General features: G+C 58.9%; 114 protein-coding genes, 2 tRNA genes and 2 riboswitches (1 of these 118 running past the window's edge). Of the genes, 40 read left to right on the top strand and 76 right to left on the bottom strand.

The genetic code is table 11. From position 1 onward, the window contains the following. Positions 1-100: 100 nt before the first annotated feature. The 3 genes from KI810_RS12440 (at position 101) to KI810_RS12450 (ending at position 3,650) form a co-directional block, all read left to right on the top strand. The gene (locus tag KI810_RS12440) at positions 101-415 is read left to right on the top strand and encodes a MerR family transcriptional regulator (RefSeq protein ID WP_214175886.1); all 315 of its coding nucleotides are present in this window, start codon (positions 101-103) and stop codon (positions 413-415) included. Positions 416-657: 242 nt separating this feature from the next. After that, positions 658-2,730 carry a tetratricopeptide repeat protein gene (locus tag KI810_RS12445; protein WP_214175887.1) on the top strand — a complete coding sequence of 691 codons (2,073 nt, stop codon included), beginning with the start codon at positions 658-660 and terminating at the stop codon, positions 2,728-2,730. A 44-nt stretch (positions 2,731-2,774) separates the two neighbouring features. After that, positions 2,775-3,650 (top strand): SDR family oxidoreductase, encoded by an 876-nt coding sequence (locus KI810_RS12450; RefSeq protein WP_214176029.1) that lies wholly within the window; start codon positions 2,775-2,777, stop codon positions 3,648-3,650. On the opposite strand, the gene KI810_RS12455 is transcribed toward KI810_RS12450, so the two are convergent. Next, positions 3,647-3,997: a hypothetical protein gene (locus tag KI810_RS12455; RefSeq protein ID WP_214175888.1), complete on the bottom strand. Its 351-nt coding sequence runs from the start codon at positions 3,995-3,997 to the stop codon at positions 3,647-3,649. The genes KI810_RS12450 and KI810_RS12455 overlap by 4 nt on opposite strands. Before the next feature lie 169 nt (positions 3,998-4,166). Between KI810_RS12455 and KI810_RS12460 the strand changes: the two genes are divergently transcribed. The 6 genes from KI810_RS12460 to KI810_RS12485 all read left to right on the top strand — a co-directional run bounded on the left by KI810_RS12460 (position 4,167) and on the right by KI810_RS12485 (position 8,889). After that, positions 4,167-4,556: a hypothetical protein gene (locus tag KI810_RS12460; protein WP_214175889.1), complete on the top strand. Its 390-nt coding sequence runs from the start codon at positions 4,167-4,169 to the stop codon at positions 4,554-4,556. 73 nt (positions 4,557-4,629) lie between these two features. Next, positions 4,630-5,691 carry a threonine aldolase family protein gene (locus KI810_RS12465; protein WP_214175890.1) on the top strand — a complete coding sequence of 354 codons (1,062 nt, stop codon included), beginning with the start codon at positions 4,630-4,632 and terminating at the stop codon, positions 5,689-5,691. Between the two features lie 251 nt (positions 5,692-5,942). Beyond that, on the top strand, positions 5,943-6,089 hold the full coding sequence (locus KI810_RS12470; RefSeq protein WP_214175891.1) for a hypothetical protein: 147 nt from the start codon (positions 5,943-5,945) through the stop codon (positions 6,087-6,089). Positions 6,090-6,134: 45 nt separating this feature from the next. Next, positions 6,135-7,484, top strand: coding sequence for a DNA recombination protein RmuC (locus KI810_RS12475; protein ID WP_214175892.1), 1,350 nt, complete (start codon positions 6,135-6,137; stop codon positions 7,482-7,484). 31 nt (positions 7,485-7,515) lie between these two features. Then, positions 7,516-8,676 (top strand): cyclic di-GMP-binding domain-containing protein, MshE-related, encoded by a 1,161-nt coding sequence (locus KI810_RS12480; protein ID WP_214175893.1) that lies wholly within the window; start codon positions 7,516-7,518, stop codon positions 8,674-8,676. A gap of 126 nt (positions 8,677-8,802) precedes the next feature. Further along, positions 8,803-8,889, top strand: a tRNA-Leu gene (locus KI810_RS12485). A 324-nt stretch (positions 8,890-9,213) separates the two neighbouring features. Here KI810_RS12485 and KI810_RS12490 read toward each other — a convergent pair. From KI810_RS12490 to dnaE, 4 genes are all read right to left on the bottom strand, one after another. Beyond that, positions 9,214-9,672 carry a plasmid partition protein ParG gene (locus KI810_RS12490; RefSeq protein ID WP_214176038.1) on the bottom strand — a complete coding sequence of 153 codons (459 nt, stop codon included), beginning with the start codon at positions 9,670-9,672 and terminating at the stop codon, positions 9,214-9,216. Between the two features lie 145 nt (positions 9,673-9,817). Then, positions 9,818-10,579, bottom strand: a complete 762-nt coding sequence (locus KI810_RS12495) for a pseudouridine synthase (protein ID WP_214175894.1) — start codon at positions 10,577-10,579, stop codon at positions 9,818-9,820. A gap of 71 nt (positions 10,580-10,650) precedes the next feature. Continuing rightward, positions 10,651-11,607, bottom strand: a complete 957-nt coding sequence (locus KI810_RS12500) for an acetyl-CoA carboxylase carboxyltransferase subunit alpha (RefSeq protein ID WP_214175895.1) — start codon at positions 11,605-11,607, stop codon at positions 10,651-10,653. 102 nt (positions 11,608-11,709) lie between these two features. Next, entirely contained in the window at positions 11,710-15,189 is a 3,480-nt protein-coding gene (gene dnaE, locus KI810_RS12505; RefSeq protein WP_214175896.1) for a DNA polymerase III subunit alpha, read from the bottom strand. Positions 15,190-15,436: 247 nt separating this feature from the next. Between dnaE and KI810_RS12510 the strand changes: the two genes are divergently transcribed. The 6 genes from KI810_RS12510 (at position 15,437) to KI810_RS12535 (ending at position 23,383) form a co-directional block, all read left to right on the top strand. Further along, on the top strand, positions 15,437-16,825 hold the full coding sequence (locus KI810_RS12510) for a TatD family hydrolase (RefSeq protein WP_214175897.1): 1,389 nt from the start codon (positions 15,437-15,439) through the stop codon (positions 16,823-16,825). A 387-nt stretch (positions 16,826-17,212) separates the two neighbouring features. Next, positions 17,213-17,656, top strand: coding sequence for a large conductance mechanosensitive channel protein MscL (gene mscL, locus KI810_RS12515; RefSeq protein WP_214175898.1), 444 nt, complete (start codon positions 17,213-17,215; stop codon positions 17,654-17,656). A gap of 24 nt (positions 17,657-17,680) precedes the next feature. After that, positions 17,681-18,958, top strand: a complete 1,278-nt coding sequence (locus KI810_RS12520) for an OmpA family protein (RefSeq protein ID WP_214175899.1) — start codon at positions 17,681-17,683, stop codon at positions 18,956-18,958. An 82-nt stretch (positions 18,959-19,040) separates the two neighbouring features. Further along, positions 19,041-22,631: a DUF748 domain-containing protein gene (locus KI810_RS12525; RefSeq protein WP_214175900.1), complete on the top strand. Its 3,591-nt coding sequence runs from the start codon at positions 19,041-19,043 to the stop codon at positions 22,629-22,631. A gap of 157 nt (positions 22,632-22,788) precedes the next feature. Beyond that, a complete protein-coding gene (locus tag KI810_RS12530; protein ID WP_214175901.1) occupies positions 22,789-22,902 on the top strand; it encodes a rubredoxin-like domain-containing protein in 114 nt (37 codons plus the stop codon). Positions 22,903-22,930: 28 nt separating this feature from the next. Next, positions 22,931-23,383, top strand: a complete 453-nt coding sequence (locus tag KI810_RS12535) for a ferritin family protein (protein ID WP_214175902.1) — start codon at positions 22,931-22,933, stop codon at positions 23,381-23,383. 94 nt (positions 23,384-23,477) lie between these two features. On the opposite strand, the gene KI810_RS12540 is transcribed toward KI810_RS12535, so the two are convergent. The 3 genes from KI810_RS12540 to KI810_RS12550 are packed head-to-tail and all read right to left on the bottom strand — an operon-like array spanning position 23,478 to position 25,177. Continuing rightward, positions 23,478-23,771, bottom strand: a complete 294-nt coding sequence (locus KI810_RS12540) for a barstar family protein (RefSeq protein WP_214175903.1) — start codon at positions 23,769-23,771, stop codon at positions 23,478-23,480. Continuing rightward, the gene (locus KI810_RS12545) at positions 23,762-24,229 is read right to left on the bottom strand and encodes a ribonuclease domain-containing protein (protein WP_214175904.1); all 468 of its coding nucleotides are present in this window, start codon (positions 24,227-24,229) and stop codon (positions 23,762-23,764) included. The genes KI810_RS12540 and KI810_RS12545 overlap by 10 nt, the downstream gene beginning before the upstream one ends. A 24-nt stretch (positions 24,230-24,253) precedes the next feature. Then, positions 24,254-25,177, bottom strand: a complete 924-nt coding sequence (locus KI810_RS12550) for a PfkB family carbohydrate kinase (RefSeq protein ID WP_214175905.1) — start codon at positions 25,175-25,177, stop codon at positions 24,254-24,256. A 143-nt stretch (positions 25,178-25,320) separates the two neighbouring features. On the opposite strand from KI810_RS12550, the gene KI810_RS12555 reads away from it, so the two are divergent. The 3 genes from KI810_RS12555 (at position 25,321) to KI810_RS12565 (ending at position 29,756) form a co-directional block, all read left to right on the top strand. Then, on the top strand, positions 25,321-25,878 hold the full coding sequence (locus KI810_RS12555; protein WP_214175906.1) for an Hsp20/alpha crystallin family protein: 558 nt from the start codon (positions 25,321-25,323) through the stop codon (positions 25,876-25,878). A gap of 156 nt (positions 25,879-26,034) precedes the next feature. Then, positions 26,035-27,279, top strand: a complete 1,245-nt coding sequence (locus KI810_RS12560; RefSeq protein WP_214175907.1) for an MFS transporter — start codon at positions 26,035-26,037, stop codon at positions 27,277-27,279. Next, complete coding sequence (locus KI810_RS12565; protein ID WP_214175908.1) at positions 27,276-29,756, top strand: PAS domain-containing sensor histidine kinase; 2,481 nt, start codon at positions 27,276-27,278, stop codon at positions 29,754-29,756. Before KI810_RS12560 ends, KI810_RS12565 begins: the two co-directional genes overlap by 4 nt. Before the next feature lie 66 nt (positions 29,757-29,822). Here the strand turns inward: KI810_RS12565 and KI810_RS12570 are convergent, their stop codons facing one another. Both KI810_RS12570 and KI810_RS12575 read right to left on the bottom strand, forming a co-directional pair. Further along, positions 29,823-30,833: a transglutaminase family protein gene (locus tag KI810_RS12570; RefSeq protein ID WP_214175909.1), complete on the bottom strand. Its 1,011-nt coding sequence runs from the start codon at positions 30,831-30,833 to the stop codon at positions 29,823-29,825. 31 nt (positions 30,834-30,864) lie between these two features. Beyond that, positions 30,865-31,290, bottom strand: a complete 426-nt coding sequence (locus tag KI810_RS12575; protein WP_214175910.1) for a rhodanese-like domain-containing protein — start codon at positions 31,288-31,290, stop codon at positions 30,865-30,867. 154 nt (positions 31,291-31,444) lie between these two features. Between KI810_RS12575 and KI810_RS12580 the strand changes: the two genes are divergently transcribed. Both KI810_RS12580 and KI810_RS12585 read left to right on the top strand, forming a co-directional pair. Next, a complete protein-coding gene (locus tag KI810_RS12580) occupies positions 31,445-32,353 on the top strand; it encodes a selenium metabolism-associated LysR family transcriptional regulator (protein WP_214175911.1) in 909 nt (302 codons plus the stop codon). A 2-nt stretch (positions 32,354-32,355) separates the two neighbouring features. Then, the gene (locus KI810_RS12585; protein ID WP_214175912.1) at positions 32,356-33,726 is read left to right on the top strand and encodes a sigma-54-dependent transcriptional regulator; all 1,371 of its coding nucleotides are present in this window, start codon (positions 32,356-32,358) and stop codon (positions 33,724-33,726) included. An 80-nt stretch (positions 33,727-33,806) separates the two neighbouring features. Here KI810_RS12585 and KI810_RS12590 read toward each other — a convergent pair whose 3' ends face one another. The 7 genes from KI810_RS12590 to KI810_RS12620 form a co-directional block, all read right to left on the bottom strand. Next, entirely contained in the window at positions 33,807-34,523 is a 717-nt protein-coding gene (locus KI810_RS12590) for a DsbC family protein (protein WP_214175913.1), read from the bottom strand. A gap of 24 nt (positions 34,524-34,547) precedes the next feature. Continuing rightward, positions 34,548-35,414, bottom strand: a complete 867-nt coding sequence (locus KI810_RS12595; protein ID WP_214175914.1) for a L,D-transpeptidase — start codon at positions 35,412-35,414, stop codon at positions 34,548-34,550. A 100-nt stretch (positions 35,415-35,514) separates the two neighbouring features. Further along, the gene (meaB, locus tag KI810_RS12600) at positions 35,515-36,465 is read right to left on the bottom strand and encodes a methylmalonyl Co-A mutase-associated GTPase MeaB (protein WP_214175915.1); all 951 of its coding nucleotides are present in this window, start codon (positions 36,463-36,465) and stop codon (positions 35,515-35,517) included. Then, complete coding sequence (locus tag KI810_RS12605) at positions 36,452-37,231, bottom strand: enoyl-CoA hydratase/isomerase family protein (RefSeq protein ID WP_214175916.1); 780 nt, start codon at positions 37,229-37,231, stop codon at positions 36,452-36,454. The genes meaB and KI810_RS12605 overlap by 14 nt, the downstream gene beginning before the upstream one ends. A 7-nt stretch (positions 37,232-37,238) precedes the next feature. After that, a complete protein-coding gene (locus KI810_RS12610) occupies positions 37,239-37,643 on the bottom strand; it encodes a cobalamin B12-binding domain-containing protein (protein ID WP_214175917.1) in 405 nt (134 codons plus the stop codon). A 93-nt stretch (positions 37,644-37,736) separates the two neighbouring features. Further along, on the bottom strand, positions 37,737-38,267 hold the full coding sequence (locus tag KI810_RS12615; RefSeq protein ID WP_214175918.1) for a cob(I)yrinic acid a,c-diamide adenosyltransferase: 531 nt from the start codon (positions 38,265-38,267) through the stop codon (positions 37,737-37,739). Positions 38,268-38,279: 12 nt separating this feature from the next. After that, entirely contained in the window at positions 38,280-39,056 is a 777-nt protein-coding gene (locus tag KI810_RS12620) for an enoyl-CoA hydratase/isomerase family protein (RefSeq protein ID WP_246525611.1), read from the bottom strand. A 188-nt stretch (positions 39,057-39,244) separates the two neighbouring features. Between KI810_RS12620 and KI810_RS12625 the strand changes: the two genes are divergently transcribed. Next, positions 39,245-39,319: transfer RNA gene (locus tag KI810_RS12625), tRNA-Val, on the top strand. Between the two features lie 460 nt (positions 39,320-39,779). Here the strand turns inward: KI810_RS12625 and KI810_RS12630 are convergent. Beyond that, complete coding sequence (locus KI810_RS12630) at positions 39,780-40,259, bottom strand: hypothetical protein (RefSeq protein ID WP_214175919.1); 480 nt, start codon at positions 40,257-40,259, stop codon at positions 39,780-39,782. 664 nt (positions 40,260-40,923) lie between these two features. Further along, entirely contained in the window at positions 40,924-42,096 is a 1,173-nt protein-coding gene (locus KI810_RS12635; protein ID WP_214175920.1) for an MFS transporter, read from the bottom strand. 200 nt (positions 42,097-42,296) lie between these two features. After that, positions 42,297-42,418, top strand: a riboswitch (cyclic di-GMP riboswitch). 362 nt (positions 42,419-42,780) lie between these two features. Here KI810_RS12635 and KI810_RS12640 point away from each other — a divergent pair. The 11 genes from KI810_RS12640 (at position 42,781) to KI810_RS12690 (ending at position 55,123) form a co-directional block, all read left to right on the top strand. Beyond that, positions 42,781-43,209, top strand: a complete 429-nt coding sequence (locus KI810_RS12640; RefSeq protein WP_214175921.1) for a heavy-metal-associated domain-containing protein — start codon at positions 42,781-42,783, stop codon at positions 43,207-43,209. Positions 43,210-43,221: 12 nt separating this feature from the next. Then, on the top strand, positions 43,222-43,686 hold the full coding sequence (locus KI810_RS12645) for a DUF2318 domain-containing protein (protein ID WP_214175922.1): 465 nt from the start codon (positions 43,222-43,224) through the stop codon (positions 43,684-43,686). Then, positions 43,686-44,846 carry an ABC transporter permease gene (locus KI810_RS12650; protein ID WP_214175923.1) on the top strand — a complete coding sequence of 387 codons (1,161 nt, stop codon included), beginning with the start codon at positions 43,686-43,688 and terminating at the stop codon, positions 44,844-44,846. The genes KI810_RS12645 and KI810_RS12650 overlap by 1 nt, the downstream gene beginning before the upstream one ends. A gap of 12 nt (positions 44,847-44,858) precedes the next feature. Further along, positions 44,859-45,524 (top strand): ABC transporter ATP-binding protein, encoded by a 666-nt coding sequence (locus KI810_RS12655; RefSeq protein ID WP_214175924.1) that lies wholly within the window; start codon positions 44,859-44,861, stop codon positions 45,522-45,524. A 117-nt stretch (positions 45,525-45,641) separates the two neighbouring features. Continuing rightward, a complete protein-coding gene (locus KI810_RS12660) occupies positions 45,642-46,949 on the top strand; it encodes a TolC family protein (RefSeq protein ID WP_425513901.1) in 1,308 nt (435 codons plus the stop codon). A 17-nt stretch (positions 46,950-46,966) separates the two neighbouring features. Further along, on the top strand, positions 46,967-48,376 hold the full coding sequence (locus tag KI810_RS12665; RefSeq protein WP_214175925.1) for an efflux RND transporter periplasmic adaptor subunit: 1,410 nt from the start codon (positions 46,967-46,969) through the stop codon (positions 48,374-48,376). 102 nt (positions 48,377-48,478) lie between these two features. After that, entirely contained in the window at positions 48,479-51,616 is a 3,138-nt protein-coding gene (locus tag KI810_RS12670; RefSeq protein ID WP_214175926.1) for an efflux RND transporter permease subunit, read from the top strand. A gap of 149 nt (positions 51,617-51,765) precedes the next feature. After that, positions 51,766-52,230, top strand: a complete 465-nt coding sequence (locus KI810_RS12675; protein ID WP_214175927.1) for a hypothetical protein — start codon at positions 51,766-51,768, stop codon at positions 52,228-52,230. A gap of 89 nt (positions 52,231-52,319) precedes the next feature. Continuing rightward, on the top strand, positions 52,320-53,684 hold the full coding sequence (locus tag KI810_RS12680) for a deoxyribodipyrimidine photo-lyase (RefSeq protein ID WP_425513902.1): 1,365 nt from the start codon (positions 52,320-52,322) through the stop codon (positions 53,682-53,684). 31 nt (positions 53,685-53,715) lie between these two features. Further along, positions 53,716-54,663 carry a YbgA family protein gene (locus tag KI810_RS12685; protein WP_343213501.1) on the top strand — a complete coding sequence of 316 codons (948 nt, stop codon included), beginning with the start codon at positions 53,716-53,718 and terminating at the stop codon, positions 54,661-54,663. A gap of 85 nt (positions 54,664-54,748) precedes the next feature. Continuing rightward, complete coding sequence (locus KI810_RS12690; RefSeq protein ID WP_214175929.1) at positions 54,749-55,123, top strand: PilZ domain-containing protein; 375 nt, start codon at positions 54,749-54,751, stop codon at positions 55,121-55,123. 83 nt (positions 55,124-55,206) lie between these two features. On the opposite strand, the gene glyA is transcribed toward KI810_RS12690, so the two are convergent. From glyA to xseA, 43 genes are all read right to left on the bottom strand, one after another. Then, a complete protein-coding gene (glyA, locus tag KI810_RS12695) occupies positions 55,207-56,454 on the bottom strand; it encodes a serine hydroxymethyltransferase (RefSeq protein ID WP_214175930.1) in 1,248 nt (415 codons plus the stop codon). Positions 56,455-56,534: 80 nt separating this feature from the next. Further along, positions 56,535-56,981 carry a ribose 5-phosphate isomerase B gene (gene rpiB, locus KI810_RS12700; RefSeq protein WP_214175931.1) on the bottom strand — a complete coding sequence of 149 codons (447 nt, stop codon included), beginning with the start codon at positions 56,979-56,981 and terminating at the stop codon, positions 56,535-56,537. Positions 56,982-56,990: 9 nt separating this feature from the next. Next, on the bottom strand, positions 56,991-58,223 hold the full coding sequence (fabF, locus tag KI810_RS12705; RefSeq protein ID WP_214175932.1) for a beta-ketoacyl-ACP synthase II: 1,233 nt from the start codon (positions 58,221-58,223) through the stop codon (positions 56,991-56,993). 96 nt (positions 58,224-58,319) lie between these two features. After that, a complete protein-coding gene (acpP, locus tag KI810_RS12710; protein WP_214175933.1) occupies positions 58,320-58,553 on the bottom strand; it encodes an acyl carrier protein in 234 nt (77 codons plus the stop codon). 100 nt (positions 58,554-58,653) lie between these two features. Further along, complete coding sequence (gene fabG / locus KI810_RS12715) at positions 58,654-59,391, bottom strand: 3-oxoacyl-[acyl-carrier-protein] reductase (protein ID WP_214175934.1); 738 nt, start codon at positions 59,389-59,391, stop codon at positions 58,654-58,656. 54 nt (positions 59,392-59,445) lie between these two features. Next, the gene (gene fabZ, locus KI810_RS12720; RefSeq protein WP_214175935.1) at positions 59,446-59,880 is read right to left on the bottom strand and encodes a 3-hydroxyacyl-ACP dehydratase FabZ; all 435 of its coding nucleotides are present in this window, start codon (positions 59,878-59,880) and stop codon (positions 59,446-59,448) included. Between the two features lie 36 nt (positions 59,881-59,916). After that, positions 59,917-60,843 carry an ACP S-malonyltransferase gene (gene fabD, locus KI810_RS12725; protein WP_214176033.1) on the bottom strand — a complete coding sequence of 309 codons (927 nt, stop codon included), beginning with the start codon at positions 60,841-60,843 and terminating at the stop codon, positions 59,917-59,919. 9 nt (positions 60,844-60,852) lie between these two features. Next, positions 60,853-61,839, bottom strand: a complete 987-nt coding sequence (locus KI810_RS12730) for a beta-ketoacyl-ACP synthase III (RefSeq protein ID WP_214175936.1) — start codon at positions 61,837-61,839, stop codon at positions 60,853-60,855. 14 nt (positions 61,840-61,853) lie between these two features. Continuing rightward, positions 61,854-62,897, bottom strand: coding sequence for a phosphate acyltransferase PlsX (plsX, locus tag KI810_RS12735; RefSeq protein ID WP_214175937.1), 1,044 nt, complete (start codon positions 62,895-62,897; stop codon positions 61,854-61,856). Between the two features lie 47 nt (positions 62,898-62,944). Continuing rightward, a complete protein-coding gene (gene rpmF, locus KI810_RS12740; protein WP_214175938.1) occupies positions 62,945-63,127 on the bottom strand; it encodes a 50S ribosomal protein L32 in 183 nt (60 codons plus the stop codon). 12 nt (positions 63,128-63,139) lie between these two features. After that, complete coding sequence (locus tag KI810_RS12745; RefSeq protein WP_214175939.1) at positions 63,140-63,679, bottom strand: YceD family protein; 540 nt, start codon at positions 63,677-63,679, stop codon at positions 63,140-63,142. A gap of 309 nt (positions 63,680-63,988) precedes the next feature. Further along, positions 63,989-64,342, bottom strand: coding sequence for a hypothetical protein (locus KI810_RS12750; protein WP_214175940.1), 354 nt, complete (start codon positions 64,340-64,342; stop codon positions 63,989-63,991). Positions 64,343-64,358: 16 nt separating this feature from the next. After that, on the bottom strand, positions 64,359-64,967 hold the full coding sequence (locus tag KI810_RS12755; protein ID WP_214175941.1) for an L-threonylcarbamoyladenylate synthase: 609 nt from the start codon (positions 64,965-64,967) through the stop codon (positions 64,359-64,361). 1 nt (position 64,968) lies between these two features. Then, positions 64,969-66,072, bottom strand: a complete 1,104-nt coding sequence (locus KI810_RS12760; RefSeq protein WP_214175942.1) for an aminopeptidase — start codon at positions 66,070-66,072, stop codon at positions 64,969-64,971. A 50-nt stretch (positions 66,073-66,122) separates the two neighbouring features. Beyond that, positions 66,123-66,581, bottom strand: a complete 459-nt coding sequence (gene dut / locus KI810_RS12765) for a dUTP diphosphatase (RefSeq protein WP_214175943.1) — start codon at positions 66,579-66,581, stop codon at positions 66,123-66,125. Between the two features lie 9 nt (positions 66,582-66,590). Next, complete coding sequence (locus KI810_RS12770; RefSeq protein WP_214175944.1) at positions 66,591-67,847, bottom strand: M16 family metallopeptidase; 1,257 nt, start codon at positions 67,845-67,847, stop codon at positions 66,591-66,593. Between the two features lie 134 nt (positions 67,848-67,981). Continuing rightward, on the bottom strand, positions 67,982-70,075 hold the full coding sequence (gene pnp, locus KI810_RS12775; protein ID WP_214175945.1) for a polyribonucleotide nucleotidyltransferase: 2,094 nt from the start codon (positions 70,073-70,075) through the stop codon (positions 67,982-67,984). 181 nt (positions 70,076-70,256) lie between these two features. Beyond that, the gene (gene rpsO / locus KI810_RS12780; protein WP_214175946.1) at positions 70,257-70,523 is read right to left on the bottom strand and encodes a 30S ribosomal protein S15; all 267 of its coding nucleotides are present in this window, start codon (positions 70,521-70,523) and stop codon (positions 70,257-70,259) included. A gap of 120 nt (positions 70,524-70,643) precedes the next feature. Continuing rightward, a complete protein-coding gene (truB, locus tag KI810_RS12785) occupies positions 70,644-71,555 on the bottom strand; it encodes a tRNA pseudouridine(55) synthase TruB (protein WP_214175947.1) in 912 nt (303 codons plus the stop codon). A gap of 2 nt (positions 71,556-71,557) precedes the next feature. After that, positions 71,558-72,508, bottom strand: coding sequence for a DHH family phosphoesterase (locus KI810_RS12790; RefSeq protein ID WP_214175948.1), 951 nt, complete (start codon positions 72,506-72,508; stop codon positions 71,558-71,560). Further along, a complete protein-coding gene (locus KI810_RS12795) occupies positions 72,501-72,857 on the bottom strand; it encodes a ribosome-binding factor A (RefSeq protein ID WP_214175949.1) in 357 nt (118 codons plus the stop codon). Before KI810_RS12795 ends, KI810_RS12790 begins: the two co-directional genes overlap by 8 nt. Positions 72,858-72,939: 82 nt before the next feature. Next, the gene (infB, locus tag KI810_RS12800) at positions 72,940-75,609 is read right to left on the bottom strand and encodes a translation initiation factor IF-2 (RefSeq protein ID WP_214175950.1); all 2,670 of its coding nucleotides are present in this window, start codon (positions 75,607-75,609) and stop codon (positions 72,940-72,942) included. After that, positions 75,606-76,202: a DUF448 domain-containing protein gene (locus KI810_RS12805; RefSeq protein WP_214175951.1), complete on the bottom strand. Its 597-nt coding sequence runs from the start codon at positions 76,200-76,202 to the stop codon at positions 75,606-75,608. Before KI810_RS12805 ends, infB begins: the two co-directional genes overlap by 4 nt. Before the next feature lie 3 nt (positions 76,203-76,205). Next, positions 76,206-77,366, bottom strand: coding sequence for a transcription termination factor NusA (gene nusA / locus KI810_RS12810; protein WP_214175952.1), 1,161 nt, complete (start codon positions 77,364-77,366; stop codon positions 76,206-76,208). A 38-nt stretch (positions 77,367-77,404) separates the two neighbouring features. Next, on the bottom strand, positions 77,405-77,884 hold the full coding sequence (rimP, locus tag KI810_RS12815; RefSeq protein ID WP_214175953.1) for a ribosome maturation factor RimP: 480 nt from the start codon (positions 77,882-77,884) through the stop codon (positions 77,405-77,407). Between the two features lie 200 nt (positions 77,885-78,084). Continuing rightward, on the bottom strand, positions 78,085-79,098 hold the full coding sequence (locus tag KI810_RS12820) for a cytochrome-c peroxidase (protein ID WP_246525615.1): 1,014 nt from the start codon (positions 79,096-79,098) through the stop codon (positions 78,085-78,087). Between the two features lie 152 nt (positions 79,099-79,250). Beyond that, on the bottom strand, positions 79,251-79,937 hold the full coding sequence (locus KI810_RS12825; protein WP_214175955.1) for a sulfite exporter TauE/SafE family protein: 687 nt from the start codon (positions 79,935-79,937) through the stop codon (positions 79,251-79,253). After that, positions 79,934-80,089, bottom strand: coding sequence for a cbb3-type cytochrome oxidase assembly protein CcoS (ccoS, locus tag KI810_RS12830; protein ID WP_214175956.1), 156 nt, complete (start codon positions 80,087-80,089; stop codon positions 79,934-79,936). Before ccoS ends, KI810_RS12825 begins: the two co-directional genes overlap by 4 nt. Then, positions 80,082-82,502: a heavy metal translocating P-type ATPase gene (locus KI810_RS12835; protein WP_214175957.1), complete on the bottom strand. Its 2,421-nt coding sequence runs from the start codon at positions 82,500-82,502 to the stop codon at positions 80,082-80,084. Before KI810_RS12835 ends, ccoS begins: the two co-directional genes overlap by 8 nt. Further along, a complete protein-coding gene (locus tag KI810_RS12840; protein WP_214175958.1) occupies positions 82,499-82,978 on the bottom strand; it encodes a FixH family protein in 480 nt (159 codons plus the stop codon). Before KI810_RS12840 ends, KI810_RS12835 begins: the two co-directional genes overlap by 4 nt. A gap of 32 nt (positions 82,979-83,010) precedes the next feature. Further along, the gene (locus KI810_RS12845; RefSeq protein WP_214175959.1) at positions 83,011-84,225 is read right to left on the bottom strand and encodes a 4Fe-4S dicluster domain-containing protein; all 1,215 of its coding nucleotides are present in this window, start codon (positions 84,223-84,225) and stop codon (positions 83,011-83,013) included. A 3-nt stretch (positions 84,226-84,228) separates the two neighbouring features. Beyond that, a complete protein-coding gene (locus tag KI810_RS12850) occupies positions 84,229-84,705 on the bottom strand; it encodes a c-type cytochrome (protein ID WP_214175960.1) in 477 nt (158 codons plus the stop codon). 79 nt (positions 84,706-84,784) lie between these two features. Next, positions 84,785-84,925, bottom strand: a complete 141-nt coding sequence (locus KI810_RS12855; RefSeq protein WP_214175961.1) for a CcoQ/FixQ family Cbb3-type cytochrome c oxidase assembly chaperone — start codon at positions 84,923-84,925, stop codon at positions 84,785-84,787. Between the two features lies 1 nt (position 84,926). Next, complete coding sequence (locus KI810_RS12860) at positions 84,927-85,790, bottom strand: cbb3-type cytochrome c oxidase subunit II (RefSeq protein WP_214175962.1); 864 nt, start codon at positions 85,788-85,790, stop codon at positions 84,927-84,929. A gap of 13 nt (positions 85,791-85,803) precedes the next feature. Beyond that, positions 85,804-87,207 (bottom strand): cbb3-type cytochrome c oxidase subunit I, encoded by a 1,404-nt coding sequence (locus KI810_RS12865; protein WP_214175963.1) that lies wholly within the window; start codon positions 87,205-87,207, stop codon positions 85,804-85,806. 179 nt (positions 87,208-87,386) lie between these two features. Beyond that, positions 87,387-87,788, bottom strand: coding sequence for an RrF2 family transcriptional regulator (locus KI810_RS12870; RefSeq protein ID WP_214175964.1), 402 nt, complete (start codon positions 87,786-87,788; stop codon positions 87,387-87,389). Positions 87,789-87,896: 108 nt separating this feature from the next. Continuing rightward, positions 87,897-88,538: a LexA family protein gene (locus tag KI810_RS12875; RefSeq protein ID WP_214175965.1), complete on the bottom strand. Its 642-nt coding sequence runs from the start codon at positions 88,536-88,538 to the stop codon at positions 87,897-87,899. 121 nt (positions 88,539-88,659) lie between these two features. Further along, the gene (locus KI810_RS12880; protein WP_343213502.1) at positions 88,660-89,949 is read right to left on the bottom strand and encodes a peptidase MA family metallohydrolase; all 1,290 of its coding nucleotides are present in this window, start codon (positions 89,947-89,949) and stop codon (positions 88,660-88,662) included. 4 nt (positions 89,950-89,953) lie between these two features. Continuing rightward, on the bottom strand, positions 89,954-90,244 hold the full coding sequence (locus tag KI810_RS12885) for a J domain-containing protein (protein ID WP_214175967.1): 291 nt from the start codon (positions 90,242-90,244) through the stop codon (positions 89,954-89,956). Positions 90,245-90,309: 65 nt separating this feature from the next. Beyond that, on the bottom strand, positions 90,310-92,187 hold the full coding sequence (gene dxs, locus KI810_RS12890) for a 1-deoxy-D-xylulose-5-phosphate synthase (RefSeq protein ID WP_214175968.1): 1,878 nt from the start codon (positions 92,185-92,187) through the stop codon (positions 90,310-90,312). Further along, on the bottom strand, positions 92,187-93,080 hold the full coding sequence (locus tag KI810_RS12895) for a polyprenyl synthetase family protein (protein ID WP_214175969.1): 894 nt from the start codon (positions 93,078-93,080) through the stop codon (positions 92,187-92,189). Before KI810_RS12895 ends, dxs begins: the two co-directional genes overlap by 1 nt. Before the next feature lie 252 nt (positions 93,081-93,332). Continuing rightward, positions 93,333-93,563 carry an exodeoxyribonuclease VII small subunit gene (locus tag KI810_RS12900; RefSeq protein ID WP_214175970.1) on the bottom strand — a complete coding sequence of 77 codons (231 nt, stop codon included), beginning with the start codon at positions 93,561-93,563 and terminating at the stop codon, positions 93,333-93,335. Between the two features lie 113 nt (positions 93,564-93,676). Beyond that, positions 93,677-95,017 (bottom strand): exodeoxyribonuclease VII large subunit, encoded by a 1,341-nt coding sequence (gene xseA / locus KI810_RS12905; protein WP_214176034.1) that lies wholly within the window; start codon positions 95,015-95,017, stop codon positions 93,677-93,679. A gap of 71 nt (positions 95,018-95,088) precedes the next feature. On the opposite strand from xseA, the gene KI810_RS12910 reads away from it, so the two are divergent. Continuing rightward, positions 95,089-96,483, top strand: a complete 1,395-nt coding sequence (locus KI810_RS12910) for a ParA family protein (protein ID WP_214175971.1) — start codon at positions 95,089-95,091, stop codon at positions 96,481-96,483. Between the two features lie 144 nt (positions 96,484-96,627). Here KI810_RS12910 and KI810_RS12915 read toward each other — a convergent pair whose 3' ends face one another. The 5 genes from KI810_RS12915 to recG form a co-directional block, all read right to left on the bottom strand. Continuing rightward, the gene (locus tag KI810_RS12915) at positions 96,628-97,575 is read right to left on the bottom strand and encodes a divergent polysaccharide deacetylase family protein (protein WP_214175972.1); all 948 of its coding nucleotides are present in this window, start codon (positions 97,573-97,575) and stop codon (positions 96,628-96,630) included. 128 nt (positions 97,576-97,703) lie between these two features. Beyond that, on the bottom strand, positions 97,704-99,041 hold the full coding sequence (locus KI810_RS12920) for a cohesin domain-containing protein (RefSeq protein WP_214175973.1): 1,338 nt from the start codon (positions 99,039-99,041) through the stop codon (positions 97,704-97,706). Positions 99,042-99,178: 137 nt separating this feature from the next. Then, entirely contained in the window at positions 99,179-100,144 is a 966-nt protein-coding gene (gene gluQRS / locus KI810_RS12925; RefSeq protein ID WP_214175974.1) for a tRNA glutamyl-Q(34) synthetase GluQRS, read from the bottom strand. 167 nt (positions 100,145-100,311) lie between these two features. Continuing rightward, positions 100,312-100,626: a pyrimidine/purine nucleoside phosphorylase gene (gene ppnP, locus KI810_RS12930; RefSeq protein ID WP_214175975.1), complete on the bottom strand. Its 315-nt coding sequence runs from the start codon at positions 100,624-100,626 to the stop codon at positions 100,312-100,314. 25 nt (positions 100,627-100,651) lie between these two features. Then, complete coding sequence (gene recG, locus KI810_RS12935; RefSeq protein ID WP_214175976.1) at positions 100,652-102,967, bottom strand: ATP-dependent DNA helicase RecG; 2,316 nt, start codon at positions 102,965-102,967, stop codon at positions 100,652-100,654. A gap of 460 nt (positions 102,968-103,427) precedes the next feature. Between recG and KI810_RS12940 the strand changes: the two genes are divergently transcribed. Then, positions 103,428-104,222: a hypothetical protein gene (locus KI810_RS12940; RefSeq protein ID WP_214175977.1), complete on the top strand. Its 795-nt coding sequence runs from the start codon at positions 103,428-103,430 to the stop codon at positions 104,220-104,222. Positions 104,223-104,261: 39 nt separating this feature from the next. Further along, a riboswitch (cyclic di-GMP riboswitch) is annotated at positions 104,262-104,338 on the top strand. 69 nt (positions 104,339-104,407) lie between these two features. Beyond that, positions 104,408-105,655, top strand: a complete 1,248-nt coding sequence (locus KI810_RS12945) for a hypothetical protein (RefSeq protein ID WP_246525618.1) — start codon at positions 104,408-104,410, stop codon at positions 105,653-105,655. Positions 105,656-105,770: 115 nt separating this feature from the next. On the opposite strand, the gene bfr is transcribed toward KI810_RS12945, so the two are convergent. The 4 genes from bfr to KI810_RS12965 form a co-directional block, all read right to left on the bottom strand. Further along, on the bottom strand, positions 105,771-106,238 hold the full coding sequence (bfr, locus tag KI810_RS12950; protein ID WP_214175978.1) for a bacterioferritin: 468 nt from the start codon (positions 106,236-106,238) through the stop codon (positions 105,771-105,773). A 318-nt stretch (positions 106,239-106,556) separates the two neighbouring features. After that, a complete protein-coding gene (locus tag KI810_RS12955; RefSeq protein WP_214175979.1) occupies positions 106,557-106,829 on the bottom strand; it encodes a BrnA antitoxin family protein in 273 nt (90 codons plus the stop codon). After that, entirely contained in the window at positions 106,789-107,061 is a 273-nt protein-coding gene (locus KI810_RS17615; RefSeq protein WP_214175980.1) for a BrnT family toxin, read from the bottom strand. The genes KI810_RS12955 and KI810_RS17615 overlap by 41 nt, the downstream gene beginning before the upstream one ends. 119 nt (positions 107,062-107,180) lie before the next feature. Beyond that, positions 107,181-107,552, bottom strand: a complete 372-nt coding sequence (locus tag KI810_RS12965) for a pyridoxamine 5'-phosphate oxidase family protein (protein WP_214175981.1) — start codon at positions 107,550-107,552, stop codon at positions 107,181-107,183. A gap of 44 nt (positions 107,553-107,596) precedes the next feature. Between KI810_RS12965 and pdxR the strand changes: the two genes are divergently transcribed. From pdxR to pfkA, 5 genes are all read left to right on the top strand, one after another. After that, positions 107,597-109,000 (top strand): MocR-like pyridoxine biosynthesis transcription factor PdxR, encoded by a 1,404-nt coding sequence (gene pdxR / locus KI810_RS12970; protein WP_214175982.1) that lies wholly within the window; start codon positions 107,597-107,599, stop codon positions 108,998-109,000. 101 nt (positions 109,001-109,101) lie between these two features. Then, entirely contained in the window at positions 109,102-109,407 is a 306-nt protein-coding gene (locus KI810_RS12975; protein WP_214175983.1) for a DUF2277 domain-containing protein, read from the top strand. A gap of 13 nt (positions 109,408-109,420) precedes the next feature. Further along, the gene (locus tag KI810_RS12980) at positions 109,421-110,380 is read left to right on the top strand and encodes a homocysteine S-methyltransferase family protein (protein ID WP_214175984.1); all 960 of its coding nucleotides are present in this window, start codon (positions 109,421-109,423) and stop codon (positions 110,378-110,380) included. 38 nt (positions 110,381-110,418) lie between these two features. Beyond that, positions 110,419-110,853, top strand: a complete 435-nt coding sequence (locus KI810_RS12985) for an FtsB family cell division protein (protein WP_214175985.1) — start codon at positions 110,419-110,421, stop codon at positions 110,851-110,853. Positions 110,854-110,881: 28 nt separating this feature from the next. Next, positions 110,882-111,841, top strand: coding sequence for a 6-phosphofructokinase (gene pfkA / locus KI810_RS12990; RefSeq protein ID WP_214175986.1), 960 nt, complete (start codon positions 110,882-110,884; stop codon positions 111,839-111,841). A gap of 86 nt (positions 111,842-111,927) precedes the next feature. Here the strand turns inward: pfkA and KI810_RS12995 are convergent, their stop codons facing one another. From KI810_RS12995 to KI810_RS13015, 5 genes are all read right to left on the bottom strand, one after another. Continuing rightward, positions 111,928-112,554, bottom strand: a complete 627-nt coding sequence (locus KI810_RS12995) for an HAD family hydrolase (protein ID WP_343213503.1) — start codon at positions 112,552-112,554, stop codon at positions 111,928-111,930. Continuing rightward, positions 112,551-112,850, bottom strand: coding sequence for an HNH endonuclease (locus KI810_RS13000; RefSeq protein WP_214175987.1), 300 nt, complete (start codon positions 112,848-112,850; stop codon positions 112,551-112,553). Before KI810_RS13000 ends, KI810_RS12995 begins: the two co-directional genes overlap by 4 nt. Before the next feature lie 72 nt (positions 112,851-112,922). Continuing rightward, complete coding sequence (rnhA, locus tag KI810_RS13005; RefSeq protein WP_214175988.1) at positions 112,923-113,375, bottom strand: ribonuclease HI; 453 nt, start codon at positions 113,373-113,375, stop codon at positions 112,923-112,925. Further along, complete coding sequence (locus tag KI810_RS13010; RefSeq protein ID WP_214175989.1) at positions 113,365-114,018, bottom strand: lysophospholipid acyltransferase family protein; 654 nt, start codon at positions 114,016-114,018, stop codon at positions 113,365-113,367. Before KI810_RS13010 ends, rnhA begins: the two co-directional genes overlap by 11 nt. A 285-nt stretch (positions 114,019-114,303) precedes the next feature. Then, positions 114,304-115,343 carry the final stretch of an Ig-like domain-containing protein gene (locus tag KI810_RS13015; RefSeq protein WP_214175990.1) on the bottom strand. Its footprint extends 5,782 nt past the window's final position, so the window shows 1,040 of its 6,822 coding nt (coding positions 5,783-6,822); its start codon lies off the right edge, out of view; its stop codon occupies positions 114,304-114,306.

Raw genomic sequence — 115,343 nt, forward strand, 5'->3', positions numbered from 1 at the left:
ATAAATCAACTGGACAACTGGTCAAAGAACTACGTACACTAATTTCGAAAAACAAAAACTTGATGGTCTAGAGCCTTCGTATTATCAAGGAGCCGAGTGAATGAAACTCAAAACATGGCATACGGCGCAAGAGATCGCAGATATTAAACTACCTGGTATTCCTACTTCGAAAAATGGTGTGCTCGACAGGGCTAAGCGTGAAAAATGGCCATTTCGTCCGTACAGAGGGCATGGTAAAGGTAAAGAGTTCCCACTTAGCGTTGTTTTGTTGGGGGCTCAATTGGATGAGATGACCCCTGAGATCAGGGATAGGCTGATCACAACAATAGATCAGCTCGAAGTCAGTCACAAAGCGGCCGAAGATGTGCTTGAGCGCTTACGCCAATATCTAAGGGCAAGAGGTATTCGGCGGTAAGATGACTAGATTTATAACCTCATAGCATAGAATGAGATCAAGGGCGGGAAAAATTCCGCCCTTTCTTTTTGCCGAAAATCAAAAATTCTTTGACATGATCAAGCGGTTTTTTAAGTCGATTTATGTCAATTTTGAGTGGAAGTTATGTCGCGTCCGGATACACCGGCATTTAAAGTTGACACCTTTCAGGTTGTCAGTGTATTGAATCAATCATGGTCCGTAATGGTTCTCACGAGAGGAAGATGCACGACGATTCAGCCAGGACAGCCGGGGAATTGCCCGTCGTCAGTGCAGTCATGCGCTGCTGCGTGGGACTCGTCGTCATAGCGCTGCTCCTCGTCAAGCCTTGCCATGCCTCAGTCCCGAGTGATTCCCAGCTTTTCATGGACAGCTTCAACCTGTTTCGCAGCAACAACTATCCGTCCTCTCTTGCGAAACTGAACCGACTTCTTGCCATTTATCCCGATACCCCATTGCGCGACGTGGCACTTCTCCTTCAGGCACAAGCCAGCGCCAAGATCGGCAACCACTTGGACGCCGCACAGGCGATGCTCAAATTCCTCACAGAATATCCAGACAGTCCCCTCACGTTGAATGCGAACGCGGACGTGATGAAGCTGGCTGTCCGCCTGCAGCGTGGGGAGAAACTGGCAAACCGATTACCCGTCCAACTGGAAACAACGGTAAATGAGGGTCTGGTTGTCGCTCTGGAGAAACAGGAAGTAATCAATAAGGCTGGCGAGGAGAGACTCGCTGGAGAAAATACCGAACGGAAACGTCTGGCGGCAAAGACCGAAGAGCAAAGGCTTGCCAGGGAACGGGCCGAGCAGGAGAAGCACGCACGGCAACGGGCGGAGGAAGAGAAGCTTGTGGCTGAAAAGGCGGAGCGCGAACGCCTTGCCCGGGAAAAAGCCGAGCTGGAGCGCGTGGCCCGACTGAAGGCTGAAGAAGAGAGTCAAGCCTTCGAACGTGCGAAGCAAGAACAGCTTGCGTGGGAAAAAGCCGAGCAGGAGCGACTAGCCAGGCTGAAAGCTGAAGAAGAGAGGCTGGCAGCCGAACGTGTGGAGCGGGAGCGGCTGGCCAAGGAAAAGGCGGGGCAGGAGAAGCTCGCACGGCAACGGGCCGAAGAAGAGAGGCTCGCGGCAGAAAAGGCGGAACGCGAACGGCTGGCACTAGAAAAGGCTGAACAGGAGCGTTTGGCCCGACTGAAAGCTGAACAAGAGAGGATTGCCCGGGAGAAACTCGAGCAGGAACGGCTGGCACTAGAAAAGGTTGAACAGGAGCGTTTAGCCCGACTGAAAGCTGAACAGGAGCGTATTGTCGCCAAAAAAGCCGACCAGGAACGACTGCGCAGAGAACACGCCGAAAATGAGCGGATAGCCGCTCAGAAGCTGGAAGACGAGCGGGTCTTGGAACGAAATACAGCAATTGCAATGGGAAGGCGGACCAGTGCTGCCAGAAGAGTCGGTACCCAGCTAAACACAACGGACGTAGCCGTGAAAACTGATCCCCTGTTGACAGTCCCTTCTGACGGTCATGCCCTCATTTCTGCTGCCCAAGCAGCTCCCTCTCCATCTTCCCTACCGGCGCATTCACCTCCCGAGTTCTCAATGGAATGTTTCCCCCCGGGGGAAAGCAGTGAAGTCGCGGGGATGGTATCCATCCCCTTTACCATAACCAATCTTGGTGCGGAACCGGACCGGTACCGCATCACCACCGACCTGCCGACCGACTTCAACGTTACCTTCGCGGCAGTCGGCAGACCGGGACGTCTCCTGCGCGAAACCGACACCATTGCCCCCTCCTCCGCGTTCCGGGGAATTATGAAGCTGCGGATGCCGGGCAAGAGCATAGACGGACAGATATTCGCTGCCAGCCTGACCGCCGCTTCCAGCCGGGATGCAAACGTTGCCATTTCGAAAAAATTGCAGCTCGTAGCAGCCGCACCTCTGCTCAGTTCAGTGATCAAACCTCTCCAAAAACGGGCTGCACCGGGAGATTCCGTTGTCTATCGCCTTATCGTGATGAACGTGGGAAGCATGACGGCACGCGAAGTCGCCATGAGACTCGTCTGCCCCCCCGCCCTGGAACCTGCTCCCCTCGAGGGTAACGGCTTCAGACGGGATACGGACGGGTCCCTCGTGACGGAAGGGATAGAGCTGCCCACCGGAGAAATACGGGAATTCGCCCTGACGTATCGCGTCGGCACCACCGTGGCATCTGACACCACCCTCTCCTGTCGGCTGGATACGGAAAACCGGCAGCTTGGCAGCGCCTTTACCGTGACGTCCGGAAAGGTGCTGGTAGGCCCCTGAGGGACGTTGTTGCCATGCAACTGAAAGGAAATGGAATGACCGGCTTGGAGAAGGTAATGATCATTGGGTGCGGCGATATCGGCCGCCGCGTAGCACAGCTTGTGCAGGAAGAGAAGGGACTGGTAACCGCCCTGATACGGTCCGACACACGACGTGATGCCCTTCGGGAGATGGGCATCCGGACCGTGCCGGGAAATCTTGACGAACCGCTTTCCCTGGCGAACCTCCCCACGAAAGGCGCCGTAGTCTTCTATTTTGCGCCCCCCCCCGGCGGAGGATTCACCGACCCGCGGGTCCGGGCTTTCTGCGCTGCCATTCCCCCCGGTGCCGAGCCGGCAAAGGTCGTCTACATGAGCACCAGCGGCGTGTACGGAGATTGCGGCGACACAGTGGTGACCGAAGAGACTCCACTCAACCCGCAGACGGCACGGGCGAAACGGCGACGGGACGCCGAAACGGCTTTTCTCGAGTGGGGGAAGGAACGTGACGTTCCAGTCGTCATCCTGCGCGTCACCGGTATTTACGGGCCGGGTCGCTTTCCCGTCACCCAGCTTGCCAGCGGCCAGCCGGTCCTCAAGGAAGAGGAGGCTCCGCTTACCAATCGCATCCACGCCGACGACCTGGCCCGGATCTGCCTCGCCGCGGCGGTAAAGGGGGAAGCGGGAGAGATATTCAACGTCAGCGACGGCCACCCCGGCACCATGACCGAGTATTTCAACGCCGTTGCCGACGCGCTCGGCTACCCGCGCCCCCGCCAGGTGACCATGGAAGAGGCCCGCGAGGTCATGTCCCCCCTTATGCTCTCCTATGTCAGCGAATCACGACGCATGGACAATTCGAAAATGCTCACCCGCCTTGGCATCAAACTTCTCTACCCCACGCTGGCTGACGGGATGAGGAAAAGCCCCGGGATTGATTAGGCAAAAAAATCGTTGTCGATGAGAGATTTAAGACCTTCCGGAGTGAAGGGATAGGAACTCACTTTTTCGTTACCCGCTCCATCCTGCCATTTCCAGAGAATGATTTCTTCCCCGTTCTGCACGGTCCGTGTCACCTGGTCGGGATTGAGGTCCGTGAAAAGCCTCCACATCCCTTCCAGGCCGAGCAGTTCGAAACCGTCGACAGACTGACCATTTTCCACCTTGGCGAGAAAGGGGTCGATCAGCTCGAAATCGACTACGTCGTCCGCTGTTCGCCACCATTTGACGAAACAGTCCCCCTCTTTTCTCAGTGCCTGTACCTGCGCTGCCGCTTCCCGTCCCGTCATGAACTCCCTCCTTGCTATGCAATGGTTGCTGATGGCATTCGAATCCGTCGATGACGTTCCAAGTATACCATGGAATGCTCCTCTGCAAGCCCTTGGATTGGGATTGACCTTGTCCCTGTTCCGGTGTAGTAATGTCGTGAGAACAGAGCGTGCCATGAGGAGGAATCACATGTCCCAACCAAAACCCGAGGTAACCTTCAAGTATGTTGTCGCCCCCGACTACAACCCTGTTTATATCAATGGCGCCCACGGCGGGGTCTCGCCGCGGGGCGAGATCATGGTGAATTTCTACATTGAACGGCTCCCCCTGCCCGATTCGATTACCCATGAGATCAACCCTAACGGCACCATCGGCAACGAAACCGCAAGCACACCGGCCGACCTGAAAACAACGCTGGTGCGCCACATCGATACAGGTATCATCCTTACCGCCGAAAACGCACGGATGTTCCATGCCTGGCTCGGAGAACGAATCAGGGAAGCGGAGGCAATCGAACGAACCAGGTCGGCCGCTCCTCCCCTTGCCCCCCCGGCGATGGGCGACGGAACGACCCATTGAAATGCGAGACAGAAGGACCCGTACCACTGCCTATAACAAACTAAACTTCTAGTCACGTGAAGAGGAGCTTTCCATGGAATATCTCAACCAAACGGGCAAACCGGCCCGATTTCAATTTGCCAGTGACAATTATGCTGGAATCTGTCCCGAAGCGTGGCAGTCTATGGATGAAGCCAACCGCGGCTACGCCAGCTCTTATGGCGATGACCCCTGGACCGCCAGGGCCTGCGAAAAACTGCGGGAACTCTTCGAAACTGACTGTGAGGTGTTTTTCGTCTTTAACGGCACTGCCGCCAACTCCCTGGCCCTGGCCGCCCTCTGCAAGTCCTACCACAGCATCATCTGTCACGAAATGGCCCACGTGGAAACCGACGAATGCGGTGCATCGGAGTTTTTCTCCAACGGCACCAAGGTGCTGCTCGTGCCGGGAAATGACGGCAAAATCGATCTGTCGGCAGTGGAGCACACCATAAAACGCCGCACCGATATTCACTACCCCAAACCGCGCGCCCTCAGCATTACCCAGTCCACGGAACTGGGAACCGTCTATTCGGCGGCAGAGCTTCAGGCAATCGGTGATTTTGCCCGGCAGTATGGGTTGCGCGTCCACATGGACGGTTCACGTTTTGCCAACGCCGTTGCCTCGCTGGGTGTTGCCCCAAAAGAACTGACCTGGAAGGCGGGGGTGGACGTTCTCTGCTTCGGCGGCACCAAGAACGGCATGGCCGTTGGCGAGGCAGTGGTCTTCTTCAACCGCGAACTGGCCAACGAATTCGACTACCGCTGCAAACAGGCCGGCCAACTCGCCTCCAAGATGCGCTTCCTCGCTGCCCCCTGGATCGGGATGCTGGAGAACGGGGCATGGCTCCGAAACGCTTCCCACGCAAACAACTGCGCTCGGCAACTCGCCGACGGACTGAAGGGGATACCGGGAATAACTCTCGCCCATCCCTGCCAGGCAAATGCCGTATTCCTTGAATTGTCCCCCCCCATTGCCGAAGGTCTCCACTCCAGGGGATGGCACTTCTACTCCTTCATCGGTACCGGGGGGGCGCGGCTCATGTGTTCGTGGGAGACCCGCACCGAGGATGTGGAGGCATTTGTCAGTGATGCCAGAGAGCTGGCGCAGAACTGACCGGGGAACGGGGGGACCGGACGCCGCGTTGGTATGTAAATTGTAAGTAAAACCTTGACGTCGCTCTGTACATCACCGGAATTTTTTGCTATTCTGTTTCAACCATCGCCGCAATGGGTGTTGGCCGGGGTTTTCCGACATGATCTCCGGTTGATGACGGCAGACAGCCATTTGACAGACAACAGCGCGGTAACGCTAATTTGCGCCCCCGCCAGACCATAGGACACGTTACAACAACGGAGGTACCAGTCATGCATGAAGACAAGAATGTTACGGGAACGCTCTTTGTGTCGTTTATCGCGGGGGCGGCGCTCGGCGCCGGGATTGCCCTCCTGCTCGCGCCGGAAAAGAAAAAGGAGCTTGAGCTCGGCTACGATGAAGAGCCGCTTTTTGTCTGATTCCTTCCCCTGCAGTCCCCCTGTACGCCTGAGGACCTGTGGATCATGAGTGCAACCCTGCTCTATCTCCTGATCGCGCTGGTTCTTATTGTCATCGGCCTGGTGCTGGTGCTCATTGCCCGGACATCCCGGAATCCTGCGGATGGACTGGACTCCCGCTTCGATGCACTGGAACGCAACCAGGAGCGCATCGAGAGGATGTTTCGCGATGAGCTGGCCCAGAGCCGGGCAGAATCAACCACCTGCAGCAAACAATCCCGCGAAGAACAGATCACTGCCTTCGGAGCATTCAGCGAGGCGGTTCTGCGCCGCATGGCAGAAGGTGCTGAAAACCAGAAGCGGCAACTGGACATCTTTTCCGGGCAACTCAAAACCCTCACCGACCACAATATCCAGAAACTGGACAAAATCAACGAAACCGTCGAGAAGAAACTCGCAGGCCTCCAGGAAGACAACAACCGGAAACTGGAACAGATGCGGGCCACCGTGGACGAGAAGCTTCACGATACCCTGGAAAAACGGCTCGGAGAGTCGTTCAAAATCGTGAGTGAGCGGCTGGAACAGGTGCACAAGGGGCTCGGCGAAATGCAGCATCTCGCCACCGGCGTGGGGGACCTGAAAAAAGTTCTCACCAACGTCAAAACCCGCGGCACCTTCGGCGAAATCCAGCTGGGAAGCCTGCTGGAGCAGATTCTCACCCGCGAGCAGTACGAAGTCAATGTGGCGACCAAACCGGGAAGCAGCGGCCGGGTGGAATTCGCCATCCGTTTGCCGGGACGGGGCGATGAGCACGAGCGGTCCGTCTGGCTCCCCATTGACGCGAAGTTCCCCCAGGAAGACTATCTGAGACTGGTCGAAGCCCAGGAACAGGGAAATCCGGTTCTTGTAGAAGAAGCTTCCCGACAGCTGGAGCGGGCAATCAAGGAAATGGCGAAGAACATCCGGGACAAATACCTCGACCCGCCCCACACCACCGATTTCGGCATCATGTTCCTGCCCACTGAGGGGCTTTATGCCGAGGTACTGCGCCGCACCGGTCTGTTCGAACAGTTGCAACGGGAGTTCAAGGTGGTGGTTACCGGCCCGACCACACTGGCGGCGCTCCTCAACAGCCTGCAGATGGGTTTCCGCACCCTTGTCATCGAAAAGCGTTCAAGCGAGGTGTGGACCCTGCTCAGCGCGATCAAAACCGAATTCGCCACCTTCGGCGTGGTACTCGACAAGACCCGCAAGAAACTCCAGGAAGCGAGCAACACCATCGATTCGGCTGCCACCCGCTCCCGCGTCATCGAGCGGAAACTCAAGAGTGTCCAGGAAATACCGACCACCGAGGCAGCACGCCTGCTTGATCTCGGTGAAGAACCGATGGAAGCTGAAAACCCCGGACAGAGCTGACTCCTACCCCCCTCATCCAGGAATCTTTGCCATGCGCCTGAAACTCGGTGAAATGCTGGTGAATGAGAACATCATCACCCCCGATGAGCTGGACGAAACCCTCAAGTGTCAGGTCATTTTCGGTGGCCGGCTCGGAACCAACCTCATTGAAATGGGGTTCATCAGCGAGGAGCAGCTCGCCAGCTTTCTCGCCAGGAAAGCCGGTGTCCCCTGCACGACTCCCCAACAGCTCAACAACATTCCGACCGATATTCTCAGCCTCCTTCCCGCCGAGCTCGTGAAGAAATACATGGCGATCCCCATCGCCCTGGACAAGAAGCGCCTCACCCTCGCCATGGCCGACCCGACCAATCTCCCCGCCATCGACGAAATCTCCTTCCGGACCGGCTATATCGTATCCCCCCTCGTCGCCCCTGAACTGCGGCTTGTCTTCTGCATGGAAAACTATTACGGCATCAAGCGCGACCTCCGCTACTTCCCCACTAACCGCGCCGTGGGCGGAAGGCGTCGACGTGAACACATGTACGATGAACCGTTATCGACAGGCGAGCCTGCCGCACAACCGGAACACCTCGATCCTTTCACCATCGACCGGGAGATCATCGAATTCCCCCCGTTCGAAGGCTTCGACACGGAACCCGCTGACGAACCCCCTGACGAGCCATCCACCCACGAACAGATTTCGGCGGCACCCCCAGTACCCCGCCAGACCATGGAATCCATAGCCGAGCGTCTTGCCGAAGCCCGGAACAGGGACGAAATCGCCGAGGCCCTCGTTACCTACCTGGGGCAGGAATTCCAGCGGGTTGCCCTCTTCCTCATCCGCGGAGAAATGGCCGTCGGCTGGCGTGCCGTGCATGACAACAGGCCGGTAGCGAATTTCGACCATACGGAGGTCCCCCTCGACAATACATCGCTCCTCCGGATGGTTGTCGATGAAAAACGCTACTACCGGGGAGCGGTTCCCCATACGGCGAGCAATGCAAGAATGCTCGCCGCCATGGGCGAGACTCCTCCCGACATCGCCCAGATCATTCCGCTTATCCTGCTCGGGCGGGTGGTGACCATCCTCTACGTAGACGGCCGGCGGGCAGATAAAGAAGCGCGCCTCTTCGACCTGCAGAAGCTGATCGGCAAGGTCGCCATGGCATTCGAAATCCTGATCCTGAAGAACAAGATTCTCATGAGCTGATTGACGCCGGGTGCATAAAAGTTTTGCGGTCAAGGTAAAGTCGGCGAAGATGGAGCCAGTTGGGGAAACGCGGAAAAAATTCCTTGCAATCTTCAGGAAAGATTGCTATAAAGACGTCTCTTCATTGCCGAAGTGGCGGAATTGGTAGACGCGCCAGATTCAGGTTCTGGTACTCGCAAGGGTGTGCTGGTTCGATTCCAGTCTTCGGCACCATTTAAGTGAAAAAGCCTGTAACTCTCAGAGTTACAGGCTTTATTCATTTCGGCCAAATTCTACACCGTCAGTATCACTGATTTCATGCAGTAACCGATAGTGAACAACTCTCACCACTCGCCCCGAAAACCCACGCACCCCATGGGATCATTTCCACAAACCTGTGGATAATTCTGTTGAATTCATCCCCAAACATGTCGAAGCCTCGGAAAATAGCTACAGTCTTTAGCAAAGTGAACAAATATGGTGCGCGCCAAAGCCCCACGTGCTCCAGGCAAGCCTTCGACAGATCATCTTCCCCCTTTTTTACTGACGGAGCACCAGTCACAGATAACGGTCGACCAGCTCCTCAATCAATTCACCGATTGTGGTCCGGCGATGGGCGGCGGCTATCTTCAGCTTCAGATGGAGATCTTCCCGGATATTGGCGGTCAGCCGCACATCCCCCGCCGGCACCAGGCCGGAAACCGGTTTTACCTTTACGGGCAATTTCACGTCACTGACCTTCCCGCGCCCCCTTGTCCCGGTCGTCCGTTTAGGCAAAGCGGCCGCTTTCGCCACAGTGGGTTGCACGGCTGCCACCGTCGAGTCCTGGCCGGAGGGGTTGACCGGTTCAACCGGTTCCGCTGCAATCTGCTCCGCACCGGTCTGCACGTCTGTGCCATCCTTGGCCGGCACGTCACCATCCCCTTTCTTTCGCTTCACCGCCTCGGGTGGGGGATCTTTCTTCACGGTAACCATACCGAACAGCCCCAACTGGTCGTTCATTTCATCATTGAGCATGTGCTGTCCATCCTCTGGAATTAATGCAGCTAATCAAGTGTCACGCCTTATACCATTATTTACTTACCCATGCAAGTACGCATGCACATACGGCATGTCCGGGCAATAAAAAAGGAGTTGCGGTCACTACCGCAACTCCCTGCTCTTAACGTCGACGATCCTTTTGCCCGGGTCCCCCGGCCGGCCGGGGTCGACCGGGATGGACCAGTCGTTCCACTTCTGCCGGCGCGAGATGCCGGTACTCCCCCGGCTTCAGGTCGCCCAGTTCGAGAAAACCGTAGCGAATCCGCTTGAGACGTACCACCGCCAGACTGACCGCCTCGCACATGCGCCGAACCTGACGGTTACGCCCTTCATGAATGGTTACGGAGAGCCAGCTGTTGTTGTCGCTTTCACCCGACAGAAACACCTTGGCAGGCGCGGTTCTGCCTTCTTCAAGCCCCACGCCGGCAGCCAGGCGCTTGATCTGGTCGGGAGTCGCCTTCCCCCGCACGCGCACCAGGTATTCCTTCTCTATTTCGTGGCGGGGATGGGCGAGGCGATTTGCCCACTCGCCGTCGTTGGTCAGCAGTAGTAACCCTTCGGTGTTGTAGTCGAGCCGCCCCACGGGATACACCCTCGTGGCAATATCCTTCAGCAGGTCGGTGACTATGGGGCGCCCTTCGGGGTCCTTGAGGGTCGTCAGATAACCGACCGGTTTGTAGAGGAGGAGGTAGATCTTTGCGTCGACCGGACGGACCGGTTTGCCGTCCACGGCAATCTGGTCGGTTGCCGGGTCGGCCTTGGTACCGAGTTCCGTCACCACCTGGCCGTTGATCGTAACCCGGCCTGCGACGATGAGCGTTTCCGCCTCGCGCCGGGAGGCGATGCCCGCCTGGGAAAGCAATTTTTGCAGACGTTCAGTCATGGGAGAATCCTCAAAAAACAAGGGCGGTAAAAACCGCCCTGTGCCTGTTTCCTGCTGTCAGCTCCCGGAATCTATTCTACGAACCGGGACATCTTGCGGAACTTCTGGTACCTGGCTTCGATCAACTCTTCCGCCGGCAGCTTGCGCAACTCTTTCAGATTGCGCGAGATGGCTTTGTGGAGGTTGTCTGCCATTTCCTTGTGGTCGCGATGGGCGCCCCCCGTCGGCTCGGGAACGATCTCGTCGATGACTTCAAGCGCCTTGATGTCCTGGGCGGTCGGCTTGAGGGCCTCGGCTGCCTGCTCACCCTTGGTACCGTCGGACCAGAGAATGGCGGCGCACCCTTCCGGCGATATGACCGCATAGACGGAGTACTGGAGCATGAGGATACGGTCTCCGACTGCAATGGCCAGGGCCCCCCCCGACCCGCCTTCCCCGGTTATGACGACGATGATCGGCACGGTGAGTCGTGACATTTCCCGCAGGTTCCTGGCGATGGCCTCGGCCTGGCCCCGCTCCTCCGCGCCGATGCCGGGAAACGCCCCGGGAGTGTCGACGAACGTGATGATGGGGAGCCTGAACCGCTCGGCCATCTCCATGAGCCGGAGCGCCTTGCGATATCCTTCGGGGTTCGGCATGCCGAAATTGCGGTAGACCTTCTCTTTGGTATCCCGCCCCTTCTGATGTCCGATCACCATTACCGGCTCGCCGTCAAGCCTTGCCAGACCGCCAACAATAGCGTGGTCGTCGCCAAAATTCCGGTCGCCGTGGAGCTCGACGAATTCCGTGAAGATGAGGTTGATGTAGTCCATGGTAAAGGGTCGATTGATGTGTCGCGCAATCTGTGCGGTCTGCCACCGGGTCAGGTTGGCAAAGATGTCGCTTCGCATCTCTTCCGCTTTCTTTTCCAGCTTGGCGACTTCTTTTTTCAGGTCGACACTGTCACCGGACAGTGCCAGCAGTTCCTGTATCTTCTGCTCCAGCTCGACAACGGGTTTTTCGAAATCCATATAAATTTGGGTTGCCATGTCGTAGTCTCTCTCCTTTACCACAATGTGAATGCGAAACCAGACCTGTTTCCAGCGGTTCCGTGGTTAACCACCCGGCAGGCATGTCGCCACCCGGGTCGGCTACTCAAAAGAAACGGCATTATACCCCAGCAGGTTCTTCACTTCCACCATTAATTCTTCACTGGCCACCAGCGTGCTGGTGTCGGGCAGCCGGATGGTCGTATTAACCGTATCCTGAATGTCGATATGGAGCAAGGCCTGACAGCTGCCGCGGTAACGGCCGAATATCCCCTTGAGCTCTTCCAGCTGTCGCCGCTCCAGCCCGGTCCCCCGGAGATTGACGTGTATCCGTTGCGTCTCCCGCTCGCTGACCTCCCGCAGGGGAACGATATCGGTCGCCTTGATCTTCGTGCTCTTCTCCCCGACATCGACGGTGCCGGTCACGATCAGCGGCTCTTCGGTTTTCAGGTAGTGGCCGGCCTTGGCATAGGTTTCGGGGAATACCACCACTTCCACCGACCCGACCAGGTCCTCGATGGTCGCAAACCCCATCCGGTCCCCTTTCTTGGTTATCATCTCCTTGAGGGCGGCCACGATCCCGCAGACCCTGACCTCCTTCTCGTCGGCAATATCCGCCAATCCGGCGGTATCGGTCGTGGTGAAGCGCCGCATGTCCTGGGCGTAGCGGTCGAGAGGGTGTCCCGTAATGAAAAAGCCGAGGCACTCCTTCTCGAACGCGAGCTTCTGCTTGTCGTCCCATTCGGGCATGTCGGGGAGTTTTCCCCGGCCGTTGCCATTGACCTTGACGATCTCCGCGGTACCGAACAGGGATACCTGGGCGCTCTCCCGCTCCTGCTGGATCTTCTGGCCGAGGGCCGTGGCATCCTCCAGGCCCGCGATGAGTACGGCCCGCCGCGCACCGGTGGAATCGAAGGCGCCGCACTTTATGAGGGATTCCACCACGCGCTTGTTCACCCTGCGCAGGTCGACCCGTTCGCAGAAGTCGAAAAGATCCGTGAATGTTCCGTCACTGCGGGCCTCGAGTATTGCCTCGATGGCCGACTCGCCGACGTTTTTCACCGCACCGAGGCCGAAACGGATGGACTTGCCGAAAACACGGAAGGAAAGGTGGGAATCGTTGATGTCCGGCGGCAGCACCTCGATACCCATCTCCCGGCAATCGGCAATGTTCTTGACCACCTTTTCGGTGCTCCCCATGTCGCAGGAAAGAAGCGCCGCCATGAACTCCACGGGGTGGTGGGCCTTAAGATAGGCAGTCTGGTAGGCGATGAGCGCGTAGGCCGCGGAATGGGACTTGTTGAAGCCGTATTCGGCAAACTTGGCCATCAGGTCGAAGATCGCCTCGGCCTTTTTCAGGTCGATCCCCTTCTGCTTTGCCCCCGCCAGGAACGGTTCCTTTTCCTTTGCCATGACCGCCGGGTCTTTCTTCCCCATGGCACGGCGAAGCAGGTCCGCGCGCCCCAGGGAATAGCCGGCCAGGGTCCGGGAGATCTGCATGACCTGTTCCTGGTACACAATGACACCATAGGTGTCCTTGAGGATCGGCTCGAGCTCGGGAAGATCATAGACCACCTTCTTCCGGCCATGCTTGCGCTCGATGAAGTCGTCCACCATGCCCGAACCGAGCGGACCCGGGCGGTACAGGGCGCAGGCGGCTATGACATCCTCGAAACATGAGGGTTTCAGCTTGACCAGCATCTCCTTCATGCCGCTGGATTCAAGCTGGAATATCCCCGTGGTGTTACCCGACGAGATCAGCTCGTAACTCTCCCGGTCATCGTCACGCAGGCGCGTGATGTCGAACGCGGGGTCCTTGTCCGCCTGGATCAGCCTGACGGCGTTGGCGATGACCGTCAGGTTCTTGAGACCCAGAAAATCGAACTTCACCAGCCCCACCATCTCGACGTACTTCATGGAATACTGGGTGTTGAGGGAACCGCTCTTCTGATCCTTGTAGACCGGGCAGAACTCCTCGAATGCTGCCGGCGCCACCACCACGCCGGCAGCATGTGTCGAGGCGTGACGGGCAAGCCCTTCGAGGCAGAGGGAGACATCCAGCAACTCCTTCACTTTCGGGTCCGCCTTGGCAAGCTCGTTCAGCTTCGGCTCGATCTTGAGCGCCTTGTCCAGGGTCATCCCCAGTTCACCGGGGACAAGCTTGGCAATCTTGTCCACGTCGCCGTAGGTCATGTCCATGGCCCGGCCGACGTCGCGGATGACCGCCTTTGCCTTCATGGTACCGAAGGTGATGATCTGGCAGACCTTGTCGCGACCGTACTTGCCGGCAACGTACTGTATCACCTCGTCCCGCCTGTCCTGGCAGAAGTCCACGTCGATATCGGGCATGGATATCCGTTCCGGATTGAGGAAGCGCTCGAAGAGGAGGTTGTACGGGAGCGGGTCGAGATCGGTGATGCGGATGGAGTAGGCGACTAGGGAGCCGGCCGCGGACCCCCTCCCCGGGCCGACCGGTATTCCCATGTTCTTGGCCCAGTTGATGAAATCCGCAACGATGAGGAAATAGGCCGGGAATTTCATCTGCTTGATGCAGTCCAGCTCGATCCGGAGGCGATCGTAGTAGGCCTGCTCCTGCTCGGCAGTCAGATCGGGATATTTGGCGCGTATGGTTACCAGTCGATCCTTGAGTCCCGCGGAGGCCTGCTCTTCCAGCATTTCATCGTGGGTCTTCCCGGCGGGGGGCTCGAAGTGGGGAAAGAAGTAGTTGGTCGGGTCGTTCAGCCGGAGTTCAAGATTGCATCGCTCGGCGATGCGCACCGTATTGGTGATCGCCTCCGGCGCGTAATGGAAGGCAGCCGCCATTTCCTCCGGTGACTTGACATAGAACTCGTCCGCCGAAAACCGCATCCTGTTCTCGTCATTCATGGTCTTGCCGGTCTGAATGCAGAGCAGCACCTCATGGGCGCGGGCATCCTCGCGATTGAGGTAGTGGCAGTCGTTGGTCGCCACCAGGGGGAGGGAAAGCTCCCGCGCAACCTCCATCAGGCGCTTGTTGGCGATGTCCTGCTCGGGGAGGGTGTTCTCCTGGAGCTCGATGTAATAGCTGCCGGGAAAGGTTTCGCTGTACCAGCGGGCGACCGCCACGGCATCGTCCATGCGGTTGCGGCTGCAGAGGGTGGCGACCTCCCCCTTGAGACAGGCGGATAGGGCTATGAGCCCCTCGCTGTGCTCAGCCAGCAGTTCCTTGTCAATCCGCGGCTTGTAGTAAAAACCCTCCTTGTAGCCCGATGAAACAAGCTTCGACAGATTTTTGTACCCCTGCAGGTTTTCACAGAGAAGGATGAGGTGATAGCTGGAGTATTCGCCGGAACCGCTCCCCTGCTCCTTTACCAGGCGCGAACCGGGCGCGACGTAGACCTCGGCGCCGATAAGAGGCTTGATCCCTTCCTTCCGGCACTTTTCGTAGAATTCGATGGCACCGAACATGCTGCCGTGGTCGGTTATGGCCACGGCAGGCATGTCGTAGCCCTTGGCCTTTTTGACCAGGTCGCCGATACGGATGGCCCCGTCGAGGAGGGAGAACTGGGAATGGAGATGGAGGTGCACAAACGGCTGCTGCATGGAAAAGACCTTTTTAAATACAATGATGGGAGCCCACATGGTGTGCAGCCCCCACTTTTACCGTGCCGAAATTTCCGTCGATTATGCCATACCTGAACGAGACCTGTCAATGAAACCTTGGAGCGCTCGTACGGCGTTCCGGCGGGGATTTTTTTTACCTTTACAGCATTCTTGAGGGGCTGGTACTATGCAAAAGAATCATGTCCCCGCCTGATGGCATACCCCATGTAAACAAGGAACCGTACCAATGACCGCTGACGTCACTCTGATTGATTCACACGCCCATATTTACGGCAAGGAATTCCATGCCGACTTTGCGGAGATGCTGCAGCGTGCCGCCGATGCAGGCGTGTCACACATCATAACCGTCGGCGCCGACCTGGAGTCGAGCAGGCAAGCCTGCGATCTTGCAACGAGTTACGAACAGATTCATTGTGCGGTGGGAATCCACCCCCACGACGCCGACCGGGTCACCGACAAGTGTTATGAGGTCGTGCGGGAACTGGCGACACAACACCCGAAGGTCGTCGCCATCGGCGAGATCGGCCTCGACTTTTACCGCGACCGCTCCCCCCGGGACGTGCAGGAAACCGTGTTCCGCCGCTTCATACGGCTGGCCCGGGAGCTCTCGCTGCCGGTCATCGTCCATGACCGGGATGCCCACGACCGGGTCATGGCCATCCTCCGGGAAGAGAAGGCGGAAGAGGTCGGCGGGGTCCTCCACTGTTTTTCCGGCGACCTTGCCATGGCCAGGGAGTGCGTGGAGATGGGCTTTTACATCTCCATCCCCGGCACCGTAACCTACCCCGGCAACGAAGCCCTGCGGGAGGTCGTACGGGGCATCAAGATCGAACATCTCCTCGTCGAGACCGACTGCCCCTACCTCACCCCGGTCCCTCACCGGGGAAAGCGGAACGAGCCGGCCCACGTCCGCCTCACTGCCGAAAAGGTGGCGGAAGTCAAGGGGCTTTCCCTTGAGGATGTGGGGCGCATCACGTCCCTCAACACCCACCGGCTGTTCGGCATCGGCACGGTCCCCCAGAAGACCCGCATCGCCTACCGGATACGGAACTCCCTCTACCTCAATATCACCAACCGCTGCTCGAACCGTTGTTCGTTCTGCGCCAAGTTCGACGATTTCACGGTGAAAGGACACTACCTTCACCTGGAGCATGAACCGGATTTTGCCGAAGTCATGGCCGCCACCGGCGATCCCGCAGGTTACGACGAAGTGGTTTTCTGTGGCTACGGCGAACCGCTCCTCCGCCTTGACCTGATCAAGGAGGTGGCGGCGGCACTCAAGCAGACGGGGGTCCGGATCAGGATCAATACCGACGGGCAGGGAAACCTGGTCCACGGCCGCAACATCCTCCCCGAACTGGCGGGACTGATCGACACCGTTTCGGTCAGTCTCAACGCCGCCGATGCCGTGACCTACGCCCGACTCTGCAACACTCCTTTCGGCCTCGCAGGGTTCGAAGGCGTCTGCTCCTTTCTTTCCGAGGCAAAGAAGTATATTCCCCAGGTGGTCGCCACCGCCGTCACCATTCCCGGCCTGGACATTTCTGACGTGCGACGGCTTGCGGAATCGCTCGGCGTAGAGTTTCGCGCCCGGGAATACGCCGAAGTCGGTTAAGGGGTCTGCTTTCCCGGAACACAACCAGGCATTGGCATGCAGCCGGCTCCCCTGTCGTAAGGTGGCTTATTGCAACATCCCGCATGCCCCCCCCTGTGTGATACCAGAGCGCGCAACGTTCATACTCTCCATCTAGCAGGTTTAGTGAGCATTTTTCATGCTCTATTCTTCTGCCCCCTCTTATCGCCCCTCCCAATAAGCCACCACAAACCGAATAATAATAAAATGTTCGCCATCATTCCCTTGACATCCGGCGGACATCTGGTATGGTTTGGTCAGTTCGTTTCATTAACAAAGGCTCAGCCCGAGCGGGCGGTCGTGCATTTCCGGTCATGCAGCCCGAACCGGCGGTGGACGGCCTAATTTTTGCGATGGAGGAGGGATTCAATGCTCGAGGAGTTCAAGAAATTTGCCATGCGCGGCAATGTGGTCGACCTTGCGGTCGGTATCATCATCGGCGGCGCCTTCGGCAAGATCGTCAGTTCCTTCGTGGCCGACATCCTCATGCCCCCCCTGGGCAAAATCATGGGGAAGGTTGACTTCACCAACCTGTTCATCGACCTGTCAGGTACCGGCTACACTTCCCTGGCGGAAGCGAAGAAGGCGGGCGCCGCGACCATCAATTACGGACTGTTCATCAACACCATCATCGACTTTATCATTGTCGCGTTTGCCATCTTCCTCCTGATCCGCCAGATCAACCGGCTGAAAAAGGAAGAGGAAGCACCGCCGCCGGCAACCAAGGAATGTCCCCATTGCGTATCCAGCATACCCATCAAGGCAAGCCGTTGCCCCAACTGCACCTCCACCCTGGAGGGGGGCGCGGCTTAATTCAATCCATCAAGGAGGTAATCAATGCGCAGAAAACTTTTAACCCTGTTGAGCGGCCTGTTACTGCTCGGCGCAACTACGGTAGCCCACGCGGAGGTCAAGGCGGGGTCCTTCGGACTCACCCCCTTTGTCGGCGGCTTCCTTTTTGACGGTGCCCAGCACCTGGAAATGATGCCGATGTACGGCATTCGCGCCGGCTACAACTTCACGGAGAATTTCGGTTTCGAGGGGGTGTTCAACTACGTTCGGACTGAACCCACCGCCGCGAGATATGTCATCCCGGGACAGGGAAAATCCAACGTCTATAACTACCGCGGCGAACTACTCTACCACTTCATGCCGAAAAGCAGGTTCGTCCCCTTCCTTGCTGCCGGCTATGGAGCCCAGACCATCGACCCGGAAAACGTAGCGAGCGATACGCACGGCGCGTTCTCCGCCGGCGGCGGTTTCAAGTATTTCTTCACCGACAGCATCGCCCTGCGGGGTGACGTCCGCGACCTGGTCATCAACAAGATGGCAACTCTCGCCGACCAAACCAAGAAGCAGACCGTGAATAATGTGGAGTACGGCCTGGGCATCTACTTCCAGTTCGGCGGTGAGAAACCTGCCCCGGCCCCCGTGGCTGCCCCGGCTCCCCCGCCGCCGCCCGCACCTGCTCCGGCCCCTGTCAAGAAAGAGGTCGTCGCACCGGCGCCACCGCCGCCACCAGCTCCGACGAGCAAAATATCCGTAACTCCGGCAACCATCACCAGGGGGCAGGCAGCAACTCTCGCCTGGTCTTCGGAGAACACCACGGACTGTACCGTCGAACCGGGCGGAGCCGTCCAGACCCAGAACTCCATCTCCGTAACCCCCACGGCCGACACTACGTACACCCTCACCTGCAACGGCCCGGGAGGCAGGACCACCAGCACCACGAACCTGACCGTTCAGGCGCCGCCGCCTGAAAAGGTATGCATCGTCCTTGGCGTCCAGTTCGACACCAACAAGGCCGTCGTGAAGCCCAAGTATCACGATGAGATCAAGAAGGCAGCCGACTTCCTGACCAAGTACGATTTCGTAACGGGCGTCATCGACGGTTACACCGATAACGTCGGTACGTACAAGTACAACCAGAAACTCTCCCAGAAGCGTGCGGAAGCTGTCCGGACCTATCTGATCGAGAAATTCGGCATCAAAGCGGACCGCCTCACCGCCAAAGGTCACAGCTACGACAATCCCGTCGCCAGCAACGACACGGCTGCGGGCCGGGCCAAGAATCGCCGGATCGAAGCCAATTTCGAGTGCGTAATCCAGAAATAGCCATTGCGTAAAAAAAGGCCGCATCCCCCGGGGTGCGGCCTTTTTTCGTTTTTGCTCCCATCATCCTTTATCAGAGGCCATCATGTCATTACGGCGCAAAATCTTGATCGGTGCGGTTGCTTTGTTTATAGGCAGCCTGCTCTTCGCAGCCTTCATACTCCCTTCCATCCTGCGGAACCTGGCAGTCGAGAAGATCGAAGAAGCTACCGGACGAAAGGCCTCGATTGCAAAGATATCCATCAACCCCCTCAACTTGAGCGGCCGTGTTACGGACTTTCGGCTGGCAGAAAAAGGGACAAGCGCCACCTTCGTCTCGTTCAGCAGTGCCAGAGTTTCCATCAGCCCGGCATCCCTGGTGCGGCGAGCCCTCATCGTCTCCCGGATAGAGGTAGCCTCCCCCTATGTCAACGTAACCCGTTCAGCAGCCAATACCTACAACTTCACCGATCTGGTCACGCCGAAGAAAGATGCGCCGCCGTCCAAGCCTCTCCAGTTTTCACTCAACAACATCGTTATCAAAGGAGGATCCATAGATTTCCATGACCAGGCGGCACGCACCCCGACACACCACACGGTCCGCCGGATGGAAATTGCGGTTCCGTTTTTCAGCACCATCCCCTATCTCGCCGACAGGTACGTTGCGCCACACTTCAGCGCCATGATCAACGGGGCCGAACTCTCCGCCAGTGGCAAGCTGAAGCCCCTCGCCAAGACAATGGAAACGTCGATCAATCTCAAGCTCAAGGACTTCGACCTCCCCTACTACCTGGCCTACCTTCCCGTCACCGTGCCGATCAGCATCGGTTCCGGCAAGCTCTCCACCGACCTGGAACTGAGTTACCAGGTTTCGGCCCGGAACAGACCCGACCTGGGCATCGCCGGCCGCCTCGAACTGACGGGTCTCGCGATCAAGGAGAAGACAGGCGCCCCCCTCGTCGCCCTCAACCGCCTGACGGCACAGATAAACAAGGCTGCCATCTTCAGCCAGAACGTCGATCTGGCATCCCTGGAACTGGACGGAACCGCCGTGCATCTGGAGCGAAGCGCAGCGGGACAATGGAATTTCGAAAGGCTGAAAGGAAAGCAGCCCGCAGCTTCAGCCCCGAAGACGCCTCCGGAGAAAGCCGGAACCGACAAAGATGCCCCCAAGCCCACCGTGAAGCTGAAGACCCTTAAGTTCACCAACGGCTCAATGACGTTCAATGACCGGTTGCCTCCCGGGGGCTTCCGGGGCTCACTTCAGAGGGTCACCCTTTCCCTTGAGGACTTCAGTACGGCAGCGGGACAGAATGCACGCTGGAGTTTCGCATGCAGGAGTGATCGCAACGAGTCACTGGAGGCAGGAGGAACCGCTTCGGTCGAACCCGTTGCCGTCGCGGCCGACCTGAAGACCCGGGGAATTGCCCTTGGCGCCTACTACCCCTATCTGGCCAACGTGCTGACCGCACCGGTCACCGGCTCAGTCGACGTAGGCGGTCACCTCGCTTTCGACACCAATGCCGGCCTTGCCATCGACAAACTGGCTCTGACCGGCAAGGGGCTTGCCACCCAATTCGCACCCAAGGAAGGGATAAGGTTGAACGAGCTGGTCGTGGGTGGTGGAAATCTCTCCCTGAAAGAACAAAAGGCCACCGTCGAACTGATTGAATTGAAGGGAGCCACGTTCCAACTCTCCCGGGAAAAAGACGGTACCATCTCCCCCATGCGCCTTCTCCGCGAACCTTCGCCAGGAACGACAACCACCACGGCCGCAGCGCCCCCAAAAGGGAAGAGCCCGGCCAGACCTTTCACCTACCTGCTTCGTAAAATCGGCGGCAGTGGTATCGGGATAACTTTCACCGATCGTATGCCGAAGGACTCACCGGTCATCGATCTGCGGCGACTGCAATTCACTCTGGCAAACGTCACCGGTCCCCGCTTCGGATCGATCCCCTTCACCCTGACAAGCCAGGTGGGAAAACAGGGGACTGTCCGGACCAACGGAACGGTCGTTCCCGCACCTCTGAAGCTCAAAGGAAATGTTGAACTGAAAAAAATCGCACTCCGCGATTTCGAAGCGTACCTGCCGGAAAACCTCAATCTCTACGTGGCGGACGGAACCATCGATACCCGCATCTCCCTTGCTCTGGCCAGGGAACAGGGGAAAGGCCTGACGGGTAATTACGCGGGTACCCTCGGCGTCCGTTCATTCTATTGCCTTGACACGGTGGAATCGGAGGACCTGCTCAAGTGGGAGAGCCTGCAACTGGATGACATCAAGGGGACCATTTCCCCCTTCTCCCTGGCCATCAGGGAAGTTGCCCTCAACAACGTCTACTCCCGCATCGTGATCAACAAGGATGGCACCCTCAACCTCCAGAATCTTACGAAGAAGGAAGCCGCTCCCGCACCCCGGCAGGCATCCGGGACCGAGCCCCCGGCGGAGCCTGCCGCGCCGGCACCGCCCGCACCCCCGCCTGCCACGGGAGAAAAGCAGGTCCGGATCGGCGCGGTGACTATACAGGAAGGCACCCTCGCCTTCAGTGACCGCCATCTCCCCGGCGGCTTTGCAACAACCTTCTACCACCTTGGCGGGAGGGTGAGCGGTCTTTCTTCGGAAGAGAACCGCTTCGCGGATGTCGATCTGCGGGGCAACCTGGAAAATCAGTCGCCACTCCAGATTACCGGCACACTCAACCCCTTGCGGAACGATCTGTTTGCCGACCTCAAGGTGAGTTTCACCGATATCGATCTGACCCCCGTCACCCCTTACTCCGGTACCTACCTGGGCTATACGGTGGAAAAGGGGAAACTCTCCCTCGACCTGAAGTACCTGATCAACAAGAAGGCCCTCAGCTCGGAAAACAGGGTGTTCATCGACCAGTTCACCTTCGGCAAGAAGGTTGAGAGCGACCGCGCAACCAATCTCCCCGTTCGGCTTGCCGTCGCGCTCCTCAAGGACCGCAAGGGCGAGATTCACCTTGACCTGCCGGTCAGTGGACGGACCGATGACCCGAAATTCAGTGTCTGGAGCGTAGTTCTCCAGATGCTGAAAAATCTTCTCGTCAAGGCGGCCACGTCACCCCTCGCGCTTCTGTCGGCGTTTGGCGGTGCGGATGATTTCAGCAGCATCGGCTTTGTCCCCGGCAGCGCCACACTCGCTCCCGCCGAACAGGAAAAACTCCTCAAACTTGCCGGTTCCCTCAATGACCGTCCCTCCATAAATCTGGAGATATCCGGTTTCGTCGAGCGGGAGAAAGACCGGGAAGGGTATCGGACGGAACTTCTCAACAAGAAACTGAGGGGAGAAAAGTTTCTCGCCCTGGTCAAGAGCAAGCAGAACAGGCCGGACCAGTCGCCCGACAACGTTGAGGTTCTTCCCGAGGAATATTCCCGCCTGCTGAAAGAGGTATATCGCAAGGAAAAGTTCCCCAAACCCCGCAACGTCATCGGCCTGGTCAAGGATCTCCCCGACGCGGAGATGAAAAAGCTGATCATCACCAATACGACAGTTGGCAACGAACAACTGGAAACCCTGGCCCGTGACCGGGCGACGACGGTGCGCAACTTCCTCCTGGAAAAGGGGAAACTCCCCGCGGAGCGGTTGTTTCTGAAGCGTGACGACATCTACAAGGCACCGGCAAAGGAGGGAGAACGGGGGAGCAGGGTTGAATTCGGAGCGAACGTTAAATGATGCCTGGCTGAAACGTAAAACAAGATTGACAATTCCCCGCCACTTGCCATAATTTGCTCTCACCGGAATGTTGCGGAACGGCGAATAGTGACACTGCTCGAAGCTATGCAGCCTGTCCGCGACCAGCATCAATAACCAACGTGCAAAGGGGAACAGCGTGAAAAAATGGAGATGCGTCATCTGCGATTACATCCATGAAGGACCGGAACCGCCGGAAACCTGTCCGGAATGCGGCGCCAGCCGCGATAATTTCGAGGAATACCAGGGGTAGAATCAAACATATCCACGAGGAGGCGTTGATGGGATTCACGACACTGGAAGAGATTATCACGTTCGCCGTACAGCGGGAGGAAACCGCCTACCAGCTTTACAAGACCGCGGCGGAAACGAGTACGAGCATCGCTGCCCGCAAGATGTTCGAGGAAATGGCCGCCGAAGAAAAGGGGCACAAGGAAGTCTTCAGCAAGATCGACCTGGCGGAGGCCGCAGGGTTTGGTGCCCGCACCTCGACCGACATGAAACTGAGCGAATACCTGGTGGATATCCCGCTCCGGCCGAACATGACCTACCAGGAGATCCTCACCTATGCCATCAAGACCGAAGAAAGCGCCTACCGGCTTTACAAGGCGGCGGCGGAGATGACCGACGACCCTAAGCTGAAAAAGACCCTCCTGGTCTTCGCCGACGTGGAAAAAGGGCACAAGCTGCGGGTGGAGAATCTCTACGACGAGCACGTCCTGACCGAGAATTAACGGCTTTCAGCGTCCGTCTGTGAATAGTCACAATACAAGGGATGCCCCCGAGGGCATCCCTTTTTCGTGCATTATACTCATGCCCGACAGGCTTCTACCCCATGCGGACTACGATTTTCAGCTCCCCCCCCCGTTCCGCCGCCGCATCCCGGAGCAGTTCCACCACCCTTTCAAAACTGTCACCCATGGCCGCCCGGGAAAGCCCGGCCCTGTTCCAGACCAGCTCCAGGGGACCCGGCACGTCAGCTGTCAGCACATCCCACAAGGCATCAAGGTTGCGGCCGAAATGGCGGGGAAGCGCAAGCTGCCGTTCCAGTTCGGCATAGAACGTCTCCATGCTGATCACGGTCTGTCCGTCAAGGATGCAGCGTCGCACATTCACTCGCATGCCGGCACCTCCCGAAAGCTCCGGTAGTGGTCTACCGTCACCATACGCAGGCCGCCATCGGCGTAGAGGAGGCGCTTGGCACCACGGTGGCCGCCATGATAGTCCAGGTCTGCTTCACGCCACTCCCCCCTGCCGTCGGGGAGCCGCCGTTCACGGTTGCCAAAACGGTCTCCGCCGATACTTTTCCCCCGCAGGGAAGGTACGCTCCAGAGATCGCTTCCCGGTCGCCAGCCGGAAGCCCTCGCCTGCCGCTTGGTAATGAAAGCGAGAGGGAGCTGGCGGTTGCGGCTGGCATTAAGGCTCCGCAGTACTGTCACCAGTTCCTGTTCGTTGATCTTTGATCGCAGTTGCCGGTTAAATTCCCGTACCGTGTCCTCGCAGCGGGCGGCCACAACCTGACCGGCGCCGAGCAGCAGAACAGCGGCACACAGCACGATACCCCTGATGCACATTCCCATTGGACATCTCCTCCCATTGAACCGTTATCGGTCTTTCCTCCGGGGGAGGACAATTCCATTCCCCTGCAGGAAATCCGCCACCCTCTGCAGGTCGGGAATGCCGCCCCGTCCCCCCGACCGGGTACATTTCAGGGCGGCCATGGCACTGGCGAACGGGAGGACCGTCGACAGTTCCCACCCCTGCAGCAGGCCAAACAGGTAGCCGCCATGGAACACATCCCCCGCCCCGGTCGTGTCGACCGCCGCTACCGGAAAGGCGGGCTGGCGGAGAACGCCCTCCTTCCACCAGGTCAGGCTCCCCTCCGTGCCGCGAGTCACGGTAACCACCGGCGCCCCGATTGACCGGGCGAACCCGGCAAAGGTACCGTCTCCCCCATCCCAGCCGAGATCGAAGGCAAACTGCTCGCCCGCCACTACATAATCGCATGATCTCGCCAGGTCGGCCATCCCGGGACGAAGCCTCCCCGCATCGAGCATGACCGGAATTCCCCGCTGGCGGGCATCTCCAGCCGCTGCCAGGGAGACTTCCACCATGAGGCCGTCGAGCAGGAGAAAACTGCTGCCGTCCAGGTAGTGGGATGAAAGCTCCCCTTGAGAAAGGGGCTCACCGGTCGGACGCTGCCAGAAAATGGTACGGCTGGCGCTCCCCTGCTCAACCACAATAAATGCCCGCTGGGACACTGCACCGGAACGGGTGACAAGTCCACGGCAGTCTATTCCTTCCTTGTCGAGAGAACGGCGAATTCGCACTCCAAGTTCATCATCCCCGACCACGCCATGAAACGTCGATCGTACCCCCAGGCGTGACAGTGCCACCAGGGCGGTGGCGACCGGCCCACCCCCCTGCTCTTCCCAATGCAGCACTTCCTGCTTGCTGTCCGCCGGAGGATAGGTATCCACCGTCGCCAGGAAATCCCAGCTGCATTGCCCGATTCCCGTCACCACCATGACGACCCTCCTTTTCCTGGACTAACGATACCACAAGATCAGTGACAAGTGAATGACGGCCGCCAATCAACAATATTGAATTTCTTTTTCAATATTTGTAAAATCAACTTAGAAGACAGCATGATGCAAAGGAGGTGTCTGACATGAGAAAAAATACAGTGCTGAAAGCTGTCGGCAGGGAACATCCTGCAGGTGATGAGACCAAAGCAGGAACGGCTCAGGGACAAGGGCTCCGTACAGAAGTCGAAAGGGGTGGACTTCCCACCTTAATGGACGAAATGGAGCGGTTCATGGAGGATTCCTTTAACCGGTCCTTCTTCTCGACGGGGATGCTCCCCTTCAGGCGGTTGTTCCACGAACTGGGGAACAGGGGTATGGTCTATCCAAGCGTCGATGTCTACGAAGAGAAAGATACCATTGTCGTGAAGGCCGAACTTCCGGGAATGGAACGTGACGATATCGACATTCGGCTGATGGATAATGCCATCATCATCTCCGGTGAGAAAAAATCCGAGGAAAAGGTGGAACGGAAGGACTATTTCCGGATGGAGCGGTCCGAAGGGTCGTTCAGCAGGACTTTGAACCTGCCGAATGGCATAGACGCCGACCACGCCAAGGCCAGTTTCAAGGACGGCATACTTGAAGTGCGGATCCCCAAAACAACCGATCAGAGATCCGGTCGGCATCTCAAGGTAGAATAATCACGCACGGAAGCAAGACAGAGGGGGGAAGAGCGATCTTCCCCCTTTTTTGTTCTTCGCCATTCCCAGCCAAACCCGTTGCCCAACCCCGTAAAAACCGCTATAATCCCTTGTCTCATTAATTCAGGATTCCCGGTCCGTCACAGGATGGCACCCATGAGCGAAAAAACCCGCTGGCTCCTCATGCTCTGCCTGGCCCAGTGTTTCATCATGCTGGTGTTCATCAACTATTCCGCCATCCTCCCGCTCCTTAAACAGGAATGGGGGATGAACAACACCATGGCGGGGAGCATCTTCTCCGTCTACCAGCTCGGCTATATCGCCTCGGGTGTCATCCTGAGCACCCTCACCGACAGGCTCAACATCCGCAACATCTTCATCGTTTCGATACTCTGGTCCGGCACCGCCAACCTCCTCTTCGCCCTCTATGCCCATGACTACCTTTCCGCCATGGTGCTCCGTGCCCTGACCGGCATCGGCATGGGGGGAACCTACATGCCGGGGCTGAAACTGGTGGCGGAAAAGTTCGCCCCCCACGAACGGGGAAAAGCCATCGGCATCTACGTCGGGGCACTGATGCTGGGAGCGTCCCTGTCGCTGGCCGTTACGGGAGGCGTTGCGTCCCTGGCCGGCTGGCGCACGGCGTTCATCGTCTGCTCCGTCGGCGTCTACCTGGGAGCACTCGTCTCGCTTCCCGTGTTCCGCGGTTACCGCCCCACGGTACACGCCCGCATGGAACATGGATTTCGTGGCGAGATCGTCCGCAACAAACCGGCTTTCCTCATGATCCTCGGCTATGCTTCCCACATGTGGGAGATGTATGGCATGCGGAGCTGGCTCGCCCCCTTCTACGCCGCGCTCCTCATCGGCCACGGCATCTCCCAGGGGAAGGCCACCGGCTGGGCGGCAACGGCAGCGGCCGTCATAACGGGCATGGGCACCTTTTCCACCGCCATCACCGGCACCCTGTCGGACCGGCTGGGACGGACCAGGACCATCATGCTCGTCATGACCGCCAGTGCAGCCTGCTCCTTCGCGTTCGGCTGGCTCATCAACTTTCCCCCTTACGTCGCCCTTGCGGCAGGACTGCTCTATGGCTATCTGACCGTGGCCGAATCGCCGGTCTTTTCCACCGGCCTGACCGAGCTGGTGGCTCCCGGTTACCTGGGGGCAGCCATGGGAATGCAGTCCCTCGTCGGCTATACCCTCGGCATGATCTCCCCCACCGTCTTCGGCTGGGCTCTTGACCTCTGTCGTGGCTGGGACCCCTTTCCCGGAGTTGCAGTTGACTGGGGGATAGCCTTTTCCACTGCCGGTTTAGGCGCCCTCGCCGGACCGGTCTTCATGTATCTCCTCCGGAGATGCCCGGAAAGCGGCAATATGGCGGGAGGACGGCGATGAAACGACTCACGCTGTTCAAGAAGATACTCCTCGCCATGCTCCTCATCTCCCTCCTGCCGCTTCTCGTTTCCTCCCTCCTCCTCTCGGTCAACCTGGGGAACACCCGGGAAAAACTTGCGGCCCGGATCGCCGCCACCGCCGACCAGGAGGCATCGGAGAGCCTGAGACTGAAGGCCGAACAGGTGGCGGATAACATCACCGACTTTCTCGCCACGTGCGAAGGAGACCTGAAGCTCCTTGCCGCCCTTCCCCGCGACCCGCGAACCCTCAAGGCCTTTTATGACAGCAGGCGGGGGGAAGTCTGGCACCGATTGATGACACCGACGGGGCCCGGCGAAATCCGGGAGTGGTTCCCCCGTTACGCATCGCTCTCCATAGTCGACCGTTCGGGGCAGGAAACCTTTGCAATCCAGGAGGGGCGCATCCTGCCGCGGGGAGAGCTGCGCGATGTTTCCCTTCCCGCCAACACAGAATTCAAGAGCGAGGAGTATTTCCTGAAGACCCGCTCGCTCAAACCGGGTGAGATCTACGTTTCCCGTCTGACCGGTTTCCATGTTTCCAAACAGGAGCAGTTGTCCGGCGCCCTCGACCCGGAATCCGCAGTGCATGGCAAGGAATACCGCGGGGTCATCCGTTTCGCCACCCCGATGACGGACAGTCGCGGGAAATTCGCCGGCATCGTAGTCCTCTCCCTCGACCACCGTCATCTCATGGAGTTCTCCCAGCACATCCTCCCGGGAAAGAACGCCACGACGGTCTTCCCCTCCTACCAGAGCGGCAACTACGCCTTCCTCTTCGACGACGAGGGGTGGATCATCACCCATCCGAAATTCTGGGATATCCGGGGTCTCGACCGGGACGGCAAACTCATCCCCCCCTATACCGCAGCCTCCAGCAAGGAAGACGTGGCTACCGGCCGCATACCGTACAACCTTGACCATGCCGGGTTCGTTCATCCCAATTATCCGGTGGTGGCCAATCTGGTGCGGGAAAAGAAGAGCGGACATGTGGACATCACCAACGTGGGGGGGGCGACCAAGGTCATGGCCTTCGCACCCATCCTCTACCGGACGGGCGAATATGAACGGTCCGGCATCTTCGGCGGCGTAACCATAGGTTTCCAGACCGACCAGTTCCGGGAGGCTGCCCGGACCAGCGTCACCCTCATCAACCGCCAACTGCAGGAGCACATCACCACCAGCGCCTTCATTGTCGCCCTGACGTCGCTCCTGGTGGTGTTCTGCGCATGGCTGCTCTCCCGCGGGATCACCCGCCCGCTGGCGGTCCTCACCGACCGTGCCCGGCAGCTTGCCGCAGGGGAAACCGGCAACCGTGTCGATGTGGCAAGCAGCGACGAAGTGGGAGAACTGGCCGAAAGCTTCAACCGGATGGCGGGCGAACTGGAACAGCGCAAGAACAACCTGCTCCGGACGCTGGGGGAACTTCGCACCGAGCGAAACTTCAAGGAGAGCGTCCTCGACAGTATCTCCAGCGCCATCCTCACCCTTTCACCCGATGGCACCCTCACCTCCATCAACGGTACCGGTCGGCGCTTTCTCGGTACGGCAGGCGAGATTGGTGCCCACCACCGCGACGTATTCCGCCAGTGGGGAGACATGCCGAACCGCATCGAACGGGTACTGGGGGGGGAGAAAGCGTACGGACGGGAACCGCTGACCATGGACCAGGACGGCCGTACCCACTACTTCGAAATCGGTTTTTTCCCCATCTACGAACATGCGACCGGCGGCATCACCGTCACCATGCGGGACGAGACGGAAAAGGAGGAACTGAGGGAAGAAATGACCCGGATGGACCGGCTCGCTTCCCTCGGCAAGCTCTCCGCCGGCATTGCCCACGAGGTGCGCAACCCCCTGACCGGCATCTCCCTTCTGCTGGACGACCTCCATGACCGGACCGGCCTCGATGCAGACAGCAAATCCCTGATGGGCAAGGCCCTGGCGGAAATCGAACGGGTCGAACGGCTCATTGCCGCCCTGCTCAACTTCGCCTCTCCCCCCAAGGCACGGTTCGTCGAAGGGGACCTGAACCAGGTGCTTCAGGACACTTTTCTGCTCCTGAAGCGGGAATGCGAGCGACAGAAGGTCGAACTCAGCTTTCTGCCGGCCCGTCTCCCCTCTTTCCCCTTTGACGGTGAAAAAATCAAGCAGTCCCTCCTCAACATCGTCAAAAATGCCCTTGAAGCCATGCCCGACGGGGGACAGATCGGGGTACGGACCGGCCTCCAGGAGGGAATGGCAGTCATCACCGTTGCCGACAGCGGACCCGGCATCCCGGAGGCAGATCTTCCCCTCATCTTCGAGCCGTTCTTCACCCGCAAGGGAGCGGGCACCGGCCTGGGCCTCTCCATTACCCAGCGGATCGTGGAAGAGCACCATGGCCGGATAAGCGTGGAGAGCACGGCCGGCAAGGGAACCCGTTTCACCATCCTGCTCCCCCTGGAACCGGTCGTCTGACCGAACGAAGAAAGGCCGCAGCTTTCCCAGCCTGCGGCCTTTCTTGTCATCCCTGCGTCCAGGTCGTTATTTTTCGCGATAGCTGATCCGGTAGACGAAGCTCTTCGGTTCATAGAAGTCAAGAGCCTTCCCTCCCACCTCGGCATAGGGATAGCCGAAGGTATTCAGGGGCGCCCCGGCCTGGGGTGGGTTGAGGATCAGGTCGCGGCCTACTGCCAGCTTGATCCGGTACGGGTCGATCCCCCCCCAGAAATAGGCGCGGTAGTCGGCCGTCTTCGGATCCGCCAGTTCCAGTTTTTCCGTCAGCATCGCCTTCCGGACATCGGCCGGATCGACCGGTACCCAGCCGTACCCCGGCAGGAAGAACTCCGCCCAACAGTGCTGCCAGGTGGTGATGTCCTCCGTCTCCTTCTTTCCGAGCCGGATGCCGAATATCTCCCGGGCCGGCACACCGGCTGCGCGACAGAGGGAGATGAAAACCGAGGAGATATCGGTGCATTTCCCCCCTGGTTTCGGAAGAAGGGCGCAGACGTCCCCCTTGCCGCAGCCGCGGGTGGCGGGATCGCGGTAGGTGTTTTCACAGGTCCAGTCGTAGATGGCCCGCGCCTTTTCAAAAACGGTCTTTTTCCCTTTGGTGATGCTGTCGGACAGCTTCTTCACCTCACCGTCAACGGGACCGAGACTGGTGGCGGCCAGGTAGGGTGCGAAATCGGCACGGTTCCAAGCCTGCTCTTCCCGGGGAAGCTCGCGCCGCAGGACTTCCTGGCGCTCCACGGCAAAGGAAAGCGTCAGCTTGCGGCTCTTCGCCTCCTTGCCCCACCTTGCATAGAGCATCGGCGTGCCATTGACCCTGTCCGTGTAGACACCGCTCTCCGCGTAGTCACCGGCTACGTTGACACTGCTCACCAGCTGATCCTTGTCGGAAACCGGGTACGGCAGCCACAACTTCGCATCCGCTCCCGTTGCCTGGGCCGACAGGTCCACCTCCACCGTTATCACGCCGGCACGGCTGCCGGCCCAAGCTGAGTTCCCCGCCAGCAGCAGCATGGTCATACACATCATCATCGCCTTCTTCATGCACGCTCCTCTATTTAGTACTTTCCGTTCGCTACCTGCCGCTTACGGTCATTTCCGGATAGGGCCACCCATCCATTCCCTTTTCCAGGATAAGGAGACGCGACTCGGCTACCCCCTGCTCCTTCAGGTAGGTGAACGCGTTCTTGGCGCCGCCACCCCCACGGGGACAGACGATGACCACATCACCCCGGCCGGCCTTGATCGCCGGTAGCACGGCATCGAGCTTTTTCCGGTCGGCATCGCTGTTTGCCGGAAAGGCGCCGGTCTCGATGGCTCCCTTGAAATGGTGCTTGACAAATTGGTTGGGAAGCTGAATGTCGACAATAACAACCGGCGCACCACTCGCGAGCAAGTTCCTGAACGTTTCCTGCTTCACGTACCGATAGTCGCCGGCACCGGCGGCCGTGCACCAGAGCAGCGCAAGCAATGCAACCTGTGCCACAAATAAGTATCTCATCCCTGTTTCCTTTCACTCCCTACGGGATTATTGCACACTGAATAACCAGTTGACGCGATGATGGCTGAACATTAATAAGCCATTGACAGCCACAATGCAAATTGATAATTTTCATGTTACCGATAAGATATATCGAATTTTTAAATGGTGATCTATGAACTTCAAGCAACTGGAAGTGTTCCTGGCGGTAGCCGATACGGGTAGTTTTTCCCGGGGAGCCGAGGCGACCTTTCTCACCCAGTCCACCGTAAGCCAGCACATCGCCGCCCTGGAAAAGGAATTTGGCCTCAAGCTGCTGGACCGGACCGGCCGGGGTGCCCTCCTGACCGAAGGTGGCAAGGTACTGTGCCAGCATGCCCGGCAGATACTGGCCGGTGCCGCCGGCCTGGATCATGCCATGCGCCGGTTCAAGGGGATTGAAGAGGCCGTGCTCAGGATCGGTGGCAGCAACATTCCCGGCGACTACCTGATACCCGCTGTCCTCCCCCTCCTCTTGGAGCGTTTCCCCGGGCTGCAGGTGACGCTGGTACAGGGGGACAGCCACGAGATACTGGAAAAACTGGCCCGGGAAACCGTCGAAATAGGAGTGGTCGGGAACGCCGATTCCCGGGAAGATGTGGACTTCGAGCCGCTGGTCCGCGATACTATCCGCCTGGTCGTAGGACGCGGGCATCGCTGGCGTAATAAAGGCGACATCGCACTGACAGAACTCGTCGAAGAACCGTTGATCCTCAGGGAGGAAGGTTCGGGCACCGGCAAGGCACTCGCTGTTGCACTTCAACAGGCAGGAATCGACATCGGCAAATTGACCATAAAAGCACGGCTGGGAAGCAACGAAGCGGTTAAACAGGCGGTGACGGCCGGGATTGGAGTGGCCTTCATGTCGGAGCTGTCGACGGGAAGGGAACTGGAGCGGGGGGATCTGGCGGCAATTGACGTGAGCGGGCTGCAGGTGGTGCGCTCGTTCTATATTGCCACCCGCGCGGGTCGCGAGCTATCGCCAGCGGCACGGGCCTTCGCAACGGTGATGAAAGAAAAATATCAGCTCCCCCCAGGAAGGTAGTCATGGAAAAGATACTGATCATCGACGACGAGGCCTTCATCCGGGAAAACGTGGAAAGGATTCTCCGGGAGGACGGCTACACGGTCCTGGGTGCCGCCAGCGGGCGGGAAGCCCTGGAGCAGGTCGGCGACGAAGATGTGGATCTGGTGCTCCTCGACCTGAACCTGGGGCCCGAGGACGGCATCGAGGTTCTCAAGGAGTTGAGAAAGTTCGACCCGGAACTGCTCGTCATCATCATCACCGGTTTCGGATCGGTGGAGAGCGCCGTGGATGCCCTGAAACTGGGGGCCTTCCACTACATGAAGAAACCGTTCAAGGCCGATGCCCTGCGGGTCATCGTCAAGCTGGCGCTCCAGACCCAGAGCCTGAAGCGGGAGGTACGCAATTTCCGCAAGGGGGACCTGGAACTGTTCGAAAAGGTCCCCATGGTCGGCGCCAGCCCCGCCCAGCTGGACATCAACCGGCAGGTACGGGAGATTGCCCGTTTTCCCGCCTCCACCGTCCTCATCACCGGCGAGTCGGGAACCGGCAAGGAACTGGTGGCAAAGGCCATCCACCACCTGTCGGACCGGCGCGAAGCGCCGTTCATCGAGATCAACTGCGCCTCCATCCCGGTGAACCTTCTGGAGAGCGAGCTGTTCGGCCACGAAAGGGGGGCGTTCACCGATGCCGGGCAGCGCAAGCTCGGCCTGTTCGAAGAGGCGAACAAAGGGACGATCTTTCTGGACGAGGTGGGTGAGATGGACCCGGCCATGCAGGCCAAGCTCCTGCGGGTATTGGAAGAGCGCAGGATACGGCGGGTCGGCGGCACACGCAACATCGACATCGACGTACGGGTCATCGCCGCCACCAACCGCAACCTGCAGAAGTCCATCAAGGAAGGGCACTTCAGGGAGGACCTCTACTACCGGCTGAACGTCTTCCCGATCCCCATTCCTCCGCTTCGGGAACGGCGTGAAGACATACCGGTCCTTGCCACCTTCTACCTGGAACTGTTCAACCGGGCCTTTTCCCGGGGATTCCAGGATATCGAACCTGCTGCCATCGATCTGATGCGGGGATACGACTGGCCGGGCAACATCCGCGAGCTGAAGAACGTCATCGAGCGAATCTGCATCATGCACAGCGGTCCCCTCCTGAAACCCGAGCATCTTCCCCATGAGCTCGCCCAGCAGAATGGCCAGGAACTGACTGCTCCCCAGACACTGGTGACTGACCTGGCGTTGGGACTGGAAGAGGCAACGGAGCGTTACGAGAGCGCCCTGATCCGCCAGGCCCTTGACCAGACCGGAGGCAACGTCCTCCAGACAGCCCAGCTCCTCAAGGTGCCACGGGGAACGCTACGGTACAAGATGGGGAAGTACGGGTTGTAATCGCGCAAAAGCCCGCTTCAGAGATCACGATCACTCTGAAGCGGGCTTTCCCGTCTCACGGATTTCCCTGCTGCAGCAGGTTACTTCAGAAGCTGCTCCAGCTGCTGGGTATCGGCTCCCACCACCTGCTTGCCGCCAACGAACATGGTCGGCGTCCCCTGTACCCCCATCTTTTTCCCCAGTGCCAGGTGCTCCTGGGCCAGCGCCTTGATCGCCTCGCTGTAACTGTCCTGGGGTTTGGGCTGAGTCGGGTCGAGCATCATCTCCTTGTAGGCCTTTTCCTTGTCCTTGGCGGCGAGGATGTAGTGCACCTTGTTGATCGCCTGGGGATGGGCCAGGGGAGTGAAATAGACATAACGGGTGACATCGGTCCGGTTCTTGAAATACTCCGAAACCTTCTTGCAGTAGGGGCAGTCGGGATCGGTGAATTCGATCACCACCTTCTTGCCGTTCCCCACCTTGACCGCCTTGTCAAGGGGAAGGGTCTGCACCAGCTTTGCGGCCAGCTCTCCCCGTTTTTCGGCGGTAAGACTCTTGCCCGGCGGAGCGTAGATGTCCCCCACGAAGAGATATTCCTTTTCGGGGTAAAAATAGACGATATTCTGCCCGACTACCACTTCATAGAAGCCCTTGACGTCAGCGGGCTCGATACTGTCGTATTTCAGCTGCGGAAACGCCTTCTTCAGAACCGCTTCGACGTTGCCTCCTGCCGTCGCACCGAACGCAACCTGCGCACAAACCAGCACCGCAATTCCTGCCGACAACAGGGGGTACCTGCTTCTTCTCACTGATTTCATTGAGTGTCTCCTGGTCATCTGTTGTTAGTTGCCCGTAATCAGGGCAAAGAGCGACTTTCCGTGGATACGGGGATTATCGCCGATCACTTCCACGACCGGCCCGCTTTCAAGCTCCTCCAGTTCACCCGTGTCGTCCTCGTAATCCGCCTCCCCGACAGCCCAGTTGTAGAGCTTGTGGGAATCGAGCAGGACCGGCCGGGCAGGGATATCGTAGACCCTTTTCTGCATCGCTTCATCATACACCCCGATGCAGCCGTGGGAACCGGGCCGCCCGGGGAGATCGCGGGCATGGATCCAGTACGACACATTCTCCTTGTCGATATAAAAGCGGATCGCGTTGTCCATGGGGTACTGCTCGCTCTCGTCTTCGGTCTTGTAAAGGGAGGAGGTGTGATTCCGGTGACGGGCATCGACCCGGAACACGCCGGTGGGGGATTTGTGGGTATCGCTCCCCGTGGCGACCGGCATGGAGAACTTCAGGTTCCCCTTTTCGTAGGCACCGAGCCACTGCTCCGTGAGGCTGACGAGGATGTACTTCCCATGCCGCCGGGCAGGCTCGTAGGACCGCGGCAGGGGGGTATAGTCGCGGATGTCGTCCATCCGCTTCGGAACCTTGATGGTCATGCCGGGATAGACATGGCGACGATCGATCCTGTTGAAGCGGGCCACCAGGGGCCAGTCCTTACCGAACAGTGATTCGATGGTGTCCTGGGGCTGGATGAATCGGGGTTCCCACTCGATCTCCGCCTGGCTCGGATAATCGATCCTGCTCAGGTCTTCCTTGGCGGGGTCACGGGGATTGGCCGCGGGCTCGGACGTGGCTTCGGGGTTGTAGACGACAATGGCAACGAGTGAAATGAGCAATAGGATGTAGACGACTTTGCGCAGCATGGTGCTCTTCCCTGTCTGATGAAAAAACAAATGGGGCACACGCCCCAAATTGATGCTTCAATACGTACCATTTTTTCATCGACCGGGTCAAGGAAAAGGGTCAGGGACCGACCAGCAGCCGCTCCGCCACGATCTCTTCCACGGCACTGTAGGGGTCCTTCTCCCGGGTCATCATGCCGGCGACGATCTCGCGGAAACGGCCGTTCACCTCGATGTGACCGAAAACCTCGCTGAAGAGCCGCTCCCGCAGTATTTCCAGGAACTGCTTGGCGTTCTTTTCTTCGAGAAGGTGGCGGATCGCCCCGGAATCGTGGAGATACCCCCGGTGCGATTCGAATTCGTCCACCAGTTCCTCGATCCCCCGGTTTCGGCTCGCTTCGGTCTTGAGCACATGGGGCTGCCACCCCCTACCCCGGTCGGGATTCATCTCCAGCATGGTGACGAGTTCCCGGACGGTCCGGTCCGCATCGTCCCGGTCGGCCTTGTTGACCACGAACACGTCGCCGATCTCCAGTATTCCCGCCTTGATGGCCTGGATATCGTCACCGAGGCCCGGGACCATCACCACCGTGGTAGTGTGGGCCATGCTGACGATGTCAATCTCGTCCTGCCCCACGCCGACCGTTTCTACGATGACCACGTCCATCCCCATGGCATCGAGGACATTCACCACATCCCCCGTGGAGCGGGAAAGCCCCCCAAGGTGACCACGGGTGGCAAGACTGCGGATGAACACACCGGGATCGTCCGCATGGCGATTCATCCTGATCCGGTCCCCCAGGATGGCCCCGCCGGTAAAGGGGCTGGTCGGGTCGATCGCCACGATACCCACCGTCTTGCCGCGCTGCCGGTAGGCGGCCGTTATCTGGTCTACCAGCGTCGACTTGCCGGCACCGGGCGGACCGGTGATGCCGATGATATAGGCCTTGCCCGTGTGGGGATAGAGGATTTTCAACTCGTCAACGGCGCTCCGGAAGCCGTCGTCGATGTCGCGCATGAGGCGCGCCGCGGCCCGGATGTCCCCCGTCAGGATCTTTTCAGCGAGTGCCATGATTTTTCTTTCTGTTCAGGAATGACTGCATCTTCTCCGCCCGGGCCTCCGTGGCGAAGAGCGAAGAAAAGGCGCCCAGTTCCATCACGCAACCGCTCTTCAATTCCACGTCTTCACTGGCATTGATGATTTTTTTGCCGTAGAGGAGCGGTTCGACGGGATGAGCCGCTATCCGTCCGGCAAATGCCACCACGTCATCCCAGAAGCTCGCCGCGGGGAAGAGGCGGTTGATGAACCCCATCCGCAGCCCATCGGCCGCCGTGTAGGGGTCGGACGTCATGAATATCTCCCGGGCGAAGTTTTTCCCCACCAGTCGCGGCAGTTTCTGGGTACCGCAGAAACCGGTGATGATACCGAGCTTGGCGCCGGGGTGGGCAAAGAGAAGTGCATCGCTGCCGAGCCTGATGTCGCAGGCCAGGGCAAGGTCGCACCCTCCCCCCATGGTGATGCCGTTGAGGGCGCCGATGATCGGCTTGCCGCACTCCTCCATCTGGGCAAACAGTGACTGGCCCAGTTCGGCAAAGGCAAACCCCTCGGCGGGCCCGAAATCCCGCATCTGGGCAATGTCCGCCCCGACCGCGAAGGATTCGCCGGGGTAGCCGCTGAGGACAATGACGGTCACCGCCGGGTCGGCCTCAAGTTCGCCGAAGGCCCGCTTCAGTTCCCGCAGGGTGGTGATGGAGAGTTTGTTGAAACGGCTGCCGGACTGCATGAGGATAGAGCCGACCCGGTCGATAATCTCGATGTGGAGTTTCTTGTAGGGCATTGCTTCCTCAGGCGCGGGGCTGGACGTTGTCCTTCACCCATTTGACGATGTCTTCGGTGGACGTCCCCGGGGTGAAGACCTCCTTCATGCCGGCAGCTTTCAGACCGGGGATGTCGTCGTCCGGAATCACCCCGCCACAGAAGAGGGCGATATCGGCAGCCTGCTTCTCCCGGAACAGTTCGCACACCCTGGGAAGCAGGGTATTGTGGGCGCCGGAGAGGATGGACAATCCCACGCAGTCGACATCTTCCTGAATGGCAGCCGCCACGATCTGCTCGGGGGTCTGGTGCAACCCGGTGTAGATGACTTCGAAGCCGGCGTCACGGAATGCACGGGCAATGATCTTCGCCCCCCGGTCATGACCGTCCAGCCCCGGCTTTCCCACCATTACCCGCAATTTTCTTTCAGCCATGATATTCTCCTTTGCTAGCATTTATAGGTCAATAGTCATATTTTACAGAGATGAGTTATCCGGCACGGCCGAAGAAACCGCGACGAAATGCCGCTACTTTTCTATACCAACCCGGGCCCGCACCCCGGTTTTGTAATAGTGCTTGATCTCCCGCATCTCCGTCACCAGATCAGCGGCCTCGATGACCCGGGGATCGGCGTTGCGGCCGGTCAGGACCAGTTCCACGTCCGTCGGTTTCTGTCCCATGAGCTCCAGTACCTGCGCAACCTCTACAAGGCCGAACGAGACGGCGCCGTTGATCTCGTCAAGAATGACAAGATCGTACTTGCCCCCCGTAAGAGCCTGCCGGGCCAGTTCAAACGCCTCCTGGGCCAGGCGCCGGTCCTCCGGATCGGGATGGTCGCGGTCCACCCACCCTGCCCGGCCGGTGGGGATGATCGTCAGGTACGGGGCGAGGCGCTGGGCGGCCAGGTGTTCACCGTAGGGGCCTCCCCCCTTCATGAACTGAACCATGCAGACCATCATCTCCCGCCCGACGGCCCTGAGAGCCAGGCCGAGGGCCGCAGTCGTCTTCCCCTTGCAGTCTCCCGTATAGACCTGAATATGCCCCTGCTTGAGTTTCATGGCTCGTACCTCTCAGCGGCCGGGGAATCTGGCCGGCCGCTTCTCAAGAAACGCCCCCATCCCTTCCTTCTGGTCCTCGGTTGAAAAGCAGAGGGCAAAGGCATCCCGCTCCATAAGGCAGGCGTTGGCGAGGTCAATGTCGTAACCGGCATCGATGATCTCTTTACCCATGCGCAGGGAGAGGGGACCGCGACTGCAGATGGTCTGCATGAGTTCCAAGGCCTGGGCAAGCAGCTGATCAGGCTCGTAAACCCGGTTGACGAGCCCGATTGCGTGGGCCTCTGCTGCATTGATGCTGTCGCCGGTGAAAATGAGCTCTTTTGCCTTGGCCTTCCCCACGAGGCGGGCCAGGCGCTGGGTGCCGCCGAAACCGGGGATGATCCCGAGTTTGATTTCCGGAGCAGCGAAAAACGCCGCAGTGGATGCCACAATGAAATCGCAGGCCAAGGCGAGTTCCAGCCCTCCACCGAGGGCATGGCCGTTCACCACGGCCAGGACCGGCTTACCGACCCGCTCTATGGCGAACATCAGCTTCTGTCCGAGCTCAGCAAACTCCACCGCCGCCATGGGGCTCATGGCAGCCATTTCTCCGATGTCACCACCGGCGCAGAAGAATTTCCCTCCCCCGGTGATGATGACCCCCTTGACCTCCCGATCGTCCTTGAGTTTGCGAAAGGTTTCCAGAAGTGACTGTATCATGGCACCGCTCAGGCAATTGGCCGCCTCGGGCCGATTCAGCCTGACCAGCGCGATATCCCCTTCATGCTGCACCTGAACCGCTCTCGTCAAAACAGACTCCCATTTTAGCAGGAATAAAAAGCGGAGTTGAATATATCAACCGCGCTGTTTTGCTGTCAAGGTCTATTCAGCCACGTATAACGATTTTTTAATCCCGCTGAAAAGCGGCGTTGAGCGGCCTGCTGGCGCTTTCCTGCTTGACAGACGCTCCGCCTTTTGTTATTCAATAGGAACTTTTAGGGCGATTAGCTCAGCGGGAGAGCACTGCCTTCACACGGCAGGGGTCGCTGGTTCGAACCCAGCATCGCCCACCAAATTTAGAGGGAATCCAAACGGATTCCCTTTTTATTTTCAGAGCATTACAGATACACCCCTTACTTTCCCCACTCACCCTTTCCGTCATTCTGTAAACTTTCTGTAAAAAATAGGGGGTGATAATGGGGAATTTTACCCCTTTTTTAGAGGTCATATTCTCCCCCCTGTTCACACAACCTTTCAAGAAACGGCCAGAAAATTCTGCACAATTATATTTGTTCGGTTCGGATTAGCTAGTCCAAAATTAAAAGGAGTTTACAGACATCGTATCTGTAAACTCTTTTTTTGGTCTTCATAAAACCTTCTAATATAAACCCACTATTTTCAGACATCAATAAACCATAACCAGTGTACAAACAGGTTTAGGTTACGTTTACAAACACTTCAAATTGTACTAGACTGAGGTTATCCGTTCGGCTGGGGGGGATAATATAAGAGGTATATATTTGGCACCAAATACTACTTACAATTATTTTCATTTATACATCTAACACTACGTATTATATAGTCATTTGTGTGAAATGCTTGATACCCTACAGAATATTCTATGTTTTGATTAGTCCACTCGGTCATTATTGAATATGTCCAAAAGTCTGGCATTTCGTGTGTTGTTGTGGTTGTTTTGTTGTTGTTTCCGTTCTGCTTATTGTATAAGTCTAGTAGCAAGTAATAGTTTTTCATTGTGGTTTCATAAATTCTCGACACAGTTACTAATCTATCGTTTTTAAACTTAAATATATACTTTACTGTGGTTGCTTGGTCTTTTGGACTTGCGAAAATACCGTTTTCCACTTCTTTTATCTTGTATTGGTCTCTTTCTGTCAGTTTGTCATAAACATTTTTATATGTCATTGACAACTCGTATCCATCTATACCAACAGCATAAACAGCATTGTTCATTATTACTAACAGTATTAATATCCTGATTAATGTTTTCATATCCGTTCCCCTTCACCTTCCCTGTAAAGTGTCATCCACAATATTTTTCAGTAAAGGTCCCAAAAGGGGTATATATCACTTATTTTATTAATTGCAACTAATCTTATAAACCCTTGTACGTACAACCTTTACAGGAATCATTCAAAAAATTTTGTACACAATTTTTGACACATCTGGATTTAGAAAGGTAATTTCATTTCAATAAGTGGTTTCTGTACGTACAAAGGTCACAGGAATGGTCAAAAGTTAGGAAGCAGTATCTCCCCGTTCAGGTGTTTTTTAAACGTGTCCATTGTTCCCCCCTGACATTTCCCAAAAAGTGATTTTTACAGAAACATTCTGTAAAGTTTCTGTAAAAAAATGTCAACGGAAAAATTACATGAATTCAGGCAAGTTATTGAAATACAATAAATTATGTCCTATATTTCAACAAGTTACAGAAATTATCAACACATTGAAAATACAGGGTTTTTGTGTTTCTTCTTGGTTCGAACCCAGCATCGCCCACCAGAAATATCAAGGGACTAGCCAATTGGGCCAGTCCCTTTTTTTTTTACGCTGAAGTCCTGTGAACATATGCGGCATGGGTTTCCCCCGCAGTTTTGGCGCTCGACTGAGGGCAATGAAGTCCCTTAGTAGATGCGCAGAAACATTTGTTCCATAATCACTCACCAGACAGCTTCTGGCCGAGCCTGCCCCGCCCCATGATCAGTATACCCGAGAGCGCCGCAACTCCTCCCAGGATCAGGTTCACAACCAGAAAGGCGCGCTGTGTGCCGGAATGCTCCAGCGTACCCCAGAGCGTGCCGGCAAGGATACTCCCGAGCGCCTGTCCCGTCACTCGGGCGATGGAGAGCAGTCCTGAAGCGACTGTCGTGGTTCCTTCGGGTGCATTGGAAAGGACTGCGGCATTATTGGCTGCCTGAAAGAGCGCCCTGCCAAGTCCGATACCCAACAAACCCACAACTATTGAACCACTGACACCCTGGCCGATAGAGGCAAACATCAGCACAATACTGCCAAGCCAACTGATTCGATCATACCCGATCCTGTCGGACAGCTGGCCACAGCGGGGTCCCACAGCCATCAGGATTATGGGGGGAACGAGCATCATCAACCCGACTTTGCTGGGAGAGATTCCGACTGCTTCAAGGTAGAATGGCCAAACAAGGTTGGTGCCGAAGGATTGAACAAAGAAAAAAGCCGTGGAGAGCAGTGCCAGTATGAATCGCGGCGCATGGAGAGACCTGCGCAGCCCTTCTTTGAGGCCTACGCCGTGGAGGTCGGTTAATCTGCCGGAGAGAATCAAGGCAAGCAGTCCAAAGGGAAGGTTTATGTAGAAGATTGATTGCCAGCCGAACCATTCGACCAGAAAGCCCCCCAACGGCGGCCCCATAAGGGTTCCAGCCGCAACCGATCCCGACACCATGCCCAAGGCCCACCCACGATGCTCTTTGAAGGTAGAAGCTGTCATGCCGGGAACCAGACCGACAATACCTGCACCGGCGATCCCCTGGATGAACCGGAGCGCCAGGAGGGTGTGAAGGTTGGGGGAAATCACCAATATCTGGGAGATGAGGGCAAAGACAGCCAAGGAGAATCGGTAGACCTTGACCGTCCCGATCTTGCCGGCTAGACCTGACAGAGGCAGAAATGCAACTGCAGCTCCGATCAGGTAGAGCGAGGAGGCCCCCTGAACGGCAGCGGCATCGGTCCTGAAATGAGCGGCAAGTGAGGGGAGTGCCAGATTCAGCGCGCTGGAATCCACCGTGGACAGGATAACGCCTATCAGAAGTGCTGCCAGCCTTACATCAAAATGGGGTTTATCATCTGTCATGGCGTTTCAAATCCCTTAAGACTCAGTTCTGCTCGTCGGTACCGCTCGTCAGCCCATTCACCCGACCTCGCCACCTACCGGTCAAGCCCTGGGTGATCCTCCAGGGCCGCATGTCCTAGCGGCAATCGCACCGGCCCGCTCTAAAAAAATGTGACGACGCTTGACAATTGTTCTTGCTGCGTTACAGTTACATCAGCCTGTTTCCGAAACGGTAAACTTGGAAGAAATTCCGAGGGCACAAAGCTGACGGACCCGTTAACAAAGAGCATACCATCTTGTAGCAAGGATGGATTTCTTACTGACAGGTAGCCGAGCTCCCGAAGAAACAGGTGAAAATTTCAGGAAGCCGTTTCATCAATCACAGGTGATGGAACGGCTTTTTTTATTCCAAAAACTTCGAGATGGATTATTACGCATGGGGCACCGTAAAATCAAGACAGGAGTGCTTAGAACTTATCCACGCATGAATGAAAATTATCTGTTCGCTGATGCAGACAGGTCTCCCGTCGAAACGCCCCCCCGCCGTAGAAAATTCTACACCCGTAGGCGAATATTCTTCTTAATTAAATCACCTGTCCTCAACACCCACCGATAAATTTGTATTTGATATTAGCCGGTTACACTTATAAAAACAATTGGCACGACACTTGATAAGAGAACTGTGTCAACGCAAGGAGGTTTATCATGCGCGCAAAAAACATAGGTACCACGTTCCTCATAATCACGGTCGTCACCTTGCTGGTGGTCCTCGCTTTTCACGTAAGAATCGGCGCGACGGCAGACTCCGTCGTAGTCCTGAGGACGACCGGCATGACCTGCGGCAGCTGCTCAAGCAAGATAACCAAAACGCTCCAACGTGAGAAAGGTGTTGCCGTGACTGAAGTGGATATTGACGGTGGCTGGGTCATCGTCGGTTATGACACGAAAACGGCCCATCCTGAAAAACTCGCCCAAAAGGTAAGTGAAGCCGGGTTTGGCAGCAATGTGTACGCTGTGCTGACGCCGGAAGAGTTCAGGCAGATTGCGGGCAGGGAGATCGGCACAAGCGCCTCCTCGGCAGGATGCGGAGGGTGCGGAACGAAGGGTGGATGCGGTACTCAACAACAGAACTAAAAGGAGATAGAAATGTCGGTAATTCGGACAAAACATGCGGTTTGGACAGCGGTCGTTATCGTGGCGTTGCTGATCGGAGCCATAAGGGTATCGGCCTTCTCTCTGGGGAAGTATGAAAAGGTGAAGGTGAGTGGCGGTGTCGCAACGATACCCGTTGCCAAGCTGGCCGACGGCAAGGCCCACTTCTATAAATTCGAGGATGGGGGCAAGGAGATCACCTTCTTCGCGATAAAAACGGCCGACGGCAGCTACAAGACCGCCTTCGACGCCTGCGATGCCTGCTTCAAGTCCAAGAAGGGGTACGAACAGCAGGGGGACAAGATGAACTGCAAGAACTGCAACCAGAAGTTCGCCATCAATCGCCTCGGTCCCAACGCCACCGGCGGCTGCAATCCCGGTTACCTTCCCCATCAACTGAACGGCAGCACCATCTCCATTTCAGTAAATGACCTCAAGGGGGGAGCGAGATACTTCTGATGAAACTGCACACCATTTCCATCAACAACCTGAAACGGCGCAAGGCCAAGATGGCATTCCTGACCATCGGCCTGATGGTGGGAATCGCCACCATCGTCACCCTGGTGACCCTCACCCGCTCCATGTCCAGCGACATCGAGCGGAAGATGGACGAGTTCGGCGCCAATATCCTCATCACTCCCCAGAGCAACGGTCTCTCCATGAACTATGGAGGCATCAGCCTGGGGGGTGTGACCTTCGATCAGCGCGAGATTATCGAAAGCGATCTGGCAAAGATCAAGACCATCGCCAACCACAAGAACATCTCGGCGGTCAGTCCCAAGGTGCTGGGGGGGGTTACCGTCAACAACCACGACGTGCTGCTGGTGGGAGTTCACTTCGAGAGCGAACTGAAGATGAAGCAGTGGTGGAAGGTCTTCGGGACCGAGCCGAAGAGTGAGCACGACCTGCTCCTCGGCTCCGACGCTGCCAAGGTGCTGAACGTTTCTCCCGGCGACAGCCTGACCATCAAGGGAGAGAGCTTCACCGTAGCCGGCGTTCTGGACCAGACCGGCTCCCAGGACGACTCCCTGGTGTTCGCCTCTCTGCCCAAGACCCAGAAGCTGCTCGGCAAGGAAGGCAAAATCACCCTGGCCGAGGTTGCGGCACTCTGTTCCGGTTGCCCCATCGGCGACATGGTGACCCAGATTGCCGAGAAAATACCGGATGCCAAGGTATCGGCCATTCAACAGGTAGTGGAAGGACGTCTCAAGGCCCTGGACCAGTTCAAGCGATTCTCTTACGCCATGGCCGGCGTGGTGGTATTCATCGGTTCCTTGATCGTTTTCGTCACCATGATGGGAAGTGTCAACGAGCGGACCACCGAGATCGGCGTCTTCCGGGCCATCGGTTTCCGCAAGTCCCATATCATGCGGATCATCCTGTTTGAGGCGGCGCTGGTCAGTCTCCTGGCCGGCTTTCTTGGGTATGCCGCCGGGATGGGTGGTGCGAAACTGGCGCTCCCCTTCATGGCGGAAAGCAAAAACGCCCACCTGGTCTGGGACACAACCATTGCCTTTGGCTCTATCGGACTGGCATTGACGCTCGGTCTCCTGGCAAGCCTCTACCCGGCGCTGCACGCATCTAAGATGGATCCAACCGAAGCGTTGCGGGCACTTTGAAACGAGGACATCATGGCACTTATTGAGATAACCAAGGTAAAGAAGCAGTACTCCAGCGGTGATGATGTCGTCGAGGCACTGCGCGGTGTGGATATTACCATCGAGGCAGGCGAATTCATCACCATCATGGGGCAGTCCGGTTCCGGGAAAAGCACCCTTCTCTCCGTACTCGGCGGGATGAACCACCCGACCACGGGCGAAGTGGAGATGGCCGGCGTCAAGCTGTACCAGCTTCCCGGCGAAAAGCTGGCCGACTTCCGGGCGAAGAACCTGGGGTTCGTTTTCCAGTCGTTCCATCTCATCACCTACCTGACCGCCCTTGAGAACGTCATGCTCCCCCTTGCCATCGTAAAGATGAAGGGTTCGGAAAAAACCGCTGCCGCGCGGCGCGCGCTGGAACGGGTCGGCCTTGGCAACAAGACAGACCGGCTCCCCAACCAGCTCTCCGGCGGTGAACAGGAGCGGGTGGCCATCGCCCGGGCCATCGTCAACAATCCCCATATCCTCCTGGCGGACGAGCCGACCGGGAACCTGGATTCAAAGACCAGCGAAGAGGTCATGGCGCTGTTCAGGGAGCTGAACGACGCCGGCCAGACCGTTGTCATGGTAACACACAATCCGGAAAACGGGGCCTACGCGGACCGTACCATTCACCTGAAGGACGGCATGGTCATGTGAGAACCAACGGAAAACTGGCCGGCGCTTGCTGGACTTTGATTAATAACGCTGTATGTTCAATATGATATATGAGCGATACATTCTGTAATTCTGCTCTTAAATGTCCCCGAGGTTACCATGAATATGCGTATCGGTCTATTTGTCATCGCCCCCATCATGGCGTTGAATGTGAGCTTCACCCACGCCGCAGACGCACCTCCCGAACATCTCGCCAATCTCGTGGCCTCCGCCCTCGCCAACAATCCGGAACTGAAGTCTTCCCAGTCCCGCTGGCAGATGTTCGCCAACAAGGCCAAGCAGGCATCGGCCCTGGAAGACCCGATGTTCATGTTCAAGCTCCAGAACATGCTCGCCCGCGAGCCGTTTGTTTTCAACAAGGATCCCCAGTCCGCCAAGGTGATCGGCATCTCCCAGCAGGTGCCCTTCTGGGGCAAGCGTGCTCTCAGGGAGGAGGTCGCCCGGTACGAGGGGGAGTCATATAAATGGGCCGTTGAGGAGCGCAAGCTCGAATTGGCTCGCATGGTCAAGGAGACCTACTACCAGCTCTATGCCGTGGACAAATCATTAGAGATCGTCGGTAAAAACCTGAAGGTCATCGATGATTTCGTGACGATCGCGGAGACGAAGTACTCGGTTGGCCAGGGGGTGCAGCAGGACATCTACAAGGCCGGCCTTGAAAAATCCAAGATGCTCGACATGCAGATCACCCTCCGGCAGCAGCGCAAGAGCCTGGAAGCCAACCTGAACTACCTTCTCTACCGGCCGGTAAATACGCCGGTCGGCACCATTGCCGAGTTCACCCTGCCACAGCTTACACTCTCCGCCGAACAGCTGAACGAGACCGCCTTTGAAAAGCGCCCCCAGGTAAAAAGCCTCACCATGCTGGCCGAAAAGGGGAAGGCCTCACACCGTCTGGCAGAGAAAGAGTTCTATCCCGATTTCAATCTCTCCTTCGAGTACATGTTCAAGGAACGTGTCGCCACCGACATGGTAAACGATCCCGGTTACAACATGTTCAGCGTCGGCCTGACCTTCAACCTCCCGCTTCAGCAGGAACGCCGCCGGGCCATGCTGGCCGAATCCACGTCCGAAACGAGCATGGCAACTGAAGAATTGAACGTGCTCAAGAACAGCATCAGGTATTCCATCAACGACATTCTTGCTCAGATGGAACGTCGCCAGAAACTGGTGGAACTGTACACTAGCGGCATCATCCCCCAGGCGGAGCAATCCCTGGAGTCGGCGGTCATCGGCTACCGGGTGAACAAGGTGGACTTCCTGACCCTCCTCGATGGACGGGTGAATCTGTTCAACTACGAGCGGGAATTGTACGAATCCCGGGCCGAGTACATGATGAAACTGGCACAACTGGAAGCAGCAGTGGGGATGGAGTTGACAGCCGCTCCGTCCCAAGAGGCCAAATAAGAACAAAGGAACCTGCCATGTCCTTGAACAAAAAGATTGCCGTTCCCCTGATTATCCTGATTGTCGTCGCGCTGGCCGGCGGAGGCTGGTACGCCTGGCAGCATAAAGGCCACGACCACGAGGCCGAAAAAGCGGCACAGGGCAAGCAGCTCTATACCTGCTCCATGCACCCGTTCATCATCAAGGACAAGCCGGGCACCTGCCCGATCTGCGGTATGGAACTGATCAAGAAGATCGACGGCGCGGCCGGTGGTGCCCAGACCCCCGAGCAGAAACAGCAGGCCGAGATGATTGGCCATGTCTCCCTCTCTCCTACCCAGCGGGTGATGGCGAACGTGGCAACCGTGGAGGCGAAGCAGCAGTCGCTCAGCAAGGAGATCAATGCCGTCGGCATCGTCCAGTTCGACCAATCACGCCAGGCCAGGGTCACCGCCTGGATCGCCGGCCGCATCGACAAGCTGAACGTCGACACCGTCGGCGCTTTCGTGTCCAGGAACAAACCGGTAGCCGAAGTCTACTCCCCCGACCTGCTGGCGACCCAGCAGGAGTACCTGCTGGCCATCAGGAGCCGTGACCAGTTGAAGAACTCCCCCATTCCTTCCATTTCCCAGAATGGCGACGGACTCGTGGCATCGGCAAAACAGCGGCTGATGCTCTTCGGGGTCAAGGAGAGCCAGATCGCCGAACTGGAAAAGGCGGGCAAGCCGAACATCCGGCTCCCCATCTACACGCCGCTCTCCGGTGTCGTCATCGAAAAGATGGTCCAGCAGGGGCAGTACGTCAACACAGGTGACCCTCTGTTCAACATCGCCGACCTCTCCACGGTCTGGGTGGAGGTGGAGGTCTACGAAAACGAATTCCCCAATATCCGCATCGGGCAGAAGGTGGAGATCCGTTCCCAGTCCTTTCCCGGCAAACCCTTCACGGGCCGGGTCGCGTTCATCTACCCCTTCCTCGACCCCAAGACCAGGACCGTCAAGGCCCGGGTGGAGATGCCCAACCCCGGCATGCAGCTGAAGCCGGACATGTTCGTCAACGCCATCATCAAGGTGCCGCTCGGTTCGGCAATCGTCGTCCCGATTACGGCGGTCATGGACACCGGCAAGCGCCAGGTGGTCTGGGTGGAGAGCGAGCCCGGCATGTTCGAACCGCGTGATGTCCAGGTCGGACAGCAGACCGACGACAAGATCCAGGTGCTGTCGGGGCTCAAGCCGGGCGACAAGGTGGCGGTTTCCGGCGGTTACCTGATCGACTCCGAATCACAGCTCAAAGGTGGCGGCGGCCAGGACCATAGCCAGCACAGCGGTGTCAAGCCGGAGGCCACAGGTGAGCCTGCACCGGCCGGCCACAAGGGTCATGCGGCACCAGATGCGGCGAAACCGGCTCCGGCCAAGAAGCCGCTGAACATGGATGATATGAAGATGTGAAATAAGCAGGGACTAGGGACTGGGGATTGGTTTAGATTCTAACTCTTGATTCATGCCTTTAACTAGTCCCGAGTCCCCAGTCCCCAATCCCGAGGTTCTTGAATGATTGAAAAAATCATCGAATACTCCGCCCGCAACCGGGTCATCGTCCTCATGCTCTTCGGGCTCATCATCGCCTGGGGCGTCTGGTCGGTCTACAAGACCCCGGTGGATGCCATACCCGACCTGTCGGACAACCAGGTGATCGTCTTTACGGACTATCCGGGCCGTTCTCCCCAGGTGGTGGAGGACCAGGTCACCTATCCCCTGGCGGTGAACCTCCAGGGGCTCCCCCAGGTCAAGGCGGTGCGCGCCTCCAGCGCTTTCGGCTTCTCCATGATCTACGTCATCTTCGATGACAAAGCGGATATCTACTGGGCCAGGACCCGGGTGCTGGAGCGGCTGAACTACGCCGCCTCCCTCCTCCCCCCCGGTGTCGTCCCCACCCTCGGCCCGGACGGCACCGGCGTGGGGCATGTTTTCTGGTACACCATCGAGGGGAAAGGCTACGACCTGGAGCAGCTCAGGACCCTGCAGGACTGGTTCGTCCGCTACCAGTTGAACACCGTCCCGGGGGTTGCCGAGGTGGCATCCATCGGCGGTCTGGTGCGCGAGTACCAGATCGACCTCGACCCGAACAAACTCTTTGCCTACAACATCAAGGTCGGCAAGATCATGGAAGCGGTCAAGGCGTCCAACAAGGACGTGGGGGGGAAGCTGATCGAGCAGGCCGACGCCGAATACCTGATCCGCGGCCGCGGCTACGTCACCTCCAAGGCCGACCTGGAAAACATCGTCGTTGGCGCCGACATGCGCGGCACCCCCATCTATGTCAAGAACCTGGGGACCGTCCAGATGGGGGGGGCGATCCGGCGCGGCATGCTCGACATGAACGGCGAGGGTGAGGCGGTTGGCGGCATCGTGGTCATGCGCTACGGCGAAAATGCCAAGGATGTCATCGACCGGGTCAAGGTGAAGATCAAGGAACTTGAGAAAGGATTGCCCCCCGGGGTCAAGATCATGGTCTCCTATGACCGTTCCGACCTGATTTCCCGTGCCATCGACACACTGAAGCACGCGCTGCTGGAAGAATCGGTAGTGGTCTCACTGGTCATCCTGATCTTCCTGCTCCACTTCCAGAGCTCCCTCGTCATAGTTCTGACCCTCCCCATCGCGGTGCTCATCTCCTTCATCACCATGAAACTCATGGGGGTCACCTCCAACATCATGTCCCTGGGGGGGATCGCCATCGCCATCGGCGTCCTGGTGGATGCCGGGGTCATCATGGTGGAGAACTGCTACCGCCACCTCTCCGAGATGCCGCCCGAAGAGCGGGCCGAAAAGCGGCTGGAGGTGATCATCGCCAGCGCCAAGCAGGTGGGTCGCGCCATCTTCTTCTCCCTGGCCATCATCGTGCTCTCCTTCGTGCCGGTCTTCCTTCTGGAAGGGCAGGAAGGGAAGATGTTCCATCCGCTCGCCTTCACCAAGACCTTCTCCATGATGGGGTCGGCTGTCATCGCCATCACCCTGGTGCCGGTCCTGATGTACTACTTCATGCGCGGCAAGATGCCGCCGGAGAGCGCCAACCCGGTTTCCACCTTCTTCATACGGCTCTATTCGCCGGTCATCCGCTGGGTGCTGGTCTGGAAGAAGACCACCATCGCCCTCAACCTTGTGGCGCTGCTGATTGCCGTACCGATGTTCATGAAGCTGGGGAGCGAGTTCATGCCCCCCCTGGATGAGGGGTCGCTCCTCTACATGCCGGTCACGCTCCCCAACGTTTCCATCACCGAGGCGAAGCGGCTGATCCAGGTGCAGGACAAAATCATCAAAAGCGTCCCCGAGGTGGAGCACGTGCTCGGCAAGGTGGGTCGGGCAGAGACCTCCACCGACCCGGCACCGGTCTCCATGTTCGAGAGCATCATCATCCTCAAGCCCAAGGATCAGTGGCGACCGGGGATCAAGAAGGCGGACATCGTCGCCGAACTTGACGCTAAGCTGCAGATACCAGGGGTGCGCAACGGCTGGACCCAGCCGATCATCAACCGGATCAACATGCTCTCCACCGGGGTGCGCACCGACCTGGGGGTCAAGATATTCGGCTCCGACCTGAACGTGCTCAAGGACCTGGCAGTGCAGGCGGAAGCGATCCTCAAGCCGATCAACGGCGCGGCCGACGTGGTGGCGGAGCGGGTCACGGGGGGCAACTACATCGACATCGACATCGACCGGGAAGCGGCCGCCCGCTACGGCGTCAATGTGGGTGATATTCAGGATGTGATCGAGACCGCCCTGGGGGGCGAGATGCTCTCCACCACCGTCGAGGGGCGCAATCGTTTCCCGATCCGGATCCGCTACCTGCGGGACTACCGTGACAGCATCCCGGCCATTCGCCGCATCCTGGTGTCGGGGATGGACGGTGCCCAGGTGCCCCTTTCCCTGGTGACGAAGCTGAAAATATCCACCGGGGCGCCGGAAATCAACAGCGAAGGGGGGCTTTTGCGCTCCATCGTTTTCCTCAATGTGCGCGGCAGGGACATGGGGGGCTTCGTAACTGAGGCCAAGGACGTTCTGGAAAAGCAGTTGAAACTCCCCCCGGGCTACTATGTGGCCTGGTCGGGGCAGTGGGAAAACCAGATCCGGGCCAAGGCCCGCCTCCAGATGCTCGTGCCAGCGGGCATGCTCATCATCTTCATTCTCCTCTACTTCACCTTCCACTCGGCCCTGGAGGCGAGCATGGTCATGCTTTCGGTCCCCTTCGCGCTGGTGGGAGGGGTCTACCTGGTGTCGGCCCTGGGGTATAACATGTCGGTGGCGGTCTGGGTCGGCTTCATCGCCCTGTACGGCATTGCGGTGGAGACCGGGGTGGTGATGGTCATCTACCTGCACGAGGCCCTGGACAAGAAGCTCATTAAGGGGCCCTGCACCGAGCAGGATATCTACGACGCCACCTTCGAGGGGGCGGTGCTGCGGCTGCGTCCCAAGCTGATGACCGTCGCGGTGGCCCTCATCGGCCTGATCCCGATCATGTGGTCAAGCGGCACCGGCGCCGACGTGATGAAGCCGATCGCCGCCCCCATGATCGGCGGGATGATCTCCTCGGCGGTGCATGTGCTTATCATGACGCCGGTGATCTTTGTGCTGATGAAGAAGCGTGAACTCAGGAAAGGAACGCTGAAGTATTCGGGGATGAAGCATTGAGAAGAATATTCTTATCCATGGTGTGGATTATTCAACATTGTGCCTCGTTTGACTTGAAATAACCACTGTATTTACAGCATGTTTTATGGTGGCATGCAGTATGCTAAAATCAGAACAGACAGCATTACCCACGAAAAGGAGAAAACCACATGAAAAAAATTACCGTACTGATTGCAGCACTTTTTGCCCTCGCGGCCCCCATGGCATCTTTTGCCATGGACCATGCTTCCATGGATATGGGACATGGGAGCCATCAAGGGGATGTGGCCCATGAGGAGGTTGTGGACGGTGTCAAGGCGACCTTCAAGGTCATGAGCATGAAGGAACACCTGAAGGCCATGAAGATGGAGATGCCGAAGGGGATGAAGGAGACCCACCACATCGCGGTCGAGTTCAAGGATGTCAAGAGCGGCAAGGCCCTGACCGAAGGAGAAGTAAAGGTGAAGGTGCAGAATCCGGACAAAACCGACCAGACCAAGGACCTGATGGGGATGCAGGGGCACTTCGGGGCCGATTTCGACCTGTCCAAAAAGGGGAAGTACGGCGTGATGTGCAAGTTTCAGTTGAAGGACGGCAAGGTGCGTAACGCCAAGTTCTGGTACACGGTCAAGTAGAACTCCTCACGAGGGGCAGTCCAGCTCGAAAGGACTGCCCCTTTTTCAGCTTATCTTTATAGATGCAGGAGAGACTTGAAGGTGAGGCCGTGATCGTAACCGCCATGATGCCCCAGCGCATATGCTCCCTCAATAACGCCCCCGTCACCAAGGGTCCGGTTGTCTACTGGATGAGCCGCGACCAGAGGGTGGCCGACAACTGGGCGCTTGTCCATGCCCAGGCCCTGGCACTGGAACGGCAGGTCCCCCTGGCCGTGGCTTTCACGCTGGCGCCGGCATTTCTCGGCGCGACGCTCCGCCAGTACGCCTTCATGCTGAAAGGACTGGCGGAAACGGCCCGTCGCCTTGCCGACCTGAACATCCCCTTCTATCTTCTCCACGGCGAACCGCCCGACGAGATCTGCCGCTTTGCCCGGCTCCATGACATCGGAACGGTGGTGACCGATTTCGACCCCCTGAGGGTCAAGCGGGCCTGGCGTGAAGAGGCCGCGGTGCGGTTGGAAATCCCTGTCGTTGAGGTGGATGCCCACAATATCGTGCCATGTCGGCTCGCTTCGGGAAAACTGGAGTTCGGCGCCTACACCCTCCGTCCCAAAATCCAGCGTCTGCTCCCCGATTTCCTCCACGAATTCCCACCCCTCCAGCACCACCCATTCCCTTGGCCGTCCCCCCCGGAAACATTCGCAGTCGATTCTGTCCTGGCGACACTCGCCATTGACCGTACGGTCCCCGAAGCAGCCTGGCTCCTCCCGGGAGAAGCGGAGGGACACCAACGGCTGGCTGCATTCATCGCCCATGGCCTCGCCAGCTACGATTGCCGGCGCAATGACCCGTGCGCGGATGGTCAGTCGGGACTTTCACCGTATCTGCACTTCGGCCAGCTGGCCCCCCAGCGGGTGGCGTTGGAGGCCCGCCGTCATCACCCCTCTTCGCCCTCTGCCCTGGCTTTTCTGGAGGAATTGATCGTGCGGCGGGAGTTGTCGGATAATTTTTGCCTGTATAATCCCTTCTATGACAGCGTGCAGGGATTCCCGTCCTGGGGCGTGCGAACCCACGACGAACACCGCCACGACCGGCGCGAGTATGTCTATTCGAGGGAGCAGTTTGCGGCAGCCGCCACCCACGATCCTCTCTGGAACGCTGCCCAGCGGGAAATGGTCACGACCGGCAGGATGCACGGCTATCTGCGCATGTACTGGGCAAAAAAAATCCTTGAGTGGACACCGACTCCGGAGGACGCCCTGGCAACCGCGATCTACCTGAACGACCGCTACCAGCTGGACGGCCGGGACCCCAACGGCTATGCCGGCATCGCCTGGAGCATCGGCGGGGTCCACGACCGTGCATGGGGCGAACGTCCCGTTTTCGGGAAAATACGTTACATGAACGCAGCTGGTTGCAAACGGAAGTTCGATGTGCGTGAATATATCCGGCGCTATCAGGGTGACCATTGAAATGACGCACCCTTTACCGGAAGGAGAAGGCGTGACGAGCCAGATAAGGATTGGTGTCAGTTCCTGCCTGCTGGGGGAAAAAGTCCGCTACGACGGGGGGCACAAGCATGATCGCTACCTGACCGATATTCTCGGCCGGTTTTTCCAGTTCGTACCGGTCTGCCCCGAAGTGGAGTGCGGCATGTCGATCCCGCGGGAAGCAATGCGCCTTGAGGGGGACCCTGCCGCCCCCCGCCTGGTAACCAACCGGACCCGCATCGACAAGACGGGCCAGATGCTCGACTTCTGCAGAAAGAAGGTTGTGGAACTGGAAGGCGAAGACCTCTGCGGTTTCATCTTCAAAAAGGATTCCCCCAGCTCTGGCCTCTACCGAGTCAAGGTCTACAACCAAGGGGTCCCCGCAAAAAGCGGCAGCGGACTGTTTGCCGCCGCGGTGGTCCGCCATTTCCCCCTCCTCCCGGTGGAAGAGGAGGGGCGACTCAACGATCCGCACATCCGGGAAAACTTCATCGAACGGGTCTTCACCCTGCGCCGCTGGAAGGATTTCCTGCGGGGGGAGAAAAGTATCGGCGCGCTGGTCACGTTCCACACGTCCCACAAACTCCTCGTCATGGCTCACAGCCCCAGCCATTACCGGGAAATGGGTGCATTGGTCGCCCATGGCACCGAAATGCCGCTGGACCAGCTGCTCGAGCGCTACCGGCACCTCCTCACGGAGGCGATGGCCCTCCATGCCACCGTCAGCAAACAGACCAACGTGCTCCACCATATCATGGGATATTTCAAGAAGGTTTTGACAGCGGCTGAAAAAGCGGAACTGGTGGAGGTCATCGCCCGGTATCACGACCATCTCGTACCACTCATCGTCCCCCTGACCCTCCTCAATCACTACGTGGCCAAATACAACCAAACCTACCTCAGGGGGCAGATATACCTTACCCCTCACCCTGCGGAATTGATGCTGAGAAACCATGTATAATTCTGGAAATACTTGGCGAGACTGGACCACGAAACAAAACAGGATATACTGTACAATAAGATTTTCTTCGCAGAATGGAATAGTTATGGAAAAGCGCCATTTCAAACGACTGAGTTACTGGGCTGAGGCTGACCTCTTCTGTAACGGTGAGGAGCTGCAGGGTTCCGTGGAAAACCTCAGTTTCAGAGGCCTGTATTTCCGATCCGATACCCCCCTCCCCTCCTGCAAAACGGCGGATATCACTGTCCACTTCGCCGGCAGGACATCCCCCCTTGTCATCCACCTGGAGGGTGCCGTCGTGTGGCGGACGGAACAGGAGATCGGCATGGAGTACACCCGCACCGACCCGCGCTCCTTCTCACGGCTCAAAAACATTCTTGCGTATAATTACAAAGCCCCGGAAGAGTTCAGCGACGAATTCCGCCACTGCGCGGCAATCCTCGAACGGCAGGAGTCCTGAACCAGTCCTGGCTTGCGCGGCAACACACAAAAAAAGGGACAACGTCATGTTGTCCCTTTTTTGCTGCGCAGGAGAAAAATTGCTTACTGGAGTCGTTTGGCATAAAGCGGAAAGCGCCGCATGAGCGCATTCACCCGCCCCTTGACCTCCGCCAGTTTTGCCTCGTCCGCCACATTGGCAAGGACATCGGCGATACAGGCAGCCACTTCCTCCATCTCCTTCTCCTTGAGCCCGTGGCTCGTCGCCGCAGGGGTACCGATCCGGATGCCGGAGGTGACGAAGGGGGAACGGGTCTCAAACGGCACGGTGTTCTTGTTCACGGTAATCCCCGCCCGGTCGAGTGCCTCCTCGGCCACCTTGCCGGTCAGTTCGGTGCCGGAAAGGTCCATCAGCATCAGATGGTTGTCCGTACCGCCGGAAACCAGCTTGAATCCGCGCGCCATGAGCCCTGCGGCAAGCACCTGGGCATTTTTCACGATCTGCTGCTGGTACGCCTTGAATTCGGGGGCGAGGGCCTCCTTGAAAGCCACCGCCTTGGCGGCGATCACGTGCATGAGCGGACCACCCTGGATGCCGGGGAAAATGTTGGAGTTGAGGGTCTTGGCGAACTCCTCCCGGCAGAGGATCATGCCGCCGCGGGGTCCCCGCAGGGTCTTGTGGGTGGTGGTCGTCACGAATTCTGCAAAGGGGACGGGGCTCGGATGGAGTCCGGCAGCGACCAGACCGGCGATGTGAGCCATATCCACCATCACCACGGCACCCACCTTGTCGGCAATCCTGCGGAAAGCCGCAAAGTCGAGGATGCGCGGATAGGCACTTGCCCCCACCACGATCATCTTCGGCTTGTGCTCCACCGCCAGCCGCTCCACCTCGTCATAATCGATGGTCTGCGTCTCCGGAGAGACACCATAGGGGACGACGTTGAAGAAACGTCCCGAGAAATTCACCGGGCTGCCATGGGTAAGATGGCCACCATGGGAAAGATTCATCCCGAGGATGGTGTCTCCCGGCTTGAGCACCGTGAAATAGACCGCCATGTTGGCCTGGGAGCCGGAATGGGGCTGCACATTGGCATGGTCCGCGCCGAACAGCTCCTTTGCCCGCTCGATGGCAAGGTTTTCGACGATATCCACGTGGTGGCAGCCGCCGTAGTAGCGCTTGCCCGGATATCCTTCGGCATACTTGTTGGTGAGCACCGAACCCTGGGCCTCCATCACCGCTTCGGAAACGAAATTCTCCGAGGCAATCAACTCCAGGTTATATTCCTGCCGTTCGGTTTCCAGCCGGATGGCACGGGCCACATCCGGATCAAACGATTCCAGAAAAGACATACGGTCGCTCCTTGAGGGTTATGAAAAAGGAAACGGGACCTTGCAAGTCCCGTCGGTATTACAGGGTAAAGCCGGCAATGCTATTTGTACAGGTCCCGCTCCAGGGCGGTAATCTTGTCAAGGCGTCCCTGGTGCCGCCCACCTTCGAAGGTTGCGTCGAGCCAGATGGACACCATGTCCCGTGCCTTGTCCGAATCAAGCACGCGTCCGCCGAGCACCAGGATGTTGGCGTTGTTGTGTTCCTTCGCCATCTGGGCCATGAAGGCATCGGTAACGAGGGCAGCCCGCACCCGCGGGTATTTGTTGGCAACGATGGACATCCCTATGCCGGTGCCGCAGAAGAGGATCCCCTTCTCCACTTCACCGGCAGAGACTTTACGCGCAACCTTTTCTCCGAAGTCGGGATAATCCACCGAACTGCCGTTATCGGTACCGCAATCGACTACGGCAACACCGCGCTCGCGGAGAAGTTCCTTTATGGACTCCTTGAGCTCAAGACCTCCGTGATCACTTCCCAACGCAACCATCGCTTCCCCCTACACCTTCTTGAAGAGCAACGTGGCGTTGGTGCCGCCGAAGCCGAAGTTGTTGCTCATGGCGCAAGCGACCCTGGCGTCCCGCGCCGTGTTCGGCACGTAATCGAGATTACACTCGGGGTCAGGGTCGTTGTAGTTGATGGTCGGAGGAACAACTCCCTTATCCATGGCCATGAGCGTGAAAACCGCTTCCAAGCCGCCTGCAGCGCCGAGGGCATGCCCCGTCATCGACTTGGTGGACGAAACCATGAGTTTCTTCGTGTGGGCGCCGAACACCGTATTGATAGCCATGGATTCATAGAGGTCGTTCATCGGCGTTGAAGTGCCGTGGGCGTTGATGTAATCCACATCCTCCGGATTGAGCCCCGCGTTTTTGAGGGCCATTGACATGCAGCGTGCAGCCCCCTCGCCTCCCGGCGCCGGAGCGGTGAGGTGATAGGCATCACCAGTGAGCCCGTAGCCGACAACCTCGGCATAAATCTTCGCACCACGTTTTTTTGCGGATTCGTACTCTTCGAGAACGACAATGCCCGCCCCCTCGCCCATGACGAAACCGTCCCGGTTTTTGTCGAAGGGGCGCGATGCGGCCTGTGGATCGTCATTATTGGTGGAAAGCGCCTTCATGACCGCAAAACCGCCAATCCCAAGAGGGGTGACGGTTGATTCCGTACCGCCGGCGATCATGGCATCCGCATCTCCCCGCCGGATAATCTGATAGGCATCGCCGATGGAATGGGTTGCCGTGGCGCAGGCGGATACCGACGATATATTGGGTCCCTTGGCACCGTACTTGATGGAGATATGACCCGGAGCAAGGTTGATGATCAGCATCGGAATGAAAAACGGCGAAATCTTCTTGTAACCACCCTCAAGCAGTGCAGTATGGTACTTCTCGATGGTAGGGAGGCCACCGAGACCGGCGCCTACCAGTACCCCCACCCGTTCCGCATTGCTTTCGTCGATGGTGAGCCCGGCATCCTCCATGGCATAATGGGCGGCCCCCAGGGAATACTGGATGAAGAGATCCATCTTCTTGATCTCTTTCTTGTCGATGTAATCCTCGGGATTGAAATCCTTGACTTCACCGGCAATCCTGACCGGCATGTCAGTGGCGTCAAACCTGGTAATTTCAGCAATCCCCGACTTGCCGGCAACGAGTGAATCCCAGTTTTTCCTGTTACCGCACCCCAGCGGGGATACAACGCCCACCCCGGTCACAACAACTCTTCTCATAAACACATTCTCCTCGACATCAAGACAGCGGTTCAAAATTTGGATGACACATTCCCAAAGAGAAAGGGGAAGATGTGTCTTCCCCTCCGGTATCAATCAGGTATGGTCGGTAATATAATCGATGGCGTCCTGAACGGACTGGATCTTCTCGGCGTCTTCATCGGAGATTTCGATATCGAACTCTTCTTCAAGGGCCATGACGAGTTCGACGGTGTCGAGGGAGTCGGCACCCAGATCATCCATGAAAGACGCTTCGTTGGTCACCTGGGCCTCATCAACGCCGAGCTGCTCGGCTACGATCTCTTTTACTCTTTTGTCAATCGTTGACATTCTTTCTACCTCCGTTGTGTGTGTTTACCTTTTCAGGTTTTCAATGACTAAGCAATGTAGCTACATAACATGAAACAGGGAAATTGCAAACGATATTTTTTTACATGTACATGCCGCCGTTTACCGACAAAACATGGCCGGTAACATAACCCGAAGCCTCTGCGGCAAGGAAAACCACGGCGTTTGCTATGTCGTCGGACGTACCGAGCCGCTCCAGCGGAATCTGGGCGGTGAGCTCGGCCCGCACTTTCTCCGGCAGGGCATCGGTCATTGCCGTGGCGATGAAACCGGGAGCGACGGCATTGACGGTGACATTGCGCTTTGCCAGTTCCCGGGCATTTGATTTGGTAAGGCCGATAAGGCCCGCCTTGCTGGCACAGTAGTTGGCCTGACCGGCGTTACCCATCTGCCCGACAACCGAGGCGATGTTGATGATCCGGCCGTAGCGCTGCTTGGCCATGACCTTGGATGCCGCGCGGGTGCAGAGGAATGCCCCCTTGAGATTGACAGAAAGGACCGCATCCCAGTCCTCGTCCTTCATCCGCAGAAGGAGACCGTCGCGTGTTATGCCGGCGTTGTTGACCAGAATGTCCACCCGGCCGAACGCCTCGACTGCCGCATCGATCATGCGCTCCGCGTCTGCGGCATTGGTCACGTTCCCCACGACTGCCAGGGCCTTTACTCCCGTACCCTTCAACTCCTCAACCACCGCTTCGGTCGCCGCCTGATCCAGGTCGACGGCCACAATCGTGGCTCCGGCAGCAGCGAGGGAGAGTGCGATACTCTTACCTATTCCGCGGGATGCTCCCGTGATGACAGCTACTTTATCCTTCGGCACTGGTCTCTCCTTTCATTACAGTCTTGATAGTAGCCTGACTGACGGGGTAGCCCGTCACTTGTCGGCAAAGGTCGCTTTCAGAGCGCTTTCGGTCACAAGCTTGTCGCCGACAAACGCCCGGCCGGTGAACGACCAGATGCCCCGCTTACAGCCAACCGCCTCCAGTTCGAGGCGCAATTGATCTCCGGGGACAACCGGCTTGCGGAACTTTGCGTTGTCGATCCCGACAAAATAGGTCACCTTGGAACGAATGCTCTCGTCCGAGGAGAGATAGGCAAGAATCCCTGCCACTTGCGCCATTGCCTCTATTATGAGCACCCCCGGCATGACCGGGTGCCCGGGGAAATGCCCCGGGAAAAAGGGCTCGTTGCAGGTGACGTTCTTGACGCCGACGATCCGTTTGCCTGCTTCCATTTCCACAATGCGGTCCACAAGCAGGAAGGGGTAGCGATGGGGAAGGATCTTCATGATGTCATTGACGTCGAGCATTGCATCTCCCTCCATTGACCGGGTGACGTGTGGGACTTAACCGCACAGGGCCGCGAGACCGGCTGCATCTTCGAAATTGGCGGTGGCGACTTCTTTAGTGATCCGCTTCACCAGGCCGGACAGGACCTTACCGGGACCGATCTCGATGAACGACGTGACACCGAGGTTGACCATCTCCTGAACCGACGTGTCCCACAACACCGGCGCGCTCACCTGCCGGACAAGCAACTCCTTCACGCGCCCCTTCTCATTATTGGCCTTCGCCTCCACGTTGGTAATCACGGGAACTGCCAGCTCGTCCAGCGCGACGCCGTCCAGTACCCCCGCAAGCCTCTCTCCAGCCGGCACCATGAGGGGGGAATGGAACGGTGCACTTACCGGCAGCAGCATGGCCTTCCGGAATCCGCGCCCCTTGGCGATTTCGATTGCCCGGTTGACCGCACCGGCATGACCGGCGATCACTATCTGCCCGGGGGAGTTGAAATTCGCCGGGGAAACCACTTCCCCCTGGGCCGCCTCGGCACAGATTGCAGCAAGGACATCGGCCTCGACGCTGAGTATGGCAGCCATGGCCCCCACACCAACCGGTACCGCTTCCTGCATGAAGGCCCCACGGGAACGGACCGTCCGGAGCGCATCCCCGAAATCCATGGCACCGCTGGCCACGAGAGCGGAATATTCACCGAGGGAATGACCGGCCAGGTACGCAGCCGTATGGCCGGTTTCCGCCTTCAGCACCCGCAATGCAGCCACACTCGTGGCAAGAATTGCCGGCTGGGTGTTTGTCGTGAGCTTGAGGTCTTCTTCCGGCCCCTCGAAGCAGAGCGTGGAGAGCTTGGCTCCGAGGGCGTCGTCAGCCTCGGCAAAGGTATGCCGGGCCAGGGGGAAATTGTCGGCCAGATTCTTTCCCATACCCGCATATTGGGACCCCTGACCGGGAAAAATGAATGCCTTCATGGGAATAATTCCTTTCTAAGACTGCCAGCGCAGCAAAACCGATCCCCAGGTGAGTCCGCCGCCGAAGGCGTCGAACAAGAGGAGATCGCCTTTCTTGATCCGGCCGGACCGGTTCGCTTCATCGAGAGCAAGGGGAATGGAGGCGCCCGATGTGTTCCCGTATCGTTCAAGATTTATGTAGACCTTGTCTCCATCCAGCCCGAGACGCTTGCCGATGGCATCGATTATGCGCCGGTTTGCCTGGTGAGGGATGAAAAGATCGATATCGGCTACCGTCAGGTTGTTGGTATTCAGCGCTTCGTGGGCAACCTCTTCCATGGCCCGCACCGCAAGCTTGAAAACCTCGTTACCCTGCATGGAAATGTAGATGAGCCTGTCATCGAGCGTCTTCTGGGTCGCCGGATTGCGATTGCCGCACCCCCGCTGGCAGAGGAGTTCCCAGTAGCTGCCGTCGCTGTGGATGTGGGTGGAAAGTATGCCGGACTCCCCTTCCCTGGCCTCAACGACCACTGCACCAGCGCCGTCTCCAAACAGGCAGCAGGTATTACGGTCGGTCCAGTCAACGATACGGGAGAGGACCTCCGCCCCGATAACCAGGATCTTGCTGGCGGCGCCGCAGCGGATTGCCTTGTCCGCGAGGGAAAGGCCGTAGAGAAACCCGGAACATGCTGCCGAGATATCGAAGGCGGCGGCTTTCGTTGCGTTGAGATTATGCTGCACGATACATGCTGTTGCAGGAAAGGGGAAATCGGGAGTAACGGTGGCGACGATAATCTGGTCAAGCTCATCCGCACGAACACCGGCCATCTGCAGGGCACCCTCGGCAGCCCGGGTGGCAAACGTCGAGGTAAACTCGCCGTCTCCAGCAATGTGCCGTTCCTTGATGCCGGTCCTGGTGGTAACCCATTCGTCGCTGGTATCGACCATTCTCTCCAGGTCATGATTGGTCAGAACCCTGTCGGGCACCGCTGAACCGGTGCCGGTAATCGTCGCCCGCTGCATCCGTTCCACCTTATCTAACCGGCCGCCTGGTCCTGCAATGGCTCACGCTGTTGTTGTACCGTAATCGGGTAATTTGCCTGGAGCTTTTCCGCCATCCGTTCATTCACCCCTTTTTCTACGAATTCATGGGCAAACCGGATGGCATTCTTTATCGCCTTGGCATTGGAGCCGCCATGACTGATCATGCCGACGCCGTTGATGCCAAGGAGCGGCGCGCCGCCGTACTCGGCATAATCCACCTTCTTTTTGAAATTGTTGAACGCTTTGCGGGCAAGGAGATATCCGAGCCGGGCAATAAAACTCTGCTTGAATTCATCCTTGAGCATCTTCCCCACCGCCTCGGCAAGCCCCTCGGACAGCTTCAGCACAACGTTGCCGACAAAACCGTCACAGACCACCACATCCACGAGACCGTAAAAGATATCGCGTCCTTCCACATAACCGGCATAATCGAAGGAGATGTTTTTCAGAATTGCGGTGGTTTCCCGGGTCAGGTCGTTCCCCTTGCTCTCCTCTTCGCCGTTGGAAAGCAGACCGATGCGGGGGTTGGCGATCCCCATCACGGAACGTGCGTACACCTCTCCCATGATGGCAAACTGGACGAGGTTGAGCGGTTTGCAATCGACGTTCCCCCCCACATCCAGCACCAGTGTACGATCGCGCAGCGTGGGGAAAACCTGGGCTATGGCAGGGCGGTCAATACCAGGAAGACGCTTGAGAACGAACATCCCTGCAGCCATGGTCGCACCGGAGTTGCCGGCACTCACTACAGCAGCAGCTTTCCCTGCCTTCACCAGTTCGAAGGCGACCCTGATGGAAGAGTCTTTTTTCTTCCTTACGGCATCCGACGGTGAATCGTGCATCCCCACAACTTCGCTTGCGTGGTGTACAACGATGTCAAGCCCCTTGCAATCGTGCTTTGCAAGTTCCTGACGAAGCCTGTCGGTATCGCCCACCAGAGTAACGGGAATGCCGAATTCCCTCACAGCGGCAACAGCCCCCTCGACTTCCACTACCGGAGCATTATCGCCGCCCATCGCATCAACAGCAACTCTCATATGACCCCTAGGCATGGCTGTCCGGCCGGGAGACCGGAACAACAAACTTACAGATCTTCTGCCTTCAGAACTTCTTTGCCTTTGTAGGTGCCACAGGAAGGACAGGCACGATGAGGGAGCTTGGGGGCCTTGCACTGGGGGCAGGTCGAAGCGTTGGGCGGGGTAAGGAAATCGTGTGCCCTTCTCATATTCTTGCGGGACTTGGATGTTTTCTTCTTAGGTACTGCCATGGTAGTTCTCCTTTACTTTTCTGCCTTAAAGTTCTTCAAGGCGCTGAATTTCGGATTAATGACCTGTCGGTCGCAGCCGCACTCGGTCACATTCAGGTCCGCCCCACAGATGCCACAAAGTCCCCGGCAATCCTCCCGGCAAAGGGGCTTCAAGGGAATCGCCAGCAGCACCTGCTCGGCGATCTCGCCGGAAAAATCTATTTCATCCCCTTCGTAGGTGGCGGATATGAGGTCCTGCTCGGCAAGTTCGACCTCTTCTTCGTCCTGTGGCAGCCCGGCATCCCTGGAGTAGAATATGGTAAATGCCGATACCACATCATGCACGGTATCGCCAAGACAGCGCGAACACCCCATACCCACGGAAGTTGCCACGTTGCCCTGAACCCTTATATGGTCGTATTCCCTGACCACCGTCAGATTCACGGCAAGCGGCTTCACGAAGCGGCACTCGCCAGCCGTCTCCATTGCATGCAGGGTGGGGTAATCGACGATCTGCTCCTCACCGGCAAGCACCAGCTCTTTGTCTTTTATGTCATGTACGCGAATTTTCACTCAATAACCCGCAGCGCCGTATCCAAAGCTTTCCAGTATATAGACGGGGATGTTTTTGTCAAGAAAAATCAGTCACTAGGGCATGCCACATCCCCGGTTGCGGGCACATCTCTAATAACCCATTCACCGGTAATTTGCAAGCAGAAAGGATGTCCTCCTCTACAACCAATAAACCGCCGTTTGCAGCATATCGTGCAACAACTAACATCAGTACCGGCCTGCAAGAACGGGGCGAAAGCGACGTACGCGAAACGTGCGGCGAGGATATCCGAAATGGTCGAAAGCCTGATTGTTTGATTTCGAACCAGGTCAGATGATTATGGTCTCACCCGGCCTGAGTGGAGGTTGCTGAGGTGAATTGATGCTTCGGAAGAAAAGGGTAAAAAACAGCAGTATGGCCACAATGAGAACGAGCATGGAGCGCAAAAGCCGTATATCACGACTGTCTGCCCGGCTGTTAAGTGCGCCGGCAAGGGCGATCATGATTCCCAGGCCGCTGCAGAGACCTCCGCAAAAAAGCCCGAAGACAATGAACCGTCTCTGCCCCGAAATTGTGAGGGAAAGAAGCTGGGTGACATCGCTGTTGAAGAACGTGGAGAGGGTGATAGCGACTATGCCGGCACTTATCAGATTCAGACCCAACCTGACCGTACGCTTGTTCATGGGAGGAGAGGACCTTTCAGACGCACCAGCTCACGTCACCCATCCCCTTGCGGAGCACTTCGGGAACATCGCCCACCAGGCTTACCACCGAACTCACCTCGGCGGACAGAAATCCCCCGTCAATAACAAGGTCGAGCTGTTTCCCCATTGACTGTTCGACAAGGAAGGGATCACCTATCGGTTCTTCACCCGAAAGGTTGGCACTGGTGGTAATGACGGGGTGACCGAGCCTCTGTACCAGGGACAGACAGATGGGATTGTCGGGAATCCTGATCCCGACCGTTTTCTGTTTGGTCTGCACGAGATCGGGGACGATCGAGGAGGCTTCCATGACGAAGGTATAGGGGCCGGGCAGGAGGCGTTTCATCACCTTGAAGGCATAGTTGCTCACCTTGGCGTAGCGGGCGACTTCGGAGAGGTCAGCGCAGATGAACGAAAACGGTTTTTTCTTCTCCCGCTGCTTGAGGAGATAGATCCGCTCGATCCCCTTCTTGTTGAAGATGCTGCAACCTATACCGTAGGTCGTGTCCGTGGGATAGGCAATAATGCCTCCACGTTCCAGCACCTCTACAACCTTGACTATCAGCCGTTCCTGTGGGTTTTCCGGATTTATCGCCAGTAGCATGTCAATCCCGCGGGTTGAGGTCGAGCAGGTTCTTGTGCACGAACCGGCCATCTTTCTGGATAAGGGTACTGTCGAACCATATCTCCCCATCCCCCTTGAGCAGCTTCACCATGTCCCAGTGGACTGCCGACCGGTTGCCATTGTCGCATTCATCGTAACACTGGCCAGGGGTAAAGTGGATCGAACCGAAAATCTTCTCGTCGAAGAGAATGTTCCTCATCGGTTCCGTAATACCGGGGTTCACGCCGATGGCAAATTCACCGATGTAGCGGGCACCGGGATCGGTATCGAGAATCTTGTTGAGTTCAGCATCCATGCCGGGCGACGTCGCGCTGACGATCTTCCCCTTCCGAAACTCCAGTCGCGCGGAGGTATACTCCTTACCCTGGTAGAGGGTAGGACAGTTGTACGTGATGTACCCTTCCACCGACTCCTTGACCGGCGCGGTGAACACTTCACCGTCCGGTATGTTGAAACGGCCGTCGCATTTGATCCCCGGAAGCCCCTTGATGCTGAAGGAAAGGTCGGTATCGGATGCAAGAATTCGGACCCGGTCGGTCTTGTCCATCAGTTTCTTCAGCTTGTCCTGCTTGCGTGATTCTTGCGCCCAGTCGATGCAGCAGGCGGCGAAGAGATACTCCTCATATTCCTCCAGGCTCATCTTTGCTTCCTGGGCAGCACCGTGGGTTGGATACCGGGTGATGACCCACCGGGTGTGCTTGACCCGCCAGTCGCTGATCGGCCTGACCACCTTGGCATACTCGATCATCCCCTCCTGCCGCGCCTTGGCCATGACCATGGAATTATCACCGGCAGAGATGGCGATAAAGACGTTCACCTTTTTCATGAAGTCGAGTTTGTGCTGGGGGAAATAGGTCAGCTGCTCCCTGCTGGCGCGGTTATAGAAGTGACGGCTCAACTCGGGAAGGGAAAAATCGTACTCAACATAACGCGCCCCCTTGCCGAGGCACTGGATGTAGAGCTCCTTGACGAGCGGTGCTGCTTCGAAGCCACTGGCGCTGATAAGCACCACGTCACCCTTTTTCACCCGGGTGGAATAGTTGACCAGCACTTCTGCAAGCGTGGTAATCCGCGGATCTTTCATTCGTCATTCCTTGTCATGCAGTAGTGAACAGCACCGGCAAACTTCCGCCATCATCGCCCCGTATGACCGAATCCCCCGTCACCCCGCCCGGTCTCGTCAAGGTCGTCAACCTCCACCAGCTGTGCCCGGCATACCGGCGCCACTACCAGTTGGGCGATCCGGTCGCCACTCCTGATGGTGAACGGATCAACGCCATGATTAATGACGATCACCCCGATTTCCCCGCGATAATCAGCGTCAATGGTGCCGGGGCTGTTGACCAGGGTAATGCCGTGGCGGAGAGCCAGACCGCTCCGGGGACGCACTTGCGCCTCGTACCCGACGGGAAGGGCGATGGCAATGCCGGTCGTAACCAGCAGCCGCTCTCCCGGCCGAAGCTCCACGTCGGCGGCCAGGTCTGCATAGAGGTCCATACCGGCTGCATGATGGGTCATGTAGTGGGGAAGAAGATTGCATCCCCCCCTCACCCGCTTGATCCGTACCGGAATTGTCGATGTCTGATTGGTCATGGGTGGAGGCTAAAGCGCAATATCCGCTTCCGTGAGGTTCACGTCATCCAGCCTTCCCATCATTTCCAGGGTGAAGCTGGCATCGTCGAGGAGTTCATGGCTCAGCTGGAGCAGGCTTTCCAGAGTAACCCGGTCAAAACCGCTCATGATTTCAGCAATGGGCTGGTAACGCCCGAAATAAATCTCGTTTTTGGCGAGCTTGGACATGCGGTTGTCACTGCTTTCAAGGGAAAGAAGGAGATTCCCCTTCAACTGCTCGCGGGCAGAATCCAGCTCGACCTGTGAAACCGTTTCGTTCTTCAGGCGCCTGAGCTCTCGCAGGATGATTTCCAGAACATCGAGACAGCGTTCATGACTTGTTCCGGCGTATATAACCAGAGAACCGGCATCGGAATGGGATGCCATGTACGAATAGATGGAGTAGACGAGGCCGAGTTTCTCCCGCACCTCCTGGAACAGGCGGGAACTCATGCTCCCTCCCAGGATGGTGTTCAGGATAAAAGCGGAGAAGCGCTGGGGGTGGTTCTGGGCCGGGCCGCGACTTCCGAGACAGACATGTACCTGCTCCAGTTCCCTCGGGATCAGTTCCACCTTTTTCCCGTAGACCGGTTGCCGGCAATCCGCACGGCCACTCCCTCCGGCGATTCCCGTGAAAAGGCCGTTCAGCAGTTCAAGAAGTTTTTTGTGGCTGACGTTGCCGGCGGCAGTGATGATGATATCCTCCGCCCGGTACATCGTATTTTTATAGTCGAGAATCGATGAACGGGTAAGACCGTTGACGCTCTCCTCGCTTCCGATAATGGACATGCCGAGGGGGTGGCCGCGCCAGAAATTCTGGTGGAACAGGTCGTGGATGTAATCGTCCGGATTGTCCTCCAGCATGCCAATCTCCTGGAGAATGACCTTCCGTTCCTTCTCTATCTCATCATCGTCAAAACGGGAATTGAGGAAGATGTCGGCCAGCAGGTCAACCGCCCTGGGAAGGAACGTATCGAGCACCTTGGCGTAGTAGCAGACATACTCGCGACTGGTGAAGGCGTTCAGCACACCTCCCACCGAATCTATTTCCCGTGCGATATCCAGCGCACTGCGCCGCTCGGTCCCCTTGAACATGAGATGTTCGATGAAATGGGCCACGCCGTTCAGGCTGGGAAGCTCATGGCGGGAACCGTTGGCTACCCAGATACCGATGGAAACGGAATGGGCGTGGGGCATCTGCTCGGTGATAACCCGGATGCCACTATCCAGAATGGTTTTGTTGATCATGGGATTAACTATACCGTGTCACAGGCAAATTTCCATACAGCGGGAAGATAACCGCGGTTCCTTTCATCGAAACCGAAAAAAAGGCGGCGATATGCATCGCCGCCTCTCTATCAACTTCCGGGCGGAGTGCCGGCTCAGTTTTCCGGCAGGGTCGCCCCAAGGGCTTCCTTGCGGGAGAGCTTGATTTTACCCTGCTTGTCGATACCGATACACTTGACGAGAACCTTGTCACCCTCGTTGAGGATATCGGTCACATTTTTCACCCGCTCCTTGTCCAGCTCGGAAATGTGTACGAGGCCGTCGGTCCCCGGGAAAATCTCCACGAAGGCGCCGAACTCCATGACCTTTCTGACCGTACCCATGTAGAGCTTGCCTTCTTCGGCCTCGGCGGTCAGATCCCGGATCATCTTGATGGCCAGGTCGCAGGCGGCCTTGTCGTGGCTCGCGATGTTGATCTTGCCGCTATCCTCGATGTCGATGGAAACGCCCGTCGCCTCGGTGATCCCGCGAATATTCTTGCCGCCGGAACCAATGACGTCGCGGATCTTGTCGGTCTTGACCCAGATGGTGGTGATGCGCGGGGCGTAGGTTGAAAGGTCGGGACGTGCTGCGGAAAGGGTCTCTGCCATCTTGCCGAGAATGTGGAGCCGCCCTTCCCGGGCCTGGGCAAGGGCCTTCTTCATGATCTCCTTGGAAACACCGGTGATCTTGATGTCCATCTGGAGGGCGGTAACACCTTCTGCAGTGCCAGCCACCTTGAAGTCCATGTCCCCCAGGTGGTCCTCGTCGCCAAGGATGTCGGAGAGGATAGCCACGTCGTCCCCCTCCTTGATGAGCCCCATGGCGATGCCGGCTACCGGCGCGCTTATGGGAATGCCGGCGTCCATCATGGACATGGAACCGCCGCAGACCGTCGCCATGGAAGAGGAACCGTTGCTCTCCAGGGTATCGGAAACGATCCGGATGGTGTAGGGAAAGTCGTCGTGCTTGGGAAGCACCCGCTCCAGAGCGCGCTCGGCAAGGGCGCCATGGCCGATCTCGCGCCGGCCGGGAGCAAGCCGGAAACTCGTCTCACCCACCGAGAACGGCGGGAAGTTGTAGTGAAGCAGAAAGCGCTTCTTGCTCTCGCCATAGAGAGAATCGATCCGCTGTTCATCGCTGGAGGTCCCGAGGGTGGCGGCAACCAGCGCCTGGGTCTCACCCCGGGTGAAGAGCGCAGAACCGTGGGCTCGGGGAAGCAGGCTGGCCTCGGTCGCGATCGGCCGGATGGTCTTGGTGTCGCGGCCATCGATGCGCTCGCCGTCCTTGATGATATGCTCCCGCACCAGAGTGTATTCGAAATCGCCGAGGATGCCCTTAATTTCCTTCGCCCGCCCTTCGTAGTCGGGAAGCAGCGTTTCCAGCACTTCTCCGGTGATGGCATCGATCCGGTCGTGACGCTCGCCCTTGGCCTTGATCCTCACCGCTTCCTTCATCTTGGCGTAGGCAAGATCGGTAACCTTCGCCTTGAGAGCCTCGTCGACTACAATCGGTGCAACTTCCCGCTTGGGCACGCCCGCCTTTTTCTTCAACTCTTCCTGGGCTGCCAGGATGGGCTGGACTGCGGCATGGCCGAAAAAGATCGCCTCAAGCATGACATCTTCCGGAACGATTGCCGCGCCACCTTCCACCATGCAGATGGCATCCTTGCTGGCAGCGACCACGATCTCGATATCGCTCTTCTCCAACTGCTCCGCAGTCGGATTGGCCACGAATTCCCCGTCGACCCGGCCCACCTTCACACCCGCGATGGGGCCAAAGAAAGGGATGTCGGAGACTTCAAGGGCGGCGGAGGCGCCGATCATGGAAAGGATGCCGGGGTCGTTGTCCTTGTCGGCAGAAATGACCGTAGCCATGATCTGGGTGTCGTTGAGGAAGTTTTCAGGAAAAAGCGGCCGAATCGGCCGGTCGATGAGCCGGCAGGTGAGGGTTTCGCTATCCGACGGGCGTGCTTCACGCTTGAAGAAGCCGCCGGGAATCTTACCCCCCGCATAGGCCTTTTCCTGGTAATTGACGGTCAGGGGAAAGAAATCCTGCCCTTCCTTCGCCGTCTTGGTCGCCACCGCCGTCACCAGCACCATGGTGTCGCCGCAGCTCACGACCACCGCACCGTTGGCCTGCTTGGCCATCTTGCCGGTGGCGATAGTTATGGTCCTGCCACTGAATTCTACCTGTACTTTTTGTTCCATGTTGTTACGGTCTCCTCTAGCCTTGATTGTTGGCAGTTGGGGCCGTCGATGCAACAGCCAAGCCGTCGGCTTGGCAGCTCGATCCACGCCCCCAACAAAATAAATGGGCCTTGCAGCCCATTGGTGAAAAAAAGCAAAGGCAATATATCCCTGGCAGACGCAAGAGATATACTGCCTTTTCTTACCTTCTTATACCGAGTTTCTCGATGACGACCTTGTATCTTTCCACGTCTTTGCTCTTCAGGTAATCGAGGAGCCGTCGTCTCTGGCCAACGATCTTCAACAGACCGCGGCGGCTGTGGTGGTCCTTCTTGTGAATCTTGAAATGCTCGGTCAGGTACGTGATCCGCTCGGTCAGAATGGCAATCTGCACTTCAGGAGACCCGGTGTCGCTGTCATGCAGCTTATAGGTATTGATAATTTCCTGCTTTTTCTGGGTTACCAGCATCTGGTCACACCCCCTTTCATCGTTCATGATGGTTGGATATATTCAACGGCCCGGTCAGGCAATCGTTTTCCGGTGCATCAAGTCTTTTACCACAAAGGTCGCTGCATGTAAAGGACAAAGCTAGTGAAACACTCTCAAAAGTCGCTGGATTTGCACGTGCCTACCGTCATTTACCACGGCGGCTTCGGCAACCGCCACAAGCCGTCCACTCCGGGAGAGCCGCACCCGGCCACCTGACAGTGCCATATCCCCCCCTGATTCGAGGTCACCGGCATCGGGAACGATCCCATTGCCAACCTTTGCGACACCCCGTTCCCTCAAGAGTAATTCCGGTAACGGCGAAAGTGCCGCGAGGGGAGAAACTACCAGGGCCTGTACCTTATCCGACGCTGCGGCGTCCGCCAGTTGTTCAATGGTAACGGCATTCTCAATGGCAAAGGGCCCGCTGCGGATCCGGCGCAGTTCGCGGAGATGGGCACCACAGCCAAGGCGCCCGCCCATGTCGGCAGCCAGTGTCCTCACATAGGTGCCCCGGGAACAGACAACGGAAAAGGCAACGTCAGGAAGTTCGGTCCGTTGGAGGACGAGGGAGAATATCTCGATATTCCGCGGTTGACGCTCAACTTCAGCTCCCTGACGGGCAAGCTTGTACAAGGGAATGCCATCCCGCTTGAGCGCCGAAAACATGGGGGGCACCTGGCTGATGGGGCCGACAAAAAGCCGGGCAACGGCGTCGATGCCGTCCGGCGTCAACTGGCGCCAGTCACCACGGGAAATTACCTGACCGGTAAGGTCCTGGGTGTCGGTTTCCTCACCCAGGCGCATGACGGCATGGTATTCCTTGCGTGATTCATCCAGGAAGGGGATGGCCTTGGTTCCCTCTCCCAGGGCAACCGGCAGAACTCCCGTGGCAAAGGGGTCAAGCGTCCCGGTGTGACCGACCTTCTTCTGACCGAGAATGCGCCTCACCCTGGCGACAACATCGTGGGATGTCATCCCTGCCGGCTTGTCAACGACCAGAAATCCGTCCATGCTCACATGACGTGCTGAAGGCGGGCAAAAACGGTCTGCTTCACCTCGTCCAGCGTTCCCGCCATGTTGCATCCCGCTGCGTTATGGTGGCCTCCGCCGCCAAAATTGGCCGCCAGCGACGAAACGTCCACCTTCCCCTTGGAGCGGAACCCGACCTTGTAGAATCCCGGTTCGATCTCCCGGAAGAAGACTGCCACCTCCACGCCACGGATTGAGCGGGGATAATTCACGAAACCGTCGGTCAGTTCGGCGTTCGTGCCGGTCTTCTCGTACATCTCCAGGGTGACTGCAATGGCAGCCAGATCGCCCCGCGGTGAAACCTCCAGGGTAGCAAGGGCAAGGGCAAGGAGTTCCAGTCGCTGGCGGGGCTGACTTTCGTAAAGCCGCTCGGCGATGAACCAGGCGTTGACTCCCCGTGCGATCATCTCCCCCGCAATGGAGAACGCCTCGGGGTTCGAGTTGGAATACCTGAAGGAGCCGGTGTCGGTAATAACCGCCGTGTAGATGCAGAGTGCCGTATCGTAATCGACCTCGTGGCCCGCAGCCTTGATGATCCGGTATATCAGCGCGCCGGTGGCGCAAGCCTGTGAATCGATAAGGTTCAGCGCGCCGAACTCCTCGCAGCTCAGGTGATGATCGATATTGATGAATTTGCCGATCCGCTTGAATCCGGCCAGTTCCTTGCCGGCGCGGCGAAACTCCCCCACATCGAGAACGAAACAGACGTCGTAATCCCGGTCGGGAATGGACGGGACAACGGTGTCCGCAAGCGGCAGGAAACGGTAGATATCAGGGACGGGGTCACAGTAGTGGACCGTGACATCCTTGCCAAGCCGCCGCAGGTGGTTGGCAAGGGCAAGGGAGGAACCGACCGCATCGCCGTCGGGGTTTTCATGGGTGGTGATGAGAAAACTGCTGCACGCGGCTATTTCCGCAATGATCTGCTCAATCATTACCCGGTTCTCCACTGCCGATTTCCTTGAGAATGGTTTCGATGCGCATGCCGTACTCCACCGACTCGTCGTAAATGAACTCTACATCCGGTACATACTTCATGCGGAATTTTTTGCCCATCTCCTTGCGGATAAAACCACGGGAACTGTTCAGACCTGCACGGGTGGCCTTTTTTTCCTCATCACTGCCGATGACGGTGAAATAAACCTTCGCCAGGTGGAGGTCATCGGTAACCTTGACCCCCGTTATGGTGACAAACCCGATGCGGGGATCCTTCAATCCCTTCACAAGCAGTTCGGAAACCAGCTCGTGTACTGCCTCGCCAACTTTTTCGGAACGCTTGAACATAAATCCTCAGGTAAAGGTAAAGGAAGAGGTAAAGATTGCTGATTTGTTTCTCACAACCTTTACCTCTACCTCTGCCTGTTTTCTACAAAGTTGCCGCGACCTTCTCGATTTCAAAGGCCTCAATGATATCGCCGGTCTTGAGATCGTTGTAGTTCTCCAGGCCGATACCGCATTCGTAACCGGTTGCAACCTCTTTCACGTCGTCCTTGAAACGGCGCAGGCTGGACATTTTCCCTTGGTAGATAACCACGTTGTCCCGCAGCAGACGGACCTGCGCGTTGCGGAGCATCTTGCCGTCCTGAACATAGCAGCCGGCGACCATGCCGACCTTGGGCACGGAGAATGTCTCGCGAATCTCGGCCCTTCCCAGGTATTTTTCCCGCAAGGTCGGCTCCAGAAGCCCTTCCATCGCCTTCTTCACATCCTCGACCGCATCGTAGATGACGTTGTAGAGGCGGATATCGACCCCTTCCTTCTCGGCAAGCCCCTGTGCCTTCACTTCGGGACGTACATTGAAGCCGATAATGATAGCGTTGGAGGCGGTAGCCAGGTTGACGTCGGTTTCGGTAACCGCGCCGACAGCGGAATGGAGGACATTGAGCCGCACCGCGTCGGTGGAGAGCTTGCGCAGCGACTCGCCGACCGCTTCCACCGAACCCTGCACGTCCCCCTTGACGATGACGTTGAGGTCCTTGACCTCCCCCTTCTGGATCTTTTCGTAGAGTTGCTCCAGCGAAAGCTTGCTGTGCTTGGCCAGTTCCACTTCACGCTGCTTGATCTGCCGCAGCGTCGCAATCTCCTTCGCCTGCTTCTCGTCTTTCATGGCAACGAAAATATCGCCGGCATCGGGAACGCCTGAAAGGCCGATCACTTCGACCGGCATGGCGGGGCCGGCTTCGACAACCTTATCTCCGCGGTCGTTCTGCATGGCGCGCACCCGACCGGAGTGGATGCCGACCACACAGTAATCTCCCAGCTTCAGGGTCCCTTCCTGGACCAGGACGGTCGCCACCGGCCCGCGTCCCTTGTCCAGCTTGGCCTCGACGATGGTGCCACGCGCCTCCTTGTCGGGATTCGCCTTGAGGTCCATCACGTCGGCCTGGAGGAGAACCATTTCCAGCAGTTCTTCCAGGTTGAGCCGTTTCTTGGCCGAAACTTCCACCATGGTGGTGTCGCCACCCCACTCCTCCGACACCAGGCCATGCTCGGTCAGCTCCTGCTTGACCCGCTCCGGCTTTGCCTCCGGCTTGTCGATCTTGTTGATGGCAACAATGATCGGCACCCCTGCTGCCTTGGAGTGGTTGATCGCCTCGCGGGTCTGGGGCATCACCCCGTCATCCGCCGCCACCACGAGGATGACGATATCGGTAACCTTGGCTCCGCGAGCACGCATGGCGGTGAACGCCTCGTGGCCCGGCGTGTCGAGGAAGGTAATCTTGCGTCCGTTGAGCTCAACGTCGTAGGCACCGATGTGCTGGGTGATCCCCCCCGCCTCGCCGGCGATGACGTTGGCTTCGCGGATGGCGTCGAGGAGCGAGGTCTTGCCGTGATCGACGTGTCCCATGATGGTAACCACCGGTGACCGTTTCACCAGGCTCTCGGGAGCATCGGGAGTGGTTTCCATCATCTCGTCAAGATCGACCGCCACGTTTTCAATCTCGTAACCGAACTCGGTGGCCAGGAGTGTGGCGGTATCCACGTCGAGGGGGTGGTTGATGGTCGCCATCAGCCCCATTTTCATCAGGACGCGGATCAGGTCGTTCGCCTTCACCCCCATCCGTTTCGCCAGTTCACCAACGGTAATGGTTTCGGAAATCTTGATGATCCGCTTGATGGCCTTGGGGGTGGTGATTTCGGTCTTTCTCCCCTCCGGAGCCCGCTCCTTTTCCCGCCGTTTCCCCTTGCCGGGGCGGAAGCCGGGCTCGAAAACCCGTTCCCGTTTTTCAATGACATCTGCCCGGGAAAAGGTATCCTTCTTTTTGGCTGCCGGCACACTCTTCTTCGCACCCTTTGCTGCATCGGCAACCGGCGCGTCCTTTCCCTTGCGCCCTTTCTTGCGGTCGCCGTTTCCGGGCATTTCCACCGGTGCCGGTGCCGCCGGTCTCCCCGCCGCACCTCCGGCAGTTCCCCTGTCAGCGGGGCCACGGTCAGGACGGGCACCCGGCATCGGGCGAGCACCGGGAGCAGCAGGACGGGCACCCGGCGCCGGACGGCTGCCGGGAGCAGGACGCCCGGCAGCAGGGGCATGCTGGTATTCGCGCCGTTCGTGCGGTTTCTCGGCAGGCTTCAGGCCGGGGATTTCCACATGGCCGAGTATTTTTGCCCGGTTCGCCGTCGGCTTATCCAGCGGTTGTTCCGCCACAGGCTCCACAACAGGCTCTGCTTTCGGCTGTTCGGGCTCGACAACTGGTGCGGGAGGCGCTTTCGGTTCGGCAGCAACCACGACGGGCGCGGGCTGAACCGCCTCAATGGCAGGCTCTTCCTTGACAGGCGCAGCTTCCACCGCAACCGGTTCCGGAGCAGGCGTTTCAACGACCTTGGCGCGCCGCCTGATAAGCGTCGTCGTGACCCGGACCTCTTCCTTGGAAACCTCTTTTACGGTCGGAGGGACCTTGAGTTTATTGGCATCCGCTTCTTCAATAACCGACATATGGCTCTTCACCTCGATCCCCATGGCCTGCAGCTTGGCCATAAGCTCCTTGTTGTCTATCCCCAGCTGCTGAGCCAGTTCATGTACGCGGATTTTAGTCATGTATGCGCGCCCCCCTCCAAGAAATTCCTGTACCTGATCAACTCGTTCCTCATTGGTGCAATGAATCCGCCCTGCTCGATCGCCACCACTCCCCGCAGTTCCTTGCCGAGCAATTGCCCCAGCCGTTCCTTGGGGAACATGACGCAGAGTTCTACTCCCGCATGTTCCGCCTGACGGGCAATCTTCTCCCTGCTGTCCGGCGACAGGTCATCGGCGATAAAAACCAGGCCGGGCACCTTCCGCTTCAGCAGAGCGAGCACGTTGTCCGTGCCGGACGCCACCTTTCCCGCCTTGTTGGCAAGGGCCAGGTATGCCCCGATCCGTTCCTCCAGGCGCGCCGTCACCAGCTCCACCAGTTCCGCCGGAGAACCGAACCGGACTTCCCCTTTGAACACACGGGAGAACTGATTTCTGGTCGCAGCGGCCAGCAGGCAGGACCTGCACACGCAGGTGTAAGCGCCGCGTCCCGGAAGCTTCCCCTGCAGGTCCGGCACCAGCGTCCGGTCCGGGGCAAGCACGAAGCGCAGCAGGTCACCCTTGTCCCGGACGGTTCGGCAACCGATGCAGCTCCTCTGGGGACCGGTTTCGTTCATCCGTTACTCTTCCGCCTGCTCCCCGGCAACTTCCGCAACTTCGGCCTCGCCTCCAGCAACGTCCTGCGCTTCCTCTTCCTCGACGGCAGACCCGTCAAAGGAGGCGTACTGCTGGAGTTCGGCTTCAGCGGCCCTTGTTTCGCTCTTGATGTCGATCCGCCAACCGGTCAGCCTGGCAGCCAGGCGGACGTTCTGCCCCCGCTTGCCAATGGCGAGAGAAAGCTGGTCGTCGGCTACGATGATTTCCATGGCCCGGTTCTCGTCATCGACATACACCTTGGTCACCACGGCAGGGGCCAGGGCGTTGCAGGCAAAGCGGGCCACATCTTCCGACCAGGGGATGATATCGATCTTTTCACCCCGCAGTTCGGAGACCACGTTCTGCACCCGGCTTCCCCGCATCCCGACGCAGGCGCCGACCGGGTCGACGTCCGAGTCGTGGGAATAAACGGCGATCTTGGAACGGCTTCCCGGCTCCCGCACCACCCCCATGACCTCCACGATCCCTTCGGCAATCTCCGGCACTTCAGCCTCGAACATCTTGGCAAGAACGTTGGGATGACTGCGGGAAAGGAGTATCTGCGGGCCTTTGGTAGTCATGCGAAGGTCGGTGATGAGCGCCTTGATCCGGTCTCCCTGGCGGTAGACCTCGCGCGGGGCCTGCTCCTTGTGGGGAAGCACCGCTTCGGCACGGCCAAGATCAACGATCAGTTCCCCCTTCTCGAAACGGCGCACCACGCCGTTGATCAGTTCGCCGACCCGGTCCCGGAATTCGTTGAAGATCGTCTCCCGCTCCGCCTCCCGGACCCTCTGGATGATGACCTGCTTGGCGGTCTGGGCTGCAATGCGGGAAAAACCGCTGGCATCCATCTTCATGCCGAGAGAATCGCCGACCTGCACCTCGGCGTCGATCTCGCGGGCCTCTTCCAGGTCGATCTCCTTGTAGGAATCCTGCACTTCGTCAACCACGGTGACGAACTCGAACAGTTCAACCTCACCCGCTTCTTCGTTATAGTGAGCTTCCAGGTCGCGGGTGTTGCGGAATTTCTTGTTGGCTGCCGTCAAAACGGCCTGCTCCAGAGCTTCCAGCACGATCGCCTTGTCAATACCCTTCTCCTTGACGATCTGATCGATGGTATGCTTGAGGTTGAAATTCGTCTCCACGGTCCTGTCTCCTTGATTCTTTTGTTAGTGATGTTTGGTTAAAATTCAAATTCCAGGTTGGCCTTGGCCACCTTGTCAAGGGGAATGGCAGCGGTCTGTCCTTCGTTCAGCCGGATACGTATCATCCCGCCTTCCAGCCCGAGCAGTTCACCGAGAAAAGTCTTGCGACGGTTCCCCTCATCGTCTGCCAGGAGATCGAAGGTCCTGACCTTGATGAGTTTCCCCTTGTAACGTTCGTAGTCCGCCGGTTTCTTCAGGGGGCGGTTGAGCCCGGGCGAGGACACTTCCAGACTGTAGTGCCCCGGAATCACATCTTCCACGTCAAGAAGCTCCGACAACTCCCTGCTGACGACGGCACAGTCATCAAGGGTAACGCCGCCTTCCCTGTCGATGAAGAGGCGCAGAACCATGTCGCGCCCCTCCTTCTTGTACTCCAGCTCCACAAGCTCAAGACCCTGGGAGGCAAGGAGCGGCAGGGACATCTCCGTAACCCTCGTTGCCACATCAACTTTGCTCATGACTATTTTTCCCATAAAAAAAAGCGAGCCGGAGGAGCTCACTTTCAGTGAACAGTAACATGTAGGTTAGTTTCTAGCATGGGATAACAGAAAATGCAAGCACTTATTTGAGTATCGTTGGCGGAAAGAGAGACTCCTCCTTAAGAGCCACCCATCCCGTACACGACCAGAATTCATATGCACGGGATGGGCGTCTCAGCTCACTGGAGAAGTGGCTGGGGAGTCGTCGGGCTGTTGGGGGGAAGGATCGGATATTCCACCTTCGGCTGACGACCGGTCAGGGTGCCGAGGAAGGCTACGATGTTGCGCGCCTCGTCGTCGTTCAGCTTGATGCCGAGCTGGGCAGAACCCATGATCGCCACGGCCTCACCCAGTTTCCAGACCTTTCCGGAATGAAAATAAGGGGGGGTCAGGTCGATGTTCCGCAGGGAGGGGGACCTGAAGACATACTCATCACTGGCCGTGTTGGTGACTTTGAAACGCCCCGTATCCGCGACCGGCCGTATCTCTCCGGCCGGTTTCTCTACGACACCGAAGGGGAAATACCCGCCCCCTCCCACATTCACGCCGCTATGGCACGCGGCGCACCCCTTGTTCATGAAAAGCCTGAGCCCATCCTGTTCCCTGGCGCCGAGAGCCTTCCGGTCACCCTTGAGGTAACGGTCGAACTGCCCGTCGGGTGTAAGGAGGGTGGCTTCGAACACCTCGATCGCCTTTGCCATGTTATCGAAAGTCACCGGCTCCTTCTGCCCCGGAAAGGCCTTGGCGAAGAGGCTCACGTACTCGGGGATGCTTTTGAGAGTTTCCACGACCCGTTCCGGTTTATTGTTCATCTCCACCGATGCCTGCACCGGTCCCTTGGCCTGCTCCATCAGGTCCTTGGCACGGCCATCCCAGAACTGGGCGACGTTGAACACCGCATTGAGGACTGTCGGTGCATTGCGCGGGCCCTTCTGCCAACCGTGTCCCACGGAAGTCTCCTGTAGGTCGCCGCCACCAAGGCCGACATTGTGGCACGTGTTGCAGCTGATGAGATTGGACGAGGAAAGGCGCGGGTCGAAATAGAGCATCTTCCCGAGCAGGAGTTTCGCCGGCGTCTGCTTGTTCCCCTCAAGCGCGGGAGCCGACCGGGGTATCGGCTTGAACATCGTCTGGGCCCGTTTCTGCAGATCATCCGCTCCCCAGGCCACACCATTGACAATTAAACATGCCATGACTCCACTGACCAAGCAATCGAATCTCATAGCTACCTCCCTGACAGGCATAAATGATTAGACAACTGTAATTTAACCACACATGGGAGAAAGCTCAACCTGTCGGATAAATTCCTGGCAGTGCAGGATGGACTGGCATAACCGCCTACGGCTCACCAGAGGGGAAACGGCGGCACGTAACCAAGTCTGCCCAGAATCCGCCAGAGCCCCGCAAAACCGATGAGCGCAACCAGCAGGCCTGCCAACCGGGACACGACGCCTTTGAGCTGGACGGAACAGAGGGTCGCCAAGGAACCGAAGCCAAGCATGACCGGCAGGGTGCCGAGACCGAGGGCCGCCATGACTGCCCCTCCCCGCAGGGGGCTGCCGCTGCTTGCAGCAGCAATGAGGGGCGCGTAGACCAGACCGCAGGGAAGAAAGCCGAGGATGAGACCAAGAGGGATCGATCGGGCGGAGGAGGAACCGGCCAGAGCCCAGCGGAGCGGCCCTGCCAGGAGTCGGCCACCACTGCTTTCCAGCGTGACGAGGTTGTAACGGCTTCCCAGGAGTGACGCCAGGCCGACAAGCATGACAAAGCCGTTGGCTGCGACAAAAACCCAGGCGGAGAGGGATTTGAGAAGGAGGACATCCAGGGAGGCGCCGATGAAGCCGGCCGCCACACCGAGCAGGGCATAGGTCCCCATCCGTCCCAGGTTGTAGCCCAACTGGAACAGCAGGCGTCCCCGGCGCCCCTCCTGCCGACAGTTGAGCGCCAGGGCCGTCACGATGCCGCCGCACATCCCCAGACAATGGGGACTTCCGGCCAGACCGGCGAGGAAAGCCAACCAGATTTCGGTCACGGGCGCCGCTCCTCATCATCGTCCAGCATCCGGTGCTTGGGGCGTTCCATGTCGTCGAATTCGCCCTTTTTCACCGCCCAGATGAAGACCAGCCAGCAGCCGGCACCGAGCAGAAGGGAGAGAATAATAAGGATGACGATCGATTCATCCATGGTCGGACCTCTGGAGACGTAACGAATTCCCCACCACGCAGAGCGAACTCAGGGCCATGGCCGCCGCGGCGTAGACGGGGGTTAGCCGGCCGGTCATGGCAAGGGGGATGCCGACCAGGTTGTAGATGAAGGCCCACCCCAGGTTCTGCCGCACCACGGCCATGGTGCGGCGGGCCACCCGGTGGGCAAGGCGAAGCCTTGCCAGATCACCCTTTGCCAGCACCAAATCAGAGGTTTCGATGGCAATGTCCGTCCCCCCCGCGAGGGCGCACCCCACTGCGGCAGTGGCAAGGGCAGGCGCATCATTGATGCCGTCGCCGGCCATGAGCACCACTGCGCCCCCTCTCTGCATATCTTCTATCAAAGTCCCCTTGTCGGCCGGCAGAAGGTCTCCCCGGACGTTTTCGATTCCGACCTGGCGGGCAATGGTGCGGGCGGATTCCTGGCGGTCACCGCTCAAGAGGTGGCAGGCCACCCCCCTCTCCTGGAAGTAGCGGACGATGTCGGACGCACCATCCCGCACCCCGTCCTGCAATACGAGCGTTCCCCGGTAGCACCCCGCCTCGGACAGATGCACGGCGGTCTCCCCCGGCGCTGGCTCCTGCAGGTCGTCCGGCACCTGAACCCCCTCTCCCTGGAGAAATCGCCGGTTCCCCGCCGCCACCCGCATGCCGGCGACCACGCCGGTCACGCCACCACCGGCAACAGTCCGGACGTCTTCGGCCGGAGTGTCCTTCCCTCCCGACCTTGCATGCTCCGCAACGATGGCACGGGCCAAGGGATGGGTCGAACCAGCCTCCACCGCGGCGGCCAGTCCCAGGAGTCGGTCCCCGGCAATGCCCGGCACGGGAAGAACTTCCGTTATCCGGGGCTCTCCACGGGTCAGGGTGCCGGTCTTGTCGAATGCGACCACCGTCACCCGGGCCAGCCGTTCGAGCACGTCACCCCCCTTGAATATGACTCCCGAAGCGGCAGCGACGCCGGAACCGGCCAGAATCGCCGTCGGCGTGGCGAGTCCCAGGGCACAAGGGCAGGCGATGAGCACCACGGCAAGGGCGTTCATCAGTGCGATGGCGGGGGCGGCCCCTCCCGCCAGCTGCCAGCAAAGGGTGATCCCGGCCAGGACGAGCACCACCGGCACGAACAGCGCTGCAACCCGGTCAGCCAGTTGCTGGACCGGCGCCCGGCGATTCTGTGCCTCTTCCACCAGTCGTGCCACCCGGGCAACGAAACTCTCCCCGAGCGGCAGATCAACCGTGACCTGTACCGTGCCGGTAAGGTTGATGCTCCCCCCTATCACCGGGGCACCGGGCTGTTTTGCCACCGGCAGGGCCTCGCCGGTGGCCGGCGATTCGTCCACCTCGGTCACGCCGGCACTTACATGACCGTCAACCGGAAAACGCTCCCCCGCACCTACCAGCAGGATATCACCGGGGCGCAGAATGGCGGAAGCCACCCGTTCGACGCCGTTCGAGGTAAGCCGCTGCGCTTCGGGGGGGGAGAGGGAGAGGAACCGCTCCACGCCCGCCGCAGCCCTCCTTCGGGCCGCATGCTCCAGGAGACGGCCGAACAGGATCAGGGTGACGATCATGGCGGCTGTTTCGAAATAGACCTCGCCACCGCCGAACAGGGCGTAGACACTGTAAAAATAGGAGGAGAGCGCGCCGATGGCGATCAGGAGGTCCATCCCCGGGGTACGGTTCTTCATGCCACGCCAGGCGCCCACCAGGAATGGCCAACCGCAGTAAAAAACGACCGGCGTGGTGACCAGCAGGGAGAAGAACTGCATGGTCTGCCTCGTGTCGGCGGCTATACCCTGGAAGTAGCCGGCATAGAGGGCAAATGAGTAGGCCATGAGCTGCATGGTGAGGAAAAACGCGGTGCCGAAACGGATGAGGAGCCCCCGTTTTTCCCGGGCTGCCGCCGCCTCGCTGTCCGCCAGGGTGTAGGGGCGCGGCAGGTAACCGAGATCGGCAATGCGCTGGAATATCCGGGAGGGCGCCGCCAGGGCCGGGTCGAATCTCACCCGTGCCCTGCTGGTGGCATAGTTGACCCGCACATCACGTACCCCATCGAGCCGGGCCAGTATCTTCTCGTTGAGCCAGGCGCAGCTGGCGCACCTGATGCCGTCAATGAGGACCTCCAGCACCCCCTCTCCCTCTTCGTGACGGACAAACGGGGCCAGATAAGAGTCGCTGTACTGCTCCCGGTACGCACCCGCAGGCAGGCCGGCATTATCCCACTCCCGACGACGGTAGAACTCACCGAGCCCCACGCCGGTTATGAGCAGATAGGCGCCATGACAGCCGCGACAGCAGAAAACACGCTCCACCCCCTCGTTTTCCATCGCTATCCGCTGGGCTGGCAGGATTTCCGCACCGCAGTGACAGCACTGTTCGGCAGCCGCGCTCACTGCAGAAGCACCAGACGGGACGCCACGGCGGCATTGCCCCTGCTTACCATGACCTGTCCCCGCAGATCGCCGGGATGTGCGAAAACGACCCGTGCACGGTAGACACCGGGACTCTCCTCCGTGAAGCCCGGCGTGGCGAAGCCGCTTTCACCCTGCGGCGTCCGTCCCCTCTCCACATTACGCAGCACCACCCTCCCGCCGCTGACCGGTCGCCCCGCACCGTCTGTGGCCCTGAGAGTGACAATTCCGTCGGCATAGGCGGTTTCAAGACGCCACCCCAAGCGCACACCATTGGCCAGCTGTTCGCCTTCCCGCTGGTAATCGAGGCCATGGACATAGTACTCCCGGTCCACCACCCGGCTGACGCGCCGGGAGGCGAGGGATAGGGAAACAATCATCGCGGCGGCAAACAGGGCCACCAGCCCGATAACAGCGTACTTCCAGCACGTGCCATGTGAAGCAGTATGGTCTGACATGTCGAAATGTTCCTTTGCGCGACGGTTGCCCATCAGCGGACCGGAAAGGAGGCAAGGGCGGTCGCCAGCACCTTCCCCTCACTGCTGAGGGAAACGGTCAGTTGCGACTGGTCCTTCGGCGCCGGCACCAGTTTGACGAAGAAATCGACCCGGCGGTTGGCGTTGGGGTCGAGCCACAGGCCCCGCACCCGGCCGAAAAGCTCCGTCCGACTGCCGGCCGGCCCCGAAACGCTGATGGTGTACTCTCTCCTTTGCCGGGACCGGTTCTCCAGATAGGCGGAATAGGCGTTGACCAGCGTGCCGTCAGGGAGGCGGCGGACCTCGCCGCTTCCGGCCCGCATGATCTTGATGGTAGCCTGCTTGCGGGTAACCACGGCATACACCAGCATTACCGTCAGAAGAAGGACCATCCCCGCCAGCAACACCGATTTGACGTTGACCGGCCTCCCCCCCCCATCCTCCTTCCTGCCGAACGTGTAATGGATAAGGCCAGGCTGGCGGTCCGGCGCCATGACCTGTCGGCAGGCATCCAGACAGCGTCCGCAGTTGATGCACTCTACCTGCAACCCTTCCCTGATGTCAATCCCCACAGGGCAGGCCCGCACACAGGCGTCACAGCGCTTGCAGCGATCCGCCACAGCCGGATCGAACTCCAGGGTCAAGGTGTTCCGGTCCATGGTCATGAGCTGGATGCGCCCGTAGGGACAGACCGTCGTACAGAACGTGCGGCGCACCAACGCAAGGTCGAGATAGACGATGGCAGCCACGCTGACCAGGGTTATCCCCGCCACCAGCCCCGTCTCCCCCCTTGCCAGCCGCGGGAAAAAATCGTAGGGAGAGATGAAATACCAGACGAGATTGGCAGCCACGGTCGACGCGATGGCAAGGTAGACCATGTGCCGCAGTACGAGAGAGGGGGACCCTTTCCCGGCCAGCCTTCCCACCTGCCGGTCAAGGAACTCTGCCAGATCGGTGATGGTGGTCTGGGGACAGAGCCAGCCGCACCAGACCCGGCCGAAGACCATGGTGATGAAGAAGAACGCGAAGACCAGGATGAGAACTGCCATCAGGAAGAGATAGAACTCCTCGATCCGGAGTGTGGCGCCGAAAAAGAGGATGGAACGGCTGGCCGCATCGATGCGGAGGAGCGACTCGCCACCCGCCCGGAGAAAGGGAAGCAGGAGAACCAGGAGGGTGGTGAGCCACTGGACCAGTTTTCGCTTGGACGCAACCAGCGGTGGGTTCATCGGTTACTTGAGTGACAGGACGTACTGCACCAGCGCCTCGATCTGCTCATGGGACAGCTGGCTCTTGAACTCGGGCATGCCGCCGGGGCGCCCGTCACTGATAGACGAGGTGACGGCTGCCATATCCCGGCCGAATTTGTAACTGCCGGCCGTCAGGTCGGGACCGATACCCCCCTTGGCCTCGGGTCCGTGGCAGGCGGCACAGCGCTCGGCATAGAGCGCCTTTCCCGTGGCCACATAGTCTTCCTTTTTCCCTTCGGCATGGGGAGCGGTCAGGGCGGGCGCCTTGACCAGCATCTCCTCCTTCGCCTTCTTTTTCTCGGCAAATTCGGCCTCCGAACTCCAGCCGCTGAAGAGGTAGTACCCCATGAAAACGACACCCCAGGCCGCAAGGCCATAGAAGAGCAGGCGGAAAACGCCGGGAGACTTCTGTTCTTCCCGGTACTTTATCCCATCGAAGTCGTGCTGTTCAGCCATCATATCCTCCTGAACGGTCTCCGGCCACGGTTTCCGAGCCCTTACGGCTCCTGAGACCGAAACGGAAACTCGGAACGGTAAGTTAATCTTCGTCCAGCATCCGGTATTTGGGGGATTCACCCTGCTCCCGTCGCTTGCGGCTGTAAGTCCGGGCAACGATCAGCACGAAAACACCGAACAGAAGCAGGGTTACTCCGAGATAGTAGACGCTCGCCAGATCCATGTCATTTCCCTTGGTGGTACTTGATGAAGGTGGTCAGCTTCCAGACCCGGTCTTTGCCCAGGGACTCTCCGTAGGCAGGCATGCCGCCGGACTCGATGCCGGCGTAGATGCTCTTGAATACCTCCGCATCGGGTTTGTCGATGTCGGCAAGCGCCGGTCCCACCCCACCCTTCAGGTCAGCACCGTGGCACTGGGCACACTCCTTGTCGTAAAGAGCCTTCCCTTCCTGGATAACTGTCTTGTCGTCCTGGTAGGGATTTTTCATATCACCCGTCACCGTCACCTGTGACGCCTTGCGCCACGGGATGTCGTTCCCCAGCTTCTGCATGTAGGCCACCATCGCATCCATTTCCGTCTTCCCCTGCAGCGCCGCCAAATCGGCGTGGGTGTAGGGGAAGCCGAGGGCCTTCATCTTCTTCTCCGTCAGACGTGAATCGAGCTGCTTTTTCAGAAAGGCGTACTTCGGCATATTGGAACGGGGAACCATGGACTGGGGGTCTTCCATGTGCCGGTAATGCCAGGCATTGGGATATTTCCCCCCGATGCGCGCAAGGTCCGGCCCGGTCCGCCGCGAGCCCCAGAGGAATGGCTGGTCATGGACGAATTCCCCGACCTTGGAGTACTCGCCATACCGCTCCACATCAGCCAGAAGGGGTCTGACCGTCTGGGTATGACAGTTGTTGCACCCTTCGCGGATGTAGATGTCGCGACCTTCCAGCTGCAGCGGGGTGTAGGGTTTGACGCCGGCCAGTTGCAGCTTGGGATCGTTGATCCACTTGAAAGGGGCTACCATGGTAACGATGGTTCCGACAAGGATAACCGCAGTAGCCAGCAAAAGAAGGATAATCGGTTTTTTCTCCAGCATGGTCTCTCCTTTCCTAGGCTCGTTCCGGCGCGGATGCCAGCCGGCCACCGTTTGCCGTTTTAATGATGTTGTAGAGGAATATCACCATGCTCGCCAGGTAGATGATGCCTCCCAGCGCCCGGCCATGCCAGTAAGGGTACAGTTCGATGAGCGTCTCCATGAAGCTGTAGTGGAGGCTGCCGTCGGGATTGGTGGCATGGAGCATGGTCGCCTGCTGCACGCCGGCAATCCACATGGTGATGGAGAATATGAGCTGACCGATGACCGCCAGCCAGAAGTGGAGGTTCACCAGTTTGACACTGTAGATCTCGGTGTTGTAGAGACGGGGAACCGTGTAGTAAATGGCGGCGAACAGCACCAGCGAAACCCAGCCGAGCGTTCCCATGTGGACATGGCCGGGGACCCAGTCGGTGTAATGGATGAAGGCGGAGAAGGTGCGCACCGCCTGGGATGGCCCCTGGAGGGTCTGGAGACCGTAGAAGGTAATGCCGAAAATGAGGAACTTCACGAGGTAGTTTTCCCGCATCTGGTGCCACTGGCCGTTCATGGAGAAATAGCCGTTGAACACCGCTCCCCACGAAGGGGCGATGAGCATGATGGAAAAGGCCATGGCCAGGGTCTGGACCCAGTCGGGGACCGGAGTCCAGAGGAGGTGGTGGGCACCGGTCCAGAGATACATGAAGATGAGGCTCCAGAAGGCAATGACCCCCATGCGATGGCTGTAGATCGGCACACCGGTGGACTTGGGAAGGAAGTAGTAGAATATCGCCAGCGGCGGCGTGGTGAGCACCATGGCGACGGCGTTGTGGCCGTACCACCACTGGACGTTGGCATCGTTGGCGCCCGCATAGGCGGAATAGGACTTGGTGAGGGAGACGGGAATACCGGCGTTGTTAACCAGGTAGAGGACCGCAACCCCGACCAGGGTGGCGAGTATGTACCAGAGGGAGATGTACATCTGCTCCTCTTTACGCTTCACGATGGTCATGATGATGTTGACGGCGAAGATCACCCAGAGCACCACCACCAGCAGGGCTACCGGCCACTCCAGTTCGGCGTACTCCTTGGAGCGGTTCATCCCCAGGGCGAGGGTGACGGCGGCCAGGGCAATGACGACGTTGAACAGATAGAGTTGAAACCTGGCAAGACCGGGGCTCCAGAGGGGAGTCCTGGTGAGCCGCTGGGTGATGTAGAAGAAAAAGGCCATGAAGCTGCCGATCCCCCAGCCGAATATTCCCGCATTGGTATGGATGGGTCGAAGTCGTCCATAGGTGAGATAGGGGGGCAGGTTCAATTGCGGCCATGCCAGCTGCAGGGAGACAAGGACCCCCACCAGCACCGCCACCAGGCCCCAGACCATGCTCCAGGTGATAAACCCCTTGACCACATCGTCCGCATAACCTTCCTGCTGATTCATGAAAACCTCCTGCACGGGAATAAGCGCCGGCTACTGTGGTACGCCGGCAAACAATTTTAGTGTAAACGATAACCGTAAGAATGGAAGTTCATGTACGCGCCATCTCCAACAGGCAGCATTATAAGATGCCGCTAACAGGACTTATTTTGTCCTGTTTTCAGGCAAAAAAATCAGCCCTGTTACCGGGCCAGTTCTTCGATGGTAACGCTTTCGAGTATCTGCACTACCTGACTCTGAACACGACGCCAGACCGGATGGACGTTACATTGCCTGTCGAAATCACAGGCCCCGTTTCCCATCAGGCAACGGTTCGGGATGATAGGCCCCTCGACCGCCTCGACAACCTCCCGCAGGGTGATCCTGGATGCGGCGCGCCCCAGCATGAACCCGCCACCCGTACCCCGATACGAGTTGACCAGGCCGAGTTTGGCAAAATTCTGGAATATTTTCGCCAGAAACGTCTGGGGGACCTCGGTTGCCTCGGCGATTTCGCTGATGAGCGCCATCTTTCCCGGCGCCTGCCGGGCAAGATAAATCATCCCCCTGATCGCGTATTCTCCCTTACGGGTCAACTCCATCATCGATACACCTTTAGGACCTGTTTTGTCTTTTATATCCGAGCAAACAACCGCTGTCAAGATACAATTCCGATTCCCCGAGAAAAAGGTACGGCCGGTGATTGATCGAAACTAGAATATAACCTTCCGCCAGACATCCACTACCGTTCCGACGATTCTGGTGTTCGGTTCCGGCTTGAAAGGAGCATAGGATGTGTTATCCGGGGAAAATATCGTCTCTCCTCCAGAGACCCGGTAACGCCGCATGATCACATCACCCCAGAGGTTGTTCAGCAGGACGACGTCGCCGTTTTTGGGCTCCAAGTCCGTAACGAACAGCACCAGATCACCGTCGAGAATGGTCGGTGACATGAAATTGCCGTAACAGATGAGGGCATAGCACCCCTCCCCCGCTTTCGGAGCCCTTATGTACTCGACCACGTCCTCCGCTTTGATCGATGCGGGAAACCCCTCGGAGATTTTCTGCAAGAGCGGAATGCTCGCCGCCTCGCCCCGCATGCGGGTCTCCCCTCCTACCCGACGCATCTCCCCGCGTCCTATGCAGAGCCATTCGCGGTCGATGTTGAAATAATGGCAGAGGGCAATGATCAACGTTTCGGACGGAACCTTCTTGCCCCGCTCTATGCTGCTGAGAAACCCCTGGACGATCCCGAGGGAATCGGCGAACATCTGCTGGGTGAGACCCAGTGCCTGCCGTACCTGCTTGATACGGCTGCCGATAGTGCTGTCCGGTTGCAGTTTGTGTATGGTCATGGGAAGCTCTCGCTGTGCGGAATATGGTCCGGAGGCGGGACCAATGAAAACTCGCAACAAGTATTACACACTTCAACCCGCTCGGCAAGAATAATAAATTACAGTGAAATATACCCGTTATCTACTCTGGTGACGGGTGCTCCGGCACGCCGTACTCCCTGGTCATATTCCCCTGCCATTCCTGTACCACACCGGAATAATCAACGCCATAATCGGCAAGTGCCACCCCGATGGCATCGGCAACAGGCTTTCCGGTCCCCAGCAACCGGAGAATCTCCTGTATCTTGTGCCAGCCGTACCGTCCAACCATGAAATTCACCAGGGCATAACTCTGCTGATAGGCCAGGGCCACCTGTTTGTCGGACAGGGTACTGAACGGCCTTTCGAGAAGCTGAAAGGATACATATCCCCCGCGTCGTGCCACGCGACCCAGTTCGGCCATGGGCTGGTTGAACTCCTTTCTCCCCTCCAGTTCCGCCAATCCCTCGTTGAGCCAGGTGGGGCAGTTACCTTTTGTCATCTCGAATACCACCACATGGGTATACTCGTGAACAAGAACGTTTCGAAGCAGGGCCGTCATCCCCGTGGCCCCCCCGAGCGGAATACGGATCTTGCCGTCGTAGAGGCCACCCGACCAGTCGGGGCTGTCGGTCAGAGCCTTGAAATCTTTTTTGGTGTAGAGAAGCACCTGTACCCGAGCATCGGGGAAATATCCCAGATCAGCGCCGACCCGGTTGTAGGCCGCCTCCAGGACATCGAGGATCTCGCCGGCGAGGAGCGACTTCAGTTCCGTATCGTAGGAGAGAGAGAACCGGGAACTGTACCCCTTGTCCATCCGCCCCTCCAGTGCCAGCTCACGCCGGGCCTTGTCCGCCAGTTCCCGGATGGCGGCACGGGCCGGGTCCAGTTCCAACCCCTTCTCCCACATCTCAAGGGCAAGGGCCAGATTGTCGCTGTCGTAATAGGCCCTCCCCAAGTGGTAGTAGAGCTCGGGAGAGGTCTCACCCAGGGAGCGGGCCCGTTCCAGTTCATGAATCGCCCCCTCATAACGCTTGACGGCATGCAGGGCGATACCGCGGAGGACAGCGTAACGGGGTGCCTCGGGAAACAGTTCCCGCGCATGGTCGAAACTGTCCGCTGCCGCATCGTAGAGTTTCTGCTCCATCTGCCGCATCCCCACGTAGGTATAGGCCTCCGCCAGGTTCTTTCGCAAGGTTTCATCATAGGGAGAAAAAGCAAAAGCCCTCTGAAAATGTTCGAGTCCTTTCTCGTACTCCCCCTGTTCGAGGAGTTTCAGGGCGTAATCGTTGTGAAGGACCGGATCATTGGCAAAGGCGGGGGAAATAACCGCAAGGGTCACGAGGAAAACAAGGGGAAGGAATAGCTTTCGCTGCACCGAAAGGGATGTCACGGTATTACCTGCTACCCCACAACGGCGCATCGGCAAACTGGCGCCGGAGACGTTCGTCGGGGTTCTGTTCGTAGAACTCATCTTCGGCAAAGGAGTAGCGGTAATTCTCCACATAGTCGCGGATGATCCTGTAGGCGGCGTTGATCGCCCGAATCCGTTCCGGATCGTCCACCTCTCCCCCGTCGGGATGGTAACGCCGCACCAGCTCGCGGTGACGGTTCTTGATCTGGCGCAGGGTAACCCGCAAGGGAAGGTCAAACAGCGCAAGGGCCCGGGTAAGCTCGTCGTAGGTCATGGAACCACTCTAGCACAGTTTTAACCGTGCTGTACACGCTCGAATAAAGCCGGGATGCTCCGGCCTCACACGTGCATCTTCTTCCGAACCGCTGCCGCTATCCCCTCCGGATCGAGACCGTAGCGGCCACGCAGTTCGGGCTGTTCCCCCTGTTCGATGAACTGGTCCGGAAAGCCGAGGCGAGCGACGGCGAGGTCGGCGTATCCTTCATCCGCGAGAAGCTCAAGAACCGCCGAACCGAAGCCACCCTGCAGAGCGTTCTCCTCCACGGTAAACAGCGGGCAGTTCCGGTCGGCCAGGGAGAGGATCAACTCCCGGTCCAGGGGCTTGACGAATCGGGCGTTCACCACCGCCATCCCGATCCCCTCGCCGGCGAGGAGTTCGGCTGCCTCAAGCGCCGGAACAACCATGGTGCCAAGGGCGATGATGACCCCGTCCTTACCCTCCCGCACCACCTCCCCCCTGCCGATGGGAAGGGAATGAAATTTCTGGTCGAGGGGGACGCCGTAGCCGTTCCCCCGTGGATAGCGGACCGCCACGGGAGATCCCAGATCAATGGCGGTCTGGAGCATGTGCTGCAGTTCGTTTTCGTCCTTGGGAGCCATGATGGTCAGGTTGGGGAGGGAGCGGAGATAGGAGAGGTCGAATACCCCGTGATGGGTCGGCCCGTCGCTCCCCACGACCCCTGCCCGGTCGATGGCGAAGACCACCGGCAGGTTCTGAAGGCAGACGTCATGGAATACCTGGTCGTAGGCCCGCTGGAGAAAGGACGAATAGACCGCAAAGACCGGTTTGTACCCCTCAGCAGCAAGACCTGCGGCGAAGGTGACGCCATGCTGCTCGGCGATCCCCACATCGAAAAAGCGGGCGGGAAACTCCTTGGCAAAAGGGGTCAGACCCGTGCCGTCGGGCATGGCGGCAGTGATGGCGCACACCTTGTCGTCCTCGGCGGCGATCTTCTTTATTGTCTCGCCGAATATCCCCGTATAGGATGCGGCTCCCCCCTTCCCCTTGATGATCTTGCCGGTGGCGATCTCGAAGGGGCCGACGCCATGGAACAGGGAGGGATTCTCCTCGGCGGGTCGGTATCCCTTTCCTTTCTTGGTCAGCACGTGGATCAGCACGGCATCGTCGAACCGCTTCACCCTTTCCAGGGTCTCCTGCAGGAGTTCCACATCGTGGCCGTCGATGGGGCCGATATACTCGAAACCGAAAGCCTCGAAGAGCATACCCGGCGTGAAGAGCCCCTTGAGGGATTCCTCGGCCCGCTTCGCTACCTGCAGCACATTGCGGCCAAGCCCGTCGAGTCCCTCCAGAAAACCTTCCACGTCCTTCTTGATCTTGTGGACGAATTCGCTCGTGATGGTGCGTGAAAGGAACTTGGAGAGCGCCCCCACGTTCTCCGCGATGGACATCTCGTTGTCGTTGAGAATCACCACTAGGTCCTTGTTCAGGTGCCCGGCATGATTGAGCCCCTCGTAGGCGATCCCCCCGGTCATGGAACCGTCCCCGATGACGGCGATGACCTTGTTGTTCCCCTTCCGCAGGTCCCGCCCCACCGCAAAACCGAGGGCGGCGGAAATGGAGGTGGAGGAGTGCCCCACGTCGAAGGCATCGTGCACCGATTCGGCACGCTTGGGGAAACCGCTTATCCCCCCCAGGGTCCGGAGGGTGCGGAAGCGCTCGCGGCGGCCGGTCAGGAGCTTGTGGGCATATGCCTGGTGCCCCACGTCCCAGACGATCTTGTCCTGGGGAGAAGAGAACACCCGGTGCAGGGCAAGAGTCAACTCCACCACGCCGAGGCTCGGTGCCAGGTGGCCGCCATTGGCAGCGCAGGTGGCAATGATCTCCTGGCGCAGTTCCTCCGCCAGTTGTACGAGTTCCCTGCCCCCCAGCTTCTTCAGATCCTCGGGCCCGTTGATTGTTTCCAGGATCGGTGCCATCACGATTTCCGGTACACGATGTATTTGGCGATCTCCCGCAGGGGATCGGCCTTGGCATCGAACGGACCGAGGGCCGCCAGCGCCATGTCGGTCAGTTCGGCGGCCCGCCGCTTGGCCTCGGCAAGTCCGACCACCGCCGGATAGGTCGCTTTTCCGCGCGCCTCGTCGCTCCCGGCGTCCTTGCCGATCTCCTCCGTGGTCCCCTCGATATCCAGGATATCGTCGGCAATCTGGAAGGCCAGGCCGATCGCCTCCCCATACCGGGTGAGGGCCGCCACTTCCGCCTCGCCGGCTCCGCCGAGGATGGCGCCGGCCTTGACGGACGCCTTGATGAGGGCCCCCGTCTTGTGGGTGTGGATGTACTGGACCGTCGGCAGGTCGATCTCCTTCTTCCCCTCGCTCTCCATGTCCACCACCTGCCCCCCCACCATACCGCGGGAACCGGCGCACCGGGCGATTTCCTGTATGACCGCCACCCGCTCCCGGGGAGGAAGATCGCCGCCCGCTTCCGGACTGCTGAGGAGGATGAAGGCCTCGGTCAGGAGCCCGTCGCCGGCCAGGATCGCGGTTGCTTCCCCGAACACCTTGTGGTTGGTCGGGTTACCGCGCCGGAAATCGTCGTCGTCCATGGCCGGCAGGTCGTCATGGATGAGGGAATAGGTATGGATCATCTCCATGGCGCAGGCAGCCGGCATCGCCTGGTCGATGTTTCCCCCCGCCGCCTCGCAGGCGGCCAGCATGAGGATCGGCCGGACCCTCTTCCCCCCGGCAAACACAGAGTACCGCATGGAGCGGTGGAGAGAGGAGGGCAGTTCGTCCTCCCGGGGGAGATAACGGTCCAGCGCCCCGTCCACCAGCTGGCAGCGCTCTTTCAGATATGCTTTAAGGTCCATGGTTCTCTCTCTTTACTATGGGTAGTGAAACATTGGATCCAATGCTGGTTGCACATCCCCGCGAAATCATACTGAAAGGTGGCGGGGGTTCTCGCGGAGAAAAGGGTCCCGCAAAAAAGCACCTGACGGGATTTAAAAGGAAAGCATCAGAAACAGCAACTTAGTACGCGTTGAAAAGCCGAGTGTGACGCTTGACTCTTTTCGGAGCGAGTGCCCCCCGCCGCCTCACCCCTCACTCAGACAAATAAATAGTTACTCGTCGTCCAGCCTGAACGGCACCTTCCCGAAGCTCCCGTCCTTCTGCTTGAGGAGCATCTCAACCCGCTGTTCCGCCTCGTTGAGCTTCTTGTTGCAGAACGCCGCCTGCCTGACCCCTTCCTCGAACGCCTTGAGGGAGTCCTCCAGGGAAAGCTCACCCCCTTCGAGCTTCTTGACCACCTCTTCCAGCTTCTTCAGGGATGTTTCGAATTTTTCCACGGCCATGGCACGGTCCTTCCCCGGCAAAAGTGAGCCGTTATTATACAGAATACCCGTTTCCAGTCAAGTTGAGCCTGTCGGCGGAGTGAACGAAGCTCCCTGCAACTACCATTTTCAGATTAATCCTCACAGGAGTCGACCCGGCAGAGGGCGCTCCCCTTCGAAAAGCGAAGGCTCAGCCGGTCCCCCGCCGCGAGCTGCGAGCTTTGACGAATCACGGTCCCTTCCGGCAGCAGGTTTGCAATGGCATAACCCCGCGCCAGGGTCGCTAGGGGTGAAAGCGCTTCCAGCTTGCCGGCACTGAACGCAATGCCTTCCCGGGCGTTCTCCAGGCGTCGTTCCATGGCCCGCTCGGCCCTGTTCGTCAGCCCCAGCAACAGCTCCCGCCCCCGCTCCACCTCAACCTCCGGATTCTGCAGGCGTAGCCGGTTGACGAGCACCTGCACCAGATGACGGCGCCGTTCCTCCCCACCGCGGCAGGCCAGGGTGAGCCGGCCGGCCAGATCGTCGACCCGCTGGGCGAGATGGCCCAGGAGCAGGGTCGGGTCCTTGAGCGAACGGCTGAGGACCTGCACCTCCCCTCCGAGTTCTGCCAGCCGGCGATCAATTGCCTGCAGGAGGCGGTGGGAGAGGGAATCCACCTCGGCAACCAGTTCGGACTTGCTCCGGACCACGAGCTCCGCCGCCGCCGAGGGAGTCGGAGCCCGGAGGTCGGCGACGAAATCGGCGATGGTGAAATCCACCTCGTGCCCGACCGCCGAGATGACCGGAATCCGCGACTGGTGGATGGCCCGGGCCACCTCCTCCTCGTTGAACGCCCACAGGTCTTCGAGGGAGCCCCCGCCACGCCCGACGATGAGCACGTCCGCCATGCCGAGGCGGTTGAAATCCCGTATGGCTCCGGCGATCTCTGCCGCCGCCCCCTCCCCCTGCACCCGTACCGGGTAGAGGAGTATCTCCAGGTTGGCGAAGCGCCGGTTCAGCACCGTGAGGATATCGTGGATGGCCGCGCCGGTGGCGGAGGTGACGATGCCGATCCGCCGGGGCAGGCGCGGAATCGGTCTCTTGTGTTCCTCGGCGAACAGCCCCTCCTTCGCCAGACGCTCCTTGAGCTGAATGAAGGCCATCTGCAGCGCGCCGAGCCCCCGGGGTTCCAGGTATTCCACCAGCAGCTGATAATCGCCCCGCTGGTCGTAGACCGTCAGGCGTCCCCGGACGATCAGCCCCATGCCATCCCGCGGCTTGAACTTCAGCGCCCGGGTCGAGGCGCGGAACATGACGCAGCGCAGCTGGGCACCGGCATCCTTGAGCGTGAAATAGAGATGCCCCGACGCCGGCATGGCCAGGTTGGAGATCTCCCCCTCCACCCAGACGTGCTCGAAATTCTCCTCCAGCACCCCCCGGATGAGTCCGGTCAACTGGGTGACGGTCAGTATCCGTTTTTCACCGAAAAGCTCCACCATGGTCTCCCATCAGTTCGCCATCTCAAACCGGTTGACGATACGGTTCGTTCCATACTATCATCCCTCCCATGGAAAATCACGCATACCCTTATGTCATTACCGTTTCGTCGGAAAAAGGGGGGGTCGGCAAGACCACCCTCGCCACCAACCTCGCCATTTTTCTCAGGGCACTCCATGAAGAGCTGCCGGTCTCCATCTTCTCCTTCGACAACCATTTCTCCGTGGACAAGATGTTCGAATTCAAGGGGCAGGCACCCCGGGGGAGCGTAGCCGACCTCCTCATGGAGACCCCCGGCTGCGACCTCCTCCACACCGGCCAGTACGGCATCAACTACATCCCGTCGTCCACGGCCCTCGGTGACCTGAAGGGCGCCATCCGGAGCCCCATGACCCTGGCCAGGCTTCTGGCCCAGTCCCGGATCCCGGGAGTGCTCATCATCGACACCCGCCCCGACCTGGATATCCTCACCCAGAACGCCCTCTATGCCGCCGACCGGGTGCTCATCCCGGTGAAGGACATGCCTTCCCTGGAAAACTGCCGCAACATCTTCGAAACCTTCGACAAACGCGGCCTGGACAAGAAGAGTCTCTCCCTCATCCCCTGCCTCATCGACGAACGGATCAAGTTCGACGGACCGTTCAGGGACCAGAAGAGCCTGCTCAGGGCCTATGCCGTCAACCGTGGCTACCGCTGCCTCAGCACCTTCATCTCCAAGAGCCCCAAGGTGGAAAGCCTCAACACCAACCCGGACGGCCGCATCTACCCCATCCTCACCCATGCCCGGGGAACGGACGTCCACGGCCAGTTCGCCGAGCTGGCGCGAACGATTCTGGATGATATTTCGGCGACCATCGAACCCCGCGCCCTCCTTTTCAACCAGTGGCAGACGGCGGAAACGGACCGGAAGAAGGCGGAATTTTTCGGCAGGCTGAGCGGGGTAAAACGGGAGTGCCTCTTCTGCGGCCGACCGGCGGGGAACGGCTCAACCGGCTATTTCTTCGAAACCTCCGACGGGGGGGCCAGCGGCTTCCTCGACACGGATTGCTTCGACAGCTTTCTCACCACAAACATTTACGGCATCGGCACGGAGCAGGCCGCCTCCCCTGCCGCCCAGATGGTACGGGACGTGGCCCGGGAGTCGGTGTTCGTCTGCCGCCCCGTCGCAAACGGGTCGGGGCAGCAGGTGGAATTCAGCCGCCTCAAGCGGGACGGTTCACCGCTGCAGCGGAAGGATTTCCCCGTGAAGGAATTCGAAGGTGGATTTCTCAGCAGGGAACGGAGCAAACTGCACCTGCTCATGACGGAGACACTGGCGGGGCTTGACAGCGGGTTCCGGGACGGGGTGCTCTTCATTCATCCCGTCAATCCCCAGGAGCCGGACGCGATCCTTGAGGAAGAGCGTTACCGGGAATTCGCCCGGCTGAAACGGAAGATCATGGAGCAGTTGCCCGCCAGACCATAACGACGTTTGGCCCTGATGTCTGATTACAGCGTCAGATTTGAGATGATACCAAGGCGGCAAGGAGGAAGCGACGAGGCGTACATCAGTACGTCGAGGAAACCGACGACGCGCCAACGCAGGTAGCGCTCAAATGTGGCGCAGTATTTAGTTGACCAGTTCCGACGCCGCCACGAACCTGATCCCCTCCCGCTGCATCCGGGGCATGGCGGCGGCAAGGGCCTGGATGGTCTGCCGATGGGGATGGCAGATGGCGATGGCGCTCCCCCGCTTGCGCGCCAGAGCGGCCACCTGGTCCAACTGGCTGGTGATAGCGGCCACATCAAGGGTGTTGTCGAGAAACACCTGGCGCGACGCCGCCCGCATCCCCATCTTTTTCGCCAGGCTGTAGCCGACGGAGGCAGACGACGTCTTGCTGTCGATGAAATACAGTCCCTTTCCCTGCAGCACCTTCAGCACCACCTCCATCTTTTCCCCGTTTTCCGTAAAACTCGACCCCATGTGATTGTTGGCCCCTACCGCATGGGGGACCGTCTGGAGATACTCCGCCATCTGCCGTTCGATGTCGGCACTGCTCTCTGAGAGGAGCAGGCCGTTTTTCTCCAGTTTACGCTGGGGAAACCCCTTCGGCTCCATGGGGATGTGCAGCATCACCTGGCGTCCCTTTGCGTGGACCTCCTCGGCTACGGAACGGGACTTGGCCAGCCCCGGTATGATGGAAAAGGTCAGGGGAAGGTTGATGGCGAGCAGTTGCCGCGCCTCCTCCATGCTGCTCCCCATATCATCGATAACGATCGCCACCGTCCCCGGCCCGGCAACCCGCGGGAGGGGCTTCTTTTTCGGCGCAGGGGGGATGACCACCGAGGTATATTCCCTGAGGATGACCGGTGTTTCAGCTGAACGGGACGGGATTTTCTGTCGCTCCATTGCCGCTGGCGGGACAGCGGGTATCTGCAGGGGCGTGCGGGATTTGACCCGTTCCAGCAGGAAAAATATGCCTGCAATCAGCAGGATCACCACGAGGAGCGTGATCAGCGGCTTTCTCCCGCCGGGTGAGGGCTTGCGGCGATTGGTGTTTTTGCGTCGTGTGGCCAAACGGTCTCCTTCCCGGTACAACAATTCATCGCTTTATACCTGCATGAACGGCACTGCCATAAAGAACAGGCCCACCGCCGCGATGGCAATGGGCCTGTACCCTTGAGGTCACGACGCCATTCCCCGGCCTACTTCTTGACAGGCTTTACGCCGGCCTGGTTTTTCGACCCCATGGCCAGGTAGTTGGCGGTGAAAATGTAATCATCGAGGTAATCGCGCTTGCCGTCCTTGTTCAGGTCGAAGCGGGGGGCCTTGTCCGTCCCCCTCTCCTTGAGGAACTGGCTGAATTCCGCCTCCGTCGGAGCGACACCCGGCATGACGACGGTTATGTCCGTCGGCGGCGCCACGACGACCGGCATCTCCGTAACCGCTCCATCCAGCAGCATGATAACGGTCGCGGCAAAGACCCCCTTCGCCGGCTTTGCCTCCACGACCCATGCTCCGTCGGCATCCCGACGCAGGGAAACCAGCTTGGCATCCTTCAGCGCGAAATTGGGGGCGTTTTTCGCCGTTGCCGGCACGGCCACCCTCACCTTGACTGCCGTCACGCCGTCCGACAGGGCGACAGGAGGCTGCTGGCGGTAACTCGTCCCCTCCTCCGGCTTGAACAGTTCCTGCAGCGCCTTGGGAGTCCGCTCTCCCTTGAAATCGCGAAACTTCGCCAGGACGCCCTTTGCGACAGCCGTCTTCCGTTCGGCTGGCGCAGCGACCGGTGCAACCGGTGCAACAGGGGGCTCGGCGGCAGGCTGTCGTGGCGCGGGAGCTGCCATCGGCTCCTGGACCGGTTCCGCCGTCGGCACGGCCGGTTCCTCTTTTCGATCCTTGGCAGGTGTTGGGGCGGCAACAGTACCAGTCTGAAGGTTCAGCCAGGTCGTCTGGCCCGTGCCGACGGTTACGGGGATATTCGATGCTGTGCCTCCACCTTGGTTAGACTTGTCATCGCCGGACTTGTCTCCCGTTTTGTCATCGCCCGTCTTGTCCCCCGCTTTCTCATCACCTGTCTTATCCCCCGTTTTGTCATCGACCGTGGTGTTTACCGGCGCCGTATAACCAATGGGTATAACCGACAGCTGCCGGCCGTCTTTGTCCACAACGGAAGCCGTTATCCCCAGGTTGCCGGTACTGCTCCCCTTGCCGGTAAAGGTGACGAAGGCCACCGGTCCGCTCCCCTTGAACGGGGTGGCGTTGACTATGGCGATGTGGACGGCTCCGACAGTATTGGGATTTGCAGCCAGGAGCGCCGATCCGATAACGCTCCCCTTCTCCACGACCGGGCTGGCCAGAAGGTTGCTGTCATAGGTGATGGTAAAGTCCAGCGCGGCAACCCCATCCATCGGGCTCCCGTTAATGACGAACCTGTTGGTGCCGGAAGGTGCTAGGGACAGTGTCACGGCGGCATACCCTGCCTGGGCCACTAGCAGCGACACAAGAACCGTCAGCATGGTGATGAGCGATCTTGATTTCATGGCGACCTCACGAACTGTCTTGATTGGTGGAGATACTGGCGATACACCGCCTCTTCCCGTGTGCCAAAACGCCGAATCAGTATACTGCAACGGCTGCGTAAAATCCAGTATTGCGATGGGGAGACACCCGCCGGGAATCACCGCCGTGACGGCAGCTCGTCCGCCCCGGTGGGAAGAGGCAATGGTGCGGCGGTGGAGGGAACGGACGCGGGATCGAAGGCCTCCACTCCCCAGGCGAGGATTTCCGTACAGGGGGCCCCGTTCAGGTCCGGGGGGGGAGACTGGCCGAGAAACCGGAGTGCCGCGAACAAGAGTCTCCAACCTTCCCGCGCCAGGTCGCGGTCCGCCAGAGAAACGGCGTTTTCCCGCTTGGAGAGTTTTGTCCCGTCCGGGTTGACGACCAGGGGGAGATGGCCGTAGACCGGCACCGGAAAACCAAGAAGCTTCTGCAGGTAGATCTGGCGGGGGGTCGACTGGAGGAGGTCGGCACCGCGCACCACCTGGTTGACGCCGCTTTCCCCATCGTCCACCACCACCGCAAGGTGGTAGGCGAAGGGGCCGTCTGCCCGCTGGATCACGAAATCGCCGCAGGACGAGGAGAGGGACTGACTGTAGTGCCCGACGAACAGGTCGTTGAACTCGATCAGTTCGTCATAGACCTTCACCCGCCAAGCCCGCTCGGACTTGCCTTCCGGCAGGCCGTTACGGCAGATGCCCGGATAGACCAGTTCGGCGCCGTGGGGAGCCGAGGATATCCGGGCTATCTCCGAGCGGGTGCATCCACAGGAATAGGCGAGACCGGCCCCGAGCAGCTGCTCCATGGCCGACCGGTAGGCCTCCGTCCGCCGGCTCTGGTAGACGACCTCTCCATCCCACCGGAAACCGAGGGACTCCAGGGTACGGAGTATGTCGTCGGCAATGCCGGATACCACGCGGGGGGCATCCAGGTCCTCCATCCGGAGAAGCCATTTTCCGCCAGACCGGTGCGCCATGACATAGCTCCCGAGGGCCGCCACCAGCGACCCCAGGTGAAGCGGCCCCGTGGGGGACGGGGCGAAACGGCCGATGACGGGCACTTCGGTAATGTCGGCGGCAGGGGTCATGAAAAGACACGTATCCCCTCTCCCTCGGGGAGAGGGTCAGGGTGAGGGGTAATTGGTCGAATGCCCCCCCTCATCCGGCCGTCAGCCACCTTCTCCTTTAGGCCCATCGGGTCCTCGAGGGAGAAGGATTCAGCTGCAGATTGTTTCTCGGCGGGATAGTAAGCATATCACCCCAGAAACGAACAGCAGTAATCGGTGAGGGTATTCACCTTCATGGTAAAGGATGAGTTGGCCGGCACCTCGAAGGACTCTCCGCCGCCGATGCGGTCCCACAGGTCATTCCCCGGCAGCTTCACATCCAGTTCTCCAGCCAGTATCTCCATCAGCTCCGCCGCGCCGGTATTGAAGGTATATTCGCCGGGCTGCATGATGCCGAGGGTCTTCTTCGTGCCATCGGGGAAGATGACGGTGCGGCTCGTCACGGCACCGGCGAAATAGACGTTTGCTTCGCGGACTACGGTTACGTTGGTGAATTCTGACATTTGTTCCTCCGTTTGATTGATTGGGTTATGCGATTCCCGCCAGTTCCAGCCGCCCGCCCCACCGTTTCACCAGTTCCTCCTTCAGCCGGGGATGGCGTACAAGGTCCGGGTCCTGCTCCAGAAGGGCAAACGCCTCGTGCCGGGCTTCCTCCAGCAGCCGCCCGTCCCGCAGGATGTTGGCGACCCGGAAATCGGGGATTCCGGCCTGGCGGGTGCCGAGGAAATCGCCAGGGCCGCGGATCTCCAGGTCCGCCTCGGCGATCCTGAAGCCGTCGGTGGTCGCCTCCATCACCCGGAGCCGCTTCTCCCCGTCCTCGGAGAGCCGGCCGGGGGTGAGGAGAATACAGCTGGATTTGGCGCTCCCCCGCCCCACCCGACCGCGGAGTTGGTGGAGTTGGGAGAGGCCGAACCGCTCAGCATGCTCGATGACCATCACCGTGGCATTGGGGACGTCGATCCCCACCTCGATGACGGTGGTGGCGACGAGAACGTGGATCTCCCGGTTCTTGAAGGCGGCCATCATCCCCTCCTTCTCCTCCGGCCTGAGGCGGCCGTGGAGAAGGCCGATCTTCAAATCGGGAAAGATATCCTGCTGGAGATGCTCCGCCATCTGGGTCGCCGCCTTCAGGTCCGACTTCTCCGTCTCCTCCACCAGGGGGTAGATGATGTAGGCCTGGCACCCCTTCCCCACCTCCTCGCGGATGGTGGCATACACCTGGGGGCGGCGGGACTCGAAGCAGATGCGGGTCTCGATGGGGGTCCGCCCGGGCGGCAGTTCGTCGATCACCGACAGGGAAAGGTCGCCGAACACCGTCATGGCCAGGGTGCGGGGGATGGGGGTGGCGGTCATGACGAGGATGTCCGGGCTCGCCCCCTTTTTCTTCAAAAGTCCCCGCTGGATGACGCCGAACCGGTGCTGCTCGTCCACGATCCCGAGGCCGAGGCGGAAGAACTCCACCCTATCCTGGATCACCGCGTGGGTGCCGATGACGATCTGGGCCGTCCCGTCCGCCACCCGGGCCAGCACCTCCGTTTTTGCCTTCCCCTTCAGGGAGGAGGTGATGAGGCTAACGGCAACCCCCAGCTGCTCGCACCAGCGGTGGGTGGTGAGGTAGTGCTGCTCGGCGAGGATCTCGGTCGGGGCCATGATGGCGACCTGGTAGCCGTTCTCCACCGCCACCAGCGCCGCCATGAGCGCCACCAGGGTCTTACCACTCCCCACGTCACCCTGAACCAGGCGGTGCATGGGATGGGGGGCCATCATGTCCCCCTTTATCTCGGAGAGAACCCGCCGCTGGGCGTTGGTCAGCTGGAAGGGGAGGAGCTGCAGCAGCGGCTTGGTGTACCTGTGGGTGACGGCGAAGGGAATCCCCTCCTCCAGCGCCACCCCCTGCTTCTTCAGGGCGAGCCCCAGTTCCAGGAAGAAGAACTCGTCGAAGACCAAGGTGCGGTGGGCGGGGGTCTTTCCCTCGTTCAGCGCCTCCAGCGTCGCGGCTTCCCCCGGAAAGTGCACCTCCCGCAGCGCCTCCGGCAGGGGTATCAGCCCGTTGCGGGTGACGACATCCGCCGGCAGCGGGTTCACGGCGGCAGCGGCGAAGCCGTCCACCACCTCCTTCTGCACCTTGCGCATGGTCTTCTGGTGGACCCCCTCGGTGAGGGGATAGACCGGCACGATCCGGCCAAAGTTGAACGGGTCGCGGGCCATCACCGTCGCCAGGCTCTCCCCCTCCGCCAGCCACTCCACGTCCGGGTGGTGCACCTCCCGCTGGAAGCCGTACTGGGCCACCTCGCCGGTAAATATCCCCTTCCGTCCCGGTCGCCAGGCCTTCTTCTGCCAGGCGGGGTTGAAGTGGAACCACTTGAGGGAGATGGTGCCGCTCCCGTCGCTGACGATCGCCTCGAAAAAGCGCCGCCCGCCGCGGGTCGCCACCGTGTCGGCAGTCAGCACCTCGCCGTGGAACACCTCCGTGTGGCCGGGGCGCAACTTCCCCACCGGCCGCAGCTCGCGCCGATCCTCGTAGCGGTTGGGAAGAAGATAGAGGGCGTCCTCCACCGTGGCGATCCCCTTCTTCGCCAGCGCCTCCGCCAGCTTCGGCCCTACCCCCTTGATGAACCGGAACGGGGTGGCCAGGTTCTTCTTCTGGATACTCTCCTGGACGGGGGTCATGAGTCGGGAAACCACGTCGCGTTCGGCGACGGATGCAGCCACCCGCCGTACCACGAGCGTCCCCCCATCTCCCTTTTCCAGGGACAGGTCGTCCCCCGGCTTCAGGTCAAGCTCCTTCGCCATTTCTGCAGGGATGGTCAGGCTGTTGTTGTCGGAAAGCTTGATGATAGACATGGGAAGCGCCGCCCCCTTCCGAAGCGGCGGGTGCAATTCTAGCATTCCTGCGGGGGATTTTGGAGAAAATTGTGCATTTGGGGTGCGATTGTCGGGGTTGAACATGTCAACACCCCTCTCCGCCCTCCTCCGGGGAAATAGTTGAGCAACTAACATGAATTATTGTTAAATCGCGTATCTTGAAGCGGTATGACGGTCCACAGTGTATCCCATAGCAATACATCTAGCCCACCTTTATGCTGCCTAAAAATATTATTTGCGCAAAAACAGGCCTACTAGTGCATGGGGCAATAATATGGATATTTGTATTGGCATACGTAATGCTACTTATCCGAAATTAATTCTTCGCATGGCAAGGCACCAGACGGTTAGTACGGCTCTTTTGGTGGACCGCTGCACCCAGTTTCGGGACGCCGCCCATTGTTGTTATGCAATTAAACTATCATTTGAAGGAGGCGGCATGGGGCTGGACAAAGGTAATTCAACCCGGACAGGCGTGCATACTGAAGGCAGCGATGTTCGCAAAAAGCTCACCCCTCTCCTTTCCCGGATGCCACCACTGTCCGTCGTCAATCCCTCCGAACTCTGTACCCTTATACCCGAACATACCCCTTCCGCCGTCATGGCCGCCTTGGCTACCCTTGTCACGGGCACCTCGGACGATGGTCCCGATTTCTCCCGTCATGCCCTGGGGATGGCGGTCGATTGTCCCGACAACACCGTCAGGCAGCTGCTCTTCTCGTTGCCAGGACTTCCCCGGGACCATATTCTCGATGACTTCCACGTCTCTAACAGGGCGGACCTGGTCGTCCAGGAACTTTGTGAAATCTACGGCAGGAAGACCATCGAATATTGGGGATACGCGACCCAGCGCCGTGCCGTGGAAAGGGCAAGACGTGGGATGAACAGGGTTGTTGCCAGCAGCCGGATCTGCTGCAGAGTCTGCGAACTGCTCGGCAGGAACTACCCCCACTCTACGCCCCGGCCGGTCAGTGCATGCCACATGATCTCGCGGAGGGCAGTTTTCTGGCGCAGGGTACGAGAGGTCCATGGCCTGACCTCTAACATCTTCTGCGACGACGCCGTCGAGCTACTGACCAGGAAACTGAGGAGCGACAGGTTCCATCACAACGACCGGTATCTCCTCCATCTCTGCCGGGAGCATGACAAGCTTTTTGTCGGCGCCGTGGTAGGAACGGACGCCTCCTCACATCAACACGCCCCTTACACAACCCTTGAACAATATCTGTTCTGAGAGAAGCAAATTATAATTCTTAAGCACTATCGATAGTTACTCCGAAAAGTGCAAATCCGGGGCAATCCGGAGACGCAGAGTCACAGCTCCCTGAGAGGGATGGCCGGGCCACCGAAGTGACGAGCGCTTTCGCTGATCCGCTTGACCGGCAAGACAAAAAGAGCGGATTTCTGGAGGGAGGGGATATGGGACAAAAGGGGAGAAGACCTCTACGGCCGACACAAATCGTTTTTCTGGCAATGGTGGTTGTTCTCGGCATATATCAGGCTGCAGAAGCTTTTCATGCTGGCTGGACCGGCGACTGCGACGGCTGTCATGCCCCTTCATCTCTTGCCGATGGAACACGTGTCGGGCTAAGCCTCACCTCGAGCGAAATGTGCCTTCGCTGCCATTCCGCTGCCAAGCCCGTTGACCACCAGGTCGCTACTAATCCGATCCCCCCTCCCGGCATCCCACCTGTTTCGCTGACACCAGGAGGAGATTTTGCCTATCTACAGAAAATGTATTATTGGACTGACCAGGAAGAGGGAGGCTCTGTTAGTCCGGGAGAACGGCATGGGCACAATATCGTGGCTCCTGCATATGGTTATGCTGTCGATGTGACACTCGCATTTGCGCCAGGTGGGTCTTATCCTGCCACCGGACTTTCCTGTATCAGCTGCCATGATCCCCACGGCAATTATCGACTTGTCGACGCCTCCGGCACCATTGTCCGGAGCGGCAACCCCATCAGCGATTCTGGGTCGTACGGCACCCCTCCCTCGGCTACAGAAGCGGTCGGAACCTATCGGATGCTGGCCGGCAAGGGCTATGGCACCAAATCTGTCGACCACACTTTCCAGTATGATCCGCCGATTGCCGTAGCGCCACGGAATTACAACCGGCCTGAGGTCAATGTGGATACGAGAGTAGTCTACGGCAAGGGGGCCAGCGAATGGTGCCTGAACTGCCATGATGGGTTTGCGAGCCGAACACGGGGCAGCGGTCATATGCATGCAGCCGGAGCAGAACTCGGTGGAACGATCGCCGGCAATTACAATCGTTACGTCAAGACCGGTGATCTCGGTGGGAATCAATCCACTGCCTTTACATCTCTGGTCCCCTTCCAGAGCGGGGATATGACAGGTGTGCAGCAGCTTGCCGCTCTGACAACATCCCTCGAAGGACCGCGGCCGGAAGACAAAGTCACGTGCCTCACCTGCCATCGGGCGCATGCGTCGGCCTGGAACGGCATGACCAGGTGGAACACCAAGGGAAGCTTCCTGCTTGTCAATAGTGATTATCCTGGAATAGATGCTCCCGGTAAGGGGGGCGGCAGGAATGCCGGTGGCAAGACCAGGGCCGAGTACAAAAAAGCGATGTATGATCGCGATCCGTCAAGATTTGCCGCTTTTCAGCGTTCACTTTGCAACAAATGCCACGCCAAGGACTGAGAACGCGATGGCCGCCACCAGCCAGAATTTCCAACGTACATCCAGAGTCAGGGGAAAACAAAGGGGACAGGCAATTCGTGCCTGTCCCCCGGTATTTCCCCGTTGCAGAGACCTGTCAGTCTATCTGTTCCACCAGGTAGTTCTGGACCCCCATCTGCTTGATCTGGTCCAACTGGGCCTCGATCAGATCGATATGATCTTCTTCCTCCTTGAGAATCGACTCGAGCAGTTTGCGCGTGCCGTTGTCCCCGACTTCTCCCGCCAGCCGGATGCTTTCGTTATATCCCTTTATGGCTGACTCTTCGGCACTGTGGTCGTTCGCGTGCATCTTCGCAACCTCGGTGCCGATATGGACCTTGTTCAGGTTGGTGACGATCGGTATTCCCTCGAGGAAGAGGATGCGCGCGATGAGCTTCTCGGCATGCTTCATCTCATCGATGGACCGCTTGCGGATCATGCCATGCAGCCGCTCGTATCCCCAGTTTTCGCACATCTCCCCATGGACGAAATACTGGTTGACGGCGGTCAATTCCTCGGCCAGCCGCGCGTTCAGGTGCTCGATGACCTTCTCGTTTCCTTTCATGAAAGACCTCCCTTTGTTCAATGCGTTACAGCCGTGAATGGGGCCATTCTCGCCAGCATGTTCTGGTTCATCAAGTGAAACAGACTATCGGGAAAGGTCAAGGGGAAGATGCCGTGTGGTCAGCTCATGTTTTGGTAAAAGGTATTTCATGTGCGTGAGTTGACTTTGCGCGGATTTCTCGGCTATAGTTGCCGGGATGAAGGAGGGCGTCACTTCATGAACCATCACATAACCAGGAAGATGCACCGGCCAAAAGCCGCCGGTGATCTCCCGGGCCGTTGGGCAAAGGAAGGAAGAATAAAAAAGGAAGAAAAAGACTCAGGACTGATTCTGAGGATGATCCTTCAGCCATTCCCGGAGAGCATTGTTTATTCTGGTCTGCCATCCTTTACCTGTAGCCTTGAAAGCTGCAAGAACATCAACGTCAAACCGGATTGTCTGTGACTCTTTGGTCTTCCCGGCCGGACGGCCACGACGGACGACTTTAGCACCTTCCATAAGATCTGCTTTTTCGAACCATTCTTCGGTGAGTTCCGGAGCATCGTCCGGATCAACGAAGGTATGTTTTGTACCGGCTAATTTCGCGGTCATTGGCGTACCTCATTGAAATTATACGTCGAGCCTCATTTCTTGGAGTCCAGACTAAGACCACTATCCGGTCATCAAGAGTGCCGACGGTTATGAAACGATCTTCTCCATAATCAAAACGATCATCGGGTGCGGTAAAATGAAGACCCTGAAAAACCTTTCCAGAATCAGCAAAATCAAGGCCCCGCTCCAACAGCGTCTTTTCCCTTTTAGCGGTGTCGAACTCGATGATCATGGAATAAATGTAACAACTAAAATTATTGGAGTCAATCGATAATTCCCAAAAGACGCCCAACTAGACGGGCAGAGACGGACGGCTTCGCCGCCGCTCACCCTGAAGGCGTTATCTTTCATCTACCACGTCTGAGTTACCGAATCGGGCGTAACAGCCAGTGTGGCACGCAACCAGTCGAATTTCGACTTCAGCAGATCGAAATCCGGTCCGGACGTGATGAACGCGGCCTTCCCCTTGATGAGGAAGCCGGCACCCGGACCGTGCAGCCCTTGCACTTTGCTGCTTCCCAGGGTAATCAGCACCTCGGGGTTGTAGGTAACGTTCGCCTCGGTGCGATGCATGTAACCGGCAGGGATCAGCAGGCGGCCATCGGCGGAGATCCGGATGTAACTGTTCCACGTGTTGACCAAGTGGGGCCCATCCTGGCCCAGAGTGGCGATGGCGACTATACCGTCCTGTTTGAGTATTTCCAGCAGTTTTTCGGGAATCATGGGTACTACCTCCTTAATGTGTGTGTCATGACGGGAACCAGCCTGTGTTTATTCTGAATAGTAACGATACTGCTCCATTATACAAGCAACTCTATAACCAGATCCGCGAGCATGTGCTGTCGGGGAAGCTCCCCGCGAATTCCAGACTTCCGTCCGTCAGGGATCTGGCCGCCGAACTTTCGACCAGCCGCAACACGGTCGAAGGGGCCTACCAGGAGCTGCATGCGGAAGGCTATATCTACAGCAGGGAGCGGAGCGGCTATTTCGTGTCGGTGCTCGACCACGATGTGGCGCCGCTGTCACTGTCCCCGAAGCCTCGCACGCCGGGCACCCTCCCCCAGCCTTCGCCAGGCTACACCTGCGACTTCCACCCTGCCCGGCTCGATCCGGCCAGCTTTCCCACGGCGCTGTGGCGCGCATGTTTCCTGGAGTGCCTGCGGGAGAGTTCCCGCGAGCTTACCCAGTACGGCGATCCCCAGGGGGATTGGGAATTGCGCAGCACCATTCGACAGTACCTGGAGCGCTCGCGCGGCGTGATCTGCGAGCCGGACCAGATCGTGGTCTGCGCCGGACTGCAGCAGAGTCTGGACATGGTCGCCCACCTGGTTAAGGGGAACCATTCATCGGTGGCGGTGGAGAATCCCGGGTACCACCTCCCCCGGGCGGTCTTCCGGAACAATTCCTTCGACATCGTCCCTATCAATGTGGCGTCGGGCGGGATCGACCTGGAGATGCTCACGTCCAGCGGCAGCACCATCGTGTATGTCACTCCATCGCACCAGCTCCCCCTGGGGTGGGTGATGCCCATTGCCAACCGGCTGAAACTGATCGAGTGGGCGGCATCGGGAGGTAACCTGATCCTGGAAGACGACTACGACAGCGAGCTCCGCTACCACGGAAAGCCGATCCCTTCCCTGCAGGGGTTGCGACCGGACGGGAACATCGTCTACCTGGGGACGTTTTCCAAGATACTCTCCCCGGCGCTGCGCCTGAGCTACCTGGTGCTCCCCCGCCCGCTGCTCGCCGCGTACCACGGGGTGTACCGGTATTATTTTTCCACCGTCCCGTTGCTGGAACAGAGAACCATGGCAAAATTCATGGAACAGGGACACTGGATGCGGCACGTCCGGCGGATGCGCATCCTCTACCAGAAGAAGCACGATACCCTGCTCCGGGCCATCGCCCATCATTTCGGCAGCAGGGCTACCGTCATCGGCCAGGGGGCCGGGCTCCACGTGGTCCTGCAGCTGCACGAAGGACATGCCGGGGAAGCAGTGATCATCAAGCGGGCCGAACGAGAGGGAATCCGCCTGTTTCCGTTCAGCGCCACCTGCGCCACGGACGAACCGGCCTCGACGAACCTTCTGCTCGGCTTCGGCGGGATGGCCGCTGCCGAGATAGAGCGGGGTATCGGTCTCCTCTCCCGGCTCTGCTTTTTGGAACCGTAAGCTGAATACAGAATAGTACATCAGTGCCCTTGTTAACAGGTGCAGGTTTGAATAAATTTTTGGGGGCAGCTCGTCAAGCGAAGCAAACGGAGGTACTCGACGTGTGCAGGAACATCAAAACGCTGTACAACTTCGCGCCACCGGCGACTGACGATGAGATTCACGCGGCGGCGTTGCAGTACGTGCGAAAGATCAGCGGTTTTGCCGCGCCTTCCGCTGCGAACGAGGCGGCGTTCAATCGTGCGGTGAGAGAGGTCGAAACGGCCTCCTCCCGGTTACTCGGCTCGCTCGTGACCACGGCCCCTCCCAAAAACCGCGCTGTCGAAGCCGCCAAAGCACGTTCGAGAGCGGAACGGAGGTTCGGCCCAACCGGAACGGTGGAGGGTGACCCCGGACACCACCGTTGAGCAGGTACACTACATGCCCCCTACCCCTTTTGCGAAATTTCTCGAGAGCTCTCCCTGCATCCTCGGCGAAGGGGCGGTCATCGAGCGCCTTCGCCGCAACGGCGACCTGGAACTCGACCCGTTCCTGGTCAACTCGGCCTTTATCTATGACGACAGGAAACGGGCGGCGCAAGAGGCCATCTGCCGGCAGTACCTGGAGATAGGGCGCGCGGCCGGCCTGCCGCTCCTGGTTTCCACACCAACCTGGCGGGCAAGCCGGGAGCGGATCGAAGCGGCCGGTTATGCCGGCGTCGACGTGAACGGCGACAACGTCAGGTTTCTCGATGCGCTCCGGAAAAGCTGCGGAGGGTACGCGGATAACGTCGTCATCTGCGGCCTGATGAGCTGTCGCGGGGATGCCTACCGTCCTGCCGAGGCCCTGGCCGTTGACGAGGCGCGGGAGTTCCACGCCTGGCAGGCCGGGAAACTGGCCGCCGCCGGGGTCGATTTTCTCCTCGCCGCCACCCTTCCGGCGTTGAGCGAGGCGACCGGCCTGGCTGTGGCCCTTGCCGCCACCGGCCAACCGTACGTTCTCAGCTTCGTTGTCCGCCCGGAAGGGACGCTGTTGGACGGTACGCCGCTGAAGGATGCCATCGCCGCCATCGATGCCGCGGTGACGCCACCTCCGCTGGCCTATATGATCAACTGCACCCATGCCTCGTTTGCCAGGTCTGCGCTGCTGCACGAAACCCATTCCTCAGCCTTGGTCCGGCAACGGATTGTCGGCCTGCTGGCCAATACCGCCGCGCTGAGCCCCGAGGATCTGAACGACAGCGCCAGCCTGGTGGAGGAAGACCCGGATGTCTTCGCCCGGTCCGTCGCCGGTCTGCGCCGTGAACTGGCCTTGAAGATTCTTGGCGGCTGCTGCGGGACCGACGACCGGCATATCCGCTCGCTGGCCGCCCGGCTTGCAACGGAAACCCGATGGGGATAAACTTACCGCTCCAACCAGAATGAAGCAGAGGGGTGAACATGAAAAAGGTGCCCGCAATGGTCGCCATGGTGCTTCTTTCGTCAGGCAGCGTGCTGGCTGGCGACGGGTATGACCGGTGCGTCAAAGAAGAGAAGGCGTTACGCGCGGAAGTTGTCGACAGTTGCAGCGGTATGCGGTATCTTTTCAATCCGAGCGGGTGCTTTGCCGCCCGGAAGGCCGTGAAGGTATACGACAACGACCGGTGCAGGAAGATCGGCGAGGAGGAGAAGGTCGTCACCCCCTCCCCACCCGCGGCCGCGCCGGAGAAGGACATCGGTGAGGGTGCCGTTCCGGCGCAGCGGGAGAGCACGCCCGCCGTTCCCCGTCAGGAGTCCGACGTGGAGCGGCTTAAATCAGAAAACGCCCTGCTGAAAGCTGAAATAGCCCGGCTCAAGGCTGAGATCGCCCAACTCAAGAGCTGCACCGACCGATGACGGCGGAGCAGTTACATCCGGAGGCACCATGAAAAAGATCGGCATATTGTCCAGCGGCGGCGACTGTTCCGGCATGAACGCCACCATCCGGAGCGCGGTCCGCACGGCCCTCCGGATGAACATGGAAATCGTCGGTTTCCGCAAGGGGTACCTGGGACTCATGAAGGGGGACTGCTTCACCCTCGACTCCAAGGTGGTTTCCGGTATCCTTCACCGGGGGGGGACGTTTCTCCAGTCGGCACGCTCCCCGGAATTCCGCACGCCGGAGGGGCAGCAGAAGGCACTCGCCATGCTGAAGGAACTGGGGGTGGAAGGACTCGTGGTTCTGGGGGGAGACGGGTCGCTGTCCGGCGCGCTGGCTCTCCACCGTCTCGGTTTTCCGGTGATCGGCATCCCGTGCAGCATCGACAACGACATACCCTTCACCGACATGGCGCTCGGGGTGGATACGGCACTGAACAACATCATCTACGCGGTGGACTGCATCAAGGATACCGCCAGTTCCCACGCCCGCGCCTTCGTCATCGAGGTGATGGGGCGCAATTCCGGCTACCTCGCCAGCGTCAGCGCCATCGCCACCGGCGCCGAATTCGCCCTGGTGCCGGAGCGGGAGTTCGACCTGGCCGAGATCTGCCAGCAGCTCCGGGCCCGGTACGAAGAAGGGCGGGATAACGCCATCATCATCCTCGCCGAAGGGGTGGGGAACGGCCAGACCATCGCCGACTCCATCAAAGACGCCATCGGCTTCGAGACCCGCGTCACGGTACTGGGCCACTACCAGCGCGGCGGGGCGCCGACCGTCTTCGACCGGCTCCTGGGAAGCCGCTTCGGCAAAAAGGCGGTGGAGTTGTTGATTTCGGGGCAGCAGGGGCTGATGGTGGGACTTTCCTGCAACGCCATCCTCGCCACCCCCCTCGCCGATGTGATCAAGGGGGAAAAACGACCCCAGGACGAGGTTCTCAGGCTGGCGGAGGTGCTGGGAATCTGAATGGCACGAAGAGAGGGGAAACGGAGCCGGGCGGTGAAAAACGCCCGGTTTTTTTGCGTCGAGAAGGAAATACTGTTGAGAAGATGCTAGCCGAGCAGTTCCAGGATCTCCTCGTGCCGGCCGATCCGGGCAAAGGCAGGGAGATTGGCCTTGTAGGCGATGAACGGGACGCCGGCAGCCTGGGCTGACTGGCGGTCAACGTCGGAATCGCCGACGAAGAGCGCCTCGGCGGGGGCGATGCCGTAATGGTCAATGACGCGCAGGAGCGGTTCCGGGTGGGGTTTGGGATTGGCCACCTTGCTGGCGGTCATGACACAGCCGAAGTAGCGGGCAAGGCCGAAGGATTCCAGCACCAGGTCCATGGACGTGGAGCGGTTGGTGCAAACGGCAAGTCCATAGCGTGGTGCGAGCGCGTCCAGAGTTTCCCGGAACCCCTCTTCCATCCGCATGTACGGCACCAGGTCCCGGTAGTCGATGGCGGCGGCAGCGCGGACCGCCTCGTTGAAGAGCGCCTCGTCGAGGAAAAAGTAGCGGAGGACTTCGCGGTTGGCGTAGGTGTGGAGCACCCGCATCTGCTCCCCGTCGCGGCGGTCCAGTGGGGGAAGCCCCATGAGCGACATGATCCGGTCGTAGAAGGCCAGGTTCGCCTCGAAGGAGTCGAACATCACCCCGTCGCAATCGTAGATTACCGTCTTATAGCCGTTACCTTTCACTCTTCACCTTTCACGGTTTTCAGATACTCATCCCACTCCAAGGGGAGCAGGTGCTTCTTCCGGTTGTTGCACTCCTTGCAGGCCGGCACCACGTTCCCCCGGGTGCTCTTGCCGCCGCGGATCACCGGCACGATGTGGTCCATGGAGAGCTCGGACGGCGGAAACGTCCCCCCGCACCAGTGGCAGACCCCCTTCGCCAGCCGGTTCTTCCACCACGGGGACGCGCGCAGTTCGCGGGCCTTCTCCCGCTCCCGCTTTATCTCCTGCTCAGAGACTTCGATGATGAAATAGGTCATATGAAATCCGTAATCAGGGATCGGTGATCGGTAAACATCTCTCATCAACCTACGCCAAACTCTGGGACCCCCCTAATCCCCGGGCCCCGGGCCCCGTCGGTAAGTCTCAATCGCCTTGCGGGCCAGTTCGTCGCACCGCTCGTTCTCCAGATGGCCGTTGTGACCGCGCACCCAGACCCAGTGGATTTTGTGCGTGGCGGCCAGTGCCTGCAACCGCTCCCACAGGTCCCGATTGAGCACCGGTTCCTTCTTGCTGTTGACCCACCCCTTTTTGACCCAGCCGGCAAGCCATTCGGTCATCCCCTTGACCAGGTACTGGGAATCGGTGGTGACAAACACCTCGCAGGGGCGCTTGAGCGCTTCCAGCGCGGCGATGGCGGCGGTCATCTCCATCCGGTTGTTGGTGGTCTCCCCCTCCGCCCCGGACAGCTCCTTCACCGTATCGCCGTAGCGCAGGATGCTTCCCCACCCCCCTACCCCCGGATTGCCGCTGCAGGCACCGTCGCTGAATATCTCAACTTTCATTGACGTAGGCCCCCTCGGCTTTCAGGAGATCGGCAATGGCACCCATGACCCGGTCGACGATCAACTGGTGGGTCTCTTTCCGGTCTTCCAATTGGAACAGGTCGCTGAAATCCAGGGGGGGACCGAAGACAACCGTCCCCTTCTGGCCGGAACCGGGGAATTTCCAGTGGTTGAGCCCGATGAGGGCGGTGGGGACGACCGCCGGCCGGGTATCATAGATGATCTTCCCCACTCCCCGATTCCCCTTCCCGAGCACGCCGTCCTTGTGCCGGGTTCCTTCGGGAAAGAGCATCACCTGCTGATCCGCCAGCAGGTCGTTCAGCACCCGAGTGGCCCGCACGTCCCGCCCCCGCCTGACGGGGAATGCCCCCCAGGAGGAGATGAGCCAGCGGAGGATGCGCCCCTCGAAGAGCTCCTCCTTGGCCGGCGCCCAGAGCATCTTCATGGGGGACGCCGTCACCACCACCGCCGGAAGGAAGAGCGTATCACCGGCGGAAATGTGGTTCGACGCGAAGAGCACCCCACCCTGACGAGGGATGTGCTCCGTACCCTTTACGCGCAGGCTGTTGATGGAAGAAGCGTAAAAACCGAGAACGTTCGCAGAAAACGTCACCCAGAGGCGACGGAAAAATGATGTTGTCATGGGGCCTCGTTAAAACACATAGTAACATGTTTGTATAGCATGTTTTCGCGCGGCACCGCAACGGTTAAGCAGGGAGAGGCAAGAGGGACTCCACCGGAAAGATACGTCTGACCTGCCGAGGAGAGGGGAAGTACCTGCATGCGAAAAGGCCGGAAGTTATCCTTCCGGCCTTTTCTCGTAAAAGAGCTCAATAACCGTCACGCTGATCTGTAGATCATTCCCGGCGCGATGAGCTCAAACCGGTGCATGGCACATACTTTCAACAATGCAGGTACGACCTTGCATTCAATGGCTGAGTGCCTGGTAATAGCTGCTTCTTACCGAAATAGAGAACGATTGCCTTGTTGTCAGAGTGCCGTCGCTGCCCCTGACGGTGACGCTGTAGGTGCCGTATTGGGAATAGGACGGGGTCCAGCTTATGACACCGTTGGAGCTGATTTTCATCCCGTCGGGGGCCGTGGAAAGCGAATAGGTAAGAGGATGCCCCAGGGAATCTGCGGCTTTTACCTCATAGACATACGGTTTTCCTTTATACGCCGTCGTAACGGGGGTGGAGGTGATTTTCAGGGTGTGCGTTGCCGTCGAACTGCTACCTTCGGTAACCGTGATGGCAAACGTTTGGGTAGCCCTGTAATAATTACTGTTTCTCACCTGTACCGTTACCTTGTACGTACCGGTACGGGAAGGTTTCCAGGTGAGCAGGCCGGTTGAATGATCGATTTCCATTTCATCCGGATGATCCCCCAGGGAGTAGTACAGGCTCTTGCCGTTGGGATCGACGGCATCCACATTGTAGCTGTATGTCTTGTCGACCGTCGCCGTGGTGATCGGAACGGATGTTATGACCGGTACCTGGCTGGTTGCTGCAGTGACGGTCAAAGTAAAACTCCTGCTGGAGGAAAGGCCCCCTTGATCGGTCGCCGTGGCGGTGATGGTATAGGTCCCCGTCACGCTGTTCGGCCAGGAGATGGCACCCGTACTGGAGATGGTCATGCCCGCCGGATTGCCCGTAAGAGTATAGGTCAAGGGCTGCCCTTCCGGGTCCGATGCCACGACCTGGCAGGTGAACGCAGCGGGCGAGGTCACCGATGCGCTGGGTATCCCATTCATCGCAGGAGGTTGATTGGAAACGGCATTGACCGTAAGTGCCACGGTGGCGGTGGCGGCGGTGTAGTTGATCGTGTCTGTCGGCATGAAGAGCACCGACAGAGATTGGCTGCCGGCGGTGTTCATGACGGTCCCCGCCACCGGGGCATAGGTGAAAGCACCGGTCACGTTTGCCGATGCGTCCAGTTGTGTCGCGGACAACGCCGTCCCGACGACGA

Source organism: Geomobilimonas luticola (assembly GCF_018476905.1).
Taxonomy (GTDB): domain Bacteria; phylum Desulfobacterota; class Desulfuromonadia; order Geobacterales; family Geobacteraceae; genus Geomobilimonas; species Geomobilimonas luticola.

Bases quoted from the DNA above. Each gene is read 5' to 3' on its own strand.
- KI810_RS12440 (WP_214175886.1), top strand. From the start codon at position 101: ATGAAACTCAAAACATGGCATACGGCGCAAGAGATCGCAGATATTAAA.
- KI810_RS12445 (WP_214175887.1), top strand. From the start codon at position 658: ATGCACGACGATTCAGCCAGGACAGCCGGGGAATTGCCCGTCGTCAGT.
- KI810_RS12455 (WP_214175888.1), bottom strand. From the start codon at position 3,997: ATGACGGGACGGGAAGCGGCAGCGCAGGTACAGGCACTGAGAAAAGAG.
- KI810_RS12460 (WP_214175889.1), top strand. From the start codon at position 4,167: ATGTCCCAACCAAAACCCGAGGTAACCTTCAAGTATGTTGTCGCCCCC.
- KI810_RS12465 (WP_214175890.1), top strand. From the start codon at position 4,630: ATGGAATATCTCAACCAAACGGGCAAACCGGCCCGATTTCAATTTGCC.
- KI810_RS12470 (WP_214175891.1), top strand. From the start codon at position 5,943: ATGCATGAAGACAAGAATGTTACGGGAACGCTCTTTGTGTCGTTTATC.
- KI810_RS12475 (WP_214175892.1), top strand. From the start codon at position 6,135: ATGAGTGCAACCCTGCTCTATCTCCTGATCGCGCTGGTTCTTATTGTC.
- KI810_RS12480 (WP_214175893.1), top strand. From the start codon at position 7,516: ATGCGCCTGAAACTCGGTGAAATGCTGGTGAATGAGAACATCATCACC.
- KI810_RS12490 (WP_214176038.1), bottom strand. From the start codon at position 9,672: ATGCTCAATGATGAAATGAACGACCAGTTGGGGCTGTTCGGTATGGTT.
- KI810_RS12495 (WP_214175894.1), bottom strand. From the start codon at position 10,579: ATGACTGAACGTCTGCAAAAATTGCTTTCCCAGGCGGGCATCGCCTCC.
- KI810_RS12500 (WP_214175895.1), bottom strand. From the start codon at position 11,607: ATGGCAACCCAAATTTATATGGATTTCGAAAAACCCGTTGTCGAGCTG.
- dnaE (WP_214175896.1), bottom strand. From the start codon at position 15,189: ATGCAGCAGCCGTTTGTGCACCTCCATCTCCATTCCCAGTTCTCCCTC.
- KI810_RS12510 (WP_214175897.1), top strand. From the start codon at position 15,437: ATGACCGCTGACGTCACTCTGATTGATTCACACGCCCATATTTACGGC.
- mscL (WP_214175898.1), top strand. From the start codon at position 17,213: ATGCTCGAGGAGTTCAAGAAATTTGCCATGCGCGGCAATGTGGTCGAC.
- KI810_RS12520 (WP_214175899.1), top strand. From the start codon at position 17,681: ATGCGCAGAAAACTTTTAACCCTGTTGAGCGGCCTGTTACTGCTCGGC.
- KI810_RS12525 (WP_214175900.1), top strand. From the start codon at position 19,041: ATGTCATTACGGCGCAAAATCTTGATCGGTGCGGTTGCTTTGTTTATA.
- KI810_RS12535 (WP_214175902.1), top strand. From the start codon at position 22,931: ATGGGATTCACGACACTGGAAGAGATTATCACGTTCGCCGTACAGCGG.
- KI810_RS12540 (WP_214175903.1), bottom strand. From the start codon at position 23,771: ATGCGAGTGAATGTGCGACGCTGCATCCTTGACGGACAGACCGTGATC.
- KI810_RS12545 (WP_214175904.1), bottom strand. From the start codon at position 24,229: ATGGGAATGTGCATCAGGGGTATCGTGCTGTGTGCCGCTGTTCTGCTG.
- KI810_RS12550 (WP_214175905.1), bottom strand. From the start codon at position 25,177: ATGGTGGTGACGGGAATCGGGCAATGCAGCTGGGATTTCCTGGCGACG.
- KI810_RS12555 (WP_214175906.1), top strand. From the start codon at position 25,321: ATGAGAAAAAATACAGTGCTGAAAGCTGTCGGCAGGGAACATCCTGCA.
- KI810_RS12560 (WP_214175907.1), top strand. From the start codon at position 26,035: ATGAGCGAAAAAACCCGCTGGCTCCTCATGCTCTGCCTGGCCCAGTGT.
- KI810_RS12565 (WP_214175908.1), top strand. From the start codon at position 27,276: ATGAAACGACTCACGCTGTTCAAGAAGATACTCCTCGCCATGCTCCTC.
- KI810_RS12570 (WP_214175909.1), bottom strand. From the start codon at position 30,833: ATGAAGAAGGCGATGATGATGTGTATGACCATGCTGCTGCTGGCGGGG.
- KI810_RS12575 (WP_214175910.1), bottom strand. From the start codon at position 31,290: ATGAGATACTTATTTGTGGCACAGGTTGCATTGCTTGCGCTGCTCTGG.
- KI810_RS12580 (WP_214175911.1), top strand. From the start codon at position 31,445: ATGAACTTCAAGCAACTGGAAGTGTTCCTGGCGGTAGCCGATACGGGT.
- KI810_RS12585 (WP_214175912.1), top strand. From the start codon at position 32,356: ATGGAAAAGATACTGATCATCGACGACGAGGCCTTCATCCGGGAAAAC.
- KI810_RS12590 (WP_214175913.1), bottom strand. From the start codon at position 34,523: ATGAAATCAGTGAGAAGAAGCAGGTACCCCCTGTTGTCGGCAGGAATT.
- KI810_RS12595 (WP_214175914.1), bottom strand. From the start codon at position 35,414: ATGCTGCGCAAAGTCGTCTACATCCTATTGCTCATTTCACTCGTTGCC.
- meaB (WP_214175915.1), bottom strand. From the start codon at position 36,465: ATGGCACTCGCTGAAAAGATCCTGACGGGGGACATCCGGGCCGCGGCG.
- KI810_RS12605 (WP_214175916.1), bottom strand. From the start codon at position 37,231: ATGCCCTACAAGAAACTCCACATCGAGATTATCGACCGGGTCGGCTCT.
- KI810_RS12610 (WP_214175917.1), bottom strand. From the start codon at position 37,643: ATGGCTGAAAGAAAATTGCGGGTAATGGTGGGAAAGCCGGGGCTGGAC.
- KI810_RS12615 (WP_214175918.1), bottom strand. From the start codon at position 38,267: ATGAAACTCAAGCAGGGGCATATTCAGGTCTATACGGGAGACTGCAAG.
- KI810_RS12630 (WP_214175919.1), bottom strand. From the start codon at position 40,259: ATGAAAACATTAATCAGGATATTAATACTGTTAGTAATAATGAACAAT.
- KI810_RS12635 (WP_214175920.1), bottom strand. From the start codon at position 42,096: ATGACAGATGATAAACCCCATTTTGATGTAAGGCTGGCAGCACTTCTG.
- KI810_RS12640 (WP_214175921.1), top strand. From the start codon at position 42,781: ATGCGCGCAAAAAACATAGGTACCACGTTCCTCATAATCACGGTCGTC.
- KI810_RS12645 (WP_214175922.1), top strand. From the start codon at position 43,222: ATGTCGGTAATTCGGACAAAACATGCGGTTTGGACAGCGGTCGTTATC.
- KI810_RS12650 (WP_214175923.1), top strand. From the start codon at position 43,686: ATGAAACTGCACACCATTTCCATCAACAACCTGAAACGGCGCAAGGCC.
- KI810_RS12655 (WP_214175924.1), top strand. From the start codon at position 44,859: ATGGCACTTATTGAGATAACCAAGGTAAAGAAGCAGTACTCCAGCGGT.
- KI810_RS12660 (WP_425513901.1), top strand. From the start codon at position 45,642: ATGAATATGCGTATCGGTCTATTTGTCATCGCCCCCATCATGGCGTTG.
- KI810_RS12665 (WP_214175925.1), top strand. From the start codon at position 46,967: ATGTCCTTGAACAAAAAGATTGCCGTTCCCCTGATTATCCTGATTGTC.
- KI810_RS12670 (WP_214175926.1), top strand. From the start codon at position 48,479: ATGATTGAAAAAATCATCGAATACTCCGCCCGCAACCGGGTCATCGTC.
- KI810_RS12675 (WP_214175927.1), top strand. From the start codon at position 51,766: ATGAAAAAAATTACCGTACTGATTGCAGCACTTTTTGCCCTCGCGGCC.
- KI810_RS12690 (WP_214175929.1), top strand. From the start codon at position 54,749: ATGGAAAAGCGCCATTTCAAACGACTGAGTTACTGGGCTGAGGCTGAC.
- glyA (WP_214175930.1), bottom strand. From the start codon at position 56,454: ATGTCTTTTCTGGAATCGTTTGATCCGGATGTGGCCCGTGCCATCCGG.
- rpiB (WP_214175931.1), bottom strand. From the start codon at position 56,981: ATGGTTGCGTTGGGAAGTGATCACGGAGGTCTTGAGCTCAAGGAGTCC.
- fabF (WP_214175932.1), bottom strand. From the start codon at position 58,223: ATGAGAAGAGTTGTTGTGACCGGGGTGGGCGTTGTATCCCCGCTGGGG.
- acpP (WP_214175933.1), bottom strand. From the start codon at position 58,553: ATGTCAACGATTGACAAAAGAGTAAAAGAGATCGTAGCCGAGCAGCTC.
- fabZ (WP_214175935.1), bottom strand. From the start codon at position 59,880: ATGCTCGACGTCAATGACATCATGAAGATCCTTCCCCATCGCTACCCC.
- KI810_RS12730 (WP_214175936.1), bottom strand. From the start codon at position 61,839: ATGCAGCGGGCGACGATTACCGGCACCGGTTCAGCGGTGCCCGACAGG.
- plsX (WP_214175937.1), bottom strand. From the start codon at position 62,897: ATGAGAGTTGCTGTTGATGCGATGGGCGGCGATAATGCTCCGGTAGTG.
- rpmF (WP_214175938.1), bottom strand. From the start codon at position 63,127: ATGGCAGTACCTAAGAAGAAAACATCCAAGTCCCGCAAGAATATGAGA.
- KI810_RS12750 (WP_214175940.1), bottom strand. From the start codon at position 64,342: ATGAACAAGCGTACGGTCAGGTTGGGTCTGAATCTGATAAGTGCCGGC.
- KI810_RS12755 (WP_214175941.1), bottom strand. From the start codon at position 64,967: ATGCTACTGGCGATAAATCCGGAAAACCCACAGGAACGGCTGATAGTC.
- KI810_RS12760 (WP_214175942.1), bottom strand. From the start codon at position 66,072: ATGAAAGATCCGCGGATTACCACGCTTGCAGAAGTGCTGGTCAACTAT.
- dut (WP_214175943.1), bottom strand. From the start codon at position 66,581: ATGACCAATCAGACATCGACAATTCCGGTACGGATCAAGCGGGTGAGG.
- KI810_RS12770 (WP_214175944.1), bottom strand. From the start codon at position 67,847: ATGATCAACAAAACCATTCTGGATAGTGGCATCCGGGTTATCACCGAG.
- pnp (WP_214175945.1), bottom strand. From the start codon at position 70,075: ATGGAACAAAAAGTACAGGTAGAATTCAGTGGCAGGACCATAACTATC.
- rpsO (WP_214175946.1), bottom strand. From the start codon at position 70,523: ATGCTGGTAACCCAGAAAAAGCAGGAAATTATCAATACCTATAAGCTG.
- truB (WP_214175947.1), bottom strand. From the start codon at position 71,555: ATGGACGGATTTCTGGTCGTTGACAAGCCGGCAGGGATGACATCCCAC.
- KI810_RS12790 (WP_214175948.1), bottom strand. From the start codon at position 72,508: ATGATTGAGCAGATCATTGCGGAAATAGCCGCGTGCAGCAGTTTTCTC.
- KI810_RS12795 (WP_214175949.1), bottom strand. From the start codon at position 72,857: ATGTTCAAGCGTTCCGAAAAAGTTGGCGAGGCAGTACACGAGCTGGTT.
- infB (WP_214175950.1), bottom strand. From the start codon at position 75,609: ATGACTAAAATCCGCGTACATGAACTGGCTCAGCAGCTGGGGATAGAC.
- KI810_RS12805 (WP_214175951.1), bottom strand. From the start codon at position 76,202: ATGAACGAAACCGGTCCCCAGAGGAGCTGCATCGGTTGCCGAACCGTC.
- rimP (WP_214175953.1), bottom strand. From the start codon at position 77,884: ATGAGCAAAGTTGATGTGGCAACGAGGGTTACGGAGATGTCCCTGCCG.
- KI810_RS12820 (WP_246525615.1), bottom strand. From the start codon at position 79,098: ATGGCATGTTTAATTGTCAATGGTGTGGCCTGGGGAGCGGATGATCTG.
- ccoS (WP_214175956.1), bottom strand. From the start codon at position 80,089: ATGGATGAATCGATCGTCATCCTTATTATTCTCTCCCTTCTGCTCGGT.
- KI810_RS12840 (WP_214175958.1), bottom strand. From the start codon at position 82,978: ATGTCAGACCATACTGCTTCACATGGCACGTGCTGGAAGTACGCTGTT.
- KI810_RS12845 (WP_214175959.1), bottom strand. From the start codon at position 84,225: ATGAACCCACCGCTGGTTGCGTCCAAGCGAAAACTGGTCCAGTGGCTC.
- KI810_RS12850 (WP_214175960.1), bottom strand. From the start codon at position 84,705: ATGATGGCTGAACAGCACGACTTCGATGGGATAAAGTACCGGGAAGAA.
- KI810_RS12855 (WP_214175961.1), bottom strand. From the start codon at position 84,925: ATGGATCTGGCGAGCGTCTACTATCTCGGAGTAACCCTGCTTCTGTTC.
- KI810_RS12860 (WP_214175962.1), bottom strand. From the start codon at position 85,790: ATGCTGGAGAAAAAACCGATTATCCTTCTTTTGCTGGCTACTGCGGTT.
- KI810_RS12865 (WP_214175963.1), bottom strand. From the start codon at position 87,207: ATGAATCAGCAGGAAGGTTATGCGGACGATGTGGTCAAGGGGTTTATC.
- KI810_RS12870 (WP_214175964.1), bottom strand. From the start codon at position 87,788: ATGATGGAGTTGACCCGTAAGGGAGAATACGCGATCAGGGGGATGATT.
- KI810_RS12875 (WP_214175965.1), bottom strand. From the start codon at position 88,538: ATGACCATACACAAACTGCAACCGGACAGCACTATCGGCAGCCGTATC.
- KI810_RS12885 (WP_214175967.1), bottom strand. From the start codon at position 90,244: ATGACCTACGACGAGCTTACCCGGGCCCTTGCGCTGTTTGACCTTCCC.
- dxs (WP_214175968.1), bottom strand. From the start codon at position 92,187: ATGGCACCGATCCTGGAAACAATCAACGGGCCCGAGGATCTGAAGAAG.
- KI810_RS12895 (WP_214175969.1), bottom strand. From the start codon at position 93,080: ATGGACCTTAAAGCATATCTGAAAGAGCGCTGCCAGCTGGTGGACGGG.
- KI810_RS12900 (WP_214175970.1), bottom strand. From the start codon at position 93,563: ATGGCCGTGGAAAAATTCGAAACATCCCTGAAGAAGCTGGAAGAGGTG.
- KI810_RS12910 (WP_214175971.1), top strand. From the start codon at position 95,089: ATGGAAAATCACGCATACCCTTATGTCATTACCGTTTCGTCGGAAAAA.
- KI810_RS12920 (WP_214175973.1), bottom strand. From the start codon at position 99,041: ATGAAATCAAGATCGCTCATCACCATGCTGACGGTTCTTGTGTCGCTG.
- gluQRS (WP_214175974.1), bottom strand. From the start codon at position 100,144: ATGACCCCTGCCGCCGACATTACCGAAGTGCCCGTCATCGGCCGTTTC.
- ppnP (WP_214175975.1), bottom strand. From the start codon at position 100,626: ATGTCAGAATTCACCAACGTAACCGTAGTCCGCGAAGCAAACGTCTAT.
- recG (WP_214175976.1), bottom strand. From the start codon at position 102,967: ATGTCTATCATCAAGCTTTCCGACAACAACAGCCTGACCATCCCTGCA.
- KI810_RS12940 (WP_214175977.1), top strand. From the start codon at position 103,428: ATGGGGCTGGACAAAGGTAATTCAACCCGGACAGGCGTGCATACTGAA.
- KI810_RS12945 (WP_246525618.1), top strand. From the start codon at position 104,408: ATGGGACAAAAGGGGAGAAGACCTCTACGGCCGACACAAATCGTTTTT.
- bfr (WP_214175978.1), bottom strand. From the start codon at position 106,238: ATGAAAGGAAACGAGAAGGTCATCGAGCACCTGAACGCGCGGCTGGCC.
- KI810_RS12955 (WP_214175979.1), bottom strand. From the start codon at position 106,829: ATGACCGCGAAATTAGCCGGTACAAAACATACCTTCGTTGATCCGGAC.
- KI810_RS17615 (WP_214175980.1), bottom strand. From the start codon at position 107,061: ATGATCATCGAGTTCGACACCGCTAAAAGGGAAAAGACGCTGTTGGAG.
- KI810_RS12965 (WP_214175981.1), bottom strand. From the start codon at position 107,552: ATGATTCCCGAAAAACTGCTGGAAATACTCAAACAGGACGGTATAGTC.
- KI810_RS12980 (WP_214175984.1), top strand. From the start codon at position 109,421: ATGCCCCCTACCCCTTTTGCGAAATTTCTCGAGAGCTCTCCCTGCATC.
- KI810_RS12985 (WP_214175985.1), top strand. From the start codon at position 110,419: ATGAAAAAGGTGCCCGCAATGGTCGCCATGGTGCTTCTTTCGTCAGGC.
- pfkA (WP_214175986.1), top strand. From the start codon at position 110,882: ATGAAAAAGATCGGCATATTGTCCAGCGGCGGCGACTGTTCCGGCATG.
- KI810_RS13000 (WP_214175987.1), bottom strand. From the start codon at position 112,850: ATGACCTATTTCATCATCGAAGTCTCTGAGCAGGAGATAAAGCGGGAG.
- rnhA (WP_214175988.1), bottom strand. From the start codon at position 113,375: ATGAAAGTTGAGATATTCAGCGACGGTGCCTGCAGCGGCAATCCGGGG.
- KI810_RS13010 (WP_214175989.1), bottom strand. From the start codon at position 114,018: ATGACAACATCATTTTTCCGTCGCCTCTGGGTGACGTTTTCTGCGAAC.